This is a genomic window from Shinella sp. (genome assembly GCF_049651085.1).
Classification (GTDB): Bacteria; Pseudomonadota; Alphaproteobacteria; order Rhizobiales; family Rhizobiaceae; genus Shinella.
In genome coordinates this window covers 115,344-219,387 of sequence record NZ_JBASBL010000032.1, presented here as the reverse complement: position 1 = coordinate 219,387, position 104,044 = coordinate 115,344, and the positions used below count along the sequence as shown (strand labels likewise).

The window sequence follows — 104,044 nt, the reverse complement described above, 5'->3', positions numbered from 1 at the left end:
CCCGGTAGCTCGTCAGGCTCATAACCTGAAGGCCGCAGGTTCAAATCCTGCCCCCGCAACCAAAATTTACAAGACTTATCAAAGGGCTCCGAGGAAACTCGGAGCCCTTTTGCCGTTCAGGGCGAAGGTTTACTCCTGACACGTCTCGCATCCAGGCGCGCATGCCGGCCGGTACATCCATCTAAGGTGGGAACTGCAGATCGCTTTCAGTACCAACCCCCCAGAATTACTCTTGCTTGACGGCAGCCAGTCGTTCGGTAATCATTAATTAACGGGTCAAAATCCGCTCGATCCCTTCCGATTTCATATCGGTGACCTTTTTCGACTTCGAATCGACTGGGATGTTCGACCTTGCTTCGGTATTTCTGTCCGGCTTCCCCGCATACGCACCCGGCATTCCATGCCGATCGGCAAACTAGAATAGCATATCCCTACAGGCTGCCTTTGGATGTTCGCAGGGGTGACTATGAAGAAACGATATCTGCTGGCGGTGCCTTGCGCACTGGTCTTGTTCGCTTGTGTTGAAGCGGTTGCTCGATTTGGATTGGGACTGGGCACACCGCCTTTGAGCGTGGTCCACCCAAAAATCGAGTACATGTTTGCGCCGGATCAGGATCTTCAACGGTTCGGAAACCGACAATTGTACAATGAGCTTGGTATGCGGAGCCCCGGGCTGGATGAGGTGACTGCCCCACGCAGGGTGCTCGTCATGGGCGATTCTGTCGTCAATGGTGGCAGCCTCACCGATCATGCTATGCTCGCAACCACACTGTTGTCGGATGACCAGGTGTTTTTCGGCAATGTAAGTGCCGGAAGCTGGGGGCCGGCAAACCTGGCGGCCTGGTTGGAGGAGCTGGGCCATCAGGGGGCCGACACAGCAGTGATCGTCCTGAGTTCCCATGATTTTGGCGATATCCCGAACTTCGAGGCACTTGATCCCAATACGCATCCGACCCGCGCTCCGATACTGGCAATTCAGGAATTGATCACCCGCTATCTGCCCCGTTTCATTCCCTCGTTTCTCACGGCGCCCGTTGCCGAAGAGCAACCGGATGAAACGCTGCCTGAGGTCAGCCGCGATAGCGTGCGGCGATTGTTGGACTCGCTTGCGAATGCGGGATTGAAAGTCTGTCTGGTGCAGCACCTGACAGAGACGGAATTGTCGTCAGCTCCAGAAGGCGGGTGGGCGGAGATTGGCCGGATGTTCAAGGCTCGCACGTATCCGATAGTCCAGCTTTCCGAGCGGATCACACGTGAACAGGCTGCTGGCCGGTCTCCATTCAGGGACGATATCCACCTGAACGACCTGGGGCAGGCCACATTGGCAGAGGCGGTAAAAGACTGCGATTCACGAGCGAAGCGAGAGGGCTGAGGCCGACGAGTAGCCCTGCACGCCACCCGGGATCGATATTCAGTGTAGCCGGATCATGGTGGCGGCTAGACGGGACAACGCTTGAGCGGTTCGCCTGTCGTGACGGGTCGCGAGGCGTCGATGCTCGAGGCGAGCTGGAGCAGCGGCCGAGCGATTTGGGAAGCCTGAATGACGATCCTGCCGAGAGCCTGCCAATCGGCTCGATTGGCGTTCAAAATTGAAGCGCCAAAACTCCGTGACCCTCGCCCTTGCAATGTGTAAGCTTGTTTCCGTGGATTATTGCCTGATCCTCTCCGGGTAAAATTTATGTGATAATACTGAAGGCGGATTTGAGAGATGCGGTATTCAGCAACTGTGACCGAGGAGGCGAACTTGCCGGGCGGGGAGGGCTTTCGGGTTCAAACGACAGCTGTTCGCATGCGGATCGTGGACGTGCTGTCGCAATTGCCGTGGGACGGCATCAGTTTCAAACATGGAATACCGAACCTCTCGCTCTATCGCATCGTCGAGCCCGCCGGGCCGTTTTTCACCTTGTATGAGCCAAGTCTCTCGTTGATCATCAACGGCAGCAAGCGCATCAGTATCGGGGACGAAACGCTTGTCTACGATGAGTCATGCTTCTTTCTCACCACGGTCGGCTTGCCGATGAGGGGGCAGATCTGCGAGGCGAGCGAGGCGCAGCCCTATGTGGCTGCAAAGTTGCACCTGGATCTCGATGTGCTTCGTCGCCTGATTGCAAACCATGATCTGCATTCGACGACCGACGCCGACCGGGACCGTGGCGTTGTGGTGGGCACGGCCACGACCGAGCTGTTCGATGCGTTCTTGCGCCTGATTTCACTCGTGAATTCGCCGAACGACATGCCGTTCATGGCAAGCCATATACAGAATGAAATCTACTACCGGCTTCTCACGGGTGAACAGGGCGCACGGTTGCGCCGCTTTGTGCTGTCGGGAACGAACAGCAACCGGGTCGCAAAGGCCGTCGCCTGGCTGAAGGAACACTACGCCATGCCGCTTCGTGTCGAGGCACTGGCAGACATGGCAAATATGGGTGTCTCCACGCTGCACCATCATTTTCGTGCAGTGACGGCCATGAGCCCCCTCCAGTTCCAGAAGCATCTGAGGCTGCATCATGCGCGGGAACTGATGCTTTCCGGATCACTCGATGCTTCGACCGCTGCGCTCAAGGTCGGCTACGAGAGCCCGACGCAGTTCAGCCGGGAGTATCGCCGCATGTTCGGCCATCCACCCCTCCGTGACGTCAAGGCTATCCTCAATTCAGGCGATTCAGCCAAGCGTGGCCTGATCGACTGACGCAACGGCCGGCCGGACAAATCCGCTTCACTCAAGTGTTGGGCCACAAATCGTCGGACAAGAGGATCAGGCAATAATTCGGCAGGATCGTGCCTATCCGCTCCCGGGAGACTCTTGTAATTTCGTTCGACGGGGGCGGATTCAAACGCTGCCTGGCGGCAACGTCAACGACCAAGCTCCAGGCTGAGATCATAACGCAAGGAGAACGTGATGGTGACTTTGACGATCAACGGCGCCGCGCATGAGGTCGACGCCGACCCGGATATGCCGTTGCTTTGGGCAATCCGCGATCTTGTCGGACTGACGGGAACGAAGTTCGGTTGCGGCATGGCACAATGCGGCGCCTGCACCGTTCTTCTTGACGGCTCACCGGTGCGCTCCTGCCAGACGTTCGTCGGTGACGTCGACAACGCGCAAGTGACGACCATCGAGGGGCTCACGGGCAAGGTGGCCGAGACCGTCCAGGCGGTCTGGGCTGATCTCGACGTGCCGCAATGCGGATACTGTCAATCCGGCCAGATCATCTCGGCGACGGATCTCCTCGCGAACAACCCCAAACCCACTGACGATGATATCGATAGTGCAATGACCGGGAATCTCTGTCGTTGCGCCACCTATCATCGAATTCGCGCCGGAATTCACGAAGCTGCCAAGCGCTTGGAGGCCTGAACGATGATCCCGAAACTGATGCAATCCCTTGTGCTTCCGTTGGCGAAGACGCAATCCTCGCGCCGGCAGTTCATGCTCGGTGTGCTGGCGGCGGGCGGCGGTATCGCCGTCGGCTATCATATCCTTGCTTCCTCACCCGCCATCGCTGGCGAAGTCGCCGCCGATGGCGACAACGCAGCTGCCTTCACGCCCTATTTGACGATCGGTACTGACGGCAAGGTAATGGTGCTTTCGTCCCAATTTGAAATGGGGCAGGGCTCCTATAACGGCCTTGCAACGCTGGTTGCCGAAGAACTCGACGCCGATTGGGCGTCGATCGATGTCCGCGGGGTCGCCGGTAACGTAAAGGCCTATGGCAATGTCGCCTTTGGCGGCACCGTCCAGGGAACGGGCGGATCCACTTCTATGGTCACCTCCTGGGAGCGCTATCGCAAGGCGGGCGCGGCAGCGCGCGCAATGCTGGTCGCAGCCGCCGCAGCCGAATGGGGAGTCCAGCCGGCGGAAATAGCGGTCGAGAACGGCGTTCTGACCCATCCCTCCGGCAAGACCGGAGGTTTTGGTGCATTTGCCGCCAAGGCGGCGGCCCTGCCTGTGCCGGCCGATGTGGCGCTCAAGCAACCCGGTGATTGGAAGCTGATCGGCAATGCCAAGCTGAAGCGGTTCGACAGCGCCCGCAAGACGAACGGAACCGAACAATATACGATCGACGTCAAGCTGCCCGGCATGCTGACGGCGGTGATGATCCATCCCCCCAGGTTCGGTGCGAAGGTCAAGTCCTTCGATGCCGCTGCGGCACGCTCGGTGAAGGGTGTCGTCGATGTCGTCGAGACGCCGCGTGGTATCGCGGTTGTCGGCGAGCACATGTGGGCCGCGATCAAGGGCCGCGAGGTCGTGGAGGTCGTTTGGGACGAGGATGCTGCCGAAAAGCGCGGTACGGCCGAGCTCCTGGCGATGTACAGGGATCTTGCAGGCAAGGCACCAGCGGCCATCGCACGCAAGGACGGTGACGTCGAAGCCGGGTTTTCGGCAGCGACCAAGGTCATCGAGGCGGTCTTCGAGTTCCCCTATCTGTCGCATGCCGCGATTGAACCGCTCAATGCCGTCGCTCGCAGGAACGAGGATGGAACGCTTGAAGTTTGGGGCGGGCATCAGTTCCCCGATGTTTACCAGATGCTTGCCAGCCAGGTCGCGGGTGTCACCCCGGACAAGGTACGGCTGCATGTCCTGAAAAGCGGTGGCAGCTTCGGCCGGCGCGCCGTGTTCGACGGCGACGTGATCGTCGAGGCCGTGCATGTCGCCAAGGCCATCGGTTTCCGTGCGCCCGTGAAGGTGCAGTGGACCCGCGAGGACGATATGCGCGCCGGTCGCTATCGTCCCGCCTATGTCCACAAGCTCAAGGCCGGGATCGATGCCGACGGAAAACTCGTTGCCTGGAGCGACCATGTGGTGGGCCAGTCCATCATGGCGAAGACGGCCTTCGAGGGGGCGATTCAGAATGGCGTCGACCCGACCTCGGTCGAAGGGGCGAACAACCTGCCCTATGCCATTCCCAATCAAACGGTCGGCCTTACCACCACGGACGTCGGAGTGCCTGTCCTTTGGTGGCGTTCCGTGGGGTCGACCCATACCGCATTTGCCGCCGAGGCCTTCATCGATGAAATCGCCGAAGCGGCTGGGCGCGATCCGATTGAATACCGCCTTTCAATGCTGGATCCGCAGTCACGCCATGCGGTTGTCCTGAAACTCGCTGCGGAAAAAGCCGAATGGACGAAGCCGCTGCCAGAGGGGCGTTTCCGCGGCGTCGCGGTGGCGGAAAGCTTCGGATCGGTCGTTGCGCAGATTGCGGAGGTCACGGCCGATGGCAATGGTGGTGTGAAAGTCGATCGTGTCGTTGCGGCCGTCGACTGCGGCCTTGCGATCAACCCGGACCTGGTCCGTGCCCAGGTCGAGGGTGGCATCGGTTTTGGTCTCGGCGCCATCCTGGGCGAGGAGATCACCCTGACCGACGGCAAGGTGGATCAGGGCAACTACGATATGTACACGCCGCTCCGGATCGATGCGATGCCCACGATCGAGGTCCACATCCTCGCCTCCGCCAATCCGCCTTCGGGTATCGGCGAGCCGGGCGTGCCGCCGATCGGGCCGGCAGTTGCGAGCGCTACCTACAAGGCGCTCGGCAAGCGGGTTCGCACCTTGCCCTTTACCAAGACGCTGAATACGTGACTTCCCATCCCCGGCCAGCCCATGGCCGGGGATGTCGCTCTTCCTTGGAAGCAGCAAACAATTTGCTCCGTTCGCAACGGCCCTTCTTCAAAACGAACATCAAATTCGGCCACGTTCACCGGGCCGGCGGCCTGCAAACGCATTGCCGGGGCGGCGCGCAGCACTCCCGCCGACCCCAGCTTTTGCGGCATGCCGATCGCTCGTTCATTCGATATGTGAATTGTTGGTACCATTTGTTGAGGGACCATGTTGCATTGGGCCAAAACCTGCTATGGCGACATCAAAGTACATTTTGCGTTCCCGGATGCTTCTTGGATGAGGGGGCTGTCCCGACGAGCCGCAGTTACATGGAGTTGCAATGCACAGGACACCCTTCGCGGCCTGCAGGCGCCATACGGAATACGCACGCGGCAATGGGAATCCCGTTCAGGGCTCCTATGTTAGGTGGAAGCCATAGGAAGTCACGGTTTCGACCCGGGATGATTGCTGTTGCAATGCTGACTAAGTTCGGTCTTCGATAGTCAGAGCAGTATCCAGTTCAATCATCCAGTATTTTAAATATACCAGATGACGGATGCTGTATGCCTTCTAATTTTGTTCGGTTTCTCGCGTTGGTTGTGCTTGCGTTGGCGTATCCGCTGTCGCTTTTTCTTCCGGCGCGGTATGGCTTTGAAAATGGCCCTATAGAAATATCGCAGAATTTTATCCTGATCGCTGGTGGCGTACAGGCCGGTATTCTCGCCTTGAAAAGCAAATCCGGGTGGGGTTGGCTATGGGCCGCCGTCATTCCTATTTGGCTCATATGTCTTGCCCGTGAACTGAGTTGGGGCGCTGTGTTTTTCCCGCCACTCGAGATGTCCGAAAGTGGGCCAGTCTATTCAAGTAGGATCCTTTCCTACCGGCCTGTTGTCCCTTTGATCGTGGCAGCTCTTGTTTCTCTCTCAGCGTTTCTGGTCTATAAACACAGGCTGTGGACGCTTGCAGAAGATGTAAAGAGTAACCGGCAGTTTCCGCTTTTCGATCTTGCAATGACTGTGATTTCCCTCCTGCTGATGAGTGCGGCGGAAGGAAAAATAGGAATGTCGCTCGATAGATATCTTGCCCACGGTCAAATTTTTGAAGAAATTTCCGAGCTTGCCGCTTACATCTTCCTGCTTTCCGCTCAGCAGAAGATACGCTTTGCCAGCCTCTCTTCACGCGAAAATCATAGCCGGCCGTCGGCCCCACCATGACGTTTCGTCCTGAAATTTTCTCCTCGGCATCCTCGCTTTCCAGCTTCCGTCAAATGCATTCGCTCGGTAGCGCGAAGCGTGCGTTTGAATGGAAGTCGTGCATCGGCGTTTCGCCGATCGCCGCGCTTGCTGTACAGTACCATCAGGCATGCACTGGCATTGAACCCGGATCGCCCCGAGCGGCAGACGAAGTGGACCTGGGGCCATAGTCGTCCTCCAGGGGGCGTAGATCACAAACGAATGCGCCTTTTTATCAACACAAGCGAGCGGTTTGTGACGACCGACGGCGTCGGCATCCTGCGTTTCTGTTGAGCAGGAATGTGAGGGCTGCCAGACAAATTGGACGATGAAACATGTGTGGCACTACGTATATCGAATCTCGATCCAGCATATGAGCAAGATCGGACGAGCGTTCCTACGGTTTCTCCGCAGCCTTTCCTGGCGAGGCCGGTCTGTCATCGTGCTCACCCTCGTGGGGGCGGCGATGTTCTGGCTGTGGTACTCTGCCTATGCGAGCTTCGCCTATTACTTTCTCATCACGCGAGCGAACAACATCGAAGGCCCTGAGCGGCATCTGGCGCTGTCTTCCTACAATGTCGTCGTTGAGAGAAAGCCCATTGCCGGTTTGAGCGACAACGTTTCGGGCCTGAGCTTTTCGCAGGCGACAGGCACCCTCTTCACCGTCATCAACCGCAAGCCGGAAGCCGCAGAGCTTTCGGTGGAGGGAGATCTCCTGAGGCGCATCCCGATCATCGGCGGTCGGGACCCGGAGGGGATCACGCATGTCGAGGGAGACATGTTCATCATCGCGGATGAAGGCGACGACAGTCTGCATTTGGTGCGCATCGGTCCCGGAACGGATGAAATCATCCTTGGCGAAGGCTATCGTCTGCGCCTCGACATCGGCGCCTTCAAAAATATGAGCCTCGAGGGACTTTCCTGGGATTCGCGTCACAAGCGCTTGTTCGCTGTGCAGGAAATGCTGCCGCTTCGCGTGCTTGCGATCGGCGGGCTCATCAAGACGACGGGGGGCGAGTTGGTGAGCTCCGATATTCAGGAATGGCATTTGCGGGACCTGTCCAGCCTGTTCACGCTCGATCTGTCTTCCGTCGCGCTGCATGAACAGACGGAAAGCCTGCTTCTGCTCAGCCATCTCTCCGCGATGCTGGTCGAGTACTCGCTGGACGGCAGGGCACTGGGCATGATGTCCCTGCTCAAGGGGCATCACGGCCTCACCGAGACTGTAGGTCAGGCAGAAGGTGTCGCGGTGGGGCAGGACGGCGACATCTTTATCGTCTCCGAGCCGAACCTGTTTTATCGGTTCAAGCGCTGTGAAAGATCGAAGGTGACCTGGGGTTCCTGGTGGCAGACATGCGCTGCCGCTACAGCGAAACCGATCTGAGGGGCTCTTTTGTCTATGCAAATCAGCCCCGGCTTGTTTCATGGAATCCCGTCGGGCCACTGAACCGGATCCTTGCGCCGCCCAGCACGAGGCGGCATCAATACTCGATGGTGTCAGGCGGAGATTTCTTCGTTTTTTCCGGAAAACGAATATGCTCCTTGCATAAAGCGCCAGAATACCTATATATATGGTATCGAACTTTGCTTGTGACCTTTGTCTACGCCTTCACGGCACGGTCAGAAATCCTCTCATCGTCGATCTATATGTGGCGGCCCTCCTGGCTGCTTCCCCAGCGATTGAAAGGAAATCGTTATGAATTCAGGCACCGTAAAGTGGTTCAACAGCACCAAGGGTTTTGGCTTTATTGCTCCGGACGATGGCGCGAACGACGTATTCGTGCATATCTCTGCAGTTGAACGCGCCGGCATGCGCTCGCTTGCCGAAGGCCAGAAGGTCAGCTTCGACATCGTGCAGGACCGCAAGTCCGGCAAGAGCTCGGCAGACAACCTGCGCGCTGAATAAGGAATTGTCGTCCCTCTTCGCTGACCACGGATGTACTGGCAGTGTCGATGGCGAGCGACAGGAAGAGGTCGGGGTAGTGCCCGGCCTTTTTGTTTCCAGCGCAAAGGAGCAAGCTATGGGCCGGGGAATTCATGCCGTCGGAGACATGGTTAAGCTCAAGGCAGATCTGTTTCGCCGCGCGGAAACCAACGAAATCTGCAAGATCATCGGGATCCTGCCATCGGACCACGGTGAAGTACAATATCGTGTGCGTCTTGGTGGCGAGACATTCGAGCGTCGTGTTCTTGCCAGTGATATCGAGGCGCCGGAAACGGCCCCGTCAAGACCGGTGAGCGTGCCGCGCCCGACTCCCGGCAGCAATGAACCTTGGCTCAAGCCAATGACCATTCGAACCAAGAAGTAACCAACATGCAGCGGCGTTGCCGCAAAGGAAGGACATACTTTGCAAGTACTCGTTCGGGACAACAATATCGAGCAGGCTATCCGCGTCCTCAAGAAGAAGATGCAGCGGGAAGGGCTCTTTCGCGAAATGAAGGCGCGCAGCGCCTTTGAGAAGCCTTCCGAAAAGAAGGCCCGCGAAAAGGCCGACGCCATCCGTCGCGCGCGCAAGCTGGCCCGCAAGAAGGCGCAGAGGGAAGGGCTTCTGCCTGCTCCCAAGAAGAAGCCCATCGTCAGCCGGCAGGGGTGACGGGGACGCGCCTTAACCGGAGGAATTGACGAATGACAGCCACGCGACAGCAGTTCTTCAAGCCCACCAAGGTGAGCTCGGAGAAAAAGGCGGAGGAGACCAACTCCGTCGCACGGGGCATCGTCGAACAGGAAGCCTCAGCCAGAGAAAAGAAGACCGAGAAACTTCGGGCACTTCGTCTGGCGAAAGAGGCTGCCGAACCTGCACCGGAAGCGCCGAAACGTAAGAAGAAGTAATATCGCGGGCATGGGTGGTTGTGAGGCTGCGGCCCAACCACCCGGTGGCAACCGGGCCGGCATGCCACCATAGCCGCCGATGCTGTCACTCTTTCAGCAAGTTCCGCGATATAGTCGGCCCGTAGTGGCCGGCAACGAAACCACCATGTTCCCGGCTTGCTCCATCGTTCGGCTCGATGAGGGCGAACGGGCGCTTGCCGTTTCCGGGTCTACGCGCGAACCGGGCGTCGGTTGCCCGCAAGATGCCGCTAGGGCGTTGCGGATTTTTCCATCAGATGGCGGGCCAGTGCCTCATATGCGGGTAGCGATGTCGGGTCGTTGGCTGCGTTGCCGGCGACCGGATGCGAGGCGAAACGCGCGATGACCATGTCGGCGGCGGGATCGATATAGATCGCCTGTCCGTGCACGCCGCGCGCCATGAATGCGCCGTTTGCGTTGTGCGATACCCACCACATGGCGCGGTAGCTCCATCCCTTCAGCAACGCATAGCCGGCCTTCTCGAAGGCTGCCTTGTCGCCGCCGGCCCGGATGCTGTCGATGGCCTTCTGCGGAATGAGGCTTTGTCCTCCGGCCATGCCGCCATCGAGCAAGAGCTGGCCGATGCGCGCCATGTCGCGCAGGCCGGCGTTCAGGCCGCCGCCGGCAAAGGGCGTGCCCGTCGAATCGACCGTGTAATAGGCATCCTGCTCGGCGCCCATCCGGCTCCAGATCCGTTCCGACAGCAATTGCGCGACCGATTTTCCGGAGACGCGCGCGATGATCCAGCCGAGCGCATCGCTGTTGATAGTCTTGTATCCGAAGGCCGGTCCGTGTTCCCCCTCTTTCACCACCGTCTTCAAATAGTCGAAATAGCTGCGGGGGCCCGTATAGCCTTCGGGTTTGGGAAGCGGATTGCCGGCGGCGGAATAGATCCACACATCGGCATTGGGATCGGAATAGTCTTCGCTGTAACGAAGGCCGGTGGTCATATCGAGAACCTGGCGGATGGTTGCGTCGCCGAAGGCGCTTTGCGCAAGTTCGGGAACGACGCTCGCCACCATGGCATTTTCGTCGAGGGTCCCGTCGGCGACCAGCATTTCGCCAAGCAGGCCCGTCAGCGACTTGGTGACCGACATGGCGCCATGTTGCCCGGCCTCGTCGAGGCAGCCCGCATAGCGCTCATAGACCACCGCGCCCTTGTGCAGCACGACGATCCCGTCCGTGTAGTTGGCGGAAAGCGCGTCCAGCCAGGTCATGTCCTGCTCGGCACCCAGCGGCCTGAAGGATAGCGTGTCGATCGCAGGATCGATCCGGCGTTCGAGCGTCACCGGCGCGCCGAGGCCGCGGCTCACATTGGTGGTCGGCATCAGCTGGCGGAAATGGCAGACGGTCCACCGTGATTTCGGGAAGTTGAAATAGTCGCTGTCCGAGAAGCGGATGATCTTGTCGTCCGGCGGCGGGAAACCCTGCATCCAGCCGAGCGTGCGAGGGTCGGACTGCTCCGCCGAAAGGGGGGCCGCATCCTGTCCCGAAGCGCTGAACGGCGTCGTCAGAACCGGCAGGGTGGCCACGAGCGCGACCGACAGGGTTCTAGAAATTGACGATGACATTGACGAAGCCTCCAAGCCAGTTGGGTGATTTTTCCTTGGTCATGGCGTCCATGCCCTTGCCGGGGATCGATATGCTGGCGCCGGCCGTCAGATAGGTGTTGGGATTGATGATGCGCGAATATTCGAGATAGATGTCGTCGGCCAGATGCCGGTCGCCGACGCCTGCGACGGGGGTGGGCGTGCCGTCGATCACGTCGAGGCGGGTGCCCTGGCCGAATTGGATGGGGCTGTCCAGTTCGTTGGTGCTGATACGCGCATAGCGCAGCGTCCATGTGTCCGCCTCGGTCGGCTTCACCTGCAGGCTGAACTGGTGCGCGTTGACGTTCGTGTTCAGGAACATCATGGAGGACTTCGTTCCGGTCGACCAGGAGCTTGGATTGCCCTCGTAATAGAGCGGGTCGAAGCGTTCCAGCCGTGCGGTGGCGGGATCGTCGCCGGAAAAGGTCTGGTAGCTGTAGGCAATCGTCGGCGACCAGGAGAGTTCTTCGAACTGGTAGCCGACCTGCAAGCGCCCGCCCCAGGCGTTCAGGTCTATGTCCGGGTTCCATTGATAGGCAAAGTCGCCTCCGATGAAGAATCCTTCCAGCGGCCCGTCGAAGGGATGGGTGCGGCCGTAGGCGTTGATGAAACTCAACCCGTCCCGCGCGCCGGGAAGGATGACGGGTGCGCCGATGCCGCCGGCTGCCGCCCGCGCATAGGGGGAGTTCGATTCCAGGACATGCCCGAAGGTAAGGCCCGCATAGCGCTCTTCATCCACCTCGTAGCGCAGGTCCGCACCGGCTATTTTCGTTCCGCTGTCCTTGTCCGACAGTTCGTTCGCATCGATGAAGAAGGCCGTGGCTGTCAGGTCGTCATGGCCGAGGCGCAGGAGAGCGGCCTGCTCCCAGGCCGTGCGAGGGCCCAGCTTCAGGGCGCCGCGCTCGAAACCGCTTGAGCCGCCATTGGCGATGAGCATGCCCGTGCCGGCCCTGAACGGGCGCGGGCCGAAGGAAATATCGAAGAACGGGCCGGTTTGCGGCGTGGAGCGCAGGCCGAGATATGCCTCTTCGAGTGTTATGTCGCCGGTCCCGCCGGCATCGAAGGCGTCCGTTCCCAACGTACCCGATGCGACGACGGACAGTTTTCCATAGGCCTCGAGCAGGTCGTTGATGTCAGCGGTGAAGCTGATGCCGGGCATCAGGTAGCCTTCGAGCCATCGCGTGTCGCTGTCGAACCCGGCCGTCGGCGCGAACGTGTCGGCGAAATTCCAGAAGAGGTTCTGCTCTGCCACGACATTCACGCCGGCCTGGAGATGCATGCGCACGTTCAGCCCCGCTTCGTCGATCAGAAGCATGGGGTCCTGGGCGCCGGCAGCCGCGGGTGCAAGCGTCAGACCGAGAAGCACGAAGGCACCGGCTACCCGCCGACCATGACCTGCATTGTCCATGCTGCTCTCCCAAAAGGCTTCGCTACCAGAGTATGGTTCACGCGCCAACATAGCCATGGATTCGGCGGATTGATCTATTTGATTTCTCCAAGAGCGTAAAAACTTCATGCGAAGCTGTCCGGGGACAAGCTGGCGAGGCTATCCTTGAAGCCGCCACCGACGGCGATCCGTTCGGTGCCCTTCCACGATGCCTCCTGAGATAGCGCGTGAGAATAGCAGCAAGTGCCTTGCCGAAGTCGTCGATGACCGTGCGCAGGAATCGCGCTGATCGATGTCGCCTAGAGCAATAGCGGTGAAAACCTGATCACCGCAATTGTTCCAGGGTTTTGTTTTTGCCGCATTATCCGACGCCGAAGCGATGCCGCTTCGACTGGAATTGCTCTAGCGTCCGCCGCCCTCGCGCCAGAGGGAAACGAGCGGGCCGGCAGCGCCGTAGAGCGGATCGTTTTTCGGGATGGGAAGGCTGGCGATGATCTTCAGTTCCCCCGGCGTTGCGGCTGCCGTCTCTATATCGGCGTGCTGGCCGGGCGGGTATCCGCCGATCACGAGGAAATCGGCGCTGGCGGAAATGCGTCTATGGCCCGTACCGGCCGGAAGCACCAGGCAATCTCCGGCGGTGACGTCGAGACTGGCGCCGCCCGGTCCTCCGATCAGGAGTTCCGCCTTGCCCTCCGCAATGCCCATCACCTCATGCGCACCGACGTGATAGTGCTGGTAGGAGAAGATGCCGTTGCGCCAGAGCCCCTGCCAGCCTGAATCGGAAAACAACCGCTCGAAGACGTGGGCGCGGTCCCTCTCGCGCAGTTCGAAAATCTGCCGATAGACCAGCACTGGCAGGAAGGGGTGGTTCGGTACCCATTCACTTGCCGGGAAGTAGAGCGTTTCCGGTTGTTTCATCACAGCCTCATTTGCAACGTTTCGGCGTAGCGCTGGTTTCGATTGTGTCCCTTGCCGTTTCGTCCTCCAGCCATGATCCGCCATCTTACACCCGAACCGTCATGCCCCCTCAAATGTTCCGGGAACCGATTCCTCGATGGCGCATTAACGCTTGAAGGCGTGGCTGTGGAGGTTGCCCGTGGACAACAAGGATCGGCTTATCCAGGCGCTGGCCGCGCTGTTGCGCGCCGAGTGCTTCGCCTTGTCCCGGCACCTGCCGATGGAGAGGAAGGACTGATGGCGTCGCGGTCGTTCTGGAAGGGTTATCTGAAACTGTCGCTGGTCACCTGTCCTGTGGCGATGTCACCGGCGATCTCGCAGGAGGAGAAGGTTCGCTTCCGCACGCTGAACAGCCGGACGGGCAACCCCGTCGTCAGCCGCTATGTCGATGCCGTAACCGGCAAGGCGGTACACGAGGACGACGAGGTGAAGGGCTATCCGCGCGGGGAGGACGACTACGTCATCCTGGAGGATGACGAGATCGAGGCCGTTGCGCTGGAAAGCACCCGCACGATCGATATTGAGACCTTCGTCCCGCGCGAGACGATCGAGTGGATCTGGTACGATTCACCGCACTATCTCGTTCCGAACGATACGGTCGGCGAGGAGGCCTTCTCGGTCATCCGCGAGGCCATGGCCGCGACCGGCACGGTCGGCATATCGCGGCTGGTGCTCTATCGCCGCGAGCGCGCGGTGATGCTGGAGCCGTGCGGCAAGGGCATCGTCCTGTGGACGCTGCGCTATGGCGACGAGGTGCGCGAGGCGGAGGAGTATTTTTCCGGCCTCAAGGCGGCCAAACCGGAATCCAAGGCGTTGTCACTGGTCAAGACGCTCATCAAGGAGCGTACCAAGCCCTGGGATCCCAAGATGGCGGATGATCCGGTGCAGGATCGCCTGCTTGAAATCATTGCGGCGAAGAAGAAGGGCCGAAAGCAGCCCCCGGCCAAATCGAAAACGCCGCCGCCGAGTTCGGGCAATGTCATCAATATCATGGATGCCCTGCGCAAGAGCATCAAGGCGGAAGACAAGGGCAAATGAACTTCAGCCCTTTGACGCCGTCGTCCTGAGCGGTTCGGCTGCTGCCTCGAACTGCGCCCAAGGATCGGCTGTCCGCGCCTGAAGCCATGTCGGCGTGTTGTCGACGGTGAAATAGGCCGGGCCGATATCCGCGCCAAGCTCGCCCCAGGCAAGCGGCATGGAGACGGGCGCGCCGGGGCGGGCGCGGGTGGAGTAGGGGGCGACTGCCGTCATGCCCCGCTGGTTGCGCAGATAGTCGATCAGGATCTTGCCACCGCGCTTCGACTTGGTGATGGTCGAGACATATTTGTCCGGACTGTCCTTGGCCATGGCGTCGGCGATCGCCTTGCAGAAGGTCTTGATTTCCGGCCATTCCGCGTCGGGCTTCAGCGGGGCGCAGACATGCAGGCCCTTGCCGCCGGAGGTTTTCACGAAGGCGTTGAGCCCGGCCGCTTCGAGACGGTTGCAGGTCTCCTCCGCCGCATCGACGATGGCCTGCCATTCGACGCCATCGCCGGGATCTAGGTCCATGATGATGCGGTCGGGCCGCTCCCAGTCGGCGAGCGTCGAGCCCCAGGGGTGGATTTCCAGCGTCGCCGATTGCACGAGGCCTGTCAGCCCATCGAGATCCCTGATCGCGACATAGGGCTCGTCGTCCGTCTCCTTCGGATCCTGCACGAGGGCGATACTGGCATTGATACCCTGCCAGGCATGTTTCTGGAAGAAGGTCTGGCCGTTGATGCCGCTCGGCGCGCGCAGCAGCGCGAGCGGCCGGTCCACGATATGCGGCGCGATGAACCCCCAGACCTCGGCATAATAGTCGGCAAGGCCCTCCTTGGTGACGCCTGCATCCGGCCAGTAGATACGGTCGGGATGGGTGAGGCGAACCGTCTGGTGCGGCGGCTTTCCCGCCTTGCTGGTCGATTTCGATCTGGGCATCTCGGCGACAACCTCCGTTGCTGGCTTGTCTTCCCTCAAACCCCGAAAGGAAGCATGACGCAGATGGCCATCGGCCGTCCAGGCGCGAAATTCCACTTCCGCCACCAGGTCCGGCCGAACGTAGCGGAGCTGCCGCGCCTCGTCCGCCGTCAGGTTCCGTCCAAAGGGGCTTTCGTCCGTGCGCAGCCGGTTCAGTCGCCTGAACAGATCGGCTGCAACGGGTGCGCTGAACCCGGTGCCGACGCGGCCGACGGGTTCCAGCTTGCCGTTCCTGTACGCCCCGAGCACGAGCGAGCCGATGGACTGGCGCGAAACGGAGGACGAGGTGAAACCGCCGATCACGAATTCCTGCCGGGCCGAGCATTTCGCCTTCATCCAGCCCTTGCTGCGCCCGCCGCGATAGGGGGCATCGCGCAGCTTGGAGACGATGCCTTCGAGGCTGAGGCGGCAGGCATGGCGCAGCACGAGCGCGCCGTCCTCGTCGAAATGGCCGCTGTACCGCAGGATGCCCCCGGTCGAGGGCACGAGCTTTTCCAGCAGGGATTTTCGCTCCCGGAGCGGCAGGAGGGTGAGATCGTAGCCATCGAGATGGAGGAGGTCGAAGAGATAGAACACGAAGCGGTCGTCGCGCCCGTCGCTGAGATCGGCCTGAAGGGCGGAGAAATCCGCGGCCCCGGAGCTGTTTTCGACGACGATTTCACCGTCGAGAACGGCCGTGGCGACAGGCAGGTCACGCAGTGCTGCGGCGACGCTCTTGCCGAATTTCTTCGTCCAGTCGAGCCCGCTTCGGGTAAGGAGCTTCACACGGCCGGCTTCGATGCGCGCCTGAAGCCGGTAGCCGTCGAACTTGATCTCGTGCAGCCAGCGGTCGCCCGCCGGCGGCACGGTGGCAAGGGTCGCAAGTGTCGGCGGCAGGAAGTCGGGCAGTTTCGCCTTGCGAACGCCCTTCAGGCCGGATGGATCGGGGGCCGTGACCGGGCTTGCTTCCGGCTCGGTCTCTTCGGGAGCGGGCGCTTTCCTGCGGGAGGATTTGCGGATGCGCCCCGTCCTGGAAGACCATCCGGGTTCTTCCCCGGCGACGTCCTTGATCTCTCGTCCGGTCTTCACCGATTCCGGTCGTTCCCTGAGCAGGCCATCCTCGCCTTCGGGCATGGAAAACTCGTCGTCGCCCTTGATCAGCAGCCAGTTCTCGCGCTTTTCGCCCGGCTTGCCCTGCATACGCACGAGATGCCAGCGTCCGTGCAGTTTTTCGCCGTCCAGCTCGAATTCGAGATGCCCCTTGGCATAGGCTTTGTGGGCGTCGCCGAGCGGCCTCCACGTTCCGCGGTCCCAGACGATCACCGTGCCGCCGCCATATTCGCCCTTGGGGATCGTGCCCTCGAAGTCGCCATAGGCAAGCGGGTGGTCCTCCACATGCACGGCGAGCCGCTTTTCGCTCGGCACCAGGCTCGGACCGCGCGTTACCGCCCAACTCTTCAGCACACCGTCCATTTCCAGCCGGAAATCGTAGTGAAGCCGCGTGGCGTCGTGTTTCTGGATGACGAAACTGTGGCCGCTCTTGCGTGCCTTTCGGCCCTTCGGCTCCGCCGTCGTCTTGAAATCCCGTTTCTGCCGGTAGACGTCGAGCGTCGCCATGCCTCACCCCGCCTTGCGGCGGCCTGCGGCCGGCTTGCGCGTCGATGCGGACTTCTTCGCGGCGGGTTTTGGCGTGCTGGCGTTCTTGCCGGCGCTCAGCCGCAACGCTTCCATCAGGTCCACGACCTTGTCCTTCGCCTTCGACTCGAGGGGAGTGATCTTCCTGCCCTCGATCTTCGCCTTCACCACTTCGGCAAGCGCGGCATCGTAGCGATCGTCGAATGTCGACGGGTCGAAACGGCCGCTCTTGGTGTTGATGATGTGTCCGGCAAGGTCGAGCATCTCGCCCTTCAGCTCGATGTCGGGAATATCGGAAAAAGCCTCCTTGGCGGAGCGGACCTCGTAGTTGTAGTTGAGCGTGGTCGCGACGATGCCGACGCCCTGGGGGCGGATGAGCAGCGTGCGCACGCGCCGGAACAGAACGGTCTCGGCCAGCGCGGCAACCTTCATGCTTTTCATGCCCTCGCGGATCAGGGCAAAAGCCTCCTCGCCGGGCCGGTCCGCCGGGGCGAGGTAATAGGGCTTGTCGAAATAGAGGTCGTCGATCTCTTCGACGGCGATGAAGGCCTCGATGTCCAGCGTCTTGTCGCTCTCCGGCAGGGCGGCGGCGACCTCCTCCGGGGTGAGGATGATATAGTCCTTGCTGCCGGTTTCGTAGCCCTTCACCTGGTCGTCGCGCTCCACCAGCTTGCCGGTTTCGCTGTCCACGAATTCCCGGTGCAGCCGGTGCCCCGTCGCGCGGTTGAGCATGTGAAAGGAAATGCGCTCGCTCGTCGAGGCCGCCGTGTAGAGGGCGACGGGACAGACCAGTTCGCCGACCTTCAGAAAGCCTTTCCAGTTCGCTCTCGGCGCCACGCTTCGCACTCCCGCTCCAAACGCAGGCAATGCGCGCGGGCCTCGATTGTTCCACTTAGGTCCCATGTGGGTCGATCAAGAGCCTGGTGCCGGGCGATTGTCGCAAGGCGCTTCCTGTGAGACCATGCGCGCAGGAGGATGTCTGGATGGTGTCGACGCTGTCACACATACGGGAGATCGAACGTGTCGGCATGGGCGCGGCCAGTCCGCGCGATGCGCCGGTCATAAAGTCATGGCTGCGGTGCCTGAACGACTACAAGCTCGACCCGACGGTCGCACAGGAAGCCTATATCGTCCCGGAACTGAAACTGCGCGAGCACCGCGAGCAGGCCGAGGAGTTGATCCGCATCGGCCGTTCGGGCCTGGAGGCGCTGTTCAACCAGGTGGCGGGACAGAACTATGTGCTGCTGCTTTCCGATGCGCGCGGCGTCACTGTCGATTTCATGGGCGATCCGACCTTTGACAATCAGTTGCGCAAGGCCGGGCTCTATCTCGGTTCGGAATGGTCGGAGAACCGGGCGGGCACCTGTGCCGTCGGGGCCTGCATCGTCTCCGGCGAGCCGGTCATCATTCATCAGGACGATCATTTCGACACCAGCCATATCGGCCTCACCTGCACCGCCGCGCCTCTTTTCGACACGCTGGGGGACCTCACCGCCGTGCTCGACATTTCCCAGCTCCGCTCGCCGACGGTAAAGACCAGCCAGCAGCTGGCCCTGCACCTCGTCGCCTCCACCGCGCGGCGCATCGAGCTGGCAAATCTCATGGCCCGCACCCGCAACGACTGGGTGCTGCGCCTTGCCCGCTCGCCGGAATTCCTCGATGTCGATCCCGATGCGGCAATCGCGCTCGACGGCAGTGGCCGCATTACCGGCATGACCCACGGCGGTTTCGGCGCGCTCGCCCGCTCGATGAACCTCAATGGTCTTTCCACCCGCGATTTCCTCGGCCAGCCGATCTCGCAGGTCTTCGATATCGATGTCGATGACCTGCCGCGTTTCATGCGCGGCCGGCCGAATGGCGAACGGCTGCTGCATGCGCGCAACGGGCTGGTGCTCTTTGCCAGCGCCATCGCGCCTGCGGTCAATCTGCGCGCTCCTCTCATGCTGTCAGCGCGCCTGCCCCGGGCGCTACGCGATCTGAGTCACGGCGATGGCGCCATGGAAAGGGTTCAGGCCCGCGCGGCAAAACTGGCGGCGCGCGACATTCCCCTCTTCATCCAGGGCGAGACAGGCAGCGGCAAGGAATTCCTGGCCCGGGCGATCCATGACAGTTGTGGCGGGGGCGGCAATTTCGTCGCCGTCAACTGCGCAGCCATCCCCGAGCATCTCATCGAGTCCGAACTTTTCGGCTATGCGCCCGGCGCCTTCACCGGCGCCAGCCAGAAGGGAAAGCGCGGCCTGATCGAGGAGGCGAATGGCGGCACGCTTTTCCTCGACGAGATCGGCGACATGCCGCTGATGCTCCAGAGCCGGCTGCTGCGCGTGCTTTCGGAAAACGAGGTTCAGCCGGTCGGTGCGCTAAAGGCGCGGGCGGTTCGCCTGAGGGTCTTGTCCGCCTCGCATCGCGACCTTGCCGTACTGGTGAAGGAAGGTCGTTTCCGGCAGGACCTCTACTATCGCCTCAACGCCGCAACGCTGGCTTTGCCGCCGCTGCGCGAACGGCAGGATCTCGGCTGGCTGATCGACCAGCTTCTCGGCCGCGTCGAAAAGGAAAACGGCGAGACCTACCGTATCGACAAGGCGGCGCGGGCCGCGCTGCTCGCGCATGGCTGGCCGGGCAATCTGCGCGAGCTTTCCAATGCGCTGCGCGTGGCGGCCGCCCTGTCGGAGGGGGGCGTCATCGGACCCGATTGCCTGCCGGACCACCTATTTGCCGATCCGGCGGAGGGTGCCTGCGATGACGACCACGCCCTGCGTCAGGCGCTGGGCGATTGCGGCAACAATGTCTCCGCGCTTGCCCGCAAACTGGGCGTCAATCGCTCCACCATCCATCGTCGGCTGAAGCGCCTCAACTGATGCAATAGCTGCAACACCTGTTGCACGCCACCTGTTGCATCTGCCTGTGCGGTGGCGGGAGCCTATCCGTAAGCGCTTGATGGAACAAGGAAAGTGTAATCTGGCACGCCGCTTGCTGCTCCCTTGCCGGGAGATAGCAGGAGGAGAAACCATGCTCGAAAAAACCCCCACCACCCGCGTACAGGCGCTTCTTGATGCGCTCGGTGCCGCCCTCGAATCCGGCCGCATCGAGGATGCCGCAAGCCTCTTCGCCGAGGAATGCTACTGGCGCGACCTTGTCGCCTTCACCTGGAACATCAAGACCGTCGAGGGCCGTGATCAGGTGCGCGACATGCTGCAGGCGCAGCTTCCCACGGCCAAGCCCTCCAATTGGCGCGTCGCCACCAATGAGGAAGCGACGGAATCTGATGGCGTGCTGGAGAGCTGGATCAATTTTGAAACGGCGACCGGGTGCGGCTACGGCCTGGTGCGCTTCAAGGACGGCCTTGTCTGGACGCTGCTGACAGCACTTTCGGAACTCAAGGGCCACGAGGAGAAAGCCGGTTTCACGCGTCCGCTCGGCGCCAAGCACGGTCAGGACCTCGGTGCCAGGACCTGGAAGGAGGAGCGAGAGGAGGAGGAGCGCACGCTCGGCTACGACAAGCAGCCGTACACCGTCATCATCGGCGGCGGGCAGGGTGGCATCGCACTCGGCGCGCGGTTACGCCAGCTCGGCGTGCCGACGATCATCCTCGAAAAGAACGATCGGCCGGGCGATAGCTGGCGCAAGCGCTACAAGTCGCTCTGCCTGCACGATCCCGTCTGGTACGACCATCTGCCTTATATCGATTTTCCGAAGAACTGGCCGGTCTTCGCGCCGAAGGACAAGATCGGCGACTGGCTGGAATTCTACACCAAGGTCATGGAGCTGAACTACTGGACGCGCTCCACCGCCCGCTCCGCCAAGTGGGACGAGGCGGCAAAGGAATGGGCGATCGTCGTCGACCGCGACGGCGAGGAAGTGGTGCTCCGTCCGAAACAGCTCGTCTTCGCGACCGGCATGTCCGGCAAGGCGAATATTCCGGACTTCAAGGGGCGAGAGCGCTTCACGGGTGATCAGCACCACTCCTCGCAGCATCCGGGACCGGACGGATACAAGGGCAGAAAAGTCGTCGTCATCGGCTCGAACAACTCGGCCCATGACATCTGCGCCGCGCTCCACGAGGCCGGCGTCGACGTTACCATGGTCCAGCGCTCGACGACCCACATCGTCAAGTCGGATACGCTTATGGATATCGGCCTTGGCGCGCTCTATTCGGAACAGGCGCTGGCGAACGGCGTGACGACGGCGAAGGCGGACCTCATTTTCGCTTCGCTTCCCTACCGGATCATGCACGAGTTCCAGATCCCGCTCTACGACAAGATGCGTGAGCGTGACGCTGACTTCTACGCGGCGCTGGAAAAGGCCGGCTTCCAGCTCGACTGGGGGGCGGATGGCTCCGGCCTCTTCATGAAATACCTGCGCCGTGGCTCCGGCTATTATATCGATATCGGCGCCTCGCAACTCATCATCGACGGTAAGGTCAAGCTTGCTGCAGGGCAGGTCGAGGAGATCACGGAGAAGTCCGTAAAGCTCTCGGGCGGCAGGGAGATCCCTGCCGACGTCATTGTATATGCGACGGGCTACGGCTCGATGAACGGCTGGGTCGCCGACCTTATCGATCAGGAAACGGCCGACAGGGTCGGCAAGGTCTGGGGCCTCGGCTCCGATACGCCGAAGGACCCGGGTCCCTGGGAGGGTGAGCAGCGCAACATGTGGAAGCCGACGCAGCAGGAGGCGCTGTGGTTCCATGGCGGCAATCTGCACCAGTCGCGCCACTATTCGCAGTACCTATCGCTCCAGCTGAAGGCGCGCCTGGAAGGGCTCCCCACGCCGGTCTATGGCCTTCAACCGGTTCACCACCGCAAGTAGGCCGGCACCTCAAGCGGGCAACGTCTCTGTTGCCCGCTTTTTTACGCGGCTTTCGCGCAACCGAGCAGTTTCCCGTAGAGAAGGAGCAGGGCGTCTGCCCAGTCCGACTGGGTGTTGGCAAGCTTCATGCCGCCGGAAAAGGCGTTCTTGCTCATCCGTTGCATCTCGTCGAACGGCATGGCGGACAAGGTACGCAGCGCGTCGGCGAAGACGGCATTGCTCCGGGTGTTGCAGGCGATGCCCATGCCGCATGCGACGACCTCGTCGGCCAGGAAAGCCATCTCCGTCAGGATAAGCGGCACGCCGCTTGCCGCCGCTTCCACCGCCACCAGGCCGAACGGTTCGGGAAGGCGCGAGGGAATGACTAGTGCCCGCGCATTGCCGATCAGCGCGCCGATTTCTGCCTGCTCGCGCCAGCCGTGGAACGTCATTTCCGGATATTGCGCTTCCAGTTCGGCACGCATGGGGCCGTCGCCGATGATCTCCAGCGGCACGCCCGCCAGCCGGGCGGCGGCCAGGGCGTCCTGTGCGCCCTTTTCCTGCTCCAGGCGGCCGATGAAGAAGAAGCTCCTGTTGTGTTCGGCGGCGATCCGTTCCGCGACGAATGGCAGCGCCGGATTGCGGACAGCTTGAAGAAGCGGCGCCCCATAGCCCGCGCGGGTAAACCCCTCGATCATCTTTTCATGGATGAGGACGATTTTCCCCCAGGGAACATCCTTTCCCATGGCGGAGAAGAGCCTTGCCTGTCGTGCGGCGCGCCAGAGCTTGTGCGTATAGGCACGCCGGTCGCAATTCGTCGCAAGGCAGCTCCCGCCGAGGGGCGTGCGCAGGCACCGCGCTTCATTGCGATAATCCATATAGGCGCCGTTGGGGCAGGCATGGAAAAAGTCATGGGCATGGATTGCGGTGCGTTCGGCAACTCTGCGCAGCGGCACGAAGATCGCCGGCGATAATATCTGGGACCAGACATGCACGTGATACACGGTGCCGGGCGTATCGTTCCGGGCGATCCAGTCGGACAGAAGAGCGCCTGCCGAGCGGTTGCCCACGCCGTTGATCGCGGATGTGAGCGAGTTTCCGCCCAGAAGAGCCCTTTGGCCGAGTTTGACGACGTCGACACCCAGTTCATCGAATGAAGGATTGTCGCCATCGTCGCCGACGATCATGGTAACGGGAATGCCTTGGGACCGGAGAAGCCGCAGCAACAGCAGGACAAGCGTCGTTGCACCGCCGCGTGCGATGGAAAAGTCGTTGAGCAGGACGACACGGGATATCGGCGGCATTGCGTTCTGATCGACACTCTGGGTTGCAGCGGATCTGTAGACCCACCGTTCTGGCCGACAATAGCGGCTCTGGTTTTCCAAAAGGTTTCATATCGGCTATATTTTTTCGACCGGACAGCTTGACGCATCCGATTGCTGTCGTCTCAGGCGGCAGTGCCCGTTTTGAGAGCAATGCAGCATGCGCATAGCTGCGCTGCACAATAAATGTTTCCCATTTGGTCAAAAAACGAGCATAGTGCCTTCAGTTGATGCGCATGGCGGTTTTCCTCCCAGTGCCGCTGCATCAGCTGTTCCCCTCTGGAGGTTTTTAACCTTCACACCTTATGGGCCGCGGTATCCGCAGGCCCATTTTTTTTGCCTGTCGGTCAGCCTTCCTCGTCTGGCCCGCGCTGACGGTCCGCGCGGCGCAATTCGCCGCTTTCCTTGAGAACGGCGCAAAGCTGCGGCGAGAGGTTTTCGGTAAGCAACGACTGTCCCTCGGGGCTGGCGGCCCGCCTGATTTCGCGAAATGTTTCCTCGGCGACGGCAAGGGCGGCGACGGCGGCAAGGAATGCGTTCGTGCGATGCGTTTCGGCAAGGCCGATCTGGGCGGCATCGACCGCGCGGCCGGCTTCGGCAAGCATCGCCTCCGCTGCGGCGAGCCGGGCGGAGAGCAGGCCCGCGGCAAGCGGATTGCCTGCCGGATCGTCGATAAGAAGAAGCAGGGCGTGGCGGCCGGCGCCGAGCTGGCGCGCCGCTTCCAGCAGGAGGTCCAGAGAGCGGGGAACGGCGTGCGCGGCTGTGTCGCTGGCCGGTTGCAACAGGGCGTCGCCGTCAACGAGGACATCCCTGAACAGCACATGCTCGGCAGGCTGGACGCCGCCAATTGCCGGCTCGCAGCTATTGGCCACGTAGGTCAGCCCCTCGATACCGGTGGGAAGCACGAGGCCCGCCGTCCTGGCGCCATCGTGGCGAGCGGGCGCCAGCACCCAATCGGCATGCCGGGTGCAAGGCGTACAAAGCGCCTCGCCGGCGAGCCGCCACGCCAAGCCGCTTGCCGTGAGCGCCAGGGCATCGGCCGCCTCGTTGTTGTGGCGGGCCGATGCGCGCGCAAGCCGGGCGCCTGCGAGGATGGCGGAAAAAATGGTGCTGCGCTGGCTTTCGCTGGCATGGCTGCGGATCTGCTCGACGGCAACGAAATGCGCGGCAATGATCTCCCCGAGCGTTGCGGACCGGGAGGCGGCCACGGCGCAGACCTCGGCGAGAACCGTGTTGGAGACATCGATCCCGCCATGCTCGGTCGGCACCGAAATGCCGAAAAGGCCGGAGCGGGAGAGAACCTCCAGGCGTGCTTCGGCGGTTTGGGCCGCCGCCCCGTCCTGTGCGGGCAGGCTGAAAATTTCCGCCACGGTGCCGGCGACCGTGATGGCTTCATCCTCGGTTCCGATGATGGCGGCCGTGCGCGCCGCGCGGCTTTGCGCCGATGAAAACGTACCCATGTCGTCTGCTCCTCGCGGAATGCTGTTCCAGGGCGCATAGGCATTAGCGGGGTAGAAAAATCATATTCTATAGAGATTGTATAGATTGCTTTTGCCACTCCCGGCATCGCTCGATGCCTCCGGAAACGACAGAAGTCCGAACGGGGAGCGGGGCGGCAGCACCATTTTAAAGAAAGAAACGCCGCCTGAGAAGCGATCTGCGGCGGAAGAACCAGGCACCGGAACCAATCCCTCCGGCGCTCGTTTAGGAGCGGTCACATTCCGCAATAATAGTCTATGGATTTAGTAGATAAATAGCGCTAAGTTGCCTGCACGTGTCCTCGATGGGAGGAAATGGCATGACCATGCATACGGATGTTGCCGTCATCGGATCCGGCTTTTCGGCCGTTGCGCTCTCGCTCAATCTCCTGGAACTGCTGCCGGCAACCGCCAAGGTCAGCCTCGTCGGATCGGCGAGCGGACAGGGAAGGGGCCTTGCCTATTCCACGCAAGCGGATTGTCATCTTCTGAATGTTCCGGCGGGGCGCATGAGCCTCTTCGTCGATCGTCCCGGTCATTTCGTACAATGGCTCAGGGAGAACGGCTACCGCGCCACGGACGAGGATTTCGTGCCGCGACGGGTCTATGGCGACTATGTCGCCGACTGCCTTGCGGCTGCGCGAAAGCGTACCGCCAACCGCCCGGCGCTGACCCTTGTCGATGCGGAAGCCCTCAGCGCCCAAACCATGCAGGACGGCGGACTGCTGTTCACGCTGTCGAGCGGCGAGCTGCTGGCATCGCGCATGGCTGCCCTTTGTACCGGCGCCGGCACGCGGCGGCTGCCGCTTGAAGCTATATCCGAAGAGGTCCGGTCACGCATTGTCCACGATCCCTGGGCGGATGCCTGGTGGCAAAGGCTGCCACCCGAGAGCGACGTGCTCTTCGTGGGAACCGGGCTGACCATGGTCGACCAGTGCCTCCTTCTGAAACGGCAGGGCTTTCGGGGCACGATGCATGCCCTGTCGCGCCACGGCCTCCTGCCGCGGGCCCATCTGGACCGCCGCGCCCGGCCGGTGGAGGCCGCGCTCGTGCCGGGTGAGGGTGGGGTCAGCCACATGCTCGCCGTCCTGCGTGCGCAGGCGGAAAACAGTGCGGACTGGCGCGCCGTCATGGACGGGCTGCGGCCTCTCACGCAGGATCTATGGAAGGCCTGGAGCCCACGGCAGCGCAGCCGTTTTCTTCGCCATGCCGCCGCCTTCTGGAACGCGCATCGCCACCGGATGGCCCCGGCCGTCGCGTGCGAGATCGCCGCGCTTCGCACCGCCGGCCAGCTCGTCGTCCATCGCGGCCGGCTCGATGGTCTGCGACGGACCGGGGAAGGGGTAGCCGCGGATATCGGCGGTCGCGCATCGGAGGCAATTCAGGCGGCAATGGTCGTCAATTGCACCGGCTTCGATCGATGTACGGTCGAGGCCTCGCCGTTGCTGGCAAGCCTTGCGGCGCGGGGCATGCTGCGCAGCGACCCGCATGGCCTCGGCATCGCCGTCGACGATCGTTCCGCCGTTCTACCGGCCGCCGGCGAAAGCGATGGCTGCCTTTATGCCCTGGGGCCGCTGACGGCGGGGCGTCATTGGGAAATCACCGCCGTCCCCGATATCCGCGCTCAGGCCCGTTCCGTTGCGCAAGCGATCAACGCCTCATTGTCCACTCTTTCGCTCCTCGCTTCATCCTGCAGGGAAAGGACACGGCATGTTCTTTGAAACGGTAGCAAGGCAAGATGCCGCATTTGCCGGTGGACCGCCCAAGGCAAAGGTTGCGGTGATTGGCGCCGGGCCATCAGGCCTTGCCACGATGATCGCCCTCATGAGACGGTTTCATAGACCTTTCGAAGCCTGGATCGTCGGTGCCGAGGATGCACCGGGCGCTTTCGGTGATGGGCCGGACGGCGGAGCGCTGACCGCCGAACCGGCGCGCGAGCTCTCCGTCATTCCCGATCGGCCGGACGATTTTTCAGACTGGCTGACGGAGAATTTCCTGTCGAACGGCGTCATAACGGCGCTGCGCGGCCCGCAGGACCTGCATGTCCCGCGCGCCGTCTTCCGCGACTATCTCATGGCCCGCTTCGGCGAGGCGCTCTGCTTTCGCAAGGATGTGCGCATCCGTACCATGCGCGCCACCGTGCGCGATGTGCGTGCTGAAAGCGACGGCGTTCACATCGGGTTTCCTGATGGCGAAAGCGCTGTGTTCGACCACGTCTTTCTGGCCACCGGTTTCGGGCACGCGCCGCCGCTGACACTGGCCGACCCTTCCACCCACGCTCTGGCCGTGCTGCTTGGACATGATGCCGCGACGCTTTCGATCGATGACTGCGGCCGTCTCCGCGGTGACGGCGAGCCGTTGGCGGGGTTTTCCATCGTCGGGGCCATCGCCTCAAGCTTGCGGCCTGGCCCCTTCAGCTTTGCGGAGACAGTGCGGCAGGTCTATCGCAGCGTTCTTGCCGCGCCGCTTCATGGTCCGGCGCGGGCGTCCCGCAGCTGAAAAAAGTTTCGGCGCGCGGGCAAAAACGGGTGATTTTCGCGGATACATTTTGCGTTTCCGCGGCCTTTTTCGAGATGAACTGTGCGTCTCCTGACGGGAAACGCAGTTCTCCCGTTGCGTCGGTTTCGCCCGTTTGAAACGCGTTTTGCGAACATTCCGCCTATTGTTGACTAAGTCTACTAATTCTCTAGGTTTTTACCCGAGGCAGTGACCAGGAGGTTGGAGATGTCCGGATTTACGAAGGGATTGGGGGCTGTGGCCCTTGGTTTGGGACTGGTGCTCGGCGGGGTTTCGGGGGCGGTCGCACAGACGACGCTGCTCAACGTTTCCTATGATCCGACGCGCGAGCTCTACAAGGATTTCAACGAGGCTTTCGCCAAACACTGGAAGGCCGAGACCGGTGAAGACGTCACCATCCAGCAATCGCACGGGGGGTCCGGCAAGCAGGCCCGTGCGGTCATCGACGGCCTCGAAGCGGACGTCGTGACGCTCGCGCTGGAAAGCGACATCAACGCCATCGTGGAAAAGACCGGCAAGATCGCCAAGGACTGGCGCGCGCGCCTGCCGAACAATTCCTCGCCCTATACATCGACAATCGTCTTTCTCGTGCGCAAGGGCAATCCGAAGGGGATCCAGAACTGGGGCGACCTCGTGAAGGGCGACATTCAGATCGTCACGCCAAACCCCAAGACGTCGGGCGGCGCGCGGTGGAACTACCTTGCGGCCTGGGCCTGGGCGAACGAGGAATTCGGCGGTGATCAGGACAAGATCAAGGCCTATATCGCGGAACTCTTCAAGCGGGCGCCGGTGCTCGATACGGGCGCGCGCGGCTCGCTGACCACCTTCGCCCAGCGCCAGATCGGCGACGTATTGCTGGCCTGGGAAAACGAGGCCTATCTGGCGGGCGCCGAATTCGGCGGCGATGCCTTCGACATCGTCGCCCCGCCGCTCTCGATCCTCGCAGAGCCGCCGGTGACCGTCGTCGACGGCAATGTCGATGCCAAGGGCACGCGCAAGCAGGCGGAAGCCTATCTGGACTATCTCTATTCCGAAGAGGGGCAGAATATCGCGGCCAAGCACTACTACCGCCCCTCCAAGCGCGATGTGGTCAAGCCCGAGTTGCTGCAACAGCTTCCCGATATTAAACTGGTGACGATCGACGACCCGATCTTCGGCGGCTGGGCAAAGGCGCAACCCGAGCACTTCGGCGATGGCGGGGTCTTCGACCAGATCTACAAGCCGGGGAACTGAGTGTCTTGACGACTTTTGCTGCCGCTTCGGTGCGGTGGCGACTGAGACAGCCGAGCGTCATTCCGGGTTTCGGACTGACGCTCGGCTTTTCGCTCGCCTACCTCACGCTCATCATCCTCATTCCGCTCGCCGGCCTCGTCTGGCGTTCCGCCTCGCTGTCGGGCGCGGAATTCCTGGCGATCCTTGCCGACGAGCGCACGCTGAATGCGCTGAAAGTCTCCTTCGGCACGGCCTTCATCGCGGCGCTCGTCAATGTCGTCTTCGGCGTCATCGTCGCCTGGGTCATCGTGCGCTACGAGTTTCCCGGCCGGCGCATCATCGATGCGATGGTCGACCTGCCCTTCGCCCTGCCGACGGCGGTGGCCGGTATCGCGCTTGCCGCGCTCTACGCGCCGAACGGCTGGATCGGACAGGTGCTGAACCTCTTCGGCATCAAGGCGGCGTTCAACCCGACCGGCATCGTCATCGCGCTCATCTTCATCGGACTGCCCTTCGTCGTGCGCACGGTGCAGCCGATCATGGAGGAGATTGACCGGGAAGTGGAGGAAGCGGCCGCGACGCTCGGCGCCAATCGCTTCCAGACCGTCCGCCGCGTGCTGGCGCCCGGATTGGCCCCTGCGATCCTGACGGGGTTCGCGCTCGCCTTTGCCCGTGGCGTCGGCGAATACGGCTCGGTCATCTTCATCGCCGGCAACATACCCTATGTCTCGGAAATCGCCCCGCTCCTCATCGTCATCCGGCTTGAGGAATTCAACTATGGTGCGGCCACCGCCATCGCCACGATCATGCTGGCGCTCTCCTTCGCCATGCTGCTCGTCATCAACCTCATCCAGACGTGGAGCCGCAGGAGGTACGGACATGGCGCATAGACCGCAGCGCAGCCTGCGCTCGCCGACGACGGAAGCGCCGGCCGCGCGCTATACGTTGATGGCGCTCGCCTTCCTGTTCCTGGCGCTCTTTCTTGTCCTGCCGCTTGTCGCCGTCTTCATCGAGGCGTTTCGCAAGGGGACCGGGGAGTTCCTTGCCGCCTTCGGCGATCCCGACACGCTTGCCGCGATCCGGCTGACGCTGCTGGTCGCCGGCATCGCGGTGCCGCTCAATCTCGTCTTCGGCGTGGCGGCGGCCTGGGCGATCGCCAAGTTCGAGTTCAAGGGCAAGGCGTTCCTGACGACGTTGATCGACCTGCCTTTCTCGGTTTCGCCGGTCATTTCCGGCCTCGTCTATGTCCTGCTCTTCGGAGCCGGCAGCGTGCTCGGGCCGTGGCTGAAGAGCCATGGCGTGGAAATCCTCTTCGCCGTGCCGGGCATCGTGCTGGCCACCGTCTTCGTGACCTTCCCCTTCGTCGCGCGCGAACTGATCCCGCTGATGCAGGAGCAGGGCACAGGTGACGAGGAGGCGGCGTTGTCGCTCGGTGCCTCCGGCTGGCAGACCTTCTGGTACGTGACGCTTCCCAATATCAGGTGGGGGCTGCTCTATGGCGTGCTGCTCTGCAACGCCCGCGCCATGGGCGAGTTCGGGGCGGTCTCGGTGGTCTCCGGCCACATTCGCGGCCTTACCAACACCATGCCGCTGCATGTCGAGATCCTCTACAACGAGTATAATTTCGTCGCTGCCTTTGCGGTGGCCTCGCTGCTCGCGGCGCTCGCGCTCGTCACGCTCGTCGTCAAGACGGTCCTCGAACTTCACTACGGCGCGGAAATCGCTGCCGGCCGCAAGCATTGAAAGGCACGCCCTCCATGGACGTCAGTGTTAAAAATCTCCGCAAGGAATTTGACCTATACCCCGCCTTGAACGACGTCTCGCTCGACATTCATTCGGGCGAGCTGATCGCCCTGCTCGGCCCGTCGGGTTCGGGCAAGACGACGCTTCTGCGCCTCATTGCCGGCCTTGAGCAGCCGACCCGCGGTAGCATCTTCTTCGGCGCGGAGGACGCCTCGCACCGGACCGTGCAGGAACGTCATGTGGGGTTCGTCTTCCAGCACTACGCGCTGTTCCGCCACATGACCGTTGCCGACAACATCGCCTTCGGCCTCACGGTGCGCCCGCGCGGCGAACGCCCGCCCAAGGCCGAAATCCGCCGCCGGGTCGGCGACCTGCTTGAGATGGTGCAGCTCTCGGGGTTGGAAAAGCGCTATCCGAACCAGCTTTCCGGCGGCCAGCGCCAGCGCGTGGCGCTCGCCCGCGCCATGGCGATCGAGCCGAAGGTCCTGCTGCTCGATGAGCCGTTCGGCGCCCTCGACGCCAAGGTGCGCAAGGAGCTGCGCCGCTGGCTGCGCGAATTCCATGACCGCACCGGCCACACCACCGTCTTCGTCACGCACGACCAGGAGGAAGCGCTGGAACTTGCCGACCGCGTCGTCGTCATGAGCCAGGGCGCGATAGAGCAGGTCGGCTCGTCCGACGATGTCTACGACCGGCCGAATTCGCCTTTCGTCTTTTCCTTCATCGGCGACAGCGCGAGCCTGCCGGCGACCGTCGAGCAGGACACCGTCCGCTTTCGCGATACGCCCATCGGCATCGTCCCGCGCCAGAGCGATATCGCCGCCGGCGCCGGCACGTTGTTCTTCCGCCCGCAGGACGTCACCCTCGTCACGGACGCGACAGCGCCTGCCCTCGAGGGTCGCATCGTGTCGTCGCGACGGCTTGCCGGCACGCGCATTGCGGATATCGACATCGGCGGAGCCGACGAGCCGCATCATGTCGAGATCGAAGTTCCGCTCGATGCGCAGGCCGCCAACGGCACGGCGATCCGGTTCAGGCCGACACGGTGGAAGCTGTTCGGCGCTTAGGGTTCGGCTGTCGTGCGGAAGATGCTTTCGAGTTTGGCGGCCGGCGGCGGGGCATAGCCGCCGAGGCGCGACGTGCGCAGGTCGAGCCCGGCCATGGCCTCGGCCAGCTTCACCGCGCAGGAAACGCCGTCGAGGACCGGAAGGCCGTGTTCCTGCGCGAGATCGTTGGCAAGGCTCGCCATGCCGGCGCAACCGAGCACGATGGCCTCGGCGCGATCCTCCGAGACGGCAAGGCCGATCTCGGCGCTGATCTTCTGGCGGGCGTTGGAGCCCGGCTTTTCCAGCTCCAGCACCGCGACCTCCGAAGAGCGCACGCGGGCGCAGCGCGCGTCAAGGCCGTAGCGGGAGAGATTGTGCTCCAGCGCCGGCACGGAGCGCGCCAGCGTCGTCACCACGGAAAACTTGTTCGAGATCATCGAGGCGAAGTGGTAGGCGGCCTCACCGATGCCGATCACCGGCTTATCGGTCAGGCAGCGCGCCGCATCGAGCCCGGTATCGTCGAAACAGGCGATGACGACGGCATCGCAATCCGGGTTGCGGCGGATGGTGTCGAGCAGGCCGGCAAGGCTCATCGCCTCGTCGAAAAAGCCTTCGATGGAAACGGGGCCGTGGACGGGGTTCACGGCGACGATTTGCGTGCCGGATGAGGCGGCGCTGCGCGCCGCCTTTCCGATGTGTTGCGTCATCGATGCGGTGGTGTTGGGATTGATGACGAGGATTTTCATGTCAGAGTTCGCCTCCGAGATAGGCAGCCTTGATGCGGTCGTCGTTCATCAGGTCTTTCGAATTGCCTGACAGCGCGATCGACCCGGTGGAAAGCGCATAGGCGCGGTTGGAGATGGAGAGCGCCATGCGGCTGTTCTGCTCGACGAGGAGGATGGAAACCTTCTCGTCGCGGCTGATGGCGACGATGGCGCGGGCGATGTCCTGGACGATCTTCGGCGCGATGCCGAGGGACGGTTCGTCCAGGAGCAGCAGTTTCGGGCGGGCCATCAGGGCGCGGCCGATCACCATCATTTGCTGCTCGCCGCCCGACATGGTGCTGGCCTGCTGGTTGTAGCGCTCGCGCAGGCGCGGAAAGCGCGTCAGCACGTTCTCCAGCGTCTGTTCGATCTCCGCTTTGTCGGTGCGGGTGAAGGCGCCCATCAGCAGGTTGTCCTTCACCGACATCAGCGGAAAGGCGCGGCGTCCCTCCGGCACCATGGAGATGCCGCGGCGCACGATCTCGGCGGCGGATGTGCCGTCGAGCCGCTCGCCCTGATAGTTGATCTGGCCGGACTTGATGGGCCTGAGCCCGGTGATCGCTCGCAGGATCGAGGACTTACCCGCCCCGTTCGCGCCGATCAGCGCGACGGTTTCGCCTTCGGCCACATCGATTGAGACGCCTTTCAGCGCATAGATGTGATCGTAGTAGAGTTCGACATTCTCAACGCTCAATATCTTGGTCATGGCTTACATCCCGATCGCAGCATCTTCGGAGCCGAGATAGGCTTCGATCACCTTCTCGTTCTCACGGATTTCCGGGGGTGTGCCCTCGGCGATCTTCTCGCCGAAATTGATGCACACGATCCGGTCGCTGATCTTCATCACCGCGGGCATGTCGTGCTCGACGAGAAGCACGGTCACGCCGCGCTCGTCGCGAAGCCGGCGCACGAGGCCGACCATCTTCATCGTCTCGTCGTGGTTCATGCCGGCAAAGGGCTCGTCCAGCAGGATGACCTTGGGATCGGTGGCAAGGCCGATGGCCATGCCGAGCGCGCGAAGATGACCCTGCGGCAGGTTGGAGGCGAGTTCGTTGCGGATGGCCTGAAGGCCGAGGAAATCGACGATATCGTCAGCGGAAGCGGCGAAAGCCGCTTCGTCTTCCCGCGCCTGTTTCGTGCCAAGGAAGAAGCCGAAGAGGCTCGCCTTCGAGCGCAGGTGATGGGAGACGATGATGTTCTCGCGCACCGTCATGGAGCGGAAGATCGTCGTTTCCTGGAAGGTGCGCACCACCCCCATGCGCGCCACCTTGTGCGGCGCCAGGCTGGAAATGCGGTTCCCCTTGAAGAGCACCTCCCCGGTGGTTGCCGGTACGAAGGAGGAGATCAGCTTGAACAGCGTCGACTTGCCGGCGCCGTTCGGGCCGATCACCGAGAGGATTTCGCCCTCGCGGACGTCGAAGGAGACGTCGTTGACCGCCGTCAGGCCGCCATAGCGCTTCGTGATGTTCTTGATTTGCAGGATGGGGGTCATTTGCTGCCCTCCTTCTTGTCGAGAAGGCTTAGGACGCCGTTCGGCAGGACCAGCATGAGCAGGATCATGATGCCGGCGTAGATGAGGAGCTGATATTCCCGCGCGACCGACAGCAGGTCCCAGCCGAAATAGAGCAGGAACGTGCCGAGCATCGGGCCGAAGACGTAACCGAGGCCGCCGAGGAAGCAGTACAGCATGAAGTTCACGCTGTCGGCGACCACGAAGGAGGATGGATAGATCGACTGCGAGATGGAGGCGAACATGGCGCCCGCAATGCCGCCGAAGAACGAGGAGATCGCATAGGCGAGCACCCGCAGATAGGCGGTGTTGACGCCGATCGAGGCCGAAAGCTCCTCGTTCTGTTGGAGGCTGCGGCACAGATGCCCGAGCCGCGAATTCACGATCCGCCAGAGCACCAGATAGGTGAGGACCATCAGGACCGACGCCATGATGTAGAAGCCGAAGCGCGGATTGGCGAGGGAGCCGAAGGCCGGGATGATCGTCAGGCCGAAGACGGACAGTTCGCCCGGCAGCGGGATCGAGGTGATGCCTTTCGCCCCGTTGGTAACCGGCAGGGCGAGCGCCGACAGGCGTGCGACCTCGGTCAGCACAAGCGTCACCATGGCGAAATAGACGCCGCGCAGCCTGAGGATCGGCAGGCCGATCACCATGGAAATGGCGGCGCAGAAGAGGCCAGCCAAAGGCAGCGTCGCCCAGAAGGAGACATTCGCCTGGGTGACGAGGATGGCCGACACATAGCCGCCGACCAGCGCATAGGCGCCCTGGCCGATATTGATGCGGCCGATATAGAAGGTGAGCCAGACGCCGGCGGCACCGACCGATAGGAGGGCGACGGAGGTCAGCGTGTAGAAGAAGTCCCAGCGCCCGGTTGCGCTGATGAACAGCGGCACCAGCACGAAGACGGCAATCAGAAAGGCCGCGAAGCCGACAAGTCTCGAAGCTTTCATGATCCTAACCCCACGGCTTGCCCATCAGCCCTTGCGGGCGGACGGCCAGGAACACCATCAGCGTGGCGAAGATGACGAGATAGGTGATGTCGCCATAGGCGGAGAGCACGGTGAGGCCGACGCTTTCCATCATGCCAAGGATCAAACCGCCGGCAATCGCCCCGGAAATCACGCCGGCGCCGCCGATCATGATCATCAGGAAGGCCTTGATCGAGGTCGGGCCGCCCATGCCGAGATTGACGCCGGTAATGGTGACGAGAAGCCCGCCGACGAGGCCCGCCAGCATGGCGCCGAGCGCAAAGCCGAGCATGGAGTAGCGCGAGACGTCGACGCCCATGAGCTGGGCAGCCATCCGGTCCTGCGCGAGCGCCCGCATGGCGCGTCCGGCACGGGAATAGTTCATGAAGCCGATGAAGCCCGCGATCAGCAGGATGGCGAGAACGCCGATCAGGATGCGGTCATAGGGCATGATGATGCGCATGTCCCAGTTGAATACGCCGCTGACGATTTTCGGCACGCCGCGCTGCTTTTCACCGAAGAGAAGCAGGATGACGGCATCGAGGAAGAAGGCGACCCCTGCGGCAAGCAGCATGGTCGATTCATCGCGCTTCGAGCGGCGCACGACCGGGGCGAAGAGGAATTTCTCGATGGCCGCGCCCATGACCGCCAGGACGATCGCCGAGGCGAAGAGGCCGACGATGAAGGGCATGCCGAATTGCACGACGACCGTGTAGGTGACGAAGCCGCCGAAGACGTACATCTGCCCATGGGCGAAGTTCAGCACGTTCATCAGCGAGAAGATCAGCGTCAACCCGAGGGCGATCAACGCATATTGCGCCCCGAGGTAGAGACCGTTGGCGATTATCTGTTCCATCGTGAGCCTCCAATGGAAGGTTCAGGCAAAGAGAGACCCGGCCGGACGACGCGTGCGGTCCGGGTCCCGTTTCCTTGAATTGCCCCGGCTCAGTCGACCTGGCCGACGAACAGCGTCTCGAATTTGCCGCCCTTGTATTCGTTCACGACGAGCGGGACGGAGATCTGCCGCTTCTGGCCGAAGGAGGTCATGCCGACATATTTCAGCTTGGCGTCGCCCTTCATGAAAGGATTGGCGGCTTCGAACGTGTCCATCGTCTTCTTGAATTCATCGACATTGTCGATCGCTGCGGGGTTCGCCTTGATCGTCTCGATGATGTATTCGAGCGCATAGACCTTGGTGTTCGACTCGTCATTGTATTCGCCGAACATCTTCGTATAGCGCTCGACGAATTCCCTCATCGTGTCGCTTGCAAGCTCCGGCGTGGACGCGCCGCCGACGGAAATGAAGCCGTCCGCAAGTTCGCCTGCACCTTCCAGCAGAACGTTCGCATCCTGCCCCGTTTCCGTCGAGATGAGGCCGGTATAACCGAGTTCACGCGCCGAGCGGATGAGCTGCGGGGCATTGGCCGGCGAGACGCCGGAGAGCACGAGCAGGTCTGGCGTCGCCTGGATGACGGGCAGCAGCACCGGGGTGAAGTCAGTCGTGTCCACCTGGTAGGTCACGTTGCCCGACACGACTTCCAGCTCGAGCGCCTCGGCGGCGGCAATACCGGATTCACGCTGGCTCAGCGGGTCGGATTCGTTGGCGGCAACGAAGGCCACCTTCTTCACGCCCTTGGTTTCCTTCAGGAACTTGTAGATGGCAGGGCCGGACTGGTAGTTCGCCACCATGCCGAGGATCGCGTTCGATGCCGGCGCGGTGAAGAGTTGCTTCGGGAATGCATAGGGGAAATACATGATGCCGTTCTGCTCGGCGGCCGGCCGCACGGCGGCAGCGCCGTCATCCACGTTCGGGCCGACGACGTAGTGCACGCCGTCCTGCGCCATCTTTTCCATGCCGGCGATGGCGCGCTTGGGGTCCTTCTGGTCGTCGAAGGGCACGATCTCGATATTGTAGGTCTTGTCGCCGATCTTGACGCCGCCAAGCTCGTTCAGCCAGGCCGCGCGCACTTCCATCGAGCGCTGGTTCGAGACGCCCCAGGATGCGGCCGGGCCGGAGGTGACGCCGACGAAACCGACCTTCAGCGTCGCGTTCTGGGCATATGCCATCAGCGGCATGGAAAGCACCGTCGCTGCGGCGAGGGCGGAAAACTTCAGGAATGTGCGCTTGTGCATGATGTTCTTCCTCTGGGCCATTGATCTATTTTCTATAGGCGAACGGGCCGCGAGGTGCGGCCGCGATCGGCCTTGGCTTGAGCATTGAGCGCATTGTTAACGATCTTGTCAAGCGGTTGTGAACAAGCGATGTATTGCCTGTTGGCGAAATGTGCGCTTGTTGGTCAACCAAATCGGCCTTATCTAAGGGTCTTGTGATGTAGACGAAGCGTGTCGAGGGTAAATACGGTGGCTGATGCAAGCAGGGAAAACCTGGTGGAATCCGAGGAAATCGACGAGAGCGAAATCGTCGAACGCATTTTCGAAGCGGTCATAGAACAGCGGTTGCCGCCCGGCACGAAACTTTCAGAATCCGCTTTGTGCGAGGCTTTCGGCGTGGGGCGTATGCGCATCCGGCGCAGCCTGCTGCTGCTGGCCAGCCGCGAGGTTGTCGAACTGCACGCCAATCGGGGCGCCTTCGTTGCCTCACCGACGGCCGAGCAGGCACGCGAGGTGTTCGAGGCCCGTCTGGCACTGGAGCCGAACATTGCGCGTCTTGCCGTGCAACGCGCCAGCGACGAGGACATCGCCGCACTTGTCCATCACCTGGAAATGGAGTCCGTCGCGCACAAGGAACGGCACAGGCATGATGCGATCCGCCTGTCCGGCCAGTTCCACACCATGCTGGCGCAGGTCACCGGCAATGCCATTCTTATCCGCTCCATGAAGGAACTCGTTACAAGAACGTCGCTGATCATCGGCATTTTCGGCGCCGGCGTCAGCAATTGCCGCGACGACGACCATGCCGAGATCGTCGAGGCGTTTCACACGCGCGATGCCGAGAAGGCGGCGTGGATGATGACGCTGCACCTGAAGCATATCGAGAGCCATCTCCACCTCGGCGCTGCCGCCACCGACACCGTCGATCTGGTCCAGCTCTTCGGCAAATAGCCTGGCAGCCCCTTCTAGTCGCCAAGAAGCAGGGCGACGGGCTCCTGACCGAAAACGCCCGGCAACAGCAGGTCGCGGCCAAGCGTGAAGGTACGGCCGTCGAGCACCGAACGCACGGTACGGCCTACGAATTCGGGCCGCACGGTCAGGGCGATATCGCGCATGGCCTCATCGGTCAGCTGTAGCCCATCCGGCCGGATCTTTCCGAACGTCAGGCGGGGAACCACCGTGATCGCAAAGGCCTGCGGTGTGCCGCGGAGGAAGGCCAGGGCCTGCCGGCTGCCATCGGAGAGCGCCAGCGGCGTATAAGGTCCGGTGAACGGACAGGGGTGCTTGTTCCGCGCGGCGAGCACCGCCCCGACCAGCCATTGCTTGTAGTGCGCAAACTGCGTTCGCGAAGCGCGTGGCTTTTGCGGAACCTCGAGGGATGCCACATCCAGCAGCGGCCGGTTATCGGGATCGACCAGGGAGAAATCACAGCGCTCGCTGCCCTGGTAGATGTCGGGAATGCCCGGAGCGGTAAGCTTGATCAGCGTTTGCGCCAGCGAATTCATCAGGCCGGCGTCGATGAAGGGCGCGAGCGCTTCCGAAAAATCGTCGAGGAAAGCGGTATGCGCCAGCAGATCCTCGACAAAGCCGGCAACCTTCCGCTCATAGTGCAATTCCGGCAGGCTCCAGTTCGAGCGGATTTTTGCCTCGCGCGCTGCCTTCTCGATGTAGCGCTGCATCCGGTTCGTGAGTGCATCCATGGCCGGGCGGTCATCACGTCCGCCGATCGGCCATGCGCCGGCCAGCGCCTGGTAGATGAGCCATTCCACGTCCGGTTCGGGGACCGGGTGGCCGGCGTGCTCACGGTGAAACCTTGCATTGAGGGCTGTCCAGCGCTGTGTTGCGGCAATCCATCTCTCGGGCGCCTCGCTGAGCGCGTAGAGCCGGGCCCGCGCATCCTCGCCGCGTTTCGTATCGTGGGTCGAGGTCGCCGAAAGGCCATGGGGCAGGGTTTGCGTTCGCGCCTGCATGGCGGCGTGGAAGGTGGCGGGGCCGCCTGCCTGCCTGCCGGGGTCGCCGCCGACCTCGTTGAGGGCGATAAATGCGTTCTCCCGATAAAAGAGCGTATCTTCCAGCGCCTTGGCCATGATCGGTCCGCTCAGTTGCTGGAAGCGCATGCGAAATTCCGGACAGCCTGACAGGGCGCTGCATATCTTGTCGTCGATGAGCAGTTCCCAGATGAAATCGATCGCCTCGCGGACCTCCGGACGCACGCTTTCCTGCGCCTGTTGCCGCGCTTCCGCCAGGAGCTGCCGGTCGCGCTCGTTCACGCCGGTGGTTGCGCTCGTGTAGGTCCGGTAGACCGGCAGAGCGATGACCATGCCGTAGATCGCCTCGGTAAGCGAACTGCGGGAGAGATCGGAATCGGCCCGGTCGGCCATGTCCTTTGCCGCCCGGGCGAGGCTGCGGACTTCCCCCTCGAAATTGTCTGCCAGCATCTGCCGCTTGGCGGCGTGCATTTCCTGCACATAGGTTCCGCGATCGTCTTCGTGTCTGAGTGGCCCGAAGGCCTCGGCAAGCCGGCCGCCTTCCCGCTCGTCGACCAGCGCATCGGCGAGGGAGGCGATGAACTCGTAACCTGTCGTGCCCTCGACCGGCCATTCGGCGGCGAAGGGCTCCTGCCTCTCCAGTATCTTTTCAACGACGATGTAGACGTCGGGGCCGACAGCGCCGCGCAAGCGCTCGAGATAGGCTTTCGGATCCGCCAGCCCGTCGACATGGTCGATGCGCAGGCCATCCACGACGCCCGCGCGCACGAGATCCAGGATCAGACGGTGGCTGTCGTCAAACACTTGAGGGTCCTCCACGCGCAGGCCCACCAGCCCCGCGATCTCGAAGAAGCGGCGATAGCTGAGGTGCCGGCTCGCGGTTTTCCAGTCCGTGAGCGTCCAAGGCTGTGCGTCGTGGATGGCGGCGAGCTGGGCATGGTCTGCGCTGATCGTCTCGAGGGTCTCCTCCAGGGCTGCGCGTGTATTTGCAGGAAGAACGGCCTGCCGGGTGTCCGCCGGACATGCCGCCCCGGAAAAACCCCCATATCCGTCGAGCGCCTGCCCGTAGGTGCCGGGATGCAGCGGATAGAAGCTGTCGTGATAGCGAAGCGCAAGGGCATCGTGCTCGGGGTCGAGGGCGAGGCGGATGGCGCCTTCCGCAAGTTCCGCGGCAAAATCCTTGCCGAGAAAGGGCAGTGTCAGCTTCTGCGACCAGTCGATGTCGACATGGCGGGAAAACGGGCTTTCCGCGCCCCAGGCGACGACGCTGCGCCACCACGGGTTTTCGAGGCTTGCAGCCATGTGGTTCGACACGATGTCGAGGATGAGGCCCATGCCGCGTGCGTGCAGGTCGTCCGCAAGCCCGTGCAGTCCGTCAATGCCGCCGAGCGACGGGTCGATTTCATCGGGATGAGTAATATCGTAGCCGTGCGTCGATCCGCTGACGGCCGTCATGACGGGCGAGGCATAGAGGTGGCTGATGCCCAGTTGTTCCAGATAGGGCACAAGCTGTCGAGCCATCCCGAAATTCATGCCGTTGCGGAATTGGAGGCGATAGGTCGAGCGGGGAGATGTCATGGGGCCCTGGAAAACGCGGTGTCAGCGGTCTCGTAAACTCGCCGCCTCCCGGATTGTTCCAATAGCCGGCTCAAATCCCGTGGCGGGCGAAATCCGTTCGCGAAATGACGCCGTACAAACGGTTCTGTCGGTCGAGCACGGCAAGCCGGCGAAGATGCAGCGCGTGCATGTTGGCCAGCACGCCGGCCGCCTCTTCATCGTCGTAGCAATAGGTGATGTTGGTCGTCATGATGTCGCCGACCTTGGTGGTTTCCGCATCCAGTCCGGGCGCAATCGCGCGCAGCAGGATGTCGCGGTCGGTCAGCGTGCCGACCAGCCCGCTCGCATCGACGACCGGCAGGAAGGCGATATCCCACTCCGCCATCAGGCTTGCGGCATATTGCAAGGTCTCTTCCGGACGGATGAGATGCACGTGGCGGGTCATGATCTCACCGATGTGCATTGGCGCCTCCCGCTGATCCACTTATTTGAAAACAGATGAACCGCCTGTTGGTTCCCGCTTTTGTCCGAGCCGCTCGATAGCAACCGTGATCGACGGACCGGTCTTGCCCGTGGAAAGCGCGAAGACCGTGTCGCCCCTGATTGCCGGCCAAGGCTTGCTTTCGTTTGTCAGGTTCGCGCGGATCGCGAGCGACGCAGCCGGAAAACGCCAGTCGATGGCGAGAATACCGTTCTCGGCAGGCTGGATGTGCGGTTCGGCGGTGCCGGGACCTGAAAACAACGGTACGACACGCATCTGCCGCACCGCGATCAGCTCGCGTATGAAGCCCGATTGCTGCTGGCCTTCAGGAGAAACGGCGCGGGACCAATCGAGTTTCGATCGGTTGAACGTCTCTTCATCGATCGGATCGGGAAGATCCTCCACCGTCCTGCCTTCGGGCATGCCGCCGAATTTTTCCGCCTCGTCCTTGCGGCCCTTTCGTATCGTCTGCGCAAGCGCGCCCTCGAAATCGGCGAAAAAGAAAAACGGTCGCCGCTCGCCGTATTCCTCACCCATGAAAAGCATGGGGATCGCTGGCGCAAGAAGCAGCAACGCTGTCATCACCTTGAGGAGGGCTGGATCGGCCAGCAGCGTCAGCCGCTCGCCGAAGGCACGGTTGCCGATCTGATCGTGGTTGTGCAGGAAGTTGACGTTGATTTCCGGCGGCAGGGGATCCTGTGGTGGCGGACCGATCCGGTCCTTGGTTCGATCCGCCCGGACGAAGCCTTTTGCGGTCGCCTCGCGAAGCGTTTCATCGGCGTTTCCCGCGAAGGGCGCATAGTGGCCCTGGCCTTCGCCGGTCGCGATGACGTGCAGGGCGTGGTGGAACTCGTCGTTCCATCCGGCGGTATAGTGACGTGCAATGCCGCCGTCCCGGCCTAGCAGGCTCTTGCGGCTCGTCTGATCCTCGACGACGAGGTGGATCTCGCGATCCGGCACGGCCTGACGGATCGCCTGCGCCATGTCGATGAGAATATGGTTTTCGCTTTCGTCCTCGATCTCTTCGGCCGCATCGAAGCGCAGGCCATCAAGGTGGAAATCGATGATCCAGTGCAGCGCGTTTTCGATGAAGTATCGCCGCACCGCCTCCTGCTCGAAGGCCAGTGCCGCGCCCCAGGGCGTGTGGCGTTGCGAATGGAAGAACGGCGGCGCGATGCGGGGCAGGACGTTTCCGATGGGACCGAAGTGGTTGTAGACCACGTCGAGCAGCACCATGATGCCATGGCCGTGCGCCGCGTCGACAAGCGCTTTCAGGTCGTCCGGCGTGCCATAGGCACTGTGGGGCGCGTAGTGCAGGACGCCATCATATCCCCAGCCGCGCCGACCGGCGAAATGGGCGACGGGCATGATCTCGATGGCTGTGATGCCGATATGGTGCAGATGCGCCAGCCGGTCGATGGCGGCGCGGAACGTGCCCTCCCTGGTGAAGGTGCCTATGTGCAACTCGTAGACGATCGCCGCTTGCCAGCGGCGGCCCTTCCAGTCCGGGTTCCGCCAGGCATAGCCTGCATGGTCGATGAGGACCGAGGGGCTGTCGATGCCGTCCGTCTGGGCGTGGGAGGCGGGGTCCGGTATCTGCGCACCGCCGGTAAGGCGAAATGCGTAAGCCTCGCCGGGTGCGATGCGGTCCGTCTCCATCTCATGCCAGCCATCATTTCCGCGGCGCATGGCGATTTCATGCCGGCCGGCAAGCACGGTGACTGCCTGTTCGGCGGGCGCCCACAGGCGAAATCGCTTCCTCCCGTCCGGCAATACGCTCGGTCCCCAGGTTCTCGGCGCTCGTGATGGGTGCGTCATCCGCTTCCTCTCTCTTGGCCTCATGGACCGAACCGGGGAGCGGCGATAAAGTTCCGGAACAATCCGATCCTTTTTGCGTTGCACCAAAGCTTCTCGGCCTGACCGGCGTGCCGACGCCGGCCCATTTCGCCTGCCGGTCGATGCGGCTTTGCGGCGGCGGCACTGCCTCCCGCACGCTCGTTCCGACAGCGGCGCCGCTCGATCCAAGGGGACAGATTGCATGACCTATTCGTTTTCCGAACTTGATTTCATGAAGCCGGAACTCGGCGCCGAATTCACCGGTGAAGGCACGCATTTCGCCGTTTTCTCCGCTCATGCGGAACAGATGGAGCTCTGCCTGTTCAGCGAGGACGGCAAGCAGGAAACCGCTCGCCTGCCGCTGCCCAAGCGCGAGGGCGATGTCTGGTCTGGCTATATTGCCGGCCTGAAACCCGGCACGATCTACGGCTACCGGGCGCATGGCCCCTACGACCCGAAGAACGGTCACCGCTTCAATCCGAACAAGCTGCTGCTCGATCCCTATGCCAAGCAGATCCTCGGCGAAATCGCCTGGGACGACGCCCTCTACGGCTATCGCATCGGCGACCCGGCGGAGGACCTTTCCTTCGACGAGCGCGATAGTGCGCCCTTCATGGTGAAGGGCGTGGTGCAGGATCCGGACTTCGACTGGGCAGGGGATGCGGCCATCCGCCGGCCCTGGACCGAGACGATCATCTACGAGGCGCATGTGCGCGGCATGACGATGAACCATCCGGGCGTGCCGGAGGAGCTGCGCGGCACTTTCATGGGTATGGCGAGCGATCCGATCGTCGAACATCTCGTCGATCTCGGCATTTCCGCCATCGAGCTGCTGCCGATCCAGTATTTCCCGGATGATCACTACCTGCTGGAAAGGGGCCTGCGCAATTACTGGGGCTACCAGACGCTCGGCTTCTTCTCGCCGCAGCCGCGCTTTCTCTCCGGCCGCGCCGTGACCGAATTCAAGACCATGGTCAAACGCTTCCATGCCGTTGGCATCGAGGTGATCATGGACGTCGTCTACAATCACACGGCCGAGGGCTCGGAGCGTGGCCCGACGCTCAGCTTCCGCGGGCTCGACAATCTCAGTTACTACCGGCTTTCGCCAGATGATCTTCGCCACAGCTATGACACGACCGGCACGGGCAACACCGTCAACATCGCCCATCCCATGGTGTTGCGCATGGTGCTCGACAGCCTGCGCTACTGGGTCGGCGTCATGCATGTCGACGGTTTCCGCTTCGACCTTGCCAGCACGCTCGGCCGCACCCGGCATATCGAGTTCGACCGCGAAGGCACCTTCTTCGACGCCATCCGGCAGGACCCGATGCTGTCCGGCGTGAAGCTGATCGCAGAGCCCTGGGATGTCGGCGACGGCGGCTATCAGGTCGGCGGTTTTCCCCATCCGTTTCGGGAATGGAACGACAAGTACCGCGACGACGTGCGCCGCTTCTGGAAGGGAGACGGGGGGCTTGTCTCCGGGCTGGCGTCACGCCTCACGGGCTCTGCGCCGCAGTTCAACCATTCCGACCGGGGCGCGACCACCTCGATCAACCTCCTCAGCGCCCATGACGGCTTCACGCTGATGGACACAGTCTCCTATGACGGCAAGCACAATGAGGCGAACGGCGAGGACAATCGCGACGGCCATTCGGACAACCATTCGCACAATATGGGCGCGGAAGGGCCTACTGAGGACGAGGCTATCCTTTCCGCCCGTGACCGCCGCCGCCGCAACATGATCGCGACGCTGCTTCTCAGCCAGGGCGTGCCGATGCTGCTCGGCGGCGACGAACTCGGCAACAGCCAGTCCGGCAACAACAATGCCTATTGCCAGGACAACGAGATCGGCTGGACGGACTGGAAGGGTCTTGACGATCCGTTCCTGAATTTCTGCAAGGGCGCCATCGCCTTCCGCAAGGCCCACCCGGCGCTCCGGCAGGAGCGGTTCCTGACGGGCGAGGCGGCGGAGGACGGCACCATCGAAATCGCCTGGTACCGGCCCGACGGTGCCTTCATGGACGACGACGCCTGGAAGGACGGCAATCTTGCGACGCTCGGCCTGTTTCTTTGCAAACCGGGGAACGGTGAAGGCCCCGACCAGCTTTTCCTCGTTTGCAACGTCGGCGGCGATTGCCAGGTAAGGCTGCCCGAGGTGAACGGCATCAGGGCGTGGACGCGTGTGCTCGATACGGGGGCGGAGAATGACTGCTTCGCCCCACATCCCGCAGAAAGCCCGGCCATGGTCCATGGCGCGAGCGTTGCGGTTTTCGAGCCTGCGGCCTAGAGTAATTCCAGTCGAAGCGGCATCGCTTCGATGTCGGATAATGCGGCAAAAACAAAACCCTAGAGCAATTGCGGTGATCCGGTTTTCACCGGAAATGCTCTAGCAACCCGAAAGTGCCTCAAGTCTGTCGTCGGGGTGCGTCCGGCGGCTTGAGGCGACTGCCGCGCGCGTGGCGGCATCGGCCTCGATCGAGTTTCGTTTTTTCCTGAGGTGCTCGGGAAGGGCGACCTTTTCGAATTCGGCGCGTTCGCGCGCCGCCTGTTCCCAATGTTCGTGGTCCTTGCCGTGCGGTCGGCCTTCCGCCTCCCACAGGCTATAGGCGCGCTTGCTGATCCATTCCTGGCGTTCGTCGTTCACGATGATGTCCCTTCGGCGGTGGCGGCCGTCTATGCAGCCGTCCAGGAGTTCACGCGGAATCCGGCTTCCTTCGCCGCTTCCACAAAGGCCCGGCGGGCGAATGCCGGGTCGTCGTCGCTCGCCAGCCCCTGCTCGCAGACGCTTTTCGCCGTCAAGGCCGCAGGCCCGTCTTCGGTCGGCCAATGGTTCTTCAGGCAGAGCAGGGCGTCGCGCGTGCTCTGTACGCGCAGGACCTGCCGGCCGCCCTCGAAGACCACGGCTTCGTCCCACAGCCGGTCGGTGGCGAATATCGTCATTGCAGGGCCTCCGCGACGGCGCTTTCGGCCGGAATATCGACAAGGCTGACAATGCCGACGACGCGGCGGTCGTCGTTCACCACCACGAGGCGGCGCACGGCGAGTTCGTGCATGCGGGCCGCCACCGTTGCCGTGTCGTCGTTCTCGTTACACACTTCCGGTGACACGGTCATGAATTCGGCAATGGTGGTGGAGGTGGAAAGACCGCGCGCCAGCACCGATACGACGATGTCGCGATCCGTGAAGATACCGACGATGGCGCCGACGCCGGGCACCTCGACCGGCAACGCGCCGACTTCGGTTTCAAGCATCAGCCGGGCAGCCGATTGAGCGGTATCGTTGGGTGAGACCGTAACGATTTGAGCGGACATCACGTCCTTTATACGCATTTTCGGGTTGCTCCTTCACAAACGGCCGTTGACGAGGCTTCGGCCATTCGGGGCTGCCGGCACGGCCACCTCGTCGCGCCCCGGCTGGTTGAGCGGCAGGTCGACCTGATGCGGTACGATTATCTGCGGATCCCAGGAATTGCGCCGCTTGCGGGTGTCGGCATGGGGGATGACGGCGGGTTTTCGGTCTAGCGGCTTTTTCTTCTGGCGCACGTCGAGCTCCTGCGAACTGGCTTCGTCTCCAGAACAAACGCAGGCGTTCAGACTTGGTTCCGAAAAACCGGGCACCGCCTTGCCATACGGGCATTCCTCTCGTGCCGGACCGGCGCGATATGGCCCCGCTACGGGTCGATGGCGGGCAGGGGCTGCTGTGCTGATTGCGTCATGCAGCGCTAGATCCGGCTACGGGAAAAATGCTGCTTGAGGATATCGAGCACTTCGCTGGCAAGTTCCCCGACGATGCCGCCCTGCTCCCAGGAGTACAGCGAGGCGACGACCGGTGGTTCCGCGGCGAAATCGGCGAGCGGTTCGATCCGCCATCCCCTTGCGGCATCGACCGGCAGCAGGGAGAGGCCAAGGCCCGCCTCGACGGCCATCAGCACGTTGCGCAGGCTGGCGGAGGTGAAGGCGACATACCAGCGCCGCCGCTCGCGCTCCAGCCGCTCGAACATGGCGTCGCGATAGAGCCCGCCGGGCGGAAAGGTGACGAGCGGCACCGGGTCGGGCAGATCGCGGGCCGTGTCCATGGCGATGAACCAGGCGATCGGCTCCTCGAAGCTCGCCCAGCTGTCGGCGCTCGGCGTGTCTTCCTTCAGCACCACGATATCGAGTTCGCCGGAGCGGTAGCGACGCGTCAGGTCCGCGCGCAGGCCCGTGGTGACGTCGAGGCGGACTTCCTTGTGGCGCTTGGTGAATGCGGCGAAGACGCGGGCCATTTCCGGCGTCGCGATGTCGTCCGGCATGCCGATCCGGACCGAGGTCGTGCCGGAGGTCTCCGCCACCAGAGTCAGCGCCTCGCCCTGGAGCGCGAGGATGCGCCGGGCGTGGCCGAGCAGGCGTTCCCCCGTCACGGTGAGGCGTACCGGCCGGGCGGCGCGATCGACCAGTTCCCGCCCGATCGCCTCTTCGAGGCGCGCGATCTGCTGGCTCATGGTCGATTGGGTCATGTGCAGGCGGTCGGCCGCGGCGGTGAAGCTGCCGGCATCGGCGATTGCCACGAATGCCCGGAGCAGGCGCGGGTCGAGCATGGCATCTCCATTGGAAATAGGAATAGTAGCTATCTAAACATCTAATTTGCGCATGATTCAAGCGGGTGATAGCGATATGCCATGATCGGCGGGCAGGCGCCCGCCCGGACCAACGCTTTCAGCACGAAAGACGAATGATGACGGATACGCGTCCCGGCCGCGATTGGGCAATGCTCGCCCTGGTCGTCCTGATCGGCCTCAACCTTCGGCCCTTCCTTGCCGCTCCCGCGCCCATCCTTTCCGAGATCGTCGCGGATACGGGGCTGGGCTATGGCGGCATCGCCATGCTTACGCTGCTGCCGATGTTCCTGATGGGGCTCGGCGCATTCGTGGCACCTGGCCTGCAGGTGAAGATCGGCACGCGTCGCGGCCTCCTGATCGCGCTTGCTGTCCTTCTCGCCGGCTCGGCGCTCCGCCTTCTTGCCTCGGACGGCCTGTCGCTCATCCTGACGGCTGCGCTTTGCGGCATTGGCGTCGCCTTCATCCAGGCGGCCTTTCCCGGTATCATCAAGGCGCGCTTCCCGGCGCATGTGCCCGCCGTGACTGGTCTATACTCCGCGATGATCATGGCGGGCGGGGCCTTCGGCGCGCGGCTGATGCCGGTGCTTCTCCAGGCCGGCTTCAACTGGCGGGCGGCGCTCGCCTGGCTGGCGCTGCCGGTCGCCATCGCGCTCATGGCCGCCTGGCGCATCCTGTCCGATGTCCGGTCGAGCAAGCCCGACGGATCGCTTACCCGCCAGCTGCTGCGGCGGCCGCGCACCTGGGTGCTGATGACGGCCTTCGGGCTGATCAATGCCGGCTACACGTCGATGATCGCGTGGCTTGCGCCCTATTATCAGGCGCAGGGCTGGACGAGCGCCGACAGCAGCGGCCTCGTCGCCGTCATGGCGATGTGCCAGGCCGTGGCGGCCCTCGGCCTTCCCATTCTCGCGCGGCGCAATATCGATCGCCGTCGCTGGCTGTGGCTGACGATCGCCTTGCAAGCCATCGGCTTCTTCGGTCTTGCCGGTTTTCCCGGCCTTGCGCCGGCGGTCTGGGCCGGGCTCTGCGGCGCCGGCCTCGGTGGCAGCTTCGCGCTTGCCATCGTCACCGCGCTCGACCATCTGCCGCGGCCCAAACAGGCCGGCGCGCTCGCCGCGCTGATGCAGGGCGGAGGCTTCCTCATCGCTGCGATCGGCCCCTATGCTATGGCGCTGCTGCACGACTGGACCGGCGGTTTTGCCGCCGGCTGGATCCTGCATCTGTGCTGCGTGCTGGTGACGGCGCTGCTCTATCTGCGCTTTGATCCGCGTTCCTATCCGCAGGCCATGCCGCTGCCCGGCTGAACGAAAAACCCGCGCCGGGGTGGCGCGGGTCTCTGGCAATGGCGGTCTGGCTTCGGCCTAGCGGCGCGAGCCGAAGGGCTTCAACGCCATATGGCGATTGACGTCCTTGTAGAGCAGGTAGCGGAACGGCTCCTGGCCGGCGGCATAGCAGGCCTGCGGGCAGAAGGCGCGCAGCCACATGAAGTCGCCGGCCTCCACTTCCACCCAGTCCTTGTTGAGGCGATAGACGGCCTTGCCCTGCAGCACGTAGAGCCCGTGCTCCATGACATGGGTTTCCTCGAACGGAATGACCGCGCCGGGCATCAGCGTGACGATCGTCACATGCATGTCGTGGCGAAGGTCGTTCGGATCGACGAAGCGGGTCGTCGCCCAGCCGCCATTCGTGCCGGGCATGGCGTTGGGGGTGATGTCCTTCTCGTTGAGGATCAGCGGTTCGGGATGGGGCAGGCCATCGACGGCCTCATAGGCCTTGCGGACCCAGTGGAAGCGGGCATGGGTGCCCGCGCGGTTGTGCAGCGACCATTTCAGGTCCGGCGGCAGGAAGGCGTAGCCGCCCGGCTGGAGGGTGTGCTTGCCGCTCGGCAGCGTGAGTTCCACCTCGCCGTCGACGACGAAGAGCACGCCTTCGGCTTCCGGGTCCTGTTCCGGCCGGTCGCTGCCGCCGCCCGGTGCGACCTCCATGATATATTGCGAGAAGGTTTCGGCGAAGCCGGAGAGCGGGCGGGCGATGACCCAGCAACGCGTATCGTTCCAGAAGGGCAGGAAGCTGGTGACGATGTCCTGCATCACGCCCTTCGGGATCACCGCATAGGCTTCGGTGAAGACGGCGCGGCCGGTCAGGAGGCTGGTCTGCGGCGGATGGCCGCCGAGGGAGGAATAGTAGCTTCTTTGCATCGTCTCGGGCCTTTTTATCTAGAATGTTTCCGGTGTTTTGTGGGGCTCACTTCGCCCCGGCCTTTTCCAGCAGAGCCGCGATCTCGCCATAGCCGCGGCCGCGTGCGTGCCGGAGCGGCGTTACGCCGTCATTGTCGGCGAGGTTGACGTTCGCGCCGGCCTTGATCAGCAGATCGACGATCGCCTGATGGCGCGGCCCGCCGTCAGCGAGGATGATCGCCTCCAGCAGGGCCGTCCAGCCGAGCCGGTTGACGTGATCGACATCGATGCCGGCCTTGATCAGCGTATCCACCGTTTCGACATGGCCGCGCTCGGCAGCCGGAATGAGGGCGGTGCCGCCATAGCGGTTGATGCTCTTGAGGTCTGCGCCATGGGAAAGCGTCAGCTTGAGGATTTCCAGATGGCCGCGCGCGCCGGCATAGAGATAGGGGCTGTCCTCGATATTGTCCTTGGCATTGACGTTGGCGCCGGACTCGATCAGCGCCTGGGCGGCGTTCACCCGGTTGCCGTGCGTTGCGACGAGCAGCGCTGTTGCGCCGCTTGCGTCCCGGGCGTCGATCTCGGCACCCCCGGCGATGAGGGCCTTTATGGCGGCAGCATCGTCTGTCGCGGCCGCCTTGTGCAGTTGAACGGTCATGGTGTTGTCGGCGGCAAGGAGGGGCGGGCAGAGGGCCGTAAGGACGAGCCAGGCCGAGAGCAGGACAAGTTTCAGCATGCGCTATCCCGATGGTTTGTGCCGTCAAACTAGCAGGCCGCCGGGCCATTAGAAAATTAAATGTCCAAATCCCTATCATGCAGAAGATGGAACTCAGCCCGGTCACCCGCGCGAGGAGGCCCCGGCAAGTACAGGAAGAGGGCAATAGAAAACCCGGAGCGGATCGCTCCGCCCCGGGTTCAGGCCCCCGCCCGTAAGGAAGGTCCTAGAGACCGAGCGCCGTGACGGCGGCGTCCATGCGCTCGCGTGCCTTCTTCGGCAGCTTGCCGGTCTTGACCGCATCGAGATTGGCCGGCGCATCGCCGACGACCACGACGCCCACCATGCCCATGCCGACATGCGGCGTGCACTTGACGCCATAGGCGCCGGCGGTGTCGAAGGTGACCTTGTAGTTTTCGTTGATCTTGCTCTTGAAGGCTTCCGCGCCTTCCGGGATCATGCCCTTGATCGTCTCGACATTGTGGCCCTTGTCGGTCGGGATGAAGGTGACGGTGTCACCGGGTGCGACCTTCAGGAAGGCCGGCTCGAACACCATGGCGCCCTCGGCACCCTTGTTCAGCATATGCACTTCGAAATCTGCCGCCGCTGCCGGAAGCGCAAGCGCCAGAATGACTGCTGCCGCGCCGACGATGCTCTTTGCCATGGTACGCACTGAAATTCTCCTTGCTGACGAACGTCAATCGTTCATGCGTTAGGGGTAGACCCGTAAGTCCCCTCCTTCTTTGACATTGATCAAACAAGCGGGAGGGGGAAACGTGGCGTCCTGTCGCAGGTGGAGCCGGTCGGGCGCGGTGGTCTCCTATTCCAGTGTGCGGGCGATCTCCGTGATCACCGTGAAGGCCGTGTCGGCGTCGTCGCGCGTCATCTCGAACTGGCCCGCCTGGAAGCGGATGGCGATGCGTCCCTCGACGCGGGTCTGTGTCAGATAGATGCGGCTGTCGTCGTTGATGGCGTTGACGAGGGAGATGTTGTGCTCGTCGCCGCCGCCTTTGTGGCGGAAGGAGAAGAGCGAGAGCACGGGCGCGCTGACGATCTCGAAATCCGGCTCGGCGGCGAGCCGCGCGGCAAGTTCCTCCGACCATGTGACATGGTTGCGGATCATGCCGCGCAGACCTTCCAGCCCATGGTAGCGCAGCAGGAACCACAGTTTCAGCGCACGGAAGCGGCGGCCGAGCGGCACCGACCATTCGGAATAGTTGATGATGCCGTCATGGCCGTGGGTTTTCAGATATTCCGGCTGGATGGCGAGCGTGCGCACCTGATCCTCCGGGCTCTTGATGAATTGCACCGAGCAGTCGAAATTGGCGCCGAGCCATTTGTGCGGGTTGAAGACGATGGAATCGGCCGCCTCGATCCCATCCCAGAGCGTGCGGTATTCCGGGCAGATCATGGCCGAGCCCGCCCAGGCCGCGTCGACATGCAGGTAGAGCCCGTGCGCCTTGGCGACATCGGCCACCTCGCGTATCGGGTCGCAGGCGCCGATCGAGGTGCCGCCGGTGCAGGCGATGACGCCCGCCGGGATATGCCCGCTCGCCAGGTCCGCCCTGATGGCGGCATCCAGTGCTGCCGGGTCCATGCCGTTGAGCGGTCCTTTTGTCGCAATGCGCACGAGGTTCGCCTCGCCGATCCCGGATATCCAGATGGCCCGGTCGATGGAGGTGTGCACCTGTTTGGACGCATAGACGCGCACGGATTTGTGCGCGGCGAGGCCTTCGCTGTTGCCTTTCCAGCCGAGCGCTTTCTCACGCATCACGAGTACGGCGGCAAGTGTCGCGGTGGAGGCGGAATCCTGGATGACACCGGAAAAGCCGTCTGGCAGGCCGAGCGCCTGACGCAGCCAGTCGACGACGCGGGTTTCAAGCTCCGTTGCCGCCGGTGAGGTTTGCCAGAGCATGCACTGGGCGGCAACGGACGTGACGAGGTAATCCGCGATTACCGAGACCGGCGCGGCATTGGCCGGGAAATAGGCGAAGAAGCGCGGGTGTTGCCAATGGGTAAGGCCATCGGGAATGATGCGCTCGAAATCGGCGAAGATCGTCTCCATGGTCTCGCCGGCTTCCGGGGCGGCATCGGCGATCTGCCTGATGATATCGCCCGGCTTTGTCTGCGCGCGCACCGGTCGTTCGCGCAGGCCCGCCCGATAGTCGACGCCCCAGTCGGCGACCGTTCGCGACCACTGGCGGAATTCTTCGCTGTCCATGTTTCACTCCCATGATGGCATCGCACCGTTCTGGGCGCATGACCGGCGATTTGCAATGCCATCAAGGAAGCGATGACCGGCTGGGCTTTCAGCGCGGTTCAAAGACCTCGCTGCCGGCGGGTTTCAAAACCGTCCGCGTCGGCCGATCAGCCATCCTGCCATTCGACCGAGAGTTCCTCGCGGAAGGCAAAGCGCACCAGGTGGCGTATCACCACGTCCTTCAGCTGTTCCATGTCCGCGGCGCTTGGCGCGGTGAGGTCGATATGGAGCGCGCTTCCATCCGCCTTCAGCCGGCAATCGCCGATCGAGAAGGAAATCTGTCCCGCCTGTTCGTCGAAGGTGACGGTAAGCTTGTGGGCAAAGTGCTTGCAGAGCTGCTGCAGGTAGCGGCTTGCCTGTCCGGTGGGGATGGCGGTCTTGCTGGTATGGTCGGTCATCAGCTCTTCTCCACGGTTCTGGCTGCAAGATCGAGTGCCGCGGCGATGGCTTCGGCCGCTTCGTCGCTGAGTTCTCCCGTCCGAAGGCGCAGCCGCATGGCAAGTTTCAGGTTTTCCATGGCGCGCACGACGGGGGCGGGCACGCCTTCGCGGCCGCCGCGACCCTTGCTGCCGGCGCGGGCCATCAGGTCATCGATGGCGGCGCGGTTGGCGGCGAGGAACGCCTTGCCCTCGGGCGTGATGCTGTAGCGCTTGCGCCCGCCTTCCACGGGTTCGATCACGGCGTATCCCATGTCGTCGAGCCAGGAGAGGGTGGGGTAGATGACGCCGGGGCTCGGGCTGTAGCTGCCGCCGAAGCGGTCCTCGATGGTCTTGATCAGCTCATAGCCGTGACTCGGCGCATCGGCGATGATGGCGAGCAGCAGGAGGCGCAGTTCGCCATAGTCGAAGAGGCGCCCGCCATGACGGCCGCCCCGGCCGGGGCCGTGATGCCGACCGCGATGGAAGGAGCCCGAGCGGTCGTCGGGCGGTGAAAAGTGGCGGTGAGGGCCGCATCCCATTCTGTGTCTCATGTTTCCGATATAATTCAGATATATCGGAAATCAAGATATATCGGGATTTGTTTCTTTAAAAAGTTTCCGGCTGTCGCTATCGTCGTATTTTACGGGATATAGCGATGGAGATGGGCATGGTCCGGTTGAACGAAATCCGCACGAATGAACTCGCGATCACGCCGCCGGAGACGGTGGATGCGGAACTCGTTTTCATCGGCCGCATATCGACGCCCTGGACCTCGCGCCTGGAGACGCCGCGACAGGGACGCCATGATGGTCCTGTCTGCACGATCGAGATTTTCGAGCCCTGGGTGCAGGCGCTGGCGGGCGTCGAGCGTTTCGAGCGGCTGGAAGTGCTCTACTGGCTGCACCAGTCGCGCCGGGATCTTGTGCTGCAAAGCCCGGCCTCCAACGGCGAGGTGCATGGAACCTTCTCGCTCCGCTCGCCCGTCCGGCCCAACCCGATCGGTACCTCGATCGTGGTCCTCGAAAAAATCGAGGGCAATTGCCTCTTCGTGCGCGGTCTCGATTGCCTCGACGGCACGCCGCTGATCGACCTGAAGCCGGATCGCACGCTCTTCCAGCCGATAGCGCCGCCCCAGAAGGGCGATTTCGAGACCGGCCAGGTGCATATGTGCAAAAAGGTGGGCGATCAGTCGTGACGCGGCCTGGTCGGTGCGGCGCATGGTGGGAAATTCGTATTTGAATGGATCATTCCTATGTGGCAGTCTCCGGTCGCATCTGGAGGAGGCCCCCGCATGATCATCGACACGCACCTGCATCTCATCTACCGGGACCGCATGTCCTATCCCTGGCTTGCCGATGCGCCTGCGCTCGATGCGGATTTCACCCAGGAGACCTATGCGCGGGAAGCCCGCCGGCTGGGCATTGCCGGCGCGCTGCATATGGAAGTCGATGTCGCGGAGGCGGATATTGCGCGCGAGACCGCGCTGATCGAGGCGCTTGCCGGCGAAGCGGGCAGCCTGCTCGTCGGCGCTATCGCCTCATGCCGGCCGGAAGCGCCGGATTTCCCGACCTATCTGGAAACGGTTCTCGCAACGCCCTTCGTGCGTGGTTTTCGCCGCGTGCTGCATGTCGTGCCTGACGATGTGTCCGAAGGCGCCCTGTTCCGGGAGAATATCAGGCGGCTGGCCTGCACCGGGCTCAATTTCGATCTTTGCGTGCTGCCGCACCAGATCGAAAAGGCCATAGCGCTTGCGGATCTCGCGCCGGATGTCTCCTTCGTGCTCGACCATTGCGGCGTGCCCGATATCAAGGGTGGCGGCTTCGATGTCTGGAAGGGGCCGGTCGCGGAATTTGCGCGTCGGCCGAATGTGACGGTCAAGCTTTCCGGCATCCCGGCTTACGGTTCGGAAAACTGGACGCTTGAGGACCTGAAGCCGTACTTCGCCCATGTGGCGGAGCATTTCGGTTTCGAGCGCATGGTCTGGGGCAGCGACTGGCCGGTCTGCACGCTGGGCGGCGGGCTTTCCACCTGGATCGGCGCGACGCAGGCGCTGCTTTCCGGTGTCAGCCTCGATGACAAACGGCGCGTCCTGTCCGAAAATGCCCGGCGGCTCTGGAAGGTCGCGCCGAAAGCCTGATCAGCGCCAGCGCGCCGTGTGCGCGATCCATTCGCGCGTGCGCGCCTCCGGATCCGCATTCAGCGTGATGTCGGTCACCACGGCCGCGCTGTCGGCGCCGTTCTCGAAGACGGCGGGCAGGCGATCCGGGTTGAGGCCGCCGATGGCGACGAGCGGGAGGGGAGCGATGCGCGCTTTCCAGTCCCCCAGCCGCTCGACGCCTTGCGGCGCCCATTTCATCTTCTTGAGGATCGTCGGCCAGACCGGGCCGAGCGCCACATAATCGGGCTTTGCGGCCAGCGCCGTCTCGAGTTCCGCCGCATCATGGGTGGAGAGGCCGAGCTTCATATCGGCCGCGCGGATGGCCTCGACATCGGCCTCGGCCAGATCTTCCTGACCGAGATGGACAAAGTCGCAGCCCTCCTCGATGGCGATCCGCCAATAGTCGTTGACGATGAGCTGGCAGTCATGTGCCGCGCAAGTGGCTTTGGCGCGGCGGATTTCCGCGCGCAGCCGGTCTTCCGGCAGGTCCTTTATGCGCAGCTGCACGAGCCGGACGCCGACCGGCACGAGGCGGTCGATCCAGGCGGCGCTGTCGACGATGAGGTAGAAGGGGTCGAGTTTCATGCAAAGACGGCCTTTCCGATGACCGGCGTGGAGGGAACGGCCATGTCGCGCGGCTCGAGCGGCACGGCCTTGTGCGCCAGCCGTCCCGCATCGATGGCGAGCGCGAAGGCCTCGGCCATGGCGGCGGGATCGCCCGCCCCGGCAACGGCGGTGTTGAGGAGCACGGCATCATAGCCGTGTTCCATGACGCCGGCGGCATGCGACGGCCGGCCGATGCCGGCATCGACGATCAGTGGCACATCCGGGAAATGCGCGCGGAAGGCCCTGAGCGCCATGGGATTGAGCGGCCCCATTGCCGAGCCGATCGGCGCGCACCAGGGCATCAGCACGCGGCAGCCGGCTTCGAGCAGCCTTTCGGCCACGACAAGATCGTCGGTCGTGTAGGGAAAGACCTGAAACCCTTCGTCCGTCAGGATGCGTGCCGCCTCGACGAGGCCGAAGACGTCCGGCTGCAAGGTGTCCTGATGGCCGATCACCTCCAGCTTGATCCAGTCGGTGTGGAAGACCTCGCGCGCCATCTTCGCCGTCAGCACGGCTTCCCTGGCGCTGTGGCAGCCGGCGGTGTTGGGCAGCACGCGCACGCCAAGCTCGCGGATCAGCTCGAAGAACGCGCCGCCCGCTTTCCCGCCCGCCGTTTCCCGGCGCAATGACACGGTGATGATTTCCGTCCTGGAGCGTTTCACCGCCTCCGCCAGGATGGTGGGGGAAGGATAGCGCGCGGTGCCCAGCAGCAGGCGGGAGCCGACCTCGACATCATAGAGTTTCAGCATGTCAGCCTCCCTGCATCGGCGAGAGGATTTCGATGCGGTCGTGCGCACCGAGCTTGAAACCGGCACGGTCCTCGCGGTGCACCAGCTCGCCGTTGACCGCCGTCGCCAGCCAGTCGCCCTCATAGTCGAGTGCGGACAGGACGCCCGCCAGTGTCGTTGCGGCGATCTCCTGTTCCTCGCCGTTGATGATGAAGGTCATGATGCCCTCCTTTCCTGATGTTGCAGGGCGCGCAGACGTCGCGCGACCTCGCCCGCCATGGCCGGCGCAAGCAGGAAGCCGTGGCGGTAGAGGCCGTTCACATGGATCGTGTCTCCCTCTTCCGTCACGCGCGGCAGATTGTCGGGATAGGCGGGGCGCACGCCCGCGCCGGTTTCCAGGAGCCGCGCTTCGCCAAAGGCGGGATGCAGGGCATAGGCGGCGTTCAGCAACTCCATCAGCGAGCGGGTGGTGATGGGGCCGGCATCCTCGCTTTCGATCATGGTCGCGCCGACCATGAAGCGACCGCGCTCGCGTGGGACGATGTAGATCGGGTGGCGCGGATGCAGCAGCCGGACGGGGCGGGAGAGCTTTATCTCGGCGGTTTCGACAGACGCCATCTCGCCGCGCACGCCCCTGAGTTCGGGCAGACGGCCGATCCGGGCCGCGCCGGTGCAGTCGATGACCCGGTCGTAGTGCCCGGCATCCCCGGTGGTGCCGAAGACGAACCGCATGCGGGCTTCCTCAAGCCCGGCGGTGAGGGCGGACAGGGCCTGACGCGGATCGAGATGGGCTTCCTGCCGGAAGAACAGGGCTCTGCGGAAACGCCCCGCAAGGTCCGGCTCCAGCGCCGCTATCGCCGCCTCGTCCAGCCATTCCCAGCCGCTGGTGCGCTGGGCGAAGCGGTCGAGTTCGCCGGCATCGCGGCCGCCCGCAACGACCAGCGTTCCCCGGCGATGCACCTGGCCGGGCAGTGCCGCCTCCCACCAGTCGGCGGCCGTGCGGCCGAGTGTCAGGACCGGCTCTTCGGCGCTTTCGCGTTCGCACCACGGCGCCAGCATGCCGCCGGCAAGACCGGAGGCGCCGAGCCCGACCTTCTCGGCGCGGTCGACGATCGTGACGTCGAAGCCGTGGCGGTAAAGCTGCCAGGCGACCGTCAGGCCGGCAACGCCGGCCCCTTTGACGAGGATGCGCATGGTCATTCTCCAGCTGGCGTTTCGGCAAGCGGCATGTAGAGGTCGCCGCCGTCGCGGAATTTCGCTGCCATGGCCGCCAGTCCCTCCTTCTGCGCCTCGGCGCGGATGTCGTGCGAGATGCGCATGGAGCAGAATTTCGGACCGCACATGGAGCAGAAATGCGCCACCTTGTGCGCCTCCTTCGGCAATGTCTCGTCGTGGAAGGCGCGGGCGGTTTCGGGATCGAGCGAGAGGTTGAACTGGTCCTCCCAGCGGAACTCGAAACGGGCGCGCGAGAGCGCATCGTCGCGGATCTTCGCGGCAGGATGTCCCTTGGCGAGATCGGCCGCGTGGGCGGCGATCTTGTAGGTAATGACGCCGACCTTCACGTCGTTGCGGTCGGGCAGGCCGAGATGTTCCTTGGGCGTGACGTAGCAAAGCATGGCCGTGCCGAACCAGCCGATCATCGCCGCCCCGATGCCGCTCGTGATGTGGTCGTAGCCGGGCGCGATATCGGTCGTCAGCGGGCCGAGCGTGTAGAACGGCGCCTCGCCGCAGGTCGCGAGCTGCTTGTCCATGTTTTCCTTGATCTTGTGCATCGGCACATGGCCGGGGCCTTCGATCATGACCTGGCAGTCCTTTGCCCAGGCGATCTGCGTCAGCTCGCCGAGCGTTTCGAGTTCGGCGAATTGCGCGGCGTCGTTGGCGTCTGCAATCGAGCCGGGGCGCAGGCCGTCGCCGAGCGAGAAGGAGACGTCATAGGCGCGGCAGATATCGCAGATCTCCTCGAAATGCTCGTAGAGGAAGCTTTCGCGGTGGTGATGGAGACACCACTTGGCCATGATCGAGCCGCCGCGCGAGACGATGCCGGTGACGCGATTGACGGTGAGCGGGATGTAATGCAGCCGCACGCCGGCATGGATGGTGAAGTAGTCGACGCCCTGTTCGGCCTGCTCGATCAGCGTGTCGCGATAGACTTCCCAGGTCAGGTCCTCGGCAATGCCGTTCACCTTCTCCAGCGCCTGGTAAAGCGGGACGGTGCCGATCGGGACCGGCGAGTTGCGGACGATCCATTCGCGGATGTTGTGGATGTTGCGACCCGTCGAAAGGTCCATGACCGTATCGGCGCCCCAGCGGATCGCCCAGACCATCTTCTCCACCTCTTCGGCCATGGAGGAGGTGACGGCGGAGTTGCCGATATTGGCGTTGATCTTCACGAGGAAATTGCGGCCGATGATCATCGGCTCGGCTTCCGGGTGGTTGATGTTGGCGGGGATGACCGCGCGGCCGCTGGCGACCTCGGCCCGAACGAATTCCGGCGTCACGAAATCGGGAATATGCGCGCCAAAGCTTTCGCCGTCACGGGCAAGCGCCTTCTGCGCCGCCTTGCGGCCGAGGTTTTCGCGGATGGCGATGAACTCCATTTCCGGTGTGATGATGCCGGCGCGGGCATAGGCCAGCTGCGTCACCGCCTTGCCGTCTTTCGCCCGGCGTGGGCGGCTCAGGACGGGGAATTCCGGCGTCAGCCGTTCGCCGGTGGCAAAGCCGTTGTCTTCAGGGCGGATATGGCGGCCCTCGTAGTCTTCGGTGTCGCCGCGGGCGGCAACCCAGCTTTCGCGCAGCCGCGGCAGGCCGCTGTCGATCGCGACGACATGGGTCGGGTCGGTATAGGGGCCGGACGCGTCATAGACCACGACCGGCGGCTCGCCAGAGGTGGGGTGCAGGGAAATCTCGCGCATCGGCACGCGGATATCCGGGTGCTGTTCGCCGGGGATGTGTATTTTCCGCGAGGCGGGCAGGGCGCCTGTGGTGACGGTGGGGGTAAGCTTTTGAGCGGCAATATTCATCGTGAGGCTCCAAGTTCGTGTTTGGAGACCCAGTCCTAGAGCCGGAATGATGGAAGGACGCCGGGACGGAATCCGGGTTGCGGAATACCTGCCTGCAGCGCTTGCACCGTCCCTACGCCAGTATGAACTGGATCAGGTTCAACGGGTCACTGCGCTGCGAAAGCCAGCAGAATCTCAGCCCCTTGTCGGGACCCCCCTGGTGAATGTCCCAAGCAAAGACGTTGCCGGTCGATTTGTCAACCGGGGTAAGTTGGGTAAGTCAATTCTTACCTATTTTGCGCGTTGCACAAAAAGAAACGGCGGGGTTTTGCCCCGCCGTCCGGAACGCCGTCAATGCGAAGCCTATTCGCGCTCGCCGGTGAAATTAAGCAGCAACTGGAAGATGTTGACGAAGTTCAGGTACAGCGAAAGTGCACCGAAGACGGCCATCTTCTGCTGCGATTCCTGGTCGATGTTTTCGGCATATTGCTGCTTGATGTTCTGCGTGTCCCAGGCGGTGAGGCCGACGAACACGACGATGCCGATCACGGAAATCGCGAACTGCAGCGCGCTCGAACCAAGGAAGATGTTGACGATCGAGGCGATGACGACACCGATGAGGCCCATGATCAGGAACGAGCCGACCTTGGCGAGATCACGCTTCGTCACATAGCCGTAGAGGCTCGTCGCGCCGAACATGGAGGCGGCGATGAAGAAGGTGCGGGCGATGCTCGTGCCGGTGAAGACGAGGAAGACGGACGCAAGCGACAGGCCCATGACGGCGCAGAAGGCCCAGAAGGTCATCTGTGCGGTGCTGGCCGACATCGTCTGGATCTTGAACGAGAAGAAGAAGACGAAGGCGAGCGGCGCCAGCATCACCACCCACTTCAGCGGGGAGGAGAAGATCGGCACGTAGAGGGCCGGCGTGGAGCCGACGATGAAGGCGACGAGGCCGGTGATGACGAGGCCGGCGCCCATGTAGTTGTAGACGCGCAGCATGTGCTGGCGCAGGCCCTCGTCGAAGAGGGCGGCCGACTGCGCCTGCGCGCCGTAGCCAAATCGCTGTTGTACAGGTTCCATCATGAATCTCCTTCGGTATGGATGCTGTTGTTCAGTAGAGCGTGCGGGAAAGGTCCCGCGCGGTTTCCGCCAGATCGTCGGCCTTGCGGCTTTCGGATACCAGCGCATAGGCGACATCGCCGATCTGCCAATAGGCGGCGCGGGCATTGTCTGCGTGGAAGAGCAGGACGTGCTGCACGGCAAACGAGCCGGGGCGCACGGCAAAGAGCGACAGGCGCTCGTCCTTGTTCGGCTCCAGCACCAGTTCGACGCTCGGGCCATAGGCCGAGGGGAAGACCTGCGTGTCGATCACGCCCCAGCTCTTGGGCAGATCCGGCAGGATGATCGCCGTCGCCGAGCGGATTTCCGCCGGATCGAAGGTTTCAGTTTCCGGCTGCGAGGTCATCGTATCGCGCAGCAGCGTGGTCTTGTGCGCCCGCACGGCTTCTTCCACGAAGGCGGGCGGTGGGGTGGAGGCCACGACCTCGGTTGCGCCGAAGGGGCCGAGTACGGCATGGGCCGTCCAGCCTGCGGCAACGAGAAACGCGATGGTGGCGGCGCGGCGGAAGGCCGAGGAAAAGCGGCGATGCGAAAGCGAGCGCTCGAGCAGGCGCGCGGCATCGCGCGTTGCCTCCCGGGTCACCGTGCGGTGGTCGGCAAGCGCAAGACGCAGCTCGTCGCGCACGCGAAGGTCCCGCATGACCTGCGCTGCGGTCTCTGGCCGTTCCGAAAGATAGGCCTCGACCTCGATGCGCCGGCCGACGGCGAGCTGGTCGTCGACATAGGCGTTGAGATCGGATTCGAGGATGGGATCAGTGCTTGTCATCGCCGGTACCTCCAACGATTCTGAGATGCGTGACGGGTGCGGCGGTGCCGCTCTGTTCGAAAGCACGCAGCCGCTGGCGGGCGCGCGCGACGCGGGACATCAGCGTGCCGACGGGGATGCCCAGCGTCTCGGCCGCCTCCTGATAGGAAAGCTCCTCGATCGCCACGAGATGCAATGCCTCGCGCTGGTCTTCTGCAAGCGCGAAGAAGGCGTTGCGCAACTGCGTCAGGCGCACCGAATGGTCCTGGTTCGCCGGTACGGAGGTTTCCGCGATTTCGGCCGCCGCGTCGTGGCGGCGTTCCTGCGAGCGGCGCTGGCGCAGGCGGTCGATATGGGCATTGTGCAGGATCGACATCAGCCAGTTGCGCACGCTGGCGCCGGTGCGGAAGGTCGACTGCCGCTCATAGGCCTTGACCAGCGCATCGTGCACGAGGTCTTCGGCCTCGTCCGGATTGCGGACGAGCGACAGCGCATAGCGCCGAAGCGCCGCAAGCTGTCCGATCACGTTGAAGCCCGGTGTCTTTCCGTTCATGCCCCAGTATACGAGAGCCGGGCGACCCTCATTCCATCGCTTTCAAAAAAAATCACAGCCAGTTGAGGACGACGGCGGCGAGCGCGATGTAGCGGCCGAACTTGGCGATGGAAACGACAAGCAGGAAGCGGGCAAACGGCTCGCGCATGATGCCGGCCGCCACCGTCAGCGGATCGCCGATGATAGGCACCCAGCTGAGAAGCAGGCTCCACCAGCCGTATTTGCCATACCAGTTTTTGGCGCGATCGAGATTCCTGGCGCTCACCGGGAACCAGCGCGCCTCCCGGAACCGCTCCACGCCGCGGCCGAGCAGCCAGTTGACGACCGAGCCGAGCACGTTGCCGATGCCGGCGACGAGGATCAGTGCGGCGGGTGCGTAACTTCCCGTTGCCAGCAGCCCCGCAAGAACAGCTTCGGACTGGGCCGGCAGGATGGTCGCTGCGGCGAAGGCGGCGAGGAAGAGGCCCCCATAGGCTGCCAGCAGGCTCATCGTTTTACGGCAGTTCTGTCAGCGCCATTCGGGCCGATGATTGCGTGGCCGTCCATACCGTACTCCGTCCGGCTGCCGGGATGGCGCCTGCCTTTCGAGGTAAACGGTGTCGGTGATCCGGGAAAGCCCGCTGCGGCTTTTTCCTTGAAACGCGACGATCTGTAGCCGCGAAATGGCCGCATGAGCGGCCTCCGCCGCAGGACCGGCGTAGGGCACGACGGCGGCAGCCGGCCTCTCAGCCGGCTGCCGTTCTTCTGATCCGCTCAGCAGAGAGCTGCGCGGTTCATCAGCATGATGTCGCTCGTCGTCAGCGCCATGCGCGACGGTTCGTCGATCTGGTCCAGCACGGCCCGCAGTGCCTTGTCCAGGCAGAATTCGGCGACTTCCGCATCCAGCGTCTTTGCCGATTCCAGCGCGAATGCGACGAGACGCGCGAGCGCCATCAGCTCCGCCCCACGGTCTTCCGTCTCAATGCTCTCGATGTTCATGTGTTCCGCCCCCGGAGCAATACTCACTTTTAGTCCCCGCTGAACTATAGGCGTGACTTTCAGGTTCCGCGCGTGACTTGAGCGTGACACACGCGGAATGGGAGAATGCACTTTCTGTCATGTATCGGGTTGTTCCGTGGCGGTACGCCATAGGGTGGTCGCGCGAAACGTCCAGTTGCCGCATTTTACAGGCCCTTTCGGAAGAAAACCCGACAGTTCTGACACGAGGGCGAGCGCATCCTCCCGCTTCTGGTCCACGGTGGCTGCATGGAGAAGTTGCAAAAGCGCAACCGGGTCTTCCGCGGTGTCCGCGGTTTTGAGGATCGTGGACCAGGTACGATCCTTGTAGAAGAGCCCGCGCGCGGCATCACGAAGGCGCGACAGGTCGCCTTCGTCGAGGGCCTCCAGGCGTTCCAGCGTTGCTTCCACATTGACGAGCGGAAGCGAGAGCGCTGGATAGCCGAGTTCGGCGGGACCATGCAGCAAGGCGACGTCGGCATCGTCGACGCGCCGTCCACTTGCATAATCCGCATAGATGCGGCCGATGCCGATCATGCCGAAGCTGTCGCATTCGGCGGCGCGCAGCGCACCCATGCTGGCCGCGCCGAAGACCGCCACGCCTGCCTCGAGCGCATGGAGGACTTCCTTGTGCCAGACCGGCGCTACATGTTCGAAATTGCCGTCGACAATGCCGATCGCCGTTGCGCCGGCGCGCACTGCGGCCAGCACGTCGCCATGCGCCGCCGGCGGGCGGGCATCGATCCCAGGGCCGCAAAGGGCGGCCGCATCGGGCAGGCTCGGGCCGGCAAAGATGATTTTCATGATGTTCCGAACAGCATGCGGGAAAGCGCTCTGGGGCCGATGGCGTGTCGGCGCGCGCCTTCCGGATTTTCGAGCGCGGGCACGACCAGTTTGACGACCGAAACGGGGAGCGATGCATTGCCGAGCGGCACCGCCACGACCGTATCGATGCCGGAAGTGGCCAGCTTCTCCAGGCACCAGGAAAGCAGCGCCGCGGTATCGCCCGATGGGACCGCATAGGTTCTCGCGCTGCCGGGCGAGGCCTGGAAGAGCGCGAGTGTTTCGGGCGCCAAGGGCCGGGTGAATGTCTCGGCGAAGAGATCGTCCCGCGCGCCGCTGATATTGGTGAGGCGCGACTGAGCGACCTCGGTCAGCGCCCGGATGACGGCACGCGCCGCGACGGGATGGGTGCCGTAGCCGATGGTGGCATCGTGGAAGAGCGGTTGCTTCTTTGCAAGCAGGCCGGCTTCGCCGAGCACGGCCGCATAGGTGGGAAAGGCAAGGTCGCTGGTGATGTCGAAGAGCCGGAGGTCGAGACCCGCCAAGGCAAACTGCGCGACAAGGGTTTTGACGACCGGGTCGGCGATGGCGTCGGGATCGATGGCAGTCGCCAGGCGGCTGTCACGTGGCAACAGGCGCCAGAGACGGTCGGCATCCCGCTCGATGCGCTCCAGCAGGCCATGGAGGATCGCTTCGGTTTCGTCGTTTCCAGAAGCGAGACCGTCGGACGATTGCCAGAAGCGCGGCGCGGCATCGGTCCGGTCCAGCACGACCGCCTGTCGGGGCACCCAGACGCGTGCGCTCGTGATGACATCGTACCCGGCCAGCCAGTCGAGCGTTTCGTCTTCGGTTATGAAGGGCTGTCCGGCCGCGACGAAAATGTCGAGCGGCAGGCAGGTCTCGCCGTGCAAGGCGAATTCCCGTCGTGATGCCCGCCGTGCCGGGACAAGCGGTTCTCCCGCCACGGCCCGTTCCAGCGCCTCCATCGCGGCGGAGACCTTTGCGTCCATATCGGTGAGGCCCTTGCCCTGATTGATGACGATCGAGCGGGCATTGGGACTGACGGCATTCCAGACCGGGATGCCGACCCGGTCGAGCCCTGTCAGGCGGGAAAGTCGTGTGATGCCGAACCGAGGCAGAAGCGCCTCGATCCGGCTCCAGGTCTGTTCCGGGCTGCATATACGGTCCGAATAGGCCGTCATGGCCGAATATTCACTTGTCCAGGAAGCCGCCGGAAGCGTCCAGGAAGCCACCGGAAATGGCGTCTGCGGAAGAAGCCAGTGCGGCGAGGTTGACGCCCTTGGTGATGGTCGCGCCCGCCTTGCGCAGGTCGTCCGCGGCCTTCAGTGCGCCGGTTGCCGGCGCGGCGATCTTCGTGACGGTGCCGGCATCGAGATCGGCGACCCAAAGATCGTCATCCCCTTGCACACCCAAAACGATCAATCTTGTCATTCCTGTCCTCTCCTGTGTGGTTGAACGCTCAGAAACCTGCTTTTTTCAGCCCTTCGTAGTAGTGCTTGCGCTGCCACTCTTCCTTGATCGGAACGATTGCCATCCAGGTTTCGATATCGAAGTCTGGGTGGATCGCGTAGGTGCGGCGGATGAATTTCCGTGCCTTCTTCATGTCGCCCAGCATGGCCCAGCAGGCCGCGGCAAGGCGATGGACAGGCTCCTTGTCCTTCATACGGGCGATGTAATCGAGTGCCTGCTCATAATGGCCGAGAGAATAGCTGGCGCTGGCGGCTGTCCAGAAATATTCGTCGGGTGACAGGGGGTTGAGTTCGATTGCATGCTCGATCTTCCGCAGGCCGATATCCGGTCGCGACGCTTGGACGAGCGTGTCGGCGTAGCTGGCGATGACATTGGCATAATGCGGGCTCAGCGCTTCGGCGCGGTCGAGATAGGCGACGCTTTCGTCGAATTGGCGGGTATAGAGCTTGACGACGCCGAGTTCGCGGTAGCCGGCGGGCAGGCGCTCATCGGCCCGGATGGTTTCCTCGGCGTGGAACTCGGCATGGCGCAGCAGGTCTTCGTCGCCGCGGGCCGTGACCAGCCACTCGAGGAAGTAGCTGCGGGCAAGGCCGCCCATGGCAGGAGCGAAGCCGGCATTGAGCTGCAAGGCCTCGCGAAAGCTCTTTCGCGCGCGGCGGATGTCGCGCAGGTCGAGCTTCTTCAAATGGCCCTGACCAACCAGGAAGCTGAGATAGGCACCCGCATCGCCTTCGTAGTCGCCGCGCACCAGTTCGTTGCGTTCGATTTCCGTGGCGATCGCGCCGGCGACCTGGTGGGCGATCATCTGGCGCGACCGGGCGAGCCCCGCGGCGGACAGGGGAAAGCGTTCTGCCCAGATAACCTCGTCACTGCCGAAGAAGATGAGCTGGACGAACAGCGTATGGCCGTCGCCCTCATCACGAAGCCGTGTTTCGAGGATGTAGCTGATCTTGTGGCGCTCGTAGGTGGTGGCTCTGTCGGACTGGAGCGAAATCTGCGCAGCGGTATGCGGGGCGATGATCGAGATCGAACGCAGGGCACACAGCCCGATCGTGACGTCCTCGATCAGCGCTTCGGAAAAGCGTGCGGCAGTCCGCGAGGTGAAGGTGGTGACGGGGGGCAGCAACACGACGCGCGGCGGATTCTGGCGCGGCAACGACATGTCGGCCCCTTCCGCAACAAGCATCCGTGTGGAGGGTTGAGGCGTCATGAGGACGGCAGCAGGCTGGCGGCCAATCAGGATCGCGCGCACCTCCTCGTCCTCGGGGCTTGCCTCCAGCAGGCGCAGGGCTGCCATCGAATGAAACTGCCGCGCCGGACCGCTAGGCGCCGTTTCCAGCAGTGCGGCGCGGAGTTGCGCCATGTGAGCCTGCCGTTGCAGCGCGATCCAGCTCGCAAGGGCACGATTGCCCGGCCTGACCTGTTTGAGGAAATCTTCGGTCAGGACGCTGGCCAGCTGCTCCAGGCTCGCGCCCTCGCGAACCCTTTCCACATCGCTTTCGACGGGCTCCGACCCAAGTGCGATCGTTGTATCGGTGAAGGTCAGGTAGGCCCGGGCGAGTTCCCGCTGACGCTTCTGCACGCGCGCTACGGTTTGCCGGAGACTGGCATAGGCGGCGGGAGCGTTCGTGTTGTCCCAGAAAAGGCTGACTGCGTCGGCCCTCGGCATATCCGTCAGGCCGCGCGTCAGGAGGTAGCAGAGGATCAGGAGCGCCTTTTCGGGAAAGGCAATCTCCTCACCGCCCTCATCGAGCAGGCGCAGATGACCGAGCGTCTGCAGCCGTGCTGGCATTTGCAATCAGATCCGCAGTTCCGGTACGCTGTCCGCGCGCTCGTTTGCATGCTCGCCGACGCTCGCCTTGGAGAGTGCGGTCGCCAGGGCGATGATCGACTTGCGCACGCCGGTATCCTCGATTTTCAGGAAGGCGCGGTTGAGGTCGAGACCCTCCTTGGAGGAAACGAAGGTGGACACGTCGCCGGTTTCATGGCCGACACCCGCGTTCGGGCCGGCATTTTCATCGTCCTGGAAGAAGAAGCTCGGCGGCACGCGGAAGACGTCTGAAATCGCCTGGAGGCGGCTGGCGCTGATGCGGTTGGTGCCCTTCTCGTATTTCTGGACCTGCTGAAAGGTAACACCCAGCCGGTCGGCAAGCGCTTCCTGGCTCATGCCGACCATCAACCTGCGCAAGCGGACGCGGGAGCCGACGAAAACGTCGATCGGATTCGGTGTTTTCTTGTTCATGAGACTTTCTCCCCTTTAGGACATGCCGGGGCATGGCGAGATACGAGTATGCCGTCATTTTGCTTGAATCGACGCCCCGATGCAACTGTCGGGAACCGGATTTCATCCCTACCGTAACGTGAGGCGACGTGTATTCTAGATGTCGTAGCTCTGCGGTGCGCTGAGCGAGGCGATGAATTTTTTGGTGCGTTCTCGCTCCGGCGTCGAAAAAATGGTGCGGGGCGGGCCCTGTTCGACGATCACCCCGCCATCCAGGAAAACGACGGTATCGGCGACGCGCGAGGCAAGACGCAGGTCGTGCGTCGCGATCACCATCGTCGTGCCTTCGCGGGCAAGCCGGCTCAAGACTTCGACCACTTCCTCGGCAAGCTCCGGGTCGAGCGCCGAGGTTGGTTCGTCGCAGAGCAGGACGCGCGGCGACGGGGCAAGGGCGCGGGCGATGGCGACGCGCTGCTGCTGGCCGCCCGAAAGCGTCGCCGGCCAGGCTTCCGCCTTGTGCGCCATGCCGACCTTTTCCAGCAGCTCGAGGGCACGGGCGCGCGCCTTGTCGGCCGGCCATTTGAGGACCGTCACGAGCCCTTCCATGACATTGGCGATCGCCGTCTGGTGCGGGAAGAGCTGGAAATTCTGGAACACCATGCCGGTCTGGCGGCGCAGCTTCTGGATCGCCGGCCACCCGACCTTGCGGCCCGGTGCAAATTCGATCGCCTCCTCGCCGAGCCGGATCGAGCCGGAGGTCGGCGTTTCCAGCAGGTTGATGCAGCGAAGCAGGGTGCTCTTGCCGCCGCCGGAGGGGCCGACCAGCGCCGTCACCGTTCCTTCGGCAAGCTGCAGGCTGATATCGCGAAGGACGTGATTGTCGCCGAAGCGCTTTTCAATATGCGAAAGTTCGATCATGTGCGGGCCTCCAGGAAGCCGCCATAGCGGGCGAAGCGCTTTTCAAGCCGTACCTGCAGGGACGAAAGCACGGAACTGAGCGCAAGATAGATCAGTGCGGCCTCGATATAGAGGATCAGCGGCTCATAGGTCGTCGCAACGATGCGCTGTGCGGTCTGGAACAGTTCCGGCACCGTAACGGCGGCGGCGAGCGAGGTGTCCTTCACCAGCGAGATAAAGGTGTTGGACAAGGGCGGTACGGCAACGCGCGCCGCCTGCGGCAGGATGGTGCGGCGCATGGCCTGCGACCAGCTCATGCCGATCGAGTAGGCCGCTTCCCACTGGCCGCGCGGCACGGAGGAAATGACGGCGCGGATGATCTCCGACGTATAGGCCCCGACATTGAGCGTGAAGCCGATGAGGGCGGCCGGGAATGCATCGAGCAGGATGCCAAGGCTCGGCAGGCCGTAGAAGATGACGAAGAGCTGCACCAGAAGCGGTGTGCCGCGGATCACCCAGACGTAGAAGCGCGCGATGTCGGAGAGGGGCCGCGGGCCGAACAGCCGCGTGACGGCGGTAACGAGACCGAGCGCAAGGCCGAGCACGAAAGAGGCGAGGGTAAGCGGAATGGTGAAGACGAGCGCCGCCCAAAGCAGGGGGGCAAGTGAATCCAGCATCAGTTGAAGCCACGGCGGCACGGGGATCATCCTCCGAAATGCGGCTGGCCGGAGGTGATCCCCGGCCAGCTGGTGAACTATCTATATTCGAGGAAAGGGCCGCCGCGAAGCGGTCCTTGCAGGACTTACTTGGAAACGTCCTGGCCGAAATACTTGTCCGAAATCGCCTGGTAGGTGCCGTCGGCCTTGATCTCGGTCAGCGCCTTGTTGATCGCTTCCAGCAGTTCCGGCTCACCCTTGCGGATGATGACGCCGGAATATTCGGCGGCGTCCTGTTCGGCTGCGATCTTCACATTGGCGTCGGGCTTGTGCTTCTTGAAATCGAGGAAGGACAGGCTGTCGTTGATCGTGGCGTCGGCGCGACCGGTCAGGACGAGCTGGATCGACTGGTCGAAGCCATCGGTGCCGACCAGCTCTGCACCGGCCTCCTGGGCCAACTTGCCGAAGTTGCTGGTCAGCGACTGGGCGGATTTCTTGCCCTTGAGGTCGGCGAAGCCCTTGATGCTGTCGTCGTCGGCGCGCACGATCAGAACGGCCTTCGAAGCGATGTAGGGTTCGGAGAAATCGTATTTCTGCTTGCGCGCCTCGGTGATGCCCACCTGGTTGATCACGGCGTCATAGCGCTTGGCGTCGAGGCCGGCGATCAGGCCGTCCCACTTGCCTTCGAGGAACTCGGCCTTGACGCCAAGCTTGTTTGCGATCGCTTCGCCGATCTCGACGTCGAAGCCGACAAGCTTGCCGCTGGTGTCGTGGAACGTGAAGGGCGCGTAGGTGCCTTCGGTGCCGATTTTCAGCGCGCCGGCCGACTGGACGGCGGCGAGGTTTTCGCCGGCAAGGGCCGGGGCGAAGACGGCAACCTGGACAGCCGCAGCGGCGGCGAGGGTCTTCAACCAGTTCATCTTTGGACTCCGTTTCTGGCTCAACTGTTCGATGGGCGATCAATCGCAGAAATCCCTGCAGAACGATGGGCAGAAAACTGCGATTTGTTCGGGAAAACGCAAATATTTTTCTCATTCATTGCTTCAAGATAGGCACCGGAGGACAGGCTTCAACCGGCCCGGCAGGACATTCTCAGGTTGAGTTATCGCTGTGCGTTTCCTGTTTTTAGGGTCTTGCCAAGCGCCGAAACACGGACAATTGATGGGTACCCAGAAAAACAACGGGGAGGAAAAAAATGGCAAACAGACTGATTGGCTTTCGTGCAGCACTTCTGGCCGGTGCGATCCTGCTGGGGGCAAGCCCGGCGCTCGCCGAAGCGGTGCTTCACCGCGGCAATGCCGGCGAACCGCAGACCCTCGACCAGGCACACACGTCCATCAACATCGAAGAGTTCATCCTGAAGGACCTCTATGAGGGCCTGACGATCTATGACGCCGCCGGCAAGATCGTTCCCGGCGCGGCCGAGAGCTGGACTGTTTCGGATGACGGCACGGTCTATACGTTCAAGCTCCGCGAAAACGCCAAATGGTCCGACGGCTCGCCCGTGACCGCGGAAGACTTCGTCTTCTCCTTCTCCCGCGTGGAAGACCCGAAGACCGCGGCCGGTTACGCCAACATCCTCTATCCGATCAAGAACGCCGAGAAGGCCAACAAGGGCGAGGTCGGCCTCGATCAGCTCGGTCTCAAGGCCGTCGACGCCAAGACGCTGGAAGTGACGCTGGAACGCCCGACGCCGTTCTTCCTCGAACTGCTCGCGCACCAGACGGCGCTGCCGGTCTCCAAGGCGAGCGTCGAGAAGAACGGTGCCGATTTCGTCAAGCCAGGCACGATGGTTTCGAACGGCGCGTTCAAGCTCGTCAGCCACGTTCCGAACGACAATCTCGTCGTCGAGAAGAATGCGGAATACTGGGATGCCGCCAACGTCAAGCTCGACAAGGTGATCTTCTACCCGATCGATGATCAGGCCGCGTCCGTCCGCCGTTTCGAGGCGAAGGAAATGGACCTCGTCTACAATTTCTCGGCCGACCAGATCGGTCGCCTGAAGACGAGCTATGGCGAGCAGGTCCACGTTTCTCCGACGCTCGCGACCTACTACTATGCCTTCGATACCCGCCAGGAGCCCTATAGCGACGTGCGCGTGCGTCAGGCGCTCTCCATGGCTGTCGATCGCGACTTCCTCGCCAAGGAAATCTACTCCGGTTCGCAGCTTCCGGCCTATTCCATGGTGCCTCCGGGCATGCAGGGCTACGAGCCGGCGATGGCCGATTTCGGCGCTCTCTCCCAGCTCGACCGCGAAGACAAGGCGCTCGCACTGATGAAGGAAGCCGGTTATGGCGAGGGCGGCAAGCCGCTGAAGATCGAGATCCGCTACAACACCAACCCGAACCACGAGCGCGTGGCGACGGCGGTGGCCGACATGTGGAAGAACACCTTCGGCGCCGAGGTTTCGATGGTCAACCTCGACGTCTCCTCGCACTACGCCTACCTGCAGGAAGGCGGCAAGTTCAACGTCGCGCGTGCCGGCTGGGTCGCCGACTATGCGGATGCGGAAAACTTCCTGGCGCTCAGCACGAGCGGCAACAAGACCTTCAACTACGGCCAGTTCAAGAACGACGAATACGACGCGCTCATGAAGAAGTCGTATGAAGAACGTGATCCGGCGGCGCGCGCCAAGGTTCTGCACGAAGCGGAGGCGGTGCTGATGAAGGAACAGCCGGTCGCACCGTTCCTGACGCAGGCCGATCTGTGGCTTGTCTCCAGCAAGGTTCAGGGGTGGCAAGACAATGCCGCCAACCAGCACCTGAGCCGCTTCCTCAGCGTTTCTGAATGATCCGCTGCCGGTGCGTGGCCTTCTAGGCCGCGCACCGTTGCTCAGGAGTCCCGGTCATGTTTTCTTTCGTTCTGCGGCGCCTTGCCAGCGCCGTGCCGACGCTATTCATCGTCGTCACCATCTCGTTCTTTCTCATGCGCTTTGCGCCCGGCGGGCCGTTCAACCTCGAACGTCCCCTTCCGCCCGCCACGATGGAAAACCTGATGCGGGCCTACCAGCTCGATCAGCCGCTCTGGCGACAATATCTCACCTATATAGGCAATGCCGTCACCGGCGATTTCGGGCCGAGCTACGTCTACAAGGACAACTCGGTTGCCGAACTGATCGGCAAGGGCCTGCCCTATTCGGTCGAACTCGGCTTCTACGCGCTGCTGCTTGCGCTGGTCGGCGGCGTCATCATCGGCACCTTCGCGGCCTTGCGCCAGAACAGCATGCTCGATTTCGCGGTCATGTCGGTCGCGACCATCGGCGTCACGGTGCCGAATTTCGTCGTCGGTCCGGTGCTGACGCTGATCTTCGCCATCGTGCTGGCCTGGCTGCCGGCCGGGGGCTGGGGTGACGGATCACTGCGCTTCCTCGTCCTGCCGACGATTGCGCTCGCCCTGCCGCAGCTTGCCGTCTTCGCGCGCCTCACCCGCGGCTCGATGATCGAGGCGCTGCGCACCGACCATATCCGCACGGCGCGCGCCTATGGCCTGCCGGCAAAGTCGGTGGTGGTGGTGCACGCCATGCGCGGCGCGATGCTGCCCATCGTCTCCTATCTTGCGCCCTGCGCGGCGGCGCTGCTGACCGGTTCGGCCGTGGTCGAGACGATCTTCACCATTCCCGGCGTCGGGCGTTACTTCGTGCTCGGCGCGATCAATCGCGACTATACGCTCGTCATGGGCACGGTCGTGCTGATCGCCATCTTCGTCATCGTGTTCAATCTGCTGGTCGACATTCTCTATGGCCTGCTCGATCCGAGGGTTCGCCATGACTGATACCGTGGCTGCTTCCACTCCACAGGGTGAGGTGAAGGGGCGCAGCCTCTTCCAGCTCGCCGTCCTGCGCTTCCGCCGCAACCGCCCCGCTATGGCGGGCAGCGTGATGCTGGTGCTGATCGCGTGCTTTTCCTTTTTCGGCCCGTTCTTCATCAGCCATGCCTATGATCAGGTCTTTTCCTCCTACGTGACCAGCCCGCCGAGCCTTGAGCCGCGGCCGGGCGCCGATGCACTGGAGGATGCGATGAAGGGTGTCGCGGGACGGGCGCGCGTCGAACTGCATTCCTTTTCCGTCGAAGGGGAGGCCTTCACCGCCATCGTCACGGCGAAGGACCCGATCGATCCGCGCACGACACGCTATTTCGACCGGGCCAACGAATTCGACAAGACCGTGGTCGTTTCGACCGAGGACGAGGGCCGCAAGCTCACGCTCACCGGCATCGTCGACCGGGAGTATTTCCTTTTCGGCACCGATACGAACGGCCGCGATCTCATGGCGCGCGTCATGCTCGGCGGACAGATCTCCATCGCCGTCGGCGTCCTTGCCAGTCTCGTTTCGCTCGGCATCGGCGTCGTCTATGGCGCGATCTCGGGCTATATGGGAGGGCGCATCGACAATGTGATGATGCGCTTCGTCGAAATCCTTTACTCGCTGCCCTTCGTTTTCCTCGTCGTGGTGCTTGTTGTCTTCTTCGGCAGAAGTTTCGTGCTGATCTTCATAGTCATCGGGGCGGTGGAGTGGCTCGACATGGCCCGCATCGTGCGCGGCCAGACCCTGTCCCTCAAGCGACGCGAATTCATCGGTGCGGCCGAGGCGCTGGGCCTCACGGACTGGCAGATCATCCGCCGGCACGTCATTCCCAACACGATCGGCGCGGTCGTCATCTTCGTCACGGTCATCGTGCCGAAGGTGATTCTGCTTGAAAGCTTCCTTTCCTTCCTCGGCCTCGGCGTGCAGGCGCCCCTGACGAGCTGGGGATCGCTGATCGCGGAAGGCGCCAACAACATCCAGTCGGCGCCGTGGCTGCTGATTTTTCCCGCCATCTTCTTCGTCGTCACGCTGTTCTCGCTGAATTTTGTCGGCGACGGCCTGCGCGATGCATTCGACCCGAAGGATCGCTGACATGGCGGACACCTTGAAAACCATGGATCCGATCCTCGCCGTGCGGGACCTGAAGGTCTCCTTCACGACGCCGGACGGGGCGGTGAATGCGGTCAAGGGCATCGACCTCGATGTCCGCCCCGGCGAGACGCTTGCCGTCGTCGGCGAATCCGGTTCCGGCAAGAGCCAGACCATGATGGGCATCATGGGCCTGCTTGCCGCCAACGGCGTCGTCACGGGCTCGGCGAAATATCGCGGGCAGGAGATGGTCGGGCTTGCGCCCAAGGCGCTCAACGAGATCCGCGGCGCGAAGATCACCATGATCTTCCAGGAGCCGATGACCTCGCTCGATCCGCTCTACCCGATCGGCAAGCAGATCGCCGAGGTGATCGTGCATCACCGCGGTGGAACGCAGAAGGCTGCCCGTCCGCGCGTGCTGGAACTGCTCAATCTCGTCGGCATTCCCGATCCGGAACGGCGCATCGGCAGCTATCCGCACGAAATGTCCGGCGGCCAGCGCCAGCGCGTCATGATCGCCATGGCGCTTGCCAACGAGCCGGACATCCTGATCGCCGATGAGCCGACGACGGCGCTCGACGTGACGATCCAGGCGCAGATCCTCAAGCTTCTGGCCGACCTGCAGAAACGCTTCGACATGGCGATCGTGCTCATCACGCATGATCTCGGCATCGTCCGGCATTTTGCCGGGCAGGTTGTCGTCATGCGGCGCGGCGAGGTGGTGGAACAGGGCGCGACGGCCGAGATCTTCGCAAGCCCCAAGGCCGATTATACCCGCATGCTGATCGAGGCCGAGCCGCACGGCCGCAAGGCCGAACCGGCGGACGATGCGCCGATCATCCTCGAAGGACGCAATGTCGTCGTGGACTACAGGATCGATGGCGGCCTTCTCAGCAGGCGGGCCTCGACTTTCCGCGCCGTCGACAATGTCAGCATCAGCCTGCGCGAGGGCCAGACGATCGGTATCGTGGGGGAATCGGGGTCGGGCAAGTCGACGCTCGGCCGGGCGCTGCTGCGCCTCATCTCCAGCGAGGGCGCCTATCGTTTCGGCAAGACGGACATTTCCGGCTTCGACCGGACTGACATGCGCCCGCTCCGGCGCAGCTTGCAGGTCGTCTTCCAGGATCCCTACGGGTCGCTCTCGCCGCGCCAGACGGTGGGCGAGATCATCACCGAGGGGCTTTATGTCCACGAGCCGCAATTGTCGCGCAGCGAGCGCGACAAGCGGGCGATCGAGGCGCTGAAGGACGTCGGGCTGGATCCGGCGGCGCGCAACCGCTATCCGCACGAGTTCTCCGGCGGCCAGCGCCAGCGCATCGCGATCGCACGCGCGATGATCCTGAAACCGCAGGCCGTTATCCTCGACGAGCCGACATCGGCGCTCGACCGTTCCGTACAGGGCCAGGTGATCGAGCTTCTGCGCGATCTCCAGTCCCGCTACGGGTTGTCTTACGTCTTCATCAGCCATGATCTGTCGGTGGTGCGCGCCATGTCCGACTATGTGGTGGTGATGAAAGACGGCAAAATCGTCGAGGAAGGGCCGACGGATGCCATTTTCAGCGCGCCGCGGGAGGCCTATACCAAGACCTTGATCGGCGCGGCCTACAATATCGCGCCGTGAACCACGGATAGCAGGGGGACGGATGGCCGAGGGTCGTTTGCCGCATATCGTACTTTTCTCGGGCGGCACGGCCTGCCGTTCGATCAATCTGGCGCTATGCGCAAAGCCGGTGCGGCTGACGCGCATCGTGCCGGCATGGGACAGCGGCGGCAGCTCGAAGGTGATCCGCGAAAGCCTCGGCGTGCTCGCCGTCGGCGACATCCGCCAGGCGCTGATGACCATGGCGCATGGCGAGGGCCGGGCGGGCGACGTGGTGAAAGTGTGCAATGCGCGCCTCACCAGCGGCACGGCGGCCGACGCGCAAACGGAATTCGCGCTCTATGCCGAAGGTCGCCATCCGCTTCTGGAGCGTATGGAACCGGGCCTGCGCGGTGCGATCCTCAATTACCTGCGCACCTTCCGGGCGGGGATTGCGGCGGACTTCGATTTTCGCAACGGCAGCATCGGCAATTTCATCCTCACCGGCGCGCATCTCGCCCACAATTGCGATATCAACACGGCCATCTTCGTCTTCCGCAAGCTCTGCGATGTGGCCGGCCATGTCTGGCCGTCGACGACGGCCGACGGCATCGACCTCTCGGCCGTCCTGAACGATGGCGCTGTTGTTGCGGGCCAGCACCGGGTGACGGCGCTTGGTGACGGGCCGGGCAGGATCGGCATTCGCGAGATCGCCCTTTCGGCGCGCGGGGAGCCGGTGGCGGCGAACGAGGCGGTCATCGAAAGCCTGGAGAGCGCCGACGCCATCGTCTTCGGGCCGGGCAGTTTCTTCACCAGCGTCCTGCCGCATTTCCTCGTCGATGGCATCGTGCCGGCGATCGCGCGCAATGTGTTCGCCCGCCGCATCTTCATCGGCAATATCCTGCAATGCCGCGAGACGCGGGGGCTGGACGTGGCGCGCATGCTGGAGATTGCCGCCGGGTTGTGGCAAGCGCGCGGCGGATCGGAGGTGCGGCCCTTCACCCATGTGCTGGCCAACCACCAACTCCTGCCCTTCGAGAAGACCGTTGGCGCCTTCGCCTATCTCGGCAATGGGGCGCTGGAGGAGGTTTGCGCACGGATCAGCGCCGAGGCGGTGATCGGCGAATTCGAGGATCCCTGGCAGCGCGGCCACCACGATGGCCGGGCCGTCGCCGACGTGCTCAGTTCGCTCTTGCCGTCGTAGGTTCCGCCAACGGCATCCATGCGCGCGCTTTGACGAAGACGAGGAAATCGTCGGCCGCCATCGGCCGTGCGAAGGCGTAACCCTGCAGGACATGGCAGCCGAGACGGCGCAGCAGATCGGCATGCGCCAGCGTCTCGACGCCTTCGGCGACCGTCTCGATGCCGCGCACCTTGCCGATATCGATGATCGAATGGACGAGGCTCTGCTGCGCGGTCGATTCCAGCAGGGGCAATATCAGCCGACGATCGATCTTCAGCCGCTTCGGCGACAGTTCGAGCAGGCTGACGATGGAGGCGTGGCCGCTGCCGAAATCGTCGATCTCGATCTCGATGCCGAGCGCCTTGATATCTTCGATCGCCTGCTTCCGTCCGTCATCCGCCGTATCGAAGGAGATCGATTCCAGCAGTTCGAAGGTCAGCGCGCCGGGCCGGATGTTCAGCCCCTTCAGTTTCTCGATGAGGTGTTCGTCGTGCAGGCGCTGGCTGGAGACGTTGACCGAGACGCGCGGGATGCCGAGCCCCTGGCTTTCCCAGCGTATCCTCTGGAACAACGCCTGGTCGAGGATCGTCTCGTCGATCTGCGCGACGACGTTGAGGCTCTCGGCAACCGGCAGGAAGACGTCCGGCGGAATGAAGCCACGGGTCGGGTGTTCCCAGCGGGCAAGGGCCTCGACGCCGACGATCTCCAGGGTTTCCGCGTCGAATTGCGGCTGGAAGAAGGGGCGGAATTCTCCCCGTTCGAGGCCGCGCAGGATATCGTCGCTGAGGCGCTTGATCTCTACCGTGCGAAGGCGCAGTTCGTCGTTGAAGGTCTCCATGCGATTGCGGCCGCGGCGCTTGGCCTCGTACAGCGCGATATCGGCATTGACGAGGAGCTGCTCGGCGGACTCCTCCGCGTCGCAGCGCGTGGCAAGGCCGATGCTTGCGCCGATGCGGCAGTCATGGGCCTCGATCGCCATCGGCTCGCTGATGGCCTCGATGAGCCGGACAGAAAGGGTTGGGAAATCGGCTGTGGCGGGGTCGCGGTGTGACAGAAGCACGAACTCGTCACCGCCGATGCGGGCAATGAAATCCTCGGCGGGAACTTGCGTGCGCAGCACTGTGGCCGCCTGTTTCAGCACCTCGTCGCCGGCGGAATGGCCGAGCGTGTCGTTGATGTCCTTGAAGCGATCGAGATCGATATGGAGCAGCGTCAGCGGACGCTCGCTGTCACTGGCAAGGGCAAGCTGCTGGTCGAGGAAGCGACGGTTCGGCAGTCCGGTCAGGGCGTCGTGCAGGGAATTGTGCTCCATCACGCGGCGGGCTTCCTCCAGCGCGCGGTTCTGCGCCTCGGCCGTCAGCTTGGCTGCAAGCAGTTCGGCCTGCAGCTGTGTGTCTTCCGTCACGTCCCAATTGGCGCCGACGATGCGTTTTGCGCCGGAAGAGACGCGATAGGTCGTGCCGTGCGCGCGAATGTGACGTATCCCGCCGTCCTGCCGCAGCACGCGGAAGCCGGTGATATAGGGTTGTTCCGTTTCGATGGCGGTGGCGAAGGCGCGTTCGGCCTCCTTCAGATCGTCCGGGTGAAGTGCGTTGCGCCAGTCTTCATAGCCGCAGACCTGCTGCGTCGGCGGCACGCCGTAGAGTGCGCGCATGCGGACATCCCAGGAAAGCACCGTCGTTTCGGTATCGTATTCCCAGACGCCGACCCTGGAGGCATCGAGCGCGAGCTGGAGACGCTGCGAGACGGTTTCGAGCCGCTCTTCCCGGTCCTGCAGCGCCGCGATATGTCGCTGGCGATCCTTCATCAGGTAGCCGACCCAGAACATCGGTGCGACGATGACGATGGCAAGCAGCGCAAGGGCGCTACGGAAAAAGCCGAGTTCGGCCGAGGACTGGAACCAGCCTTTCAGCGGCGCGCCCGACATGGTCCAGACCTCGTGGCCGATATCGATGGTCATCACAACCGGTTCGATGTCGACAGCAGCGGTGGTGCTGAAGAAGGTCCTGGCGTCGCCGCCGTCATGCGCTCGGCTCGAAAGCGTAACGGCGATTTTCAGATCGTTCTTGAAGCCGCTGTTGGCGAGCAGTCTGTCGAGGTCGATCACGGCGGAGGCGACGCCGAAGAAGGCATTGTCCGCGCCGGCACGGATCGGATAGCGGGCAATCAGGCCGCGGCCGCCCTGCACGAGATCGACGGGTCCCGTCACGATCAGCTTGTTTTGTTGCTTCACCTCCAATGCGGCGGCGCGTTGCTTCTCGTTCGTGCGGTAGTCGAGGCCGAGGCTACGTTCGTTGCCTGTCAGCGGATAGACGAGGGAAACGACGAAATCCGGCGCAATGGCGAGGCTGCGCAGTTCGTTGTCCTCGTCAAAGATACGGCTGGCGAGATCGGCAAAGCGGGCGGGGGGCATTCGCGGCTCGGTCGAGAGCGTAGCGACGAGGCCCTGTACGAGTTTGACATTGCCGAGGATATTGCCCTCGAGGCGCGAGCGCAGCAATCCGAGCTGTTCGGTGGTGAAGGAACGGAGATACTCTTCCTCGAGCCGGCGCTTCTGCGCATCGGCGAGGAGGGCGGCGACCAGGACGGCAAAGGCGACGACGATGGCGGGGATATAGTATCCCAGCCCCCGGACGGATGATGGAGCATGCGGGTCGTTCATCGTGTTCCGTTCGTCTCAGTGTGGTCGCCCTTTGCCGGGGCTGCTCATCGGGGGAGGATGCCAGATGCAACTTAATATTTACTGACGGTTGCGGAGGCTTCCCGCTGCGGCTCGTTCGGGTTTCCTCCCAACCCGATGCGGATGGGCGGCACAGGTGCTGGCGGCCACCATCTTTGTCGGCGTGCAGCAAGTTGAGGCGGGCCTTTCCGAGAGTGTGGGATGCACCCTGCAATCGCAACGCGTTTCTATTGCAAAAGCCCCCGTCTTCGCCCAATCTCGAAAGCGCTTTGAAGGCGGCAACAAACGTCATGCCTTGTGCCGCCTGCGCAGTCTGATTTTTGCGATTTTCTGCAATATATGGAATGCTTTGCCCGGACGGGCTTTCCCAAACGTGGTGAAAATGCCGCCAGGGTTCCCGCACAATGAAAGGTCATCTCATGCGCCCAGTCGTCAAATTTCTCGGAGCAGCTCTGGCCCTCGGCATCGCCGCCGGTGCCGCCCAGGCCCAGGTCGTCGTCTCGTCGAAGATCGACACCGAAGGCGGAGTTCTCGGCAATGTCATCCTCGCCGTGCTGAATGCCAATGGCATTGAGACGACGGACCGTGTGCAGCTCGGTGCAACGCCGGTTGTCCGTCAGGCGATCATCGCCGGCGAGATCGACATCTACCCTGAATATACCGGCAATTCCGCCTTCTTCTTCGAGAAGGCCGATGATCCGGCCTGGAAGGATGCGACCAAGGCCTATGAGCTTGCCAAGACGCTCGACTTCGACGCCAACAAGCTCGTGTGGCTGACGCCGTCGCCGGCCAACAACACCTGGGCGATCGCGCTGCGCAAGGACGTCGCCGAGCCGAACAAGCTCGTCACGCTGTCGGACTTCGGCAAATATGTCGCCGGTGGCGGTCAGGTGGTGCTTGCTGCTTCCTCCGAATTCGTGAATTCGGCTGCCGCACTCCCGGCCTTCCAGACGACCTACAGCTTCACGCTGAAGCCGGAACAGCTCATCACGCTTTCGGGCGGTGATACGGCCGCGACGATTGCCGCCGCCGCCAACCAGACGAACGGCGCCAATGCCGCCATGGTCTATGGCACGGATGGCGGCATCGCGCCGTCTGGCCTCGTCGTCCTGGAGGACGACAAGGGCGTGCAGCCTGTCTACCAGCCGGCGCCGATCATCCGCGAAGAGGTGCTCAAGGCCAATCCGCAGATCGAGGAAATCCTGAAGCCCGTCTTCGAAAAGCTCGATCTCGTGACGCTGCAGGATCTCAACGGCCGCGTCCAGGTCGGCGGCGAGCCGGCCAAGGCCGTTGCCGAGGACTTCCTCAAGAAAAACGGCTTCATCAAGTAAGCCGCGTTCGTCCTTCGCCCCTGCGGCGAAGGACGTCTCGCCCGAAAGGCGTTCATGACGGTACGGATCGACAAGCTAGGCGTGGTGATCGCCGCATTGCTGGCTTACGGTGCCTTTCTGGCGCCGTTCGCCAATTTCAGGGCCAACCGCATCGTGCCGGGGGAGGCGCGGTCGATCCTCGAGGCGCTGCCGTCCGGGTTTGGAACCGCTCTTGTCGCCTTCGCCGCCATCGCGATCGTCCTTATCGTGCTGAAGACGCCGACGGCGTTCCGGCTGGTGCTCGGGCTGGTGGCGCTGCTCTTGCTCGCCATCCTCATCGGCCTTTCCGCCGGACACCTGACGCCGCCGGACAATACCTATGCCCGCGTCTCGCCGGCCTCCGGCTTCTGGCTGACGAGCTTTGCCTTTGCGCTTCTGACGGCCGATGCGCTCGCCCGGTTGAACCCGCCGCCGCTTGCCCGCGTCGCGCTGCTCGCCGCCGCCGCCGCGGTGGCCGCCGCGCTCCTCATGTCCGGCGCATGGGACGGGCTGTCGATCCTCAAGGAATATGGCAGCCGCGCCGAGACTTTCTGGCTGGAAGCGAGCCGCCATGTGGTTCTGGCTCTTGGCTCGCTGGCGGCCGCAACGCTTGTCGGCCTGCCGCTCGGCATTCTCTGCCATCGGGTGGAGGGGTTGAGGGCTGGCGTGCTCAACGCTCTGAACATCATCCAGACGATCCCGTCCATCGCGCTCTTCGGCCTCCTGATCGCGCCGCTCGGCTGGATCGCGCTGCATGTGCCGGGAGCGTCGGCCATCGGCATCCGTGGCATCGGTGCCGCGCCGGCCTTCGTCGCGCTCTTCCTCTATTCGCTGCTGCCGGTCGTCGCCAATACGGTGGTCGGCCTTGCCGGCGTACCGCGCGAGGCCAATGATGCGGCCCGTGGCATCGGCATGACGGACCGCCAGCGTCTCCTCGGCGTCGAACTGCCGCTCGCCTTCCCGGTCATCCTCACCGGCATCCGCATCGTGCTGGTGCAGAATATCGGGCTTGCGACCATTGCGGCGCTCATCGGCGGCGGCGGTTTCGGCGTCTTCGTCTTCCAGGGGATCGGCCAGACGGCGATGGACCTCGTGCTGCTGGGGGCGGTGCCCACCGTGGCGCTCGCCTTCGCCGCGGCCATCGTGCTCGATGCCGCGACCGAACTCTCCAATTCCAAACCCGGCAGGGCCGCATGATCGAGATCGACAGCATCACCAAGCGCTACGGCGATACGACCGTCGTCGACAATGTCTCGATGACGATCGCGCCGCGCTCGATCACCGTCATCGTCGGCACGTCCGGCTCCGGCAAGACGACACTGATGCGCATGATCAACCGTCTCGTCGAGCCGACCTCGGGAACGATCCTGATCGATGGCAAGGACAACCGGTCGCTACCCGGCTACGAGCTGCGCCGCCGCATCGGCTATGCCATCCAGGGCCATGGCCTCTTTCCGCACCGCACGGTCGCGGAGAACATCGCCACCGTGCCGACGCTTCTCTGCTGGGAAAAGAGCCGCATCGACGCCAAGGTCAAGGAACTGCTGACGCTCTTCCAGCTCGACCCCGCCGCCTTCGGCCCGCGCTATCCGCATGAGCTTTCCGGCGGCCAGCAGCAGCGCGTCGGCGTTGCCCGGGCGCTTGCCGCCGAGCCGAACATCCTGCTGATGGACGAACCCTTCGGCGCGCTCGACCCCGTTATCCGCGCCAAGGCGCAGGAGGATCTGCTGGCGATCCAGAGGCATTTCGGCACGACCATCGTGCTCGTCACTCATGACATGGAGGAAGCCTTCCACCTCGCCGACAGGATCGCCGTGATGGATAAGAGCCGGATCGTGCAATATGCCGCGCCGGAGGAAATGCTGGTGAACCCGGCGACCGGTTTCGTCGAGACGCTGATCGGCGCGGCGGAACGGCCGTTCCGGCTCCTCTCCATCGGCACGGTGGGCGAAGCCGCGGAAACCGGCGCAGCCGAGGGCGAACCGCTCACCGCCGACACGAGCCAGCGCGACGCGCTTTCGGCGCTGCTTTGGTCCGGCCGTGAGGCATTGCCCGTCGTCGGTGCGGATGGCGCGCCCATCGGCCGCGTCACGCTTGCCGGCCTGGCCCGCCGCGCCGCGAGGCCGCAATGAGGCTGCTGCCCAACCTGCTGCGGCTTGCGGCGCTCATTATCCTGATCGCCTTCCTCGTCCAGCCCATGCTGTTCGAGCCGTTCCTGAAGCCGCTCGTGCAGGCCAATGCGCCGGCCATCTACAATCAGGGCAGCCTCCTGTCGCTGACGATCTCGCATCTCACCACCGTCTTCATCGCGACGCTTGCCGCGACCTTCGTGGCGGTTGCCCTTGCCATTCTCGTCACGCGGCCGATCGGCGCAGAATTCTTGCCGTTGTCGCGCAGCCTCGTGAATATCGGCCAGACCTTTCCGCCCGTCGCCGTGCTGGCGCTTGCCGTGCCCGCCGTCGGTTTCGGCGAGAAGCCGACGCTGATCGCGCTCTTCCTCTATGGCCTGCTGCCGATCTTCGAGAATGCGATGACGGGCCTGTCCACACTGCCGCAGGCCATCGTCGAGGCGGCGCGCGGCACCGGCATGACAGCATGGCAGCGGCTCATCAAGGTGGAAATCCCGCTGGCCCTGCCGGTCATTCTCGCCGGCATCCGCCTTTCGGTCGTCATCAGCCTTGCGACGGCGACCATCGGCTCGACGGTTGCGGCCAAGACGCTCGGCGAGGTCATCATTGCCGGCCTGCAATCGAACAATCTCGCCTTCGTGCTGCAAGGCGGCCTCGTCGTCGCGGTGCTGGCGGTGCTGATCTACGATGCATTCTCCGCCGTTGAGCGCGTGCTGGCGCGCCGGGCCGGGCGGGTGCGTTAGTCGTCAGTCTCGAGGTCGTAGACGAGAATGCCCTCGACACCGCCTTCGGCGGCGGCGACCAGACGTCCGCCGGTCTGCTTGTGCTCGGGATCCTCCAGATAGGCATCGCGGGCGAAACTGTCGGCGAAGTCGACGATGAAGCCATCGCCGAAGCCCTTGTCCATGCCTTCTTCCGGGCTGACATTGGTGCCGATGTGAACGGCAATCATGCCCGGCAGCCGGTCCTTCAGGGCATCGATCTCGTTGAAGAGCTCCGTCTTGTACGCGACGGAGATGGTCGGCTTGAAACGGATGAAGACGCAATGGCGGATCATGGCTGCTCCTATCGAATGTTGGCGCGGGCGCGCGGGCGCGCATCGTTGCGCTCGTGCAGGAAGACCTGGGCCGGCAGCGCCGGCAGGCCGCGGATGATGTCGGCACCCTTCTCGCCCACCATGATGGTCGGCGCATTGGTGTTGCAGGAAGGAACGCGCGGCATGACGGAACTGTCGCAGACGCGCAATCCGTCAAGTCCATGCACCTTCAAATCCAGCCCGACGACGGCGTCCGCCCCCGTGCCCATCTTGCAGGTGCCGACCGGATGATGGTCGGTCTTGGCATTGGCGCAGCCGTAGTCGAAGAGTTCGTCGTCGCTCATCACCTTCGGTCCCGGCAGGCGCTCGGCCATGACGAAGGGCTTGAGCGCCGCCTGCTGCATAATCTCGCGGGCAAGCTTCAGGCCCTCGATCGACATCTTCCTGTCGTGCGGGTCTTCCCAGTAGTTCGGGTCGATCAATGGGGCTGCGGACGGATCGGCGGAGGCAAGTCGCACCGTACCCTTCGAGCGTGGATGCAGATAGGCGGAGTTCAGCGTCACGCCGGCATTCTTCAGCCTCTCGACCCCCGCCTCGATGCCGGAGCCGAGACCGAGATGGAACTGGATGTCGGGCGAGCGGGCTTCGGCATCCGCATACCAGAAGCCGCCGGTCTCGAAGAGCGAGGAAGCGACGGGGCCGGAGCGGAACAGCACATATTGCAGGCCGGCCCAGAGCGTGCGGTGGAGTTTCGCGACGCCGTCATAGGTATGGTCGCCGGTGCATTCGGAGATGACGAAGAGGTCGAGATGGTCCTGCATGTTGGAGCCGACGCCGGGCAGGTCGTGTCTCACCTGAACGCCCACCGACTTCAGGTGATCGGCCGGGCCGATGCCCGATTGCTGGAGCAGCTTCGGCGAACCGATGGCACCGGAGGAGACGAGCACCTCGCGCTCCGCCCGGATCGTCTCGACGCCCCTTGCCGTAACCACCTCGACGCCGACGGCGCGGGTGCCTTCCAGCACGATGCGCGCGACGCGGGCGCCGGTGCGGATCGTCAGGTTCTTCCGTTCCTTGATCGGCGAGAGATAGGCGAGCGAGGCGGAGGAGCGGCGGCGGTTACGCTGGGTCAGCTGGTAGAAGCCGACGCCGGCCTGCTGGCGGCCGTTGAAATCGTGGTTGTAGGGAATGCCGAGTTCCTGTCCGGCGCGGATATAGGCGTCGCAGATCGGCAGGGCCGAGACCGGCATGGAAACGCCGAGCGGCCCGCCATAGTCATGGTAGTCGTCGGCAAAACGCTGATTGTCCTCGGCGCGCTTGAAATAGGGCAGGATCTCCCGGTAGCTCCAGCCCTCGCAGCCGTCCTCGCTCGCCCACAGATCGTAGTCGGCCGCATTGCCGCGGGTATAGAGCTGAGCGTTGATCGAGGAACCGCCGCCGATCACCTTGGCCTGCGTATAGCGCAGCACGCGGCCCTTCATGTGCGTCTGCGGCACGGTTTCCCAGCCCCAGCTGGCGACGCCCTTCGTCATCTTGGCAAAGCCCGCCGGCATATGGAACAGCGGATTCCAGTCACCACCGCCCGCTTCCAGCAGCAGCACGCGGACGGTGGGGTCTTCCGAGAGCCGGTTCGCCAGCACGCAGCCGGCAGGCCCTGCGCCGGTGATGATGTAGTCGTAGGTCGTCATGCTCTGTCCTCAGAATTTGCGGCCTAGAGCCGCCCGATGGCGAGCCCGCCGTCGAGATTGATCACCGAGCCGGTGGCAAAGGAAAACTTGCCAGATGCAAGTGCTGCTGCCGCTGCGCCGATGTCGTCCGGTTCGCCCCAGCGCTTCATCGGCACGAGGCCGCCGTCGATCAGCGCGTCGTATTTGGCCGAAACGCCGGCCGTCATGTCGGAGCGGATGATGCCGGGGCGGATTTCGAAGACGGAGATGCCGGTATCGGCCAGCCGCAGCGCCAGCCCCTGGCTGAAGGCGGCAAGCCCTGCCTTGGTCATGCAGTAGTCGAGCCGTTCGGGGGAGGTGAGGCCGGCCGAAACGGAGGTGATGTTGATGATTGAGCGCGGCCCCACGACCTGTTTCGAGTGCAGCATCGCCTTCAGAACGGCCTGCGTGAAGAAGACGGTGCCGCGCAGGTTGGTGGCGACGATCGTATCGAAATTCTCCGGCGCCAGATCGAGGAAATCGCCGCGCACGACGGAGGCGATGCCGGCATTGTTGACGAGGCAGCCGATGGCGCCGAGCCGGTCTTCGACGGCGGCGACTGTTGCGGCATGGCCGGAAATATCGGCAAGATCGCCCTTGAGATATATGGCGCGGCTGCCGAGCGTGGCGAGGTCGGCGAGCATGGTGTCGGTCGCGGCATCGCTGTCGCCGATGCCGGTGATGGCGATGTCGAAACCGTCAGCCGCAAGGGCTTTGGCGATGCCGAGGCCGATGCCGCGGCGGCCGCCGGTGACGATGGCGACGGGACGTGCGGATGTCGTCATGCGGCAAGATCCCTCGATTTGATGTGGTCGGCGACGCGCAGCGCCTGTGCGGCGACTGTCAGCGCCGGGTTCACCGCGGCCGAGGTCGGCAGGTAGGAGGCGTCGACCACGAAGAGGTTCGGATGGTCGTGTGCGCGGCACCAGATATCGAGAGGGGCAGTCGCCGGATCGTTGCCGATGCGCACGGTGCCGCATTGGTGCGAGGGCGTGCGCTTGTCGAAGGCACGGGCGAGCACGATGGGGAAGCCTGCCTTTTTCAGCGCGGCCTTGAGCTTCGTCACGAGGTCGAGATGGGCCTGCCAGTTGGTGCGGGTCCATTTCATGACGATCCTCTCGCGATCGACCGTGATGCGGCTTTCGGGATGCGGCAGATCCTCGCTCATCGCGTAGAAATCGATGGCGCGGGTGGCGACCTGTTCCAGCAGCCATTCCGGCATCGAGGGCATGTTGGCCTTGAGAATCTTTCCGGAGACGCGGCCGAGAAGCTGCACATTGCCGAGCGGCGGGCCACCATTGCCGTCCGAGAGGTAGTAGTCGTTGAAGCCGAAGCTCTTCTGGTAGACGGAGGTGTTGCGGTAGAAGGGCGACAGGCCGATGACCGCGCTCGAATTGTGGTTCATGAAGTTGCGGCCGACCTGGTCGGAGCTGTTGGCAAGCCCGTTCGGGAAGGCCTCTGAGGCCGAACGCAGCAGGAGCACGGCGGATTGCACGGCGCCGGCCGAAAGGATGACCAGTTTCGGCGAAACGCTTTCGGTCTCGCCGCCGCGCTCATAGTGCACGGTGGAGATGGTGCGGCCGTGCGGGGCGGTGGCAAGCCGTGTCACCCGGCAATTGGTGCGCAGTTCGACATTCGGATATTTCAGCGCTTCTGCGAGTGCCGTGCTCTCCGCGTCCATCTTGCCGTCATTGCTGTTTGGATGCGCGTCCCACGGCGTCTTCGCCTTGGCGAGCCAGCGGTTGATATCGACGCCGAGCGACAGTGAATAGGGGTGCAGCCCGTTCGCCTTCAGCCGGGCGCGGACCTTCGCGATGGCCGGTTCGTCCGGCACGGGTGGAAACGGGTAGGGGGCGGAATGGTGCGGTTCGGTCGGATCTTCGCCGAGCGTGCCACGCACATTGTAGAGCTTTTCCGCCGCCGAATACCACGGCTCCAGTTCCTCATAGGGAAAGGGCCAGGCGGGCGAGACGCCGTCGCGGTGGCGCATTTCCTCGAAATCTTCCCTGCGGTAGCGCACCAGCACCGCGCCGTAGAATTTCGAGTTGCCGCCGACATTGTAATAGTTGCCGGGGTTGAAGGCGGTGCCGCCTTCCTCGTACCACATCTCCCTCGGGCGGAAGTGGCCGCGCTGGAAGATGGCGCGCTGGTCACGGTTCTCCGGGCGGTCAGGCAGGTGATCGCCCGCCTCGAGAATGAGTATCCTCGCGCCCGTCGGGGCGAGCGCGGCGGCCGTGGTGGAGCCCCCGATGCCCGATCCGATGATGACGATGTCCGGCTGTGTGGTCATGATCTGCTCAGGCAATGCGAAGCTGGCTTGCGGGGTCGAAGAACACCGCCTTGTCGAGGTTGAAGGCCAGGCGGGCGGTCTGGCCGGCGGCGATGCGCACATCGGCGCGCAGGCGTGCCACGATCTGCTTGCCGCCGAGATGGGTGACGGCAAAGGTATCTGCGCCGGCAGGCTCGACCACCTCGATCATGCATTCGCCCTCGCCGACGGTGCGGGCATTGCGGTCCGCGCCGTCCGGATCCGTCAGGGCTTCCGGGCGAATGCCGAAGATCACGTCCTTGCCCTTGTAGGCGGCAAGCCCGCCCGGTGCGTTCGGCACGGAAAGCACCAGTGGCTCTGCCTGGTGACGGGCGAGCGAGACGGCGACGCCCGAGCCGTTGTTCTCTACCCGGGCCTGCAGCAGGTTCATTGCCGGCGAGCCCATGAAGTCGGCCACGAAGGTGTTGGCCGGGTTGTTGTAGATCTCCGAAGGCGAGCCGAATTGCTGGAGCACGCCGTCCTTCAGCACCGCGATCTTGGTGGCGAGCGTCATCGCCTCGATCTGGTCATGAGTCACGTAGACGATGGTCGTCTTCATGCGGTGGTGGAGGCGCTTGATTTCCGTGCGCATGTCGACGCGCAGCTTTGCGTCAAGGTTCGACAGCGGCTCGTCGAACAGGAAGAGTTTCGGATCGCGCACCAGCGCCCGGCCCATGGCGACGCGCTGGCGCTGGCCGCCGGAGAGCTGGCCGGGCTTGCGGTCGAGAAGATGGCCGATCTGGAGCATGTCGGCGACCTCTCTGATCGCCTTCTCGCGCTCCTCCTTCGGCACGCCGCGGATCTCCATGCCGAAGGCGATGTTTCCGGCGACCGTCATGTTCGGATAGAGCGCGTAGGACTGGAACACCATGGCGATGTCGCGCTTGGATGGGTGCAGGCCCGCGACCGAGCGGCCGTCGATGGCGATTTCGCCGGAGGTGATCGGCTCCAGGCCGGCGATCGTGTTGAGCAGCGTGGACTTGCCGCAGCCGGACGGACCGACCAGCACGAGGAAGCCGCCCTGTTCGATCTCGATGTTGATGTCCTTCAGGATTTCGAGCGCGCCGTAGGATTTGCGCAGGTTGCTGATCTTCAGGAAAGACATGGCTTTATCCTTTCACGGCGCCGGACATCAGGCCGCGCACGAAGTACCGCCCGGAGACGATGTAGACGATGAGGGTGGGAAGCGCGGCGAGGATCGCGCCCGCGAAATGCACGTTGTATTCCTTCACGCCGGTCGACGAGGAGACGAGGTTGTTGAGCGCCACCGTCATCGGCGTGGTGTTCGCCCCCGAGAAGGACGCGCCGAACAGGAAGTCGTTCCAGATGTTGGTGAATTGCCAGATGACCGAGACGACGATGATCGGGCCGGAGGACGGCAGCAGGATGCGGTAGAAGATCTGGAAGAAGCTCGCGCCGTCGATCTGGGCCGCGCGGACCAGTTCGGTCGGGAAGTTCTCATAGTAATTGCGGAAATAGAGCGTCGTGAAGCCGATGCCGTAGACGACATGCACCAGGATCAGGCCCCAGAGCGAACCTGCCAGCCCCAGCATGCCGAGGATGCGCGCCATCGGGATCAGCACGATCTGGAACGGAATGAAGCAGGAAAGTAGTAGCAGGCCGAAGAAGACGTTCGAACCCCGGAACTGCCACTTGGTCAGCACATAGCCGTTGAGCGCACCGATGATGGTGGAGATCGCGACGGCCGGCACGACCATCAGGATCGAGTTGATGAAGAAGGGGCGAAGGCCCGTCGGCTGCACGCCGATCTGCGCCGTCGACCAGGCTTGCAGCCACGGCTCGATCGTCCATTGCTGCGGCAGGTTCAGCATGCCGCCCTGGCGGATTTCCTCCAGCGGCTTCAGCGAATTCACCAGCATCACATAGAGCGGCAGCAGGTAGTAGACGGCGAACAGGAGGAGCGCGGTATAGATGAGGGCGCGCGTCAGCTTGCTGTGCGAGATGACATTGTCGGGACTGGGAGCGCTCATCGGCCTTTGCCTCCGCGGATTTCGGAATAGAGGTAGGGGACGATGATCGAGAAGATCATGACCAGCATGATGATGGCCGACGAGGCGCCGATGCCCATCTGGTTGCGGGTGAAGGTGTAGGAATACATGAAGGTCGCCGGCAGTTCGGTCGCCTGGCCGGGGCCGCCGCCGGTCAGGGCGACGACGAGGTCGTAGGCCTTGATGGCAAGATGCGCTAGCACGACGAAGGCGGAAAGGAAGACCGGGCGCATCAGCGGAATGATGATACGGCGATAGATGGTGGTGGTCGAGGCGCCGTCGATCTGCGCGGCCTTGATGATCTCGTTGTCGACGCCGCGAAGGCCGGCGAGGAACATGGCCATGACGAAGCCGGAGGATTGCCAGACGGCGGCGATCACCACGCAATAGATGGCGTAGTTGCGGTCCTTGATCCAGTTGAAGGCAAAGCTTTCCCAGCCCCAGAGATGCATGGTGTTCTCAAGCCCGATGCCGGGGTCGAGGAACCATTTCCAGGCGGTGCCCGTCACGATGAAGGACAGCGCCATCGGGTAGAGGTAGATCGGGCGCAGGATGCCCTCGGCGCGGATCTTCTGGTCGAGCAGGATGGCGAGTGCCAGGCCCAGCACCGAGCAGATGACGATGTAGAGCGAGGCGAAGATCGCCAGGTTGGAGATCGCCCGCCACCAGTGCGGCAGCGCCCACAGCTTGGTATAGTTGCTGAGTCCCACGAAATTGTAGGAGGGCAGCATCTTGCTGTCCGTCAGCGATAGGAAGCCCGTATAGGCGATGAAGCCGTAGACGAAGACGAGCACGATGAGAAAACTGGGTGCAAGCACGAGCTTGGGCAAAAGCTCCTGCAGCCGGTTTCGGCTATCCATGGGCGATACCACCGTTGTTGTGTGTTTGTCGGCGGCGGGGAGGCCCCTCGTCCGCCTGCCGGCACCTTCTCCCCGCAGGCGGGGAGAAGGGAACATGCCGTGACCTCGTCGTCTCCCTCTCCCCGGTTACGGGAAGAGGGGCGGGATGAGGGGCAGTCTTTCGCGTTTACTTCGCGCCTTCGACGGCGGCCTTGAGTTCCGTGACGGCTTCCTCGGACGAAAGCTCGCCGTTGAACTGGCGGGTCACGACGTCATAGATCGCGTTCTTGACGGAGGCCGGGTTGGCGTGGCCATGCGCCATGGAGCCGAAGAGCGAACCGTTGGTGTTCGCTTCCGCGAGATCCTTGATGGCCTTCTTGCCGCAATCGTCGAACGCTTCGTCCGAGACGTCGGTGCGGGCCGGGGCGGAACCCTTGACCACGTTGAAGGCCGACTGGAAGGCTGGGCTCTCGATGGCCGATGCCATGATGAGCTGGGCCGGCACCTTGTCTTCGGCAACCTTGAACATCGCGAACTGGTCGGAGTTGAAGGTGACGGAGCCCTGCGTGCCCGGGTAGCGCATGCAGACGAAATCGGTGCCCGGCTTCTTGCCGGCCTTGATGAACTCGCCCTTCGCCCAGTCTCCCATGAACTGGAGGCCGGCCTTGTTCTCGATCACCATGGCGGAAGCGAGGTTCCAGTCGCGGCCGGAGAAGTTGTCGTCGACGTAGGAGCGCAGCTTCGTCATGCGGTCGAAGGCTTCCTTCATCTGGTCGCCGCCGAGCGTGTCGGGGTCGAGGTCGATAAAGGCCTTCTTGTAGAAGTCGTTGCCGAAGGACAGTACGACCGCGTCGAAGATGGTGGCGTCCTGCCACGGCTGGCCGCCATGGGCGACCGGGGTGATGCCCTGTGCCTTGAAGTTGTCGAGCAGGGCAACGAGTTCGTCCCAATTGGTCGGCTCCTTGCCGCCGGCCTTGTCGAGCGCTGCCTTGTTGATCCACATCCAGTTTGTCGAGTGGACGTTGACCGGCGCGGCGATCCAGTGGCCGTCATATTTCGAGAACTGCTGCAGGGCGGTCGGGATGACCTTGTCCCAGCCTTCCTTGGCAGCCACGTCGTCGAGGTTGCCGAGCGCGCCTTCCTTGGCCCAGTCGAGGATGTCGAAGCCGAGCATCTGCACAGCGGTCGGCGCGTTGCCGGCCGTGACGCGGGCGCGCAGCACCGTCATGGCTTCCGTGCCGCCGCCGCCGGCTACCGGCATGTCGGTCCAGGAAATACCCTTGGTTTCAAGGTCCTTCTTCAGGACGTCGAGGGCTGCGGCCTCACCGCCGGACGTCCACCAGTGCAGGACCTCCACGCCTTCTGCGGCCTTGGCGGACAGGCCGCCTGTCGTCATCATCACCGCGGCGATCGCAGTGGTTGTCAGAAACTTGCGCATCGTATTCCTCCCGTTTGCAAGTTCGTAGGCGAGAACCTCCTCCCGCCGATTTCCCCGAGGCCCGAAAGGGCGCCGGAATTCTGTCTGCGGCTCGAATTGCCGCGCTAATTTAAAACGTTGTAAATTTGCAGAGTCAAGTCGTCGGGCATGCCGGCAGAAGACGCTTCGATAAATGCGCTAGATTCGGGCTCTTCAGGCGTTTCATGCAAACCAATCTGTCTGCTGCATTGCACGGAAATCGTTTTAAATTCTGTGCAGTGCAAGATTGCCGAAGGAGTGGCTCGCCGGTATGGTGCCGCCGATCGACTACCGCCATTCGAAGAAATGTATCCGTGTCCCGCATCGAAAAGCCCACCGACAGTGAACCCGTCCGCAATACGTCCCGAGCCGGCAAGCCGACGCTCAAGACCATTGCCGAACTGACGGGGCTGGCGATCACCACGGTTTCCCGCGCACTCGGCAATGCGCCGCAGATTTCGCAGGCGACGCGTCGGCGCGTGCACGAGGTCGCCGCCGAGATCGGCTACCTGCCCGATCGCGCCGCCCAGCGTCTCAAGACCGGCCGCACCAATGTCATTTCCGTCCTTCTCGATCCGCACGAGGAAATCCTCGGTTTCGGCACGTCGATCATGCACGGCCTGGCGCGGGCGCTCCAGACGACGCCCTACCATCTCATCGTCACGCCGAATTTCCTCGACGGCAGCAATGTCGATGCGGTCAACTACATCATCCGCAATGGCATGGCCGACGGCCTGATCTTCTCGCGCACCGAGCCTTTCGATCCGCGTGTGCGGCTGCTGCTGGAGAACGGTTTTCCCTTCGTCACGCATGGCCGCACGGAGTTCTCCACCCCGCATGCCTTCGTTGACTACGACAATTTCGCCTTCGCCTACGAGGCCACCAAGCGGCTGATCGTCAAGGGCCGCCGCAAGGTCACGATCATCCTGCCGCCGAAGCGGCTGACCTTCAACCAGCACATGCTGCACGGCTTCATGACCGCGGTACGCGAGGCCGGCATCGCCTACGAGATCCCGGAGGATCTCGACCTCGACAGCCCTGCCGACATGATCCGCGACCACATGCGCCGCCGTAGCACCGAGCCGGACCCGCCGGACGGGTTTACCTGTCCCGGTGAAGTTTCGGCGCTGGCCACGATCACCGGCATGAGCGACAACGGTCTTTCGCTCGGCGTCGAGTACGACATCGTCGCCAAGCAGACGTCGCGGCTCCTCAGCCAGATCCAGCCGAAGGTCGAGACCATCTACGAGGACCTGCCGGCGGCTGGCGAAGCCATGGGCCGCCTGCTGCTGCAACGCATCGCCGGTGATCCCATTGCGGATCTTGCGATCCTCCAGAGCCCGCAATTCAGCTTCCCGACGCCCTGAGCGGGCGGCAAAGCCGTTCCCTGCCGTGGTTGTCGGGAAGGTCTTGCTCATCGCGGCATCCACCAGCCGGTGCGTGCGCCGATATGCATGTTGAGCGTCTTGGTCTCCGTATAGTCCTCCACTGCATGGCGGCCGAGTTCGCGGCCAAGGCCTGACTGACGGTAGCCGCCGAAGGGCAGTTCGGATGCACCGTCCATGAAGGTGTTCATCCAGACCGTGCCGGCGCGCACCTTGCGGCCGATGGTGAGGCAGGTGTCGAAGTCGCGGCTCCAGACGCCGGCCGAAAGGCCGTAGTCGATGGCATTGGCGATGCGGATCGCCTCGTCCGTCGTCTCGAAAGTCAGGACCGAAAGCACCGGACCGAAAACCTCTTCACGGGCGACCGGCATGTCCGGCGTCACGCCGGAAAGGATCGTCGGGGCCATGAACTGGCCGAGGCCGAGATCGAGCGCCGCGCCGCCGAGCGCGACGGAAGCGCCGGCCTTTTCCGCGCCGTCGACAAAGGCGCCGATCTTTTCCAGATGCTGCGGCGTGATGATCGCGCCGACCTGCGTCGCCGGATCGAGCGGATCGCCGACCTTGACCTTCCCGGCCAATTCCGCGACGCGCGCCGTCACTTCCTCGGCGATGGACTTGTGCAGGATCAGCCGCGAACCGGCATTGCAGCATTCGCCGGCGTTGAAATAGGCGCCGAAGACGGCCGCGTCGATGAACTCGTCAAGATTGGCGTCGGGGAAGACGATCTGCGGATTCTTGCCGCCGAGTTCAAGCGATACCTTCTTGAGGGTCTGGGCGGCATTGGCCATCGTCAGGCGGCCGACGCCGGTGGAGCCGGTGAACGAGACCATGTCGACATCGGGATGCGTCGTCATCGGTGCGCCGACCTCCGGGCCGGTGCCGGTAACGATGTTGACGACACCTGCAGGAACACCGGCCTCGATGAGGATCTCACCAAGCAGGAGCGTCGAGCCGGAGGTCAACTCCGAGGGCTTGACGACCGTCGTGCAGCCGGCGGCAAGCGCGAAGGGCAGCTTCTGGCTGACGATCAGGAACGGGAAGTTCCAGGGCGTGATGATCGAGACGACGCCGATCGCCTCGCGCAGCACGACGCCGAGCGTGCCTTCACCGAGCGTGTTGTAGCTCTCGCCGTGCAGGTCGCGGGCAAGCGCCGCCGCATAGCGCCAGATATCGGCTGCGCCTCCCAGTTCAGCCTTCGCCTGGCTGATCGGCTTGCCGCTTTCGATGCAGTCGAGGAAGGCGAGATCGTCGGCGCGCGCGGCTATGAGGTCGGCTGCCTTCAGCAGGATGTTGGAGCGCGCGGCGCCCGTCATGTGCGGCCATGGGCCATGGTCAAAAGCTTTGCGGGCGGCGGCGATGGCGCGCTCGGCATCGGCCTTGGTGCCGGCCGGATAGCGGCTGACGACGATGCCGTGGCTGGGCGCGCTGCGCTCCAGCGCGCTGCCGGCACCTTCTGTCCACACGCCGTCGATCAGCATGCGGAAATCGCGTGCGTTGAAGTTGTCGAGCGCCTTTGGTCTCACATGCGCGGTCATTACCATTCTCCCTTGAACTCTGCGGGGCGCTTGCCGGTGAAGGCGGCGACGCCTTCCTTGAGGTCCCCCGTCTTGGCGACGAGGATCGAGCCGAGGGCCTCCACTGCCGCGCCGTTGTCTTCGCCGTTGGCAATCGCGATCATCAGCTTGGAAACCTCCGTCGCCGCCGGGCCGCGCGCGGTGATGCGCGCCGCATAGGCCTTGGCGGCTTCGACGGCCGTTCCCGTCTCGACGACCTGATCGACGATGCCGAGCGTTGCGGCTTGCTCCGCCGTCAGCACTTCGCCGCCGATAAGCATGCGGCGCACGGCCTGCGCGCCGAAGCGCTTGACCAGCCGCTGCGTACCGGACCAGCCGGGCACCATGCCGAGGCCCGCTTCCGGCAGGCCGATCTTCACCTGGGCTTCCGCGATACGGATATCTGCCGCAGCCGCAAGTTCCAACCCGCCGCCCAGCGCATGGCCGTTGACGGCGGCGATCAGCGGCATACGCAGCGTTGCCAGCCGTTCGAAGACGCGGTGGCCGAAACGCACCCAGGCATGGCCGAATTCGTTGGCTTCCATGTCCGCCCAGGCGCGGATATCGCCGCCGGCGGAAAAGGCCTTGCCCTCGCCGGTGAGGATTGCGACGCGCACGGCTGCATTGGCTTCCACCGCGTCGCAGGCGGCGGACAGCTCCTTCAGCATATCGATGTCGAAGGCGTTCAGCTTTTCCGGCCGCGCGACTGATATCGTCGCGACCGTGCCTTCAAGGCTTATGCGGATGCGCGGCTCAGCCATGGTTCGCTCCTGTCAGCCGACGCTCAGCCTTGCGGGGCAGCGTCAGTCCGATCGGTGCGTCGGTGAAGAGCGCGGCGTCCATGACCTTCAGGTCCGGCGAGACGATGAGGTCGAATTCCGACTGGTCGAGGATATGCGCCTGAAGGTCGACGCCTGGTGCAATCTCGGCCAGCACGATGCCGTCAGGCGTCAGCTTCATCACGCAGCGCTCGGTGACATAGGTGATGTCCTGCCCCTGCGCCACGCCGCGCGGGCCGGAGAAGGTGACGTGTTCGACTGCGTTGACCAGTTTCTTCAGCTTGCCTTCCTTCTCGATCACCAGCCTGCCGCCTTCGACCGCGAGCTTGGCGCCGGCATTGAACATGCCGGAGAAAACGACCTTCTTCGCCCGTGCGGTGATGTCGACGAAGCCGCCGCAGCCTGCCGTCACATGCGGACGGAAGGAAAGTTTCGAGACGTTGACCGACCCGTCCCTGCCGATCTCCAGGAAGGAGAGCAGCGAGGCGTCGAAGCCGGCGCCCTGGAAATAGGTGAACTGGTAGGGCGAGGGCATGAAGGCGTCGGCATTGGAGGCGCAGCCGAAGGCGAAATCGAGCAGCGGCACGCCGCCGACCGCACCCTGTTCGATCACCCAGGTGACGGCGCCATGCAGGCCCTCCTCCAGGAGGATGCGCGGCACGTTGGCGGAAATGCCGAAGCCGAGATTGACGGCGCTGCCGGCCTGAAGCTCCTGCGCGACGCGGCGGGCGATGACCTTCTGGATGTTGAACTCCGGAACGCGGAAGCTGTCGAGCGGCCGGAAGATCTCTCCCGATATGGCGGGGTCGTAAAGCGTTTGCGTCGTTTGCTTCTGGTCCGGGTCGACCACGATATAATCCACCAGAACGCCCGGCACGCGCACGTCGTGCGGCTTCAGCGAGCCTTCCTTGGTGATGCGCTTGACCTGAGCGATGACGATGCCGCCATTGTTGCGGGCGGCGAGCGCCTGGTCGAGCCCGCCGAGCGTGGCGCCCTCGTGCTCGTAGGTCAGGTTGCCGCGCTCGTCGGCGGTGGTGGCGCGAATGATCGCCACCTCAGGCGCGATGGCCTTGAAATACAGCCATTCCTCGCCGGCGAAGGTGATCTTTTCCACCACCGGTTCGGCGGCGGCCGCAGCGTTCATCGCGCAGCCTTCGCGGCCCGGATCGACGAAGGTTTCAAGGCCGACCTTGGTGATGACGCCGGGACGCTTGGCGGCGGCCTCGCGGTGCATGTCGAAAAGGATGCCCGAGGGGACATTGTAGGCGGCGACTTCGTTCCTGCCGATCATCTGCCAGATCAGCGGCGGTTCGGACGAGGAGGGGCCGGACGGGTAGGAGCCGCCGATGATCGTCTTCAGGAGGCCCTTTTTCGCGATGTAGTCGACGCCCTTGATGCCGCTCATGTCGCCGGCGGCGATCGGGTGCAGCGTCGTGAGGTTCTGCGGATGGCCGGTCTCGTCGAAACGGTCGCCGATCGCCTTCAGCATCAGGTCCGGGCAGCCAAGGCCGGAGGAGGAGGAGACCGAGACGACGGCGCCGTCTGGAATGAGCTCTGCTGCCTGACGCGGGGTAATATGCTTGCTCATGGGTATCACAATCCGGTTTCGATGCGGACGGTCCCGCCCGTGCGCGCCGCCTCGACGACGGCAAGGCCGGTCGCCAGCGACCAGATGCCGTCCTCGCCCGTGGCGGAGGGCTGTCCTTTGCCGGCCATGGCGGCGTGGAAGGCGGAAAGGGCGGTTTCGTAGAGGTTGCGGTGATCGAGCGGCAGGTCGCGCTCGCCCTCGGCATTTCGCAGCGTCACCGTGCCAATGGCGCGCTGGGTCATCACGTTGCGGCCGATCAGCGAGCCTTCCGTGCCATGCACTTCAAGGCCGGTTTCGGCGAATTTCGTGGTGAAGCCGTCGTGGAACTGCGCGATCACGTCTTTCCTGAAACGCAACACACCCATCACGGCATCCTCCAGCCCCGCCTTGCCCATGCCGCCGGCCTGCGAGAAGGCGATGGCCTCCACCGGGTCGTCGTCGAGGATGAAGCGCAGCGTGTCGGCGTCGTGCACGGTGATGTCGAGGATCACGCCGCCGCCGGCTTCCGGCTTGTCGAGCCTCCAGCCCTGCAGGTGCGGCGGCAGGTAGACGGCGTGGAAGACGCGGGCGGCGAGCGGCTTGCCGATGCGGCCTGCCTTGATGGCCTCGCGCATCGCCCGGTGCGTCGCCGCGTTGCGTAGGTGATGGTTGGTCGCCATGACGACGCCGGCATCCTTCGCTGCCTTCACCATGGCGCGGGCGTCGTCGAGCGACATGGCAAGCGGCTTCTCGCACAGGATATGCTTGCCGGCCCTGGCGGCAGCGAGCGCCTGGTCGCGGTGCAGCTCGTTCGTGGTGGAGATGTAGACGGCATCGATGTCGGGATCGTTGACCAATTCGTCGAGCGCCGTCACCGACTTCGCGATGCCCTGCTCTCTCGCGTAGGCCTTGCCGCGTTCGGCGCTGGTGCTCATGACGGAAACGATCTCGCCGCCCGTCGCGCGGATTGCGCCGATCACCCATTCCCGGGCGATGGTGCTCGCCCCGATCAGTCCCCACCGTGTCATGCCGATATCCTCTTTGTCTTCTGGCCGGCGCCGCAGCTTTGGCGCACGACGAGGCGCACGGAGCTGACGATCGCCTCGGGTTCCACCCGGCCCGAATTGATCTGTTTGAGAAGGAGTTGGGCGGCGCGCCGGCCCATTCCCTGCGGATCGACGGACACCGTCGTCAGCGCCGGGACGGCTGTCTCCGCCTCGATCACGTCATCGAAGCCCACCACGGCGAAATCGCGGGCAGGCTCCTTGCCGGCGGCGCGCAGGCCGTCGCAGACGCCGAAGGCGGCGGCATCGTTGAAGCAGAGGGCGGCTGTCGGCTGGTCGGGCAGGAGCAGCGCGCGCTCAATGGCGGCAACACCGCCGGCGCGCGAGGCCGCCGTGCCGATGACGAGCGCATCGGGAGCGTCGAGGCCCGCTTGTTCAAGCGCATCGCGCCAGCCCTGTACGCGTTCGGTAAAGACCGTGGTGTTGGCAATGCCGCCGAGAAAAGCGATGCGGCGATGGCCGAGCGAGATGAGATGTGCGACGGCTTCCTTCGCGCCCGCATAGTTGTCGGACAACAGCGAGGAGATCTTCGCGCCCACCACGTTGCGCACCACGGCGACGACCGGGATGCCGCTGGCGGCGAGCGGCTTCAGGTCCGCCGCTTCCGTGCCGCGGGCAGGGGAGATGATGAGGCCGGAAATGCCGTGCTCGCGCATCGAGGCGATGACTTCGCGCTGGCGATCGATGTTTTCAGCCGAATTCGACAGGAACTGGACGTAGCCGGCCGACTGCATGACGATGTCCATGCCGACGGCCAGTTCCGCGAAGAAGGAGTTGGTGAGGTCGTTGACGACGATGCCGATGATCCGCGAGGAGGCCGACTGGCGCAGGTTTGCCGCGCCGCGGTTGTAGACATAGCCAAGCTCGCGGATGACTGCGTTCACCTTGGCGCGGGTTGTTTCGTTGACCAGCGGGCTTGCCTGAAGGACGAGCGAGACGGTCGACTTCGATACGCCGGCGGCGCGCGCAATGTCGACAACGGTCACTCGGGTCTTGTTCACGCTCATCCTCCCTGCGCGGCGTCCACCGCTGCTTGTTGATGCAGATTAATTGGATCGTTCCAAATATGTCAAGGGCGCTGATCCGAGTATTACTGCCCAATCCTTTGTTGTTCCTGCGCAGTTGCGCGCCGAACCCTTCGCTCGGCAGGGCTGCTCGCTGAAGAATCGCCTTGAAATTTGGAACGATCTAAATTATTTCCCTGAGAAACCCCTTGGGAGGACTCCATGCCGATCAGCCTTTCCCTGCCGCGCGCCGATGGCGGCATCGAAGCCTATGCCCTCGTGGGCACGCCCACGCAGCGGCCGTCCGCCGTGCCGGTTTTCAACCGCATTGCCTATGCCGCGGCCCATGTGGTTTCCAATCCGCGCCGCGACACGCGGCCATGGGAGGCGCCTGCGGTCGACTGGGACGCTACCCTGGCCTTCCGGCACCACCTCTGGTCGCTCGGCTTCCGCATTGCCGAGGCGATGGACACGGCGCAGCGCGGCATGGGGCTCGATTGGGCCGGCGCGCAGGAACTGATCCGCCGCTCACTTGCCGAGGCAAGAACGGTGCCGGGCGCCGACCTTGCCTGCGGCGCGGGCACGGATCATCTGGACCCTTCCGACGCCAGCACCCTGGACGATGTGATCCGGGCCTATGAGGAGCAGGTCGGGTTCGTCGAAAAGCACGGCGGCCGGGCAATCATGATGGCGAGCCGGGCGCTTGCCCGTATTGCCAGGTCGCCGGACGATTATCGCAAGGTCTATGGTCGCATCCTTGGTCAGGCGAAGGACAAGGTCGTGCTGCACTGGCTCGGCGACATGTTCGACCCGCAATTGAAGGGCTATTGGGGGGCGGGAAGTTTCGAGCCGGCGCTGGATGCCGTTCTGTCGATCATCGGGGAGAACCGCGATAAGGTCGAAGGCATCAAGATTTCCCTGCTGGAGAATGCGAAGGAAGTCGCGCTGCGCGACCGTTTGCCGGAAGGCGTGCTCTGCTTCACCGGCGACGATTTCAACTATGCCGAACTGATCGAGGGCGACGGGCGCAAATACAGCCATGCGCTGCTCGGTATTTTCGATGCCGTCGCGCCGCAGGCCTCAAGCGCGCTCGCCTCGCTTGCCGCAGGCGAAGTCGCCACCTTCCGCGCCGTCATCGAGCCGACCGTGCCGCTCTCGCGGAAAATCTTCGAGGCGCCGACGCAATACTACAAGGCGGGTGTGGTCTTCCTCGCCTGGCTGAACGGCCATCAGGACCATTTCACCATGCCATCGGGCATGCAGTCCGCGCGCGGGGCCATGCACTATGCCGATGTCTTCCGCCTCGCCGATCGGGCGAATGTGCTCGACAGGCCGGAGCTTGCCGCCGCACGCATGAAGAACCTGATGGCGGTGCTTGGCGTCGCTCAGGATTAGCTGTGGACGACCGGCCATATCGCCGGTCGTTCCGCTCATCCGGCGTTAAACTCGCTCCACGACATGCGCGACGGGAGCGGACAATGACAGCGAGCGAAGTGAAGATCGGCGAGAGCTGGAAGGCCCCGCTCTCGGCGGAGTTTTCCAGCCCCTACATGGCCGAGCTGAAAGCCTTCCTGCTGGAGCAGAGGCAGGAGGGGCGGCACATTTTCCCGAAGGGTGCCGAATATTTCCGGGCGCTCGACCTGACGCCGCTCGAAGAGGTGCGGGTCGTCATCCTCGGGCAGGATCCCTATCACGGTGAGGGGCAGGCGCACGGGCTCTGCTTTTCCGTGCAGCCGGGCGTGCGCACGCCGCCCTCGCTCGTCAATATCTACAAGGAGATGCAGGCGGATCTCGGCATCCCGCCAGCCCGCCACGGTTTTCTGGAACATTGGGCCAGGCAGGGCGTGCTGCTGCTCAACAGCGTGCTGACGGTGGAAATGGGCCGCGCCGCCTCGCATCAGGGCAAGGGCTGGGAGCGCTTCACCGACGCGGTCATCCGCACCGTCAACGAGCAGGACAAGCCCGTCGTCTTCATTCTGTGGGGCTCCTATGCGCAGAAGAAGGCGGCCTTCGTCGATCGCGACCGCCATCTCGTGCTGCGCTCGCCCCACCCGTCGCCGCTCTCGGCCCATAACGGCTTCTTCGGCACGCGGCCGTTTTCCAAGGCGAACGAATTCCTCGAAAAGCATGGCCGCAAGCCGATCGACTGGGCGCTGCCAGGCACGCCGGGGTGACCGGCGTCCACTGAGGGACAGGCTTCTTTTTCAGAGCGCCAGCGTCTCGTCCAGCAGCCCCATCACCTTTTCCGCATCGATGCCGATGCAGGCGTGCTGGCTCGGCAGGCCATCCCAGTTGCCGGGCGGGAAGCTGCGGGCGTCCGGCTTCTGGATCGTCTGGCCGTCGGCGATGCCGCCTGCAACGACGCGGATCGCGCCGCTGCGGGTCGTAAAGAGGTCTGGCGCGACGAGGTAGATGCAGGCGCAGCTGTCGTGCACCACCATGCCCTCGTCCTTCACATGCCGGCCGTAGAAATCGATGTAGAACTGCGAAATGTCCGACAGCAGCTTCAGGTGCCTGCCGTTCTTCGCGGTGAGTTCGGCGAGGCGCTTGCGTGTCATGACGGTCTTCATCGTCACGTCGAGGCCGACGACCACCACCTTCCACGGCGCGGTCATCACGACATCGGCCGCTTCCGGGTCGCCGTGGATATTGGCTTCGGCGGCCGGGGTGATGTTGCCGGGCACGTCGAAGGCCCCGCCCATGATGATGACCTGCTTGACGAGGCCGGCGATGCCAGGGTCTTCCTTCAGCGCATAGGCAAGGTTCGACATGCGGCCGACCGCGACCAGCGTCACCTCGCCGGGATTGGCCCGGACCGTCTCGATGATGAAGCGGTGCGCCGGGCGCGGATCGACCGGCAGGTCGATCGTCTCCGGCACGTCGATATTGCCGAGCCCGTCATGGCCGTGGATCATTACCGGCCAGTCGGTCGGGTTGCGCATCGGGTTGTAGGTCTTGCCCTCGCCGCGGGCGACCGGGGCTGCAATGCCCCATTCGCGCTTGAGGAACAGCGCGTTGCGCGTCGTCGTCTCGATGGAGGCGTTGCCGAAGACGGTGGTGATGCCGATCAGGTCGATCTCGGGATGATTGTGCAGGAACAGGAGCGCCATGGCGTCATCGACGCCGGGATCCGTGTCAAAAATAACCTTATGCATGGTCGGTCTCTTGTTTTTGCCGTTGTGGAGATCGTGCGTCTACTGGAAGCGGCCGATGGAGAAGGGCGCAAGCGCGCTCTCGCCTTCGCCGGAAAGCAGCCGGGCGATATGGCGGCCGGTCGTGGCCGAAAGCGTCAGGCCGACATGGCCGTGGCCGAAGGCGAAGGCGATGCGCGGATCGCTCGGATGCAGGCTGATGACCGGCAGGCTGTCGGGCGTCGAGGGGCGACGGCCCATCCATTCCGTGCCGCCCTCTTCCTGAAGGTCGGGCACGTAGCGGCGCATCTTCTTGCGCATGGCGGCGGCGCGCTTGTAGTTGGCCGGCGCATCCGGCGAGGCCAGTTCGACCGCGCCGCCGATGCGCAGCGCATTTTCGAACGGCGTCGCGACGAAGCCGTGCTCGGAAAAGAAGACCGGCATTTCCAGCGTGGTCGAGGGGTTCATGATGGTCGTGTTGTAGCCGCGCTCGGTCTCGAGCAGCACCTTGAGGCCCAGATCGGCGACGAAGCGGCGTGACCAGACGCCGGCGGTGATCGCCAGACGGTCGAAGGTGAATTCCCGGCCGCCTTCCGTGCGCACGACGACACCGTTTTCCGTCTGCGCCACGGAGGAGACGGTCGCATCGAGCAGCGTCGCCCGCTCGCGCAGCGCGGCCTGAAGCCGGCGCAGGAAGGTCAGCGGATATTCGAAGGTCTTGTAGCCGTCGTTGAAGATTGCACCGGCAAAGGCGCCCTGCAACGCCGGCACGCGGCGGCGCGCTTCATCTGTATCCAGCTTCTCGGCATTGCAGCCGATCAGTTGCGCGTTTTCCGCCTCGTGGGCGAATGTCTTGTCGCGGGCGGCAAGACTGTCGAAGACCGTCAGCGCGCCGGTGTCGCGGATATGGCCGGAAATGCCGGCGAAGGCGCCGAGACTGATATGATCGGCCTCGGCGGTCTTCATGAGATAGAGCATTGCAGCGCGGCTTTGCGCGGCCTTGCCGGCGCGGGCGGAGAAGAGGAATTTCAGGAGCCAGGGCGTCAGCGCCGGCAGGTCCTGCCAGCGCACGGTAAGCGGCCCGAGCGGATCGAGCAGCCATTTGGGCACGGAGAGCAGCATGTCCGGCCGGGCGAGCGGATCGATTTCCGGCACGGCCAGAATGCCCGCATTGCCGACCGAGGCCGGCAGTCCGCCAGCGTCCCGCTCAAGGATGGTGACGCTGTGACCCTGCTCCATGAGATTGAGCGCTGTGGCGCAACCCATGAGGCCGCCGCCGACGATACCGATATGCGCCATGCCGTCCCGTTTGCTTGTTCTGTCAATCGTTGCGACCCGACGCTGGCGAAGCAGCGAGGTCGGTCGCGCCGGACGATAGACGGAAACCGGGTGGCTGTCGACAGAGCGGCTGTTCCCCCGGGTCAGCCTACCTGCCTGCCTCCGCCGCCGACCTGCGGCTTTGCAGTACCTGGCGAAAGAAGGCGAACACGAAGACGATGCTCATCAGGAGCACGATGGTCGGTGCTGGCGCGCTGTCGAGCATGAAGCTCAGCCAGATGCCGAAGAAGGTGGCTCCAACGGCGACCGCGACGGCGACCATCAGCATGCTCGGGAAGCGCCGCGTCAGGAGGGCGGCAATGGCGCCCGGCGCCACCAGCATGGCGATCGCCAGGATGATGCCGACCGCCTTCAGTGCGCCGACCACGACGAGGGAGAGCACGGTGAGCAGGCCGTAA

Annotated in this window: 98 protein-coding genes and 1 riboswitch (1 of these 99 running past the window's edge); of the genes, 36 read left to right on the top strand and 62 right to left on the bottom strand. The window is 63.6% G+C overall.

The genetic code is table 11. The features are described 5' to 3' along the window. The first annotated feature begins 466 nt into the window (after positions 1–466). The 10 genes from WA950_RS22375 to WA950_RS22330 all read left to right on the top strand — a co-directional run bounded on the left by WA950_RS22375 (position 467) and on the right by WA950_RS22330 (position 9,661). Entirely contained in the window at positions 467–1,372 is a 906-nt protein-coding gene (locus tag WA950_RS22375; RefSeq protein ID WP_424553946.1) for a hypothetical protein, read from the top strand. Between the two features lie 417 nt (positions 1,373–1,789). Next, positions 1,790–2,689, top strand: a complete 900-nt coding sequence (locus tag WA950_RS22370) for an AraC family transcriptional regulator N-terminal domain-containing protein (RefSeq protein WP_424553945.1) — start codon at positions 1,790–1,792, stop codon at positions 2,687–2,689. A gap of 210 nt (positions 2,690–2,899) precedes the next feature. Further along, positions 2,900–3,358 carry a (2Fe-2S)-binding protein gene (locus WA950_RS22365; protein ID WP_424553944.1) on the top strand — a complete coding sequence of 153 codons (459 nt, stop codon included), beginning with the start codon at positions 2,900–2,902 and terminating at the stop codon, positions 3,356–3,358. A 3-nt stretch (positions 3,359–3,361) separates the two neighbouring features. Next, positions 3,362–5,581, top strand: coding sequence for a molybdopterin cofactor-binding domain-containing protein (locus tag WA950_RS22360; protein ID WP_424553943.1), 2,220 nt, complete (start codon positions 3,362–3,364; stop codon positions 5,579–5,581). A gap of 581 nt (positions 5,582–6,162) precedes the next feature. After that, a complete protein-coding gene (locus WA950_RS22355) occupies positions 6,163–6,813 on the top strand; it encodes a hypothetical protein (RefSeq protein ID WP_424553942.1) in 651 nt (216 codons plus the stop codon). A gap of 346 nt (positions 6,814–7,159) precedes the next feature. Beyond that, a complete protein-coding gene (locus tag WA950_RS22350; protein ID WP_424553941.1) occupies positions 7,160–8,215 on the top strand; it encodes an SdiA-regulated domain-containing protein in 1,056 nt (351 codons plus the stop codon). Between the two features lie 312 nt (positions 8,216–8,527). Beyond that, a complete protein-coding gene (locus tag WA950_RS22345) occupies positions 8,528–8,737 on the top strand; it encodes a cold-shock protein (RefSeq protein ID WP_424553940.1) in 210 nt (69 codons plus the stop codon). A 115-nt stretch (positions 8,738–8,852) separates the two neighbouring features. Continuing rightward, the gene (locus WA950_RS22340; protein ID WP_424553939.1) at positions 8,853–9,140 is read left to right on the top strand and encodes a cold-shock protein; all 288 of its coding nucleotides are present in this window, start codon (positions 8,853–8,855) and stop codon (positions 9,138–9,140) included. Between the two features lie 39 nt (positions 9,141–9,179). Beyond that, positions 9,180–9,425: a 30S ribosomal protein S21 gene (gene rpsU, locus WA950_RS22335; protein ID WP_424553938.1), complete on the top strand. Its 246-nt coding sequence runs from the start codon at positions 9,180–9,182 to the stop codon at positions 9,423–9,425. Positions 9,426–9,457: 32 nt separating this feature from the next. Then, entirely contained in the window at positions 9,458–9,661 is a 204-nt protein-coding gene (locus WA950_RS22330) for a hypothetical protein (RefSeq protein ID WP_424553937.1), read from the top strand. A gap of 248 nt (positions 9,662–9,909) precedes the next feature. Here WA950_RS22330 and WA950_RS22325 read toward each other — a convergent pair whose 3' ends face one another. The 3 genes from WA950_RS22325 to WA950_RS22315 form a co-directional block, all read right to left on the bottom strand. Next, a complete protein-coding gene (locus WA950_RS22325; protein ID WP_424553936.1) occupies positions 9,910–11,250 on the bottom strand; it encodes a serine hydrolase domain-containing protein in 1,341 nt (446 codons plus the stop codon). Next, entirely contained in the window at positions 11,231–12,676 is a 1,446-nt protein-coding gene (locus WA950_RS22320; protein WP_424553935.1) for an alginate export family protein, read from the bottom strand. Before WA950_RS22320 ends, WA950_RS22325 begins: the two co-directional genes overlap by 20 nt. A gap of 381 nt (positions 12,677–13,057) precedes the next feature. Continuing rightward, the gene (locus WA950_RS22315) at positions 13,058–13,573 is read right to left on the bottom strand and encodes a cupin (RefSeq protein WP_424553934.1); all 516 of its coding nucleotides are present in this window, start codon (positions 13,571–13,573) and stop codon (positions 13,058–13,060) included. 276 nt (positions 13,574–13,849) lie between these two features. Between WA950_RS22315 and WA950_RS22310 the strand changes: the two genes are divergently transcribed. Beyond that, positions 13,850–14,650 (top strand): Ku protein, encoded by an 801-nt coding sequence (locus WA950_RS22310; RefSeq protein WP_424553933.1) that lies wholly within the window; start codon positions 13,850–13,852, stop codon positions 14,648–14,650. Between the two features lie 3 nt (positions 14,651–14,653). Here the strand turns inward: WA950_RS22310 and ligD are convergent, their stop codons facing one another. After that, positions 14,654–17,203 carry a DNA ligase D gene (gene ligD / locus WA950_RS22305; protein WP_424553932.1) on the bottom strand — a complete coding sequence of 850 codons (2,550 nt, stop codon included), beginning with the start codon at positions 17,201–17,203 and terminating at the stop codon, positions 14,654–14,656. Between the two features lie 3 nt (positions 17,204–17,206). Further along, positions 17,207–18,058, bottom strand: a complete 852-nt coding sequence (locus WA950_RS22300; protein WP_424553931.1) for a Ku protein — start codon at positions 18,056–18,058, stop codon at positions 17,207–17,209. Between the two features lie 146 nt (positions 18,059–18,204). Between WA950_RS22300 and WA950_RS22295 the strand changes: the two genes are divergently transcribed. Both WA950_RS22295 and WA950_RS22290 read left to right on the top strand, forming a co-directional pair. Then, positions 18,205–20,076: a sigma-54-dependent Fis family transcriptional regulator gene (locus tag WA950_RS22295; protein ID WP_424553930.1), complete on the top strand. Its 1,872-nt coding sequence runs from the start codon at positions 18,205–18,207 to the stop codon at positions 20,074–20,076. A 151-nt stretch (positions 20,077–20,227) separates the two neighbouring features. Then, complete coding sequence (locus tag WA950_RS22290; RefSeq protein WP_424553929.1) at positions 20,228–22,027, top strand: NAD(P)/FAD-dependent oxidoreductase; 1,800 nt, start codon at positions 20,228–20,230, stop codon at positions 22,025–22,027. 41 nt (positions 22,028–22,068) lie between these two features. On the opposite strand, the gene WA950_RS22285 is transcribed toward WA950_RS22290, so the two are convergent. Further along, positions 22,069–23,310, bottom strand: a complete 1,242-nt coding sequence (locus WA950_RS22285) for a glycosyltransferase family 4 protein (protein ID WP_424553928.1) — start codon at positions 23,308–23,310, stop codon at positions 22,069–22,071. A 365-nt stretch (positions 23,311–23,675) separates the two neighbouring features. Further along, positions 23,676–24,788, bottom strand: coding sequence for an acyl-CoA dehydrogenase family protein (locus WA950_RS22280; RefSeq protein WP_424553927.1), 1,113 nt, complete (start codon positions 24,786–24,788; stop codon positions 23,676–23,678). A 338-nt stretch (positions 24,789–25,126) separates the two neighbouring features. Between WA950_RS22280 and WA950_RS22275 the strand changes: the two genes are divergently transcribed. The 6 genes from WA950_RS22275 to WA950_RS22250 all read left to right on the top strand — a co-directional run bounded on the left by WA950_RS22275 (position 25,127) and on the right by WA950_RS22250 (position 31,345). Next, a complete protein-coding gene (locus WA950_RS22275) occupies positions 25,127–26,527 on the top strand; it encodes an FAD/NAD(P)-binding protein (RefSeq protein WP_424553926.1) in 1,401 nt (466 codons plus the stop codon). Then, positions 26,517–27,305, top strand: a complete 789-nt coding sequence (locus WA950_RS22270; protein WP_424553925.1) for an FAD/NAD(P)-binding protein — start codon at positions 26,517–26,519, stop codon at positions 27,303–27,305. Before WA950_RS22275 ends, WA950_RS22270 begins: the two co-directional genes overlap by 11 nt. A gap of 225 nt (positions 27,306–27,530) precedes the next feature. Continuing rightward, a complete protein-coding gene (locus WA950_RS22265) occupies positions 27,531–28,556 on the top strand; it encodes a sulfate ABC transporter substrate-binding protein (RefSeq protein ID WP_424553924.1) in 1,026 nt (341 codons plus the stop codon). A gap of 5 nt (positions 28,557–28,561) precedes the next feature. Beyond that, a complete protein-coding gene (gene cysT, locus WA950_RS22260) occupies positions 28,562–29,425 on the top strand; it encodes a sulfate ABC transporter permease subunit CysT (protein WP_424553923.1) in 864 nt (287 codons plus the stop codon). Beyond that, positions 29,415–30,278 carry a sulfate ABC transporter permease subunit CysW gene (gene cysW, locus WA950_RS22255; protein ID WP_424553922.1) on the top strand — a complete coding sequence of 288 codons (864 nt, stop codon included), beginning with the start codon at positions 29,415–29,417 and terminating at the stop codon, positions 30,276–30,278. The genes cysT and cysW overlap by 11 nt, the downstream gene beginning before the upstream one ends. A 14-nt stretch (positions 30,279–30,292) precedes the next feature. Next, the gene (locus WA950_RS22250) at positions 30,293–31,345 is read left to right on the top strand and encodes a sulfate/molybdate ABC transporter ATP-binding protein (RefSeq protein ID WP_424553921.1); all 1,053 of its coding nucleotides are present in this window, start codon (positions 30,293–30,295) and stop codon (positions 31,343–31,345) included. Here the strand turns inward: WA950_RS22250 and WA950_RS22245 are convergent. The 6 genes from WA950_RS22245 to WA950_RS22220 all read right to left on the bottom strand — a co-directional run bounded on the left by WA950_RS22245 (position 31,342) and on the right by WA950_RS22220 (position 36,699). Further along, entirely contained in the window at positions 31,342–32,070 is a 729-nt protein-coding gene (locus tag WA950_RS22245) for an aspartate/glutamate racemase family protein (RefSeq protein ID WP_424553920.1), read from the bottom strand. The genes WA950_RS22250 and WA950_RS22245 overlap by 4 nt on opposite strands. A 1-nt stretch (position 32,071) precedes the next feature. Then, positions 32,072–32,785: an ABC transporter ATP-binding protein gene (locus tag WA950_RS22240; protein ID WP_424553956.1), complete on the bottom strand. Its 714-nt coding sequence runs from the start codon at positions 32,783–32,785 to the stop codon at positions 32,072–32,074. 12 nt (positions 32,786–32,797) lie between these two features. Beyond that, entirely contained in the window at positions 32,798–33,580 is a 783-nt protein-coding gene (locus WA950_RS22235) for an ABC transporter ATP-binding protein (protein WP_424553919.1), read from the bottom strand. Next, entirely contained in the window at positions 33,577–34,548 is a 972-nt protein-coding gene (locus WA950_RS22230) for a branched-chain amino acid ABC transporter permease (RefSeq protein WP_424553918.1), read from the bottom strand. Before WA950_RS22230 ends, WA950_RS22235 begins: the two co-directional genes overlap by 4 nt. 4 nt (positions 34,549–34,552) lie before the next feature. Beyond that, positions 34,553–35,422: a branched-chain amino acid ABC transporter permease gene (locus WA950_RS22225; protein WP_424553917.1), complete on the bottom strand. Its 870-nt coding sequence runs from the start codon at positions 35,420–35,422 to the stop codon at positions 34,553–34,555. 89 nt (positions 35,423–35,511) lie between these two features. Then, positions 35,512–36,699, bottom strand: coding sequence for an ABC transporter substrate-binding protein (locus WA950_RS22220; RefSeq protein ID WP_424553916.1), 1,188 nt, complete (start codon positions 36,697–36,699; stop codon positions 35,512–35,514). A 255-nt stretch (positions 36,700–36,954) separates the two neighbouring features. Here WA950_RS22220 and WA950_RS22215 point away from each other — a divergent pair, with 255 nt between their 5' ends. Further along, the gene (locus WA950_RS22215) at positions 36,955–37,629 is read left to right on the top strand and encodes a GntR family transcriptional regulator (protein WP_424553915.1); all 675 of its coding nucleotides are present in this window, start codon (positions 36,955–36,957) and stop codon (positions 37,627–37,629) included. A 14-nt stretch (positions 37,630–37,643) separates the two neighbouring features. Here WA950_RS22215 and treY read toward each other — a convergent pair whose 3' ends face one another. The 3 genes from treY to treZ all read right to left on the bottom strand — a co-directional run bounded on the left by treY (position 37,644) and on the right by treZ (position 42,522). Further along, complete coding sequence (gene treY / locus WA950_RS22210; RefSeq protein ID WP_424553914.1) at positions 37,644–40,244, bottom strand: malto-oligosyltrehalose synthase; 2,601 nt, start codon at positions 40,242–40,244, stop codon at positions 37,644–37,646. A 70-nt stretch (positions 40,245–40,314) separates the two neighbouring features. Further along, positions 40,315–40,686, bottom strand: a complete 372-nt coding sequence (locus WA950_RS22205) for a CBS domain-containing protein (RefSeq protein WP_424553913.1) — start codon at positions 40,684–40,686, stop codon at positions 40,315–40,317. Between the two features lie 21 nt (positions 40,687–40,707). After that, positions 40,708–42,522, bottom strand: a complete 1,815-nt coding sequence (treZ, locus tag WA950_RS22200) for a malto-oligosyltrehalose trehalohydrolase (protein WP_424553912.1) — start codon at positions 42,520–42,522, stop codon at positions 40,708–40,710. A 220-nt stretch (positions 42,523–42,742) separates the two neighbouring features. Here treZ and glgX point away from each other — a divergent pair, with 220 nt between their 5' ends. Continuing rightward, positions 42,743–44,827 carry a glycogen debranching protein GlgX gene (glgX, locus tag WA950_RS22195; protein WP_424553911.1) on the top strand — a complete coding sequence of 695 codons (2,085 nt, stop codon included), beginning with the start codon at positions 42,743–42,745 and terminating at the stop codon, positions 44,825–44,827. 99 nt (positions 44,828–44,926) lie between these two features. Here glgX and WA950_RS22190 read toward each other — a convergent pair whose 3' ends face one another. From WA950_RS22190 to WA950_RS22170, 5 genes are all read right to left on the bottom strand, one after another. Next, the gene (locus WA950_RS22190) at positions 44,927–45,184 is read right to left on the bottom strand and encodes a DUF2934 domain-containing protein (protein WP_424553910.1); all 258 of its coding nucleotides are present in this window, start codon (positions 45,182–45,184) and stop codon (positions 44,927–44,929) included. Between the two features lie 29 nt (positions 45,185–45,213). Continuing rightward, positions 45,214–45,480: a DUF982 domain-containing protein gene (locus WA950_RS22185; protein WP_424553909.1), complete on the bottom strand. Its 267-nt coding sequence runs from the start codon at positions 45,478–45,480 to the stop codon at positions 45,214–45,216. Continuing rightward, positions 45,477–45,869, bottom strand: coding sequence for a CBS domain-containing protein (locus WA950_RS22180; RefSeq protein ID WP_424553908.1), 393 nt, complete (start codon positions 45,867–45,869; stop codon positions 45,477–45,479). Before WA950_RS22180 ends, WA950_RS22185 begins: the two co-directional genes overlap by 4 nt. Before the next feature lie 15 nt (positions 45,870–45,884). Further along, positions 45,885–46,082 carry a hypothetical protein gene (locus tag WA950_RS22175; protein ID WP_424553907.1) on the bottom strand — a complete coding sequence of 66 codons (198 nt, stop codon included), beginning with the start codon at positions 46,080–46,082 and terminating at the stop codon, positions 45,885–45,887. Between the two features lie 179 nt (positions 46,083–46,261). Then, positions 46,262–47,116 carry a LysR family transcriptional regulator gene (locus tag WA950_RS22170; protein ID WP_424553906.1) on the bottom strand — a complete coding sequence of 285 codons (855 nt, stop codon included), beginning with the start codon at positions 47,114–47,116 and terminating at the stop codon, positions 46,262–46,264. Between the two features lie 137 nt (positions 47,117–47,253). Here WA950_RS22170 and WA950_RS22165 point away from each other — a divergent pair, with 137 nt between their 5' ends. Further along, entirely contained in the window at positions 47,254–48,441 is a 1,188-nt protein-coding gene (locus WA950_RS22165; RefSeq protein WP_424553955.1) for a cyanate transporter, read from the top strand. Positions 48,442–48,498: 57 nt separating this feature from the next. Here WA950_RS22165 and WA950_RS22160 read toward each other — a convergent pair whose 3' ends face one another. From WA950_RS22160 to WA950_RS22135, 6 genes are all read right to left on the bottom strand, one after another. Further along, the gene (locus tag WA950_RS22160) at positions 48,499–49,335 is read right to left on the bottom strand and encodes a bifunctional allantoicase/(S)-ureidoglycine aminohydrolase (protein WP_424553905.1); all 837 of its coding nucleotides are present in this window, start codon (positions 49,333–49,335) and stop codon (positions 48,499–48,501) included. 46 nt (positions 49,336–49,381) lie between these two features. Further along, positions 49,382–49,972, bottom strand: coding sequence for an ankyrin repeat domain-containing protein (locus WA950_RS22155; RefSeq protein WP_424553954.1), 591 nt, complete (start codon positions 49,970–49,972; stop codon positions 49,382–49,384). A 283-nt stretch (positions 49,973–50,255) separates the two neighbouring features. Continuing rightward, positions 50,256–50,693: a pseudoazurin gene (locus WA950_RS22150; protein ID WP_424553953.1), complete on the bottom strand. Its 438-nt coding sequence runs from the start codon at positions 50,691–50,693 to the stop codon at positions 50,256–50,258. 156 nt (positions 50,694–50,849) lie between these two features. Then, positions 50,850–52,250 carry a pyridoxal phosphate-dependent decarboxylase family protein gene (locus WA950_RS22145; protein WP_424553904.1) on the bottom strand — a complete coding sequence of 467 codons (1,401 nt, stop codon included), beginning with the start codon at positions 52,248–52,250 and terminating at the stop codon, positions 50,850–50,852. A gap of 146 nt (positions 52,251–52,396) precedes the next feature. Then, positions 52,397–52,687, bottom strand: a complete 291-nt coding sequence (locus WA950_RS22140) for a DUF2218 domain-containing protein (protein WP_424553903.1) — start codon at positions 52,685–52,687, stop codon at positions 52,397–52,399. Further along, on the bottom strand, positions 52,687–53,247 hold the full coding sequence (locus WA950_RS22135; protein ID WP_424553902.1) for a PadR family transcriptional regulator: 561 nt from the start codon (positions 53,245–53,247) through the stop codon (positions 52,687–52,689). The genes WA950_RS22140 and WA950_RS22135 overlap by 1 nt, the downstream gene beginning before the upstream one ends. 128 nt (positions 53,248–53,375) lie before the next feature. On the opposite strand from WA950_RS22135, the gene tsaA reads away from it, so the two are divergent. Further along, on the top strand, positions 53,376–53,903 hold the full coding sequence (gene tsaA, locus WA950_RS22130) for a tRNA (N6-threonylcarbamoyladenosine(37)-N6)-methyltransferase TrmO (protein WP_424553901.1): 528 nt from the start codon (positions 53,376–53,378) through the stop codon (positions 53,901–53,903). Between the two features lie 96 nt (positions 53,904–53,999). Then, positions 54,000–54,845 carry an amidohydrolase family protein gene (locus WA950_RS22125; protein ID WP_424553900.1) on the top strand — a complete coding sequence of 282 codons (846 nt, stop codon included), beginning with the start codon at positions 54,000–54,002 and terminating at the stop codon, positions 54,843–54,845. On the opposite strand, the gene WA950_RS22120 is transcribed toward WA950_RS22125, so the two are convergent. From WA950_RS22120 to WA950_RS22035, 18 genes are all read right to left on the bottom strand, one after another. Further along, complete coding sequence (locus WA950_RS22120) at positions 54,846–55,451, bottom strand: thiamine phosphate synthase (protein ID WP_424553899.1); 606 nt, start codon at positions 55,449–55,451, stop codon at positions 54,846–54,848. It abuts the gene before it with no gap. Beyond that, a complete protein-coding gene (locus WA950_RS22115) occupies positions 55,448–56,221 on the bottom strand; it encodes a thiazole synthase (protein WP_424553898.1) in 774 nt (257 codons plus the stop codon). Before WA950_RS22115 ends, WA950_RS22120 begins: the two co-directional genes overlap by 4 nt. Position 56,222: 1 nt before the next feature. After that, positions 56,223–56,420, bottom strand: coding sequence for a sulfur carrier protein ThiS (thiS, locus tag WA950_RS22110; RefSeq protein WP_424553897.1), 198 nt, complete (start codon positions 56,418–56,420; stop codon positions 56,223–56,225). Beyond that, positions 56,417–57,394 carry a glycine oxidase ThiO gene (thiO, locus tag WA950_RS22105; RefSeq protein WP_424553896.1) on the bottom strand — a complete coding sequence of 326 codons (978 nt, stop codon included), beginning with the start codon at positions 57,392–57,394 and terminating at the stop codon, positions 56,417–56,419. Before thiO ends, thiS begins: the two co-directional genes overlap by 4 nt. 2 nt (positions 57,395–57,396) lie before the next feature. Continuing rightward, on the bottom strand, positions 57,397–59,220 hold the full coding sequence (gene thiC / locus WA950_RS22100) for a phosphomethylpyrimidine synthase ThiC (protein ID WP_424553895.1): 1,824 nt from the start codon (positions 59,218–59,220) through the stop codon (positions 57,397–57,399). Between the two features lie 91 nt (positions 59,221–59,311). Further along, positions 59,312–59,428: riboswitch (TPP riboswitch) on the bottom strand. Between the two features lie 134 nt (positions 59,429–59,562). Continuing rightward, on the bottom strand, positions 59,563–60,279 hold the full coding sequence (locus tag WA950_RS22095) for a Bax inhibitor-1/YccA family protein (protein ID WP_424553894.1): 717 nt from the start codon (positions 60,277–60,279) through the stop codon (positions 59,563–59,565). A gap of 31 nt (positions 60,280–60,310) precedes the next feature. Continuing rightward, positions 60,311–61,084, bottom strand: a complete 774-nt coding sequence (locus WA950_RS22090; protein ID WP_424553893.1) for an anti-sigma factor family protein — start codon at positions 61,082–61,084, stop codon at positions 60,311–60,313. After that, complete coding sequence (locus WA950_RS22085) at positions 61,071–61,616, bottom strand: sigma-70 family RNA polymerase sigma factor (RefSeq protein WP_424553892.1); 546 nt, start codon at positions 61,614–61,616, stop codon at positions 61,071–61,073. The genes WA950_RS22090 and WA950_RS22085 overlap by 14 nt, the downstream gene beginning before the upstream one ends. A gap of 52 nt (positions 61,617–61,668) precedes the next feature. Then, the gene (locus WA950_RS22080) at positions 61,669–62,106 is read right to left on the bottom strand and encodes a YqaA family protein (RefSeq protein ID WP_424553891.1); all 438 of its coding nucleotides are present in this window, start codon (positions 62,104–62,106) and stop codon (positions 61,669–61,671) included. Between the two features lie 263 nt (positions 62,107–62,369). Next, complete coding sequence (locus WA950_RS22075; protein ID WP_424553890.1) at positions 62,370–62,594, bottom strand: hypothetical protein; 225 nt, start codon at positions 62,592–62,594, stop codon at positions 62,370–62,372. A 117-nt stretch (positions 62,595–62,711) separates the two neighbouring features. Further along, positions 62,712–63,416 (bottom strand): TfuA-like protein, encoded by a 705-nt coding sequence (locus WA950_RS22070; protein WP_424553889.1) that lies wholly within the window; start codon positions 63,414–63,416, stop codon positions 62,712–62,714. Continuing rightward, positions 63,413–64,597: a YcaO-like family protein gene (locus WA950_RS22065; RefSeq protein ID WP_424553888.1), complete on the bottom strand. Its 1,185-nt coding sequence runs from the start codon at positions 64,595–64,597 to the stop codon at positions 63,413–63,415. The genes WA950_RS22070 and WA950_RS22065 overlap by 4 nt, the downstream gene beginning before the upstream one ends. A gap of 10 nt (positions 64,598–64,607) precedes the next feature. Next, entirely contained in the window at positions 64,608–64,847 is a 240-nt protein-coding gene (locus WA950_RS22060; RefSeq protein WP_424553887.1) for a hypothetical protein, read from the bottom strand. Between the two features lie 28 nt (positions 64,848–64,875). Further along, complete coding sequence (locus WA950_RS22055; RefSeq protein WP_424553886.1) at positions 64,876–66,678, bottom strand: hypothetical protein; 1,803 nt, start codon at positions 66,676–66,678, stop codon at positions 64,876–64,878. Positions 66,679–66,684: 6 nt separating this feature from the next. Beyond that, positions 66,685–67,128, bottom strand: coding sequence for a helix-turn-helix domain-containing protein (locus tag WA950_RS22050; protein ID WP_424553885.1), 444 nt, complete (start codon positions 67,126–67,128; stop codon positions 66,685–66,687). Between the two features lie 135 nt (positions 67,129–67,263). After that, positions 67,264–68,025, bottom strand: a complete 762-nt coding sequence (locus WA950_RS22045) for an amino acid ABC transporter ATP-binding protein (RefSeq protein WP_424553884.1) — start codon at positions 68,023–68,025, stop codon at positions 67,264–67,266. Beyond that, positions 68,022–68,702: an amino acid ABC transporter permease gene (locus WA950_RS22040; RefSeq protein ID WP_424553883.1), complete on the bottom strand. Its 681-nt coding sequence runs from the start codon at positions 68,700–68,702 to the stop codon at positions 68,022–68,024. The genes WA950_RS22045 and WA950_RS22040 overlap by 4 nt, the downstream gene beginning before the upstream one ends. 104 nt (positions 68,703–68,806) lie before the next feature. Next, entirely contained in the window at positions 68,807–69,580 is a 774-nt protein-coding gene (locus tag WA950_RS22035; protein WP_424553882.1) for an amino acid ABC transporter substrate-binding protein, read from the bottom strand. 275 nt (positions 69,581–69,855) lie between these two features. On the opposite strand from WA950_RS22035, the gene WA950_RS22030 reads away from it, so the two are divergent. Genes WA950_RS22030 through WA950_RS22010 form a run of 5 tightly spaced genes read left to right on the top strand, consistent with a single transcriptional unit; the run spans position 69,856 to position 76,334 of the window. Beyond that, positions 69,856–71,451: a peptide ABC transporter substrate-binding protein gene (locus WA950_RS22030; protein WP_424553881.1), complete on the top strand. Its 1,596-nt coding sequence runs from the start codon at positions 69,856–69,858 to the stop codon at positions 71,449–71,451. A 56-nt stretch (positions 71,452–71,507) separates the two neighbouring features. Continuing rightward, a complete protein-coding gene (gene oppB, locus WA950_RS22025) occupies positions 71,508–72,431 on the top strand; it encodes an oligopeptide ABC transporter permease OppB (RefSeq protein WP_424553880.1) in 924 nt (307 codons plus the stop codon). Next, a complete protein-coding gene (locus WA950_RS22020; RefSeq protein WP_424553879.1) occupies positions 72,424–73,554 on the top strand; it encodes an ABC transporter permease in 1,131 nt (376 codons plus the stop codon). The genes oppB and WA950_RS22020 overlap by 8 nt, the downstream gene beginning before the upstream one ends. Further along, entirely contained in the window at positions 73,529–75,172 is a 1,644-nt protein-coding gene (locus WA950_RS22015) for an ABC transporter ATP-binding protein (RefSeq protein WP_424553878.1), read from the top strand. The genes WA950_RS22020 and WA950_RS22015 overlap by 26 nt, the downstream gene beginning before the upstream one ends. A 22-nt stretch (positions 75,173–75,194) precedes the next feature. Further along, a complete protein-coding gene (locus tag WA950_RS22010; protein WP_424553877.1) occupies positions 75,195–76,334 on the top strand; it encodes a gluconeogenesis factor YvcK family protein in 1,140 nt (379 codons plus the stop codon). Here the strand turns inward: WA950_RS22010 and WA950_RS22005 are convergent. Continuing rightward, positions 76,312–78,975: a bifunctional diguanylate cyclase/phosphodiesterase gene (locus WA950_RS22005; protein WP_424553876.1), complete on the bottom strand. Its 2,664-nt coding sequence runs from the start codon at positions 78,973–78,975 to the stop codon at positions 76,312–76,314. The two genes, WA950_RS22010 and WA950_RS22005, sit on opposite strands and share 23 nt — an antisense overlap. Positions 78,976–79,412: 437 nt before the next feature. On the opposite strand from WA950_RS22005, the gene osmF reads away from it, so the two are divergent. Genes osmF through WA950_RS21985 form a run of 4 tightly spaced genes read left to right on the top strand, consistent with a single transcriptional unit; the run spans position 79,413 to position 83,214 of the window. Beyond that, positions 79,413–80,324: a glycine betaine ABC transporter substrate-binding protein OsmF gene (gene osmF / locus WA950_RS22000; protein WP_424553875.1), complete on the top strand. Its 912-nt coding sequence runs from the start codon at positions 79,413–79,415 to the stop codon at positions 80,322–80,324. Between the two features lie 54 nt (positions 80,325–80,378). Beyond that, positions 80,379–81,539, top strand: a complete 1,161-nt coding sequence (locus tag WA950_RS21995) for an ABC transporter permease (RefSeq protein WP_424553874.1) — start codon at positions 80,379–80,381, stop codon at positions 81,537–81,539. Beyond that, complete coding sequence (locus tag WA950_RS21990; protein ID WP_424553873.1) at positions 81,536–82,474, top strand: ABC transporter ATP-binding protein; 939 nt, start codon at positions 81,536–81,538, stop codon at positions 82,472–82,474. Before WA950_RS21995 ends, WA950_RS21990 begins: the two co-directional genes overlap by 4 nt. Then, positions 82,471–83,214: an ABC transporter permease gene (locus WA950_RS21985; RefSeq protein ID WP_424553872.1), complete on the top strand. Its 744-nt coding sequence runs from the start codon at positions 82,471–82,473 to the stop codon at positions 83,212–83,214. The genes WA950_RS21990 and WA950_RS21985 overlap by 4 nt, the downstream gene beginning before the upstream one ends. Here WA950_RS21985 and WA950_RS21980 read toward each other — a convergent pair. The 8 genes from WA950_RS21980 to WA950_RS21945 all read right to left on the bottom strand — a co-directional run bounded on the left by WA950_RS21980 (position 83,211) and on the right by WA950_RS21945 (position 91,768). Beyond that, positions 83,211–83,528: a Dabb family protein gene (locus WA950_RS21980; RefSeq protein ID WP_424553871.1), complete on the bottom strand. Its 318-nt coding sequence runs from the start codon at positions 83,526–83,528 to the stop codon at positions 83,211–83,213. The two genes, WA950_RS21985 and WA950_RS21980, sit on opposite strands and share 4 nt — an antisense overlap. Before the next feature lie 8 nt (positions 83,529–83,536). Next, positions 83,537–85,195, bottom strand: a complete 1,659-nt coding sequence (locus WA950_RS21975) for a GMC family oxidoreductase (RefSeq protein WP_424553870.1) — start codon at positions 85,193–85,195, stop codon at positions 83,537–83,539. Positions 85,196–85,218: 23 nt separating this feature from the next. Further along, positions 85,219–85,998 carry a 3-ketoacyl-ACP reductase gene (locus tag WA950_RS21970; protein ID WP_424553869.1) on the bottom strand — a complete coding sequence of 260 codons (780 nt, stop codon included), beginning with the start codon at positions 85,996–85,998 and terminating at the stop codon, positions 85,219–85,221. Then, the gene (locus WA950_RS21965; RefSeq protein ID WP_424553868.1) at positions 85,995–87,503 is read right to left on the bottom strand and encodes an FAD-dependent oxidoreductase; all 1,509 of its coding nucleotides are present in this window, start codon (positions 87,501–87,503) and stop codon (positions 85,995–85,997) included. The genes WA950_RS21970 and WA950_RS21965 overlap by 4 nt, the downstream gene beginning before the upstream one ends. A 7-nt stretch (positions 87,504–87,510) precedes the next feature. Next, positions 87,511–88,626 (bottom strand): ABC transporter ATP-binding protein, encoded by a 1,116-nt coding sequence (locus WA950_RS21960; protein ID WP_424553867.1) that lies wholly within the window; start codon positions 88,624–88,626, stop codon positions 87,511–87,513. Between the two features lie 4 nt (positions 88,627–88,630). Beyond that, the gene (locus WA950_RS21955) at positions 88,631–89,512 is read right to left on the bottom strand and encodes a carbohydrate ABC transporter permease (RefSeq protein ID WP_424553866.1); all 882 of its coding nucleotides are present in this window, start codon (positions 89,510–89,512) and stop codon (positions 88,631–88,633) included. Further along, positions 89,509–90,390, bottom strand: a complete 882-nt coding sequence (locus WA950_RS21950) for a carbohydrate ABC transporter permease (protein ID WP_424553865.1) — start codon at positions 90,388–90,390, stop codon at positions 89,509–89,511. Before WA950_RS21950 ends, WA950_RS21955 begins: the two co-directional genes overlap by 4 nt. 166 nt (positions 90,391–90,556) lie before the next feature. Then, positions 90,557–91,768, bottom strand: coding sequence for an ABC transporter substrate-binding protein (locus WA950_RS21945; RefSeq protein WP_424553952.1), 1,212 nt, complete (start codon positions 91,766–91,768; stop codon positions 90,557–90,559). Positions 91,769–92,139: 371 nt separating this feature from the next. Here WA950_RS21945 and WA950_RS21940 point away from each other — a divergent pair, with 371 nt between their 5' ends. After that, positions 92,140–93,192, top strand: a complete 1,053-nt coding sequence (locus WA950_RS21940; protein WP_424553864.1) for a LacI family transcriptional regulator — start codon at positions 92,140–92,142, stop codon at positions 93,190–93,192. Between the two features lie 47 nt (positions 93,193–93,239). On the opposite strand, the gene WA950_RS21935 is transcribed toward WA950_RS21940, so the two are convergent. From WA950_RS21935 to WA950_RS21915, 5 genes are read right to left on the bottom strand one after another with little or no spacing between them, the layout of a single operon-like run. Next, positions 93,240–94,745 carry an aldehyde dehydrogenase family protein gene (locus WA950_RS21935; protein WP_424553863.1) on the bottom strand — a complete coding sequence of 502 codons (1,506 nt, stop codon included), beginning with the start codon at positions 94,743–94,745 and terminating at the stop codon, positions 93,240–93,242. After that, positions 94,745–95,524, bottom strand: coding sequence for an enoyl-CoA hydratase/isomerase family protein (locus WA950_RS21930; RefSeq protein WP_424553862.1), 780 nt, complete (start codon positions 95,522–95,524; stop codon positions 94,745–94,747). Before WA950_RS21930 ends, WA950_RS21935 begins: the two co-directional genes overlap by 1 nt. Continuing rightward, on the bottom strand, positions 95,517–97,130 hold the full coding sequence (locus tag WA950_RS21925; protein ID WP_424553861.1) for an acyl CoA:acetate/3-ketoacid CoA transferase: 1,614 nt from the start codon (positions 97,128–97,130) through the stop codon (positions 95,517–95,519). The genes WA950_RS21930 and WA950_RS21925 overlap by 8 nt, the downstream gene beginning before the upstream one ends. A 5-nt stretch (positions 97,131–97,135) precedes the next feature. After that, positions 97,136–98,137, bottom strand: a complete 1,002-nt coding sequence (locus WA950_RS21920) for a Gfo/Idh/MocA family protein (RefSeq protein WP_424553860.1) — start codon at positions 98,135–98,137, stop codon at positions 97,136–97,138. Continuing rightward, positions 98,134–99,174 carry a LacI family DNA-binding transcriptional regulator gene (locus tag WA950_RS21915; RefSeq protein WP_424553859.1) on the bottom strand — a complete coding sequence of 347 codons (1,041 nt, stop codon included), beginning with the start codon at positions 99,172–99,174 and terminating at the stop codon, positions 98,134–98,136. Before WA950_RS21915 ends, WA950_RS21920 begins: the two co-directional genes overlap by 4 nt. Positions 99,175–99,399: 225 nt before the next feature. Between WA950_RS21915 and WA950_RS21910 the strand changes: the two genes are divergently transcribed. After that, positions 99,400–100,572, top strand: a complete 1,173-nt coding sequence (locus tag WA950_RS21910) for a dihydrodipicolinate synthase family protein (RefSeq protein WP_424553858.1) — start codon at positions 99,400–99,402, stop codon at positions 100,570–100,572. Between the two features lie 83 nt (positions 100,573–100,655). Further along, positions 100,656–101,351, top strand: a complete 696-nt coding sequence (gene ung / locus WA950_RS21905; protein ID WP_424553857.1) for a uracil-DNA glycosylase — start codon at positions 100,656–100,658, stop codon at positions 101,349–101,351. Between the two features lie 30 nt (positions 101,352–101,381). On the opposite strand, the gene WA950_RS21900 is transcribed toward ung, so the two are convergent. The 3 genes from WA950_RS21900 to WA950_RS21890 all read right to left on the bottom strand — a co-directional run. Beyond that, complete coding sequence (locus WA950_RS21900) at positions 101,382–102,332, bottom strand: nucleoside hydrolase (protein WP_424553856.1); 951 nt, start codon at positions 102,330–102,332, stop codon at positions 101,382–101,384. Positions 102,333–102,371: 39 nt separating this feature from the next. After that, positions 102,372–103,607 (bottom strand): NAD(P)/FAD-dependent oxidoreductase, encoded by a 1,236-nt coding sequence (locus tag WA950_RS21895; RefSeq protein ID WP_424553855.1) that lies wholly within the window; start codon positions 103,605–103,607, stop codon positions 102,372–102,374. Between the two features lie 127 nt (positions 103,608–103,734). Next, positions 103,735–104,044: the 3' end of a metal ABC transporter permease gene (locus WA950_RS21890; RefSeq protein ID WP_424553854.1), read on the bottom strand. The gene runs 539 nt beyond the window's last position; the window shows 310 of its 849 coding nt (coding positions 540–849); the start codon falls outside the window, past its right edge; it ends in the stop codon at positions 103,735–103,737.

What these genes read in the sequence shown, in the direction of transcription:
- WA950_RS22375 (WP_424553946.1), top strand. Translation starts at nt 467, where the DNA reads ATGAAGAAACGATATCTGCTGGCGGTGCCTTGCGCACTGGTCTTGTTC.
- WA950_RS22370 (WP_424553945.1), top strand. Translation starts at nt 1,790, where the DNA reads ATGCGGATCGTGGACGTGCTGTCGCAATTGCCGTGGGACGGCATCAGT.
- WA950_RS22365 (WP_424553944.1), top strand. Translation starts at nt 2,900, where the DNA reads ATGGTGACTTTGACGATCAACGGCGCCGCGCATGAGGTCGACGCCGAC.
- WA950_RS22360 (WP_424553943.1), top strand. Translation starts at nt 3,362, where the DNA reads ATGATCCCGAAACTGATGCAATCCCTTGTGCTTCCGTTGGCGAAGACG.
- WA950_RS22355 (WP_424553942.1), top strand. Translation starts at nt 6,163, where the DNA reads ATGCCTTCTAATTTTGTTCGGTTTCTCGCGTTGGTTGTGCTTGCGTTG.
- WA950_RS22350 (WP_424553941.1), top strand. Translation starts at nt 7,160, where the DNA reads ATGAAACATGTGTGGCACTACGTATATCGAATCTCGATCCAGCATATG.
- WA950_RS22345 (WP_424553940.1), top strand. Translation starts at nt 8,528, where the DNA reads ATGAATTCAGGCACCGTAAAGTGGTTCAACAGCACCAAGGGTTTTGGC.
- WA950_RS22340 (WP_424553939.1), top strand. Translation starts at nt 8,853, where the DNA reads ATGGGCCGGGGAATTCATGCCGTCGGAGACATGGTTAAGCTCAAGGCA.
- WA950_RS22330 (WP_424553937.1), top strand. Translation starts at nt 9,458, where the DNA reads ATGACAGCCACGCGACAGCAGTTCTTCAAGCCCACCAAGGTGAGCTCG.
- WA950_RS22325 (WP_424553936.1), bottom strand. Translation starts at nt 11,250, where the DNA reads ATGTCATCGTCAATTTCTAGAACCCTGTCGGTCGCGCTCGTGGCCACC.
- WA950_RS22320 (WP_424553935.1), bottom strand. Translation starts at nt 12,676, where the DNA reads ATGGACAATGCAGGTCATGGTCGGCGGGTAGCCGGTGCCTTCGTGCTT.
- WA950_RS22315 (WP_424553934.1), bottom strand. Translation starts at nt 13,573, where the DNA reads ATGAAACAACCGGAAACGCTCTACTTCCCGGCAAGTGAATGGGTACCG.
- WA950_RS22310 (WP_424553933.1), top strand. Translation starts at nt 13,850, where the DNA reads ATGGCGTCGCGGTCGTTCTGGAAGGGTTATCTGAAACTGTCGCTGGTC.
- ligD (WP_424553932.1), bottom strand. Translation starts at nt 17,203, where the DNA reads ATGGCGACGCTCGACGTCTACCGGCAGAAACGGGATTTCAAGACGACG.
- WA950_RS22295 (WP_424553930.1), top strand. Translation starts at nt 18,205, where the DNA reads ATGGTGTCGACGCTGTCACACATACGGGAGATCGAACGTGTCGGCATG.
- WA950_RS22290 (WP_424553929.1), top strand. Translation starts at nt 20,228, where the DNA reads ATGCTCGAAAAAACCCCCACCACCCGCGTACAGGCGCTTCTTGATGCG.
- WA950_RS22285 (WP_424553928.1), bottom strand. Translation starts at nt 23,310, where the DNA reads ATGCCGCCGATATCCCGTGTCGTCCTGCTCAACGACTTTTCCATCGCA.
- WA950_RS22280 (WP_424553927.1), bottom strand. Translation starts at nt 24,788, where the DNA reads ATGGGTACGTTTTCATCGGCGCAAAGCCGCGCGGCGCGCACGGCCGCC.
- WA950_RS22275 (WP_424553926.1), top strand. Translation starts at nt 25,127, where the DNA reads ATGACCATGCATACGGATGTTGCCGTCATCGGATCCGGCTTTTCGGCC.
- WA950_RS22270 (WP_424553925.1), top strand. Translation starts at nt 26,517, where the DNA reads ATGTTCTTTGAAACGGTAGCAAGGCAAGATGCCGCATTTGCCGGTGGA.
- WA950_RS22265 (WP_424553924.1), top strand. Translation starts at nt 27,531, where the DNA reads ATGTCCGGATTTACGAAGGGATTGGGGGCTGTGGCCCTTGGTTTGGGA.
- cysW (WP_424553922.1), top strand. Translation starts at nt 29,415, where the DNA reads ATGGCGCATAGACCGCAGCGCAGCCTGCGCTCGCCGACGACGGAAGCG.
- WA950_RS22250 (WP_424553921.1), top strand. Translation starts at nt 30,293, where the DNA reads ATGGACGTCAGTGTTAAAAATCTCCGCAAGGAATTTGACCTATACCCC.
- WA950_RS22245 (WP_424553920.1), bottom strand. Translation starts at nt 32,070, where the DNA reads ATGAAAATCCTCGTCATCAATCCCAACACCACCGCATCGATGACGCAA.
- WA950_RS22235 (WP_424553919.1), bottom strand. Translation starts at nt 33,580, where the DNA reads ATGACCCCCATCCTGCAAATCAAGAACATCACGAAGCGCTATGGCGGC.
- WA950_RS22230 (WP_424553918.1), bottom strand. Translation starts at nt 34,548, where the DNA reads ATGAAAGCTTCGAGACTTGTCGGCTTCGCGGCCTTTCTGATTGCCGTC.
- WA950_RS22225 (WP_424553917.1), bottom strand. Translation starts at nt 35,422, where the DNA reads ATGGAACAGATAATCGCCAACGGTCTCTACCTCGGGGCGCAATATGCG.
- WA950_RS22220 (WP_424553916.1), bottom strand. Translation starts at nt 36,699, where the DNA reads ATGCACAAGCGCACATTCCTGAAGTTTTCCGCCCTCGCCGCAGCGACG.
- treY (WP_424553914.1), bottom strand. Translation starts at nt 40,244, where the DNA reads ATGACATCTCCCCGCTCGACCTATCGCCTCCAATTCCGCAACGGCATG.
- WA950_RS22205 (WP_424553913.1), bottom strand. Translation starts at nt 40,686, where the DNA reads ATGCACATCGGTGAGATCATGACCCGCCACGTGCATCTCATCCGTCCG.
- treZ (WP_424553912.1), bottom strand. Translation starts at nt 42,522, where the DNA reads ATGACGCACCCATCACGAGCGCCGAGAACCTGGGGACCGAGCGTATTG.
- glgX (WP_424553911.1), top strand. Translation starts at nt 42,743, where the DNA reads ATGACCTATTCGTTTTCCGAACTTGATTTCATGAAGCCGGAACTCGGC.
- WA950_RS22185 (WP_424553909.1), bottom strand. Translation starts at nt 45,480, where the DNA reads ATGACGATATTCGCCACCGACCGGCTGTGGGACGAAGCCGTGGTCTTC.
- WA950_RS22180 (WP_424553908.1), bottom strand. Translation starts at nt 45,869, where the DNA reads ATGCGTATAAAGGACGTGATGTCCGCTCAAATCGTTACGGTCTCACCC.
- WA950_RS22170 (WP_424553906.1), bottom strand. Translation starts at nt 47,116, where the DNA reads ATGCTCGACCCGCGCCTGCTCCGGGCATTCGTGGCAATCGCCGATGCC.
- WA950_RS22165 (WP_424553955.1), top strand. Translation starts at nt 47,254, where the DNA reads ATGACGGATACGCGTCCCGGCCGCGATTGGGCAATGCTCGCCCTGGTC.
- WA950_RS22160 (WP_424553905.1), bottom strand. Translation starts at nt 49,335, where the DNA reads ATGCAAAGAAGCTACTATTCCTCCCTCGGCGGCCATCCGCCGCAGACC.
- WA950_RS22155 (WP_424553954.1), bottom strand. Translation starts at nt 49,972, where the DNA reads ATGACCGTTCAACTGCACAAGGCGGCCGCGACAGACGATGCTGCCGCC.
- WA950_RS22150 (WP_424553953.1), bottom strand. Translation starts at nt 50,693, where the DNA reads ATGGCAAAGAGCATCGTCGGCGCGGCAGCAGTCATTCTGGCGCTTGCG.
- WA950_RS22145 (WP_424553904.1), bottom strand. Translation starts at nt 52,250, where the DNA reads ATGGACAGCGAAGAATTCCGCCAGTGGTCGCGAACGGTCGCCGACTGG.
- WA950_RS22140 (WP_424553903.1), bottom strand. Translation starts at nt 52,687, where the DNA reads ATGACCGACCATACCAGCAAGACCGCCATCCCCACCGGACAGGCAAGC.
- WA950_RS22135 (WP_424553902.1), bottom strand. Translation starts at nt 53,247, where the DNA reads ATGGGATGCGGCCCTCACCGCCACTTTTCACCGCCCGACGACCGCTCG.
- tsaA (WP_424553901.1), top strand. Translation starts at nt 53,376, where the DNA reads ATGGTCCGGTTGAACGAAATCCGCACGAATGAACTCGCGATCACGCCG.
- WA950_RS22125 (WP_424553900.1), top strand. Translation starts at nt 54,000, where the DNA reads ATGATCATCGACACGCACCTGCATCTCATCTACCGGGACCGCATGTCC.
- WA950_RS22120 (WP_424553899.1), bottom strand. Translation starts at nt 55,451, where the DNA reads ATGAAACTCGACCCCTTCTACCTCATCGTCGACAGCGCCGCCTGGATC.
- WA950_RS22115 (WP_424553898.1), bottom strand. Translation starts at nt 56,221, where the DNA reads ATGCTGAAACTCTATGATGTCGAGGTCGGCTCCCGCCTGCTGCTGGGC.
- thiS (WP_424553897.1), bottom strand. Translation starts at nt 56,420, where the DNA reads ATGACCTTCATCATCAACGGCGAGGAACAGGAGATCGCCGCAACGACA.
- thiO (WP_424553896.1), bottom strand. Translation starts at nt 57,394, where the DNA reads ATGCGCATCCTCGTCAAAGGGGCCGGCGTTGCCGGCCTGACGGTCGCC.
- thiC (WP_424553895.1), bottom strand. Translation starts at nt 59,220, where the DNA reads ATGAATATTGCCGCTCAAAAGCTTACCCCCACCGTCACCACAGGCGCC.
- WA950_RS22095 (WP_424553894.1), bottom strand. Translation starts at nt 60,279, where the DNA reads ATGGAACCTGTACAACAGCGATTTGGCTACGGCGCGCAGGCGCAGTCG.
- WA950_RS22090 (WP_424553893.1), bottom strand. Translation starts at nt 61,084, where the DNA reads ATGACAAGCACTGATCCCATCCTCGAATCCGATCTCAACGCCTATGTC.
- WA950_RS22085 (WP_424553892.1), bottom strand. Translation starts at nt 61,616, where the DNA reads ATGAACGGAAAGACACCGGGCTTCAACGTGATCGGACAGCTTGCGGCG.
- WA950_RS22080 (WP_424553891.1), bottom strand. Translation starts at nt 62,106, where the DNA reads ATGAGCCTGCTGGCAGCCTATGGGGGCCTCTTCCTCGCCGCCTTCGCC.
- WA950_RS22075 (WP_424553890.1), bottom strand. Translation starts at nt 62,594, where the DNA reads ATGAACATCGAGAGCATTGAGACGGAAGACCGTGGGGCGGAGCTGATG.
- WA950_RS22070 (WP_424553889.1), bottom strand. Translation starts at nt 63,416, where the DNA reads ATGAAAATCATCTTTGCCGGCCCGAGCCTGCCCGATGCGGCCGCCCTT.
- WA950_RS22065 (WP_424553888.1), bottom strand. Translation starts at nt 64,597, where the DNA reads ATGACGGCCTATTCGGACCGTATATGCAGCCCGGAACAGACCTGGAGC.
- WA950_RS22060 (WP_424553887.1), bottom strand. Translation starts at nt 64,847, where the DNA reads ATGACAAGATTGATCGTTTTGGGTGTGCAAGGGGATGACGATCTTTGG.
- WA950_RS22055 (WP_424553886.1), bottom strand. Translation starts at nt 66,678, where the DNA reads ATGCCAGCACGGCTGCAGACGCTCGGTCATCTGCGCCTGCTCGATGAG.
- WA950_RS22050 (WP_424553885.1), bottom strand. Translation starts at nt 67,128, where the DNA reads ATGAACAAGAAAACACCGAATCCGATCGACGTTTTCGTCGGCTCCCGC.
- WA950_RS22045 (WP_424553884.1), bottom strand. Translation starts at nt 68,025, where the DNA reads ATGATCGAACTTTCGCATATTGAAAAGCGCTTCGGCGACAATCACGTC.
- WA950_RS22035 (WP_424553882.1), bottom strand. Translation starts at nt 69,580, where the DNA reads ATGAACTGGTTGAAGACCCTCGCCGCCGCTGCGGCTGTCCAGGTTGCC.
- WA950_RS22030 (WP_424553881.1), top strand. Translation starts at nt 69,856, where the DNA reads ATGGCAAACAGACTGATTGGCTTTCGTGCAGCACTTCTGGCCGGTGCG.
- oppB (WP_424553880.1), top strand. Translation starts at nt 71,508, where the DNA reads ATGTTTTCTTTCGTTCTGCGGCGCCTTGCCAGCGCCGTGCCGACGCTA.
- WA950_RS22020 (WP_424553879.1), top strand. Translation starts at nt 72,424, where the DNA reads ATGACTGATACCGTGGCTGCTTCCACTCCACAGGGTGAGGTGAAGGGG.
- WA950_RS22015 (WP_424553878.1), top strand. Translation starts at nt 73,529, where the DNA reads ATGCATTCGACCCGAAGGATCGCTGACATGGCGGACACCTTGAAAACC.
- WA950_RS22010 (WP_424553877.1), top strand. Translation starts at nt 75,195, where the DNA reads ATGGCCGAGGGTCGTTTGCCGCATATCGTACTTTTCTCGGGCGGCACG.
- WA950_RS22005 (WP_424553876.1), bottom strand. Translation starts at nt 78,975, where the DNA reads ATGAACGACCCGCATGCTCCATCATCCGTCCGGGGGCTGGGATACTAT.
- osmF (WP_424553875.1), top strand. Translation starts at nt 79,413, where the DNA reads ATGCGCCCAGTCGTCAAATTTCTCGGAGCAGCTCTGGCCCTCGGCATC.
- WA950_RS21995 (WP_424553874.1), top strand. Translation starts at nt 80,379, where the DNA reads ATGACGGTACGGATCGACAAGCTAGGCGTGGTGATCGCCGCATTGCTG.
- WA950_RS21990 (WP_424553873.1), top strand. Translation starts at nt 81,536, where the DNA reads ATGATCGAGATCGACAGCATCACCAAGCGCTACGGCGATACGACCGTC.
- WA950_RS21985 (WP_424553872.1), top strand. Translation starts at nt 82,471, where the DNA reads ATGAGGCTGCTGCCCAACCTGCTGCGGCTTGCGGCGCTCATTATCCTG.
- WA950_RS21980 (WP_424553871.1), bottom strand. Translation starts at nt 83,528, where the DNA reads ATGATCCGCCATTGCGTCTTCATCCGTTTCAAGCCGACCATCTCCGTC.
- WA950_RS21975 (WP_424553870.1), bottom strand. Translation starts at nt 85,195, where the DNA reads ATGACGACCTACGACTACATCATCACCGGCGCAGGGCCTGCCGGCTGC.
- WA950_RS21970 (WP_424553869.1), bottom strand. Translation starts at nt 85,998, where the DNA reads ATGACGACATCCGCACGTCCCGTCGCCATCGTCACCGGCGGCCGCCGC.
- WA950_RS21965 (WP_424553868.1), bottom strand. Translation starts at nt 87,503, where the DNA reads ATGACCACACAGCCGGACATCGTCATCATCGGATCGGGCATCGGGGGC.
- WA950_RS21960 (WP_424553867.1), bottom strand. Translation starts at nt 88,626, where the DNA reads ATGTCTTTCCTGAAGATCAGCAACCTGCGCAAATCCTACGGCGCGCTC.
- WA950_RS21955 (WP_424553866.1), bottom strand. Translation starts at nt 89,512, where the DNA reads ATGAGCGCTCCCAGTCCCGACAATGTCATCTCGCACAGCAAGCTGACG.
- WA950_RS21950 (WP_424553865.1), bottom strand. Translation starts at nt 90,390, where the DNA reads ATGGATAGCCGAAACCGGCTGCAGGAGCTTTTGCCCAAGCTCGTGCTT.
- WA950_RS21945 (WP_424553952.1), bottom strand. Translation starts at nt 91,768, where the DNA reads ATGATGACGACAGGCGGCCTGTCCGCCAAGGCCGCAGAAGGCGTGGAG.
- WA950_RS21935 (WP_424553863.1), bottom strand. Translation starts at nt 94,745, where the DNA reads ATGACCGCGCATGTGAGACCAAAGGCGCTCGACAACTTCAACGCACGC.
- WA950_RS21930 (WP_424553862.1), bottom strand. Translation starts at nt 95,524, where the DNA reads ATGGCTGAGCCGCGCATCCGCATAAGCCTTGAAGGCACGGTCGCGACG.
- WA950_RS21925 (WP_424553861.1), bottom strand. Translation starts at nt 97,130, where the DNA reads ATGAGCAAGCATATTACCCCGCGTCAGGCAGCAGAGCTCATTCCAGAC.
- WA950_RS21920 (WP_424553860.1), bottom strand. Translation starts at nt 98,137, where the DNA reads ATGACACGGTGGGGACTGATCGGGGCGAGCACCATCGCCCGGGAATGG.
- WA950_RS21910 (WP_424553858.1), top strand. Translation starts at nt 99,400, where the DNA reads ATGCCGATCAGCCTTTCCCTGCCGCGCGCCGATGGCGGCATCGAAGCC.
- ung (WP_424553857.1), top strand. Translation starts at nt 100,656, where the DNA reads ATGACAGCGAGCGAAGTGAAGATCGGCGAGAGCTGGAAGGCCCCGCTC.
- WA950_RS21900 (WP_424553856.1), bottom strand. Translation starts at nt 102,332, where the DNA reads ATGCATAAGGTTATTTTTGACACGGATCCCGGCGTCGATGACGCCATG.
- WA950_RS21895 (WP_424553855.1), bottom strand. Translation starts at nt 103,607, where the DNA reads ATGGCGCATATCGGTATCGTCGGCGGCGGCCTCATGGGTTGCGCCACA.